96 protein-coding genes and 1 riboswitch (1 of these 97 only partly in view) are annotated in these 112,859 nt (G+C 62.2%); of the genes, 47 read left to right on the top strand and 49 right to left on the bottom strand.

Annotated elements, in window-relative coordinates:
• Window positions 1-469: 469 nt before the first annotated feature.
• The 4 genes from HRF45_05055 to HRF45_05040 are packed head-to-tail and all read left to right on the top strand — an operon-like array spanning window position 470 to window position 3,904.
• Entirely contained in the window at window positions 470-1,276 is an 807-nt protein-coding gene (locus HRF45_05055) for an ABC transporter ATP-binding protein (GenBank protein MEP0765897.1), read from the top strand.
• Window positions 1,255-1,845 (top strand): GNAT family N-acetyltransferase, encoded by a 591-nt coding sequence (locus tag HRF45_05050; GenBank protein MEP0765896.1) that lies wholly within the window; start codon window positions 1,255-1,257, stop codon window positions 1,843-1,845. Before HRF45_05055 ends, HRF45_05050 begins: the two co-directional genes overlap by 22 nt.
• Before the next feature lie 37 nt (window positions 1,846-1,882).
• Window positions 1,883-3,052, top strand: coding sequence for a GNAT family N-acetyltransferase (locus HRF45_05045; GenBank protein ID MEP0765895.1), 1,170 nt, complete (start codon window positions 1,883-1,885; stop codon window positions 3,050-3,052).
• An 18-nt stretch (window positions 3,053-3,070) separates the two neighbouring features.
• A complete protein-coding gene (locus HRF45_05040; GenBank protein ID MEP0765894.1) occupies window positions 3,071-3,904 on the top strand; it encodes an ABC transporter permease in 834 nt (277 codons plus the stop codon).
• A 194-nt stretch (window positions 3,905-4,098) separates the two neighbouring features.
• Here HRF45_05040 and HRF45_05035 read toward each other — a convergent pair whose 3' ends face one another.
• From HRF45_05035 to HRF45_05020, 4 genes are read right to left on the bottom strand one after another with little or no spacing between them, the layout of a single operon-like run.
• Window positions 4,099-5,682 (bottom strand): amidohydrolase, encoded by a 1,584-nt coding sequence (locus HRF45_05035; GenBank protein MEP0765893.1) that lies wholly within the window; start codon window positions 5,680-5,682, stop codon window positions 4,099-4,101.
• A gap of 53 nt (window positions 5,683-5,735) precedes the next feature.
• Window positions 5,736-6,494: a prepilin-type N-terminal cleavage/methylation domain-containing protein gene (locus HRF45_05030; protein MEP0765892.1), complete on the bottom strand. Its 759-nt coding sequence runs from the start codon at window positions 6,492-6,494 to the stop codon at window positions 5,736-5,738.
• Entirely contained in the window at window positions 6,491-7,159 is a 669-nt protein-coding gene (locus tag HRF45_05025; GenBank protein ID MEP0765891.1) for an ECF transporter S component, read from the bottom strand. The genes HRF45_05030 and HRF45_05025 overlap by 4 nt, the downstream gene beginning before the upstream one ends.
• A gap of 11 nt (window positions 7,160-7,170) precedes the next feature.
• A complete protein-coding gene (locus tag HRF45_05020; protein MEP0765890.1) occupies window positions 7,171-7,872 on the bottom strand; it encodes a prepilin-type N-terminal cleavage/methylation domain-containing protein in 702 nt (233 codons plus the stop codon).
• 64 nt (window positions 7,873-7,936) lie between these two features.
• Window positions 7,937-8,076, bottom strand: a riboswitch (TPP riboswitch).
• 70 nt (window positions 8,077-8,146) lie between these two features.
• Here HRF45_05020 and HRF45_05015 point away from each other — a divergent pair.
• From HRF45_05015 to HRF45_05005, 3 genes are all read left to right on the top strand, one after another.
• Entirely contained in the window at window positions 8,147-10,078 is a 1,932-nt protein-coding gene (locus HRF45_05015; protein ID MEP0765889.1) for a hypothetical protein, read from the top strand.
• Between the two features lie 128 nt (window positions 10,079-10,206).
• Complete coding sequence (locus HRF45_05010; GenBank protein MEP0765888.1) at window positions 10,207-11,571, top strand: thiolase domain-containing protein; 1,365 nt, start codon at window positions 10,207-10,209, stop codon at window positions 11,569-11,571.
• Between the two features lies 1 nt (window position 11,572).
• On the top strand, window positions 11,573-12,073 hold the full coding sequence (locus tag HRF45_05005; GenBank protein MEP0765887.1) for an OB-fold domain-containing protein: 501 nt from the start codon (window positions 11,573-11,575) through the stop codon (window positions 12,071-12,073).
• Between the two features lie 341 nt (window positions 12,074-12,414).
• Here the strand turns inward: HRF45_05005 and HRF45_05000 are convergent, their stop codons facing one another.
• Together HRF45_05000 and HRF45_04995 are read right to left on the bottom strand one after the other, a co-directional pair.
• Window positions 12,415-15,516, bottom strand: coding sequence for a hypothetical protein (locus HRF45_05000; GenBank protein MEP0765886.1), 3,102 nt, complete (start codon window positions 15,514-15,516; stop codon window positions 12,415-12,417).
• A gap of 468 nt (window positions 15,517-15,984) precedes the next feature.
• Complete coding sequence (locus HRF45_04995; protein MEP0765885.1) at window positions 15,985-16,419, bottom strand: RbsD or FucU transport; 435 nt, start codon at window positions 16,417-16,419, stop codon at window positions 15,985-15,987.
• A 227-nt stretch (window positions 16,420-16,646) separates the two neighbouring features.
• On the opposite strand from HRF45_04995, the gene HRF45_04990 reads away from it, so the two are divergent.
• The 6 genes from HRF45_04990 (at window position 16,647) to HRF45_04965 (ending at window position 22,597) form a co-directional block, all read left to right on the top strand.
• Window positions 16,647-17,837 carry an aminopeptidase P family protein gene (locus HRF45_04990; GenBank protein ID MEP0765884.1) on the top strand — a complete coding sequence of 397 codons (1,191 nt, stop codon included), beginning with the start codon at window positions 16,647-16,649 and terminating at the stop codon, window positions 17,835-17,837.
• A gap of 72 nt (window positions 17,838-17,909) precedes the next feature.
• Window positions 17,910-19,388 (top strand): proteasome accessory factor PafA2 family protein, encoded by a 1,479-nt coding sequence (locus HRF45_04985; GenBank protein ID MEP0765883.1) that lies wholly within the window; start codon window positions 17,910-17,912, stop codon window positions 19,386-19,388.
• Window positions 19,385-19,573, top strand: a complete 189-nt coding sequence (locus HRF45_04980) for a ubiquitin-like protein UBact (protein MEP0765882.1) — start codon at window positions 19,385-19,387, stop codon at window positions 19,571-19,573. The genes HRF45_04985 and HRF45_04980 overlap by 4 nt, the downstream gene beginning before the upstream one ends.
• Window positions 19,570-20,343, top strand: coding sequence for a proteasome subunit alpha (locus tag HRF45_04975; GenBank protein ID MEP0765881.1), 774 nt, complete (start codon window positions 19,570-19,572; stop codon window positions 20,341-20,343). Before HRF45_04980 ends, HRF45_04975 begins: the two co-directional genes overlap by 4 nt.
• Window positions 20,340-21,092, top strand: coding sequence for a hypothetical protein (locus tag HRF45_04970; protein ID MEP0765880.1), 753 nt, complete (start codon window positions 20,340-20,342; stop codon window positions 21,090-21,092). Before HRF45_04975 ends, HRF45_04970 begins: the two co-directional genes overlap by 4 nt.
• Window positions 21,089-22,597 carry a proteasome accessory factor PafA2 family protein gene (locus tag HRF45_04965; protein ID MEP0765879.1) on the top strand — a complete coding sequence of 503 codons (1,509 nt, stop codon included), beginning with the start codon at window positions 21,089-21,091 and terminating at the stop codon, window positions 22,595-22,597. The genes HRF45_04970 and HRF45_04965 overlap by 4 nt, the downstream gene beginning before the upstream one ends.
• A 144-nt stretch (window positions 22,598-22,741) precedes the next feature.
• On the opposite strand, the gene HRF45_04960 is transcribed toward HRF45_04965, so the two are convergent.
• The gene (locus tag HRF45_04960) at window positions 22,742-23,779 is read right to left on the bottom strand and encodes a hypothetical protein (protein MEP0765878.1); all 1,038 of its coding nucleotides are present in this window, start codon (window positions 23,777-23,779) and stop codon (window positions 22,742-22,744) included.
• Between the two features lie 34 nt (window positions 23,780-23,813).
• The gene (locus HRF45_04955) at window positions 23,814-24,533 is read right to left on the bottom strand and encodes a hypothetical protein (protein MEP0765877.1); all 720 of its coding nucleotides are present in this window, start codon (window positions 24,531-24,533) and stop codon (window positions 23,814-23,816) included.
• A 218-nt stretch (window positions 24,534-24,751) separates the two neighbouring features.
• On the opposite strand from HRF45_04955, the gene HRF45_04950 reads away from it, so the two are divergent.
• Window positions 24,752-25,411 (top strand): PEP-CTERM sorting domain-containing protein, encoded by a 660-nt coding sequence (locus HRF45_04950; protein ID MEP0765876.1) that lies wholly within the window; start codon window positions 24,752-24,754, stop codon window positions 25,409-25,411.
• 62 nt (window positions 25,412-25,473) lie between these two features.
• Here HRF45_04950 and HRF45_04945 read toward each other — a convergent pair whose 3' ends face one another.
• The 3 genes from HRF45_04945 to HRF45_04935 form a co-directional block, all read right to left on the bottom strand.
• A complete protein-coding gene (locus HRF45_04945) occupies window positions 25,474-28,128 on the bottom strand; it encodes a hypothetical protein (protein ID MEP0765875.1) in 2,655 nt (884 codons plus the stop codon).
• Window positions 28,129-29,081: 953 nt separating this feature from the next.
• On the bottom strand, window positions 29,082-30,188 hold the full coding sequence (locus HRF45_04940) for an aminopeptidase P family protein (GenBank protein MEP0765874.1): 1,107 nt from the start codon (window positions 30,186-30,188) through the stop codon (window positions 29,082-29,084).
• A complete protein-coding gene (locus tag HRF45_04935; protein MEP0765873.1) occupies window positions 30,185-30,772 on the bottom strand; it encodes an aminodeoxychorismate/anthranilate synthase component II in 588 nt (195 codons plus the stop codon). Before HRF45_04935 ends, HRF45_04940 begins: the two co-directional genes overlap by 4 nt.
• Before the next feature lie 62 nt (window positions 30,773-30,834).
• On the opposite strand from HRF45_04935, the gene pyk reads away from it, so the two are divergent.
• On the top strand, window positions 30,835-32,250 hold the full coding sequence (gene pyk, locus HRF45_04930) for a pyruvate kinase (protein ID MEP0765872.1): 1,416 nt from the start codon (window positions 30,835-30,837) through the stop codon (window positions 32,248-32,250).
• Window positions 32,234-32,551 (top strand): septum formation initiator family protein, encoded by a 318-nt coding sequence (locus HRF45_04925; GenBank protein MEP0765871.1) that lies wholly within the window; start codon window positions 32,234-32,236, stop codon window positions 32,549-32,551. Before pyk ends, HRF45_04925 begins: the two co-directional genes overlap by 17 nt.
• Window positions 32,552-32,565: 14 nt before the next feature.
• Here the strand turns inward: HRF45_04925 and HRF45_04920 are convergent, their stop codons facing one another.
• Window positions 32,566-33,321 carry a hypothetical protein gene (locus HRF45_04920; GenBank protein MEP0765870.1) on the bottom strand — a complete coding sequence of 252 codons (756 nt, stop codon included), beginning with the start codon at window positions 33,319-33,321 and terminating at the stop codon, window positions 32,566-32,568.
• Window positions 33,321-33,623 carry a hypothetical protein gene (locus HRF45_04915; protein ID MEP0765869.1) on the bottom strand — a complete coding sequence of 101 codons (303 nt, stop codon included), beginning with the start codon at window positions 33,621-33,623 and terminating at the stop codon, window positions 33,321-33,323. The genes HRF45_04920 and HRF45_04915 overlap by 1 nt, the downstream gene beginning before the upstream one ends.
• Window positions 33,624-33,725: 102 nt before the next feature.
• Here HRF45_04915 and HRF45_04910 point away from each other — a divergent pair, with 102 nt between their 5' ends.
• Window positions 33,726-34,010: a hypothetical protein gene (locus HRF45_04910; protein ID MEP0765868.1), complete on the top strand. Its 285-nt coding sequence runs from the start codon at window positions 33,726-33,728 to the stop codon at window positions 34,008-34,010.
• 54 nt (window positions 34,011-34,064) lie between these two features.
• Here HRF45_04910 and HRF45_04905 read toward each other — a convergent pair whose 3' ends face one another.
• The 3 genes from HRF45_04905 to HRF45_04895 form a co-directional block, all read right to left on the bottom strand.
• Window positions 34,065-34,508, bottom strand: a complete 444-nt coding sequence (locus HRF45_04905; protein MEP0765867.1) for a TlpA family protein disulfide reductase — start codon at window positions 34,506-34,508, stop codon at window positions 34,065-34,067.
• A 13-nt stretch (window positions 34,509-34,521) separates the two neighbouring features.
• Entirely contained in the window at window positions 34,522-35,088 is a 567-nt protein-coding gene (locus tag HRF45_04900) for a peroxiredoxin (protein ID MEP0765866.1), read from the bottom strand.
• Window positions 35,089-35,205: 117 nt separating this feature from the next.
• Window positions 35,206-35,928, bottom strand: a complete 723-nt coding sequence (locus HRF45_04895) for an aquaporin (GenBank protein ID MEP0765865.1) — start codon at window positions 35,926-35,928, stop codon at window positions 35,206-35,208.
• 904 nt (window positions 35,929-36,832) lie between these two features.
• On the opposite strand from HRF45_04895, the gene HRF45_04890 reads away from it, so the two are divergent.
• Window positions 36,833-38,563 carry an Rne/Rng family ribonuclease gene (locus tag HRF45_04890; GenBank protein MEP0765864.1) on the top strand — a complete coding sequence of 577 codons (1,731 nt, stop codon included), beginning with the start codon at window positions 36,833-36,835 and terminating at the stop codon, window positions 38,561-38,563.
• A gap of 7 nt (window positions 38,564-38,570) precedes the next feature.
• Window positions 38,571-40,271: a GAF domain-containing protein gene (locus tag HRF45_04885; GenBank protein MEP0765863.1), complete on the top strand. Its 1,701-nt coding sequence runs from the start codon at window positions 38,571-38,573 to the stop codon at window positions 40,269-40,271.
• A gap of 76 nt (window positions 40,272-40,347) precedes the next feature.
• Here HRF45_04885 and HRF45_04880 read toward each other — a convergent pair whose 3' ends face one another.
• The 3 genes from HRF45_04880 to secD all read right to left on the bottom strand — a co-directional run bounded on the left by HRF45_04880 (window position 40,348) and on the right by secD (window position 44,475).
• On the bottom strand, window positions 40,348-40,941 hold the full coding sequence (locus tag HRF45_04880; GenBank protein MEP0765862.1) for a sigma-70 family RNA polymerase sigma factor: 594 nt from the start codon (window positions 40,939-40,941) through the stop codon (window positions 40,348-40,350).
• Window positions 40,938-41,594: a TetR/AcrR family transcriptional regulator gene (locus HRF45_04875; GenBank protein ID MEP0765861.1), complete on the bottom strand. Its 657-nt coding sequence runs from the start codon at window positions 41,592-41,594 to the stop codon at window positions 40,938-40,940. Before HRF45_04875 ends, HRF45_04880 begins: the two co-directional genes overlap by 4 nt.
• Window positions 41,595-41,874: 280 nt before the next feature.
• Complete coding sequence (gene secD, locus HRF45_04870; protein ID MEP0765860.1) at window positions 41,875-44,475, bottom strand: protein translocase subunit SecD; 2,601 nt, start codon at window positions 44,473-44,475, stop codon at window positions 41,875-41,877.
• A gap of 241 nt (window positions 44,476-44,716) precedes the next feature.
• On the opposite strand from secD, the gene HRF45_04865 reads away from it, so the two are divergent.
• From HRF45_04865 to HRF45_04840, 6 genes are read left to right on the top strand one after another with little or no spacing between them, the layout of a single operon-like run.
• Window positions 44,717-45,229, top strand: a complete 513-nt coding sequence (locus tag HRF45_04865) for a hypothetical protein (protein MEP0765859.1) — start codon at window positions 44,717-44,719, stop codon at window positions 45,227-45,229.
• Entirely contained in the window at window positions 45,198-45,719 is a 522-nt protein-coding gene (locus tag HRF45_04860) for a hypothetical protein (protein ID MEP0765858.1), read from the top strand. The genes HRF45_04865 and HRF45_04860 overlap by 32 nt, the downstream gene beginning before the upstream one ends.
• Before the next feature lie 26 nt (window positions 45,720-45,745).
• Window positions 45,746-46,699 carry a ribose-phosphate pyrophosphokinase gene (locus tag HRF45_04855; GenBank protein ID MEP0765857.1) on the top strand — a complete coding sequence of 318 codons (954 nt, stop codon included), beginning with the start codon at window positions 45,746-45,748 and terminating at the stop codon, window positions 46,697-46,699.
• Between the two features lie 6 nt (window positions 46,700-46,705).
• Complete coding sequence (locus HRF45_04850; GenBank protein MEP0765856.1) at window positions 46,706-47,332, top strand: class II aldolase/adducin family protein; 627 nt, start codon at window positions 46,706-46,708, stop codon at window positions 47,330-47,332.
• Complete coding sequence (locus tag HRF45_04845; GenBank protein MEP0765855.1) at window positions 47,329-47,601, top strand: acylphosphatase; 273 nt, start codon at window positions 47,329-47,331, stop codon at window positions 47,599-47,601. The genes HRF45_04850 and HRF45_04845 overlap by 4 nt, the downstream gene beginning before the upstream one ends.
• A 2-nt stretch (window positions 47,602-47,603) precedes the next feature.
• Complete coding sequence (locus HRF45_04840; protein ID MEP0765854.1) at window positions 47,604-48,581, top strand: hypothetical protein; 978 nt, start codon at window positions 47,604-47,606, stop codon at window positions 48,579-48,581.
• A gap of 379 nt (window positions 48,582-48,960) precedes the next feature.
• Here HRF45_04840 and HRF45_04835 read toward each other — a convergent pair whose 3' ends face one another.
• Window positions 48,961-50,451 (bottom strand): alpha/beta fold hydrolase, encoded by a 1,491-nt coding sequence (locus tag HRF45_04835; GenBank protein MEP0765853.1) that lies wholly within the window; start codon window positions 50,449-50,451, stop codon window positions 48,961-48,963.
• 60 nt (window positions 50,452-50,511) lie between these two features.
• Window positions 50,512-52,218, bottom strand: coding sequence for a PQQ-like beta-propeller repeat protein (locus HRF45_04830; GenBank protein MEP0765852.1), 1,707 nt, complete (start codon window positions 52,216-52,218; stop codon window positions 50,512-50,514).
• Between the two features lie 96 nt (window positions 52,219-52,314).
• Here HRF45_04830 and HRF45_04825 point away from each other — a divergent pair, with 96 nt between their 5' ends.
• On the top strand, window positions 52,315-54,723 hold the full coding sequence (locus tag HRF45_04825) for a prolyl oligopeptidase family serine peptidase (GenBank protein ID MEP0765851.1): 2,409 nt from the start codon (window positions 52,315-52,317) through the stop codon (window positions 54,721-54,723).
• A gap of 6 nt (window positions 54,724-54,729) precedes the next feature.
• On the opposite strand, the gene HRF45_04820 is transcribed toward HRF45_04825, so the two are convergent.
• The 8 genes from HRF45_04820 to kdsA all read right to left on the bottom strand — a co-directional run bounded on the left by HRF45_04820 (window position 54,730) and on the right by kdsA (window position 64,165).
• Window positions 54,730-56,754: a carbohydrate binding family 9 domain-containing protein gene (locus HRF45_04820; protein ID MEP0765850.1), complete on the bottom strand. Its 2,025-nt coding sequence runs from the start codon at window positions 56,752-56,754 to the stop codon at window positions 54,730-54,732.
• 66 nt (window positions 56,755-56,820) lie between these two features.
• Window positions 56,821-58,068, bottom strand: coding sequence for a PQQ-binding-like beta-propeller repeat protein (locus HRF45_04815; GenBank protein MEP0765849.1), 1,248 nt, complete (start codon window positions 58,066-58,068; stop codon window positions 56,821-56,823).
• A 201-nt stretch (window positions 58,069-58,269) separates the two neighbouring features.
• A complete protein-coding gene (locus HRF45_04810) occupies window positions 58,270-59,175 on the bottom strand; it encodes a glycosyltransferase family 2 protein (GenBank protein ID MEP0765848.1) in 906 nt (301 codons plus the stop codon).
• 233 nt (window positions 59,176-59,408) lie between these two features.
• A complete protein-coding gene (locus HRF45_04805) occupies window positions 59,409-60,224 on the bottom strand; it encodes a P-loop NTPase (protein ID MEP0765847.1) in 816 nt (271 codons plus the stop codon).
• A gap of 18 nt (window positions 60,225-60,242) precedes the next feature.
• Entirely contained in the window at window positions 60,243-61,607 is a 1,365-nt protein-coding gene (locus tag HRF45_04800; protein ID MEP0765846.1) for a protein kinase, read from the bottom strand.
• 64 nt (window positions 61,608-61,671) lie between these two features.
• Complete coding sequence (locus HRF45_04795) at window positions 61,672-62,238, bottom strand: hypothetical protein (protein MEP0765845.1); 567 nt, start codon at window positions 62,236-62,238, stop codon at window positions 61,672-61,674.
• A gap of 162 nt (window positions 62,239-62,400) precedes the next feature.
• Window positions 62,401-63,168 (bottom strand): PEP-CTERM sorting domain-containing protein, encoded by a 768-nt coding sequence (locus tag HRF45_04790; protein MEP0765844.1) that lies wholly within the window; start codon window positions 63,166-63,168, stop codon window positions 62,401-62,403.
• Between the two features lie 157 nt (window positions 63,169-63,325).
• Entirely contained in the window at window positions 63,326-64,165 is an 840-nt protein-coding gene (gene kdsA, locus HRF45_04785) for a 3-deoxy-8-phosphooctulonate synthase (GenBank protein MEP0765843.1), read from the bottom strand.
• A gap of 99 nt (window positions 64,166-64,264) precedes the next feature.
• Here kdsA and HRF45_04780 point away from each other — a divergent pair, with 99 nt between their 5' ends.
• Genes HRF45_04780 through nuoF form a run of 5 tightly spaced genes read left to right on the top strand, consistent with a single transcriptional unit; the run spans window position 64,265 to window position 68,441 of the window.
• Window positions 64,265-64,699, top strand: a complete 435-nt coding sequence (locus tag HRF45_04780; protein ID MEP0765842.1) for an NADH-quinone oxidoreductase subunit A — start codon at window positions 64,265-64,267, stop codon at window positions 64,697-64,699.
• Window positions 64,700-65,302 carry an NADH-quinone oxidoreductase subunit C gene (locus tag HRF45_04775; GenBank protein ID MEP0765841.1) on the top strand — a complete coding sequence of 201 codons (603 nt, stop codon included), beginning with the start codon at window positions 64,700-64,702 and terminating at the stop codon, window positions 65,300-65,302.
• A 29-nt stretch (window positions 65,303-65,331) separates the two neighbouring features.
• On the top strand, window positions 65,332-66,510 hold the full coding sequence (gene nuoD, locus HRF45_04770; GenBank protein ID MEP0765840.1) for an NADH dehydrogenase (quinone) subunit D: 1,179 nt from the start codon (window positions 65,332-65,334) through the stop codon (window positions 66,508-66,510).
• Window positions 66,507-67,133 (top strand): NAD(P)H-dependent oxidoreductase subunit E, encoded by a 627-nt coding sequence (locus tag HRF45_04765; GenBank protein MEP0765839.1) that lies wholly within the window; start codon window positions 66,507-66,509, stop codon window positions 67,131-67,133. Before nuoD ends, HRF45_04765 begins: the two co-directional genes overlap by 4 nt.
• On the top strand, window positions 67,134-68,441 hold the full coding sequence (nuoF, locus tag HRF45_04760; protein ID MEP0765838.1) for an NADH-quinone oxidoreductase subunit NuoF: 1,308 nt from the start codon (window positions 67,134-67,136) through the stop codon (window positions 68,439-68,441).
• 182 nt (window positions 68,442-68,623) lie between these two features.
• Here the strand turns inward: nuoF and HRF45_04755 are convergent, their stop codons facing one another.
• From HRF45_04755 to HRF45_04745, 3 genes are read right to left on the bottom strand one after another with little or no spacing between them, the layout of a single operon-like run.
• Window positions 68,624-69,583 carry a substrate-binding domain-containing protein gene (locus tag HRF45_04755; GenBank protein ID MEP0765837.1) on the bottom strand — a complete coding sequence of 320 codons (960 nt, stop codon included), beginning with the start codon at window positions 69,581-69,583 and terminating at the stop codon, window positions 68,624-68,626.
• Between the two features lie 10 nt (window positions 69,584-69,593).
• On the bottom strand, window positions 69,594-70,634 hold the full coding sequence (locus tag HRF45_04750) for an ABC transporter permease (GenBank protein ID MEP0765836.1): 1,041 nt from the start codon (window positions 70,632-70,634) through the stop codon (window positions 69,594-69,596).
• 47 nt (window positions 70,635-70,681) lie between these two features.
• Window positions 70,682-71,566 carry a dihydrodipicolinate synthase family protein gene (locus HRF45_04745; GenBank protein MEP0765835.1) on the bottom strand — a complete coding sequence of 295 codons (885 nt, stop codon included), beginning with the start codon at window positions 71,564-71,566 and terminating at the stop codon, window positions 70,682-70,684.
• A gap of 99 nt (window positions 71,567-71,665) precedes the next feature.
• Here HRF45_04745 and HRF45_04740 point away from each other — a divergent pair, with 99 nt between their 5' ends.
• The 6 genes from HRF45_04740 to HRF45_04715 all read left to right on the top strand — a co-directional run bounded on the left by HRF45_04740 (window position 71,666) and on the right by HRF45_04715 (window position 83,579).
• Window positions 71,666-74,677 carry a DEAD/DEAH box helicase family protein gene (locus HRF45_04740; GenBank protein MEP0765834.1) on the top strand — a complete coding sequence of 1,004 codons (3,012 nt, stop codon included), beginning with the start codon at window positions 71,666-71,668 and terminating at the stop codon, window positions 74,675-74,677.
• A 10-nt stretch (window positions 74,678-74,687) separates the two neighbouring features.
• Window positions 74,688-77,774 carry an Eco57I restriction-modification methylase domain-containing protein gene (locus HRF45_04735; GenBank protein ID MEP0765833.1) on the top strand — a complete coding sequence of 1,029 codons (3,087 nt, stop codon included), beginning with the start codon at window positions 74,688-74,690 and terminating at the stop codon, window positions 77,772-77,774.
• A gap of 651 nt (window positions 77,775-78,425) precedes the next feature.
• Window positions 78,426-79,154 (top strand): ATP-binding cassette domain-containing protein, encoded by a 729-nt coding sequence (locus HRF45_04730; GenBank protein MEP0765832.1) that lies wholly within the window; start codon window positions 78,426-78,428, stop codon window positions 79,152-79,154.
• Between the two features lie 4 nt (window positions 79,155-79,158).
• Entirely contained in the window at window positions 79,159-80,016 is an 858-nt protein-coding gene (locus HRF45_04725; GenBank protein MEP0765831.1) for an ABC transporter permease, read from the top strand.
• Complete coding sequence (locus tag HRF45_04720; protein MEP0765830.1) at window positions 80,000-81,130, top strand: peptidoglycan DD-metalloendopeptidase family protein; 1,131 nt, start codon at window positions 80,000-80,002, stop codon at window positions 81,128-81,130. The genes HRF45_04725 and HRF45_04720 overlap by 17 nt, the downstream gene beginning before the upstream one ends.
• A gap of 619 nt (window positions 81,131-81,749) precedes the next feature.
• A complete protein-coding gene (locus HRF45_04715) occupies window positions 81,750-83,579 on the top strand; it encodes a hypothetical protein (GenBank protein MEP0765829.1) in 1,830 nt (609 codons plus the stop codon).
• Here the strand turns inward: HRF45_04715 and surE are convergent.
• From surE to HRF45_04700, 3 genes are all read right to left on the bottom strand, one after another.
• A complete protein-coding gene (gene surE, locus HRF45_04710) occupies window positions 83,523-84,293 on the bottom strand; it encodes a 5'/3'-nucleotidase SurE (GenBank protein MEP0765828.1) in 771 nt (256 codons plus the stop codon). The two genes, HRF45_04715 and surE, sit on opposite strands and share 57 nt — an antisense overlap.
• A 2-nt stretch (window positions 84,294-84,295) precedes the next feature.
• Window positions 84,296-85,279, bottom strand: a complete 984-nt coding sequence (locus HRF45_04705; protein ID MEP0765827.1) for a TIM barrel protein — start codon at window positions 85,277-85,279, stop codon at window positions 84,296-84,298.
• Between the two features lie 117 nt (window positions 85,280-85,396).
• A complete protein-coding gene (locus tag HRF45_04700) occupies window positions 85,397-86,548 on the bottom strand; it encodes a saccharopine dehydrogenase NADP-binding domain-containing protein (GenBank protein ID MEP0765826.1) in 1,152 nt (383 codons plus the stop codon).
• Between the two features lie 164 nt (window positions 86,549-86,712).
• Between HRF45_04700 and HRF45_04695 the strand changes: the two genes are divergently transcribed.
• From HRF45_04695 to HRF45_04670, 6 genes are all read left to right on the top strand, one after another.
• On the top strand, window positions 86,713-88,260 hold the full coding sequence (locus HRF45_04695) for an NAD(P)H-hydrate dehydratase (protein ID MEP0765825.1): 1,548 nt from the start codon (window positions 86,713-86,715) through the stop codon (window positions 88,258-88,260).
• Window positions 88,261-88,264: 4 nt separating this feature from the next.
• Complete coding sequence (locus tag HRF45_04690) at window positions 88,265-89,518, top strand: FHA domain-containing protein (GenBank protein ID MEP0765824.1); 1,254 nt, start codon at window positions 88,265-88,267, stop codon at window positions 89,516-89,518.
• Between the two features lie 102 nt (window positions 89,519-89,620).
• On the top strand, window positions 89,621-91,042 hold the full coding sequence (locus HRF45_04685; protein MEP0765823.1) for an FHA domain-containing protein: 1,422 nt from the start codon (window positions 89,621-89,623) through the stop codon (window positions 91,040-91,042).
• A gap of 20 nt (window positions 91,043-91,062) precedes the next feature.
• Window positions 91,063-92,451 (top strand): VWA domain-containing protein, encoded by a 1,389-nt coding sequence (locus tag HRF45_04680; protein MEP0765822.1) that lies wholly within the window; start codon window positions 91,063-91,065, stop codon window positions 92,449-92,451.
• A gap of 18 nt (window positions 92,452-92,469) precedes the next feature.
• Window positions 92,470-93,351, top strand: a complete 882-nt coding sequence (locus tag HRF45_04675) for an FHA domain-containing protein (GenBank protein MEP0765821.1) — start codon at window positions 92,470-92,472, stop codon at window positions 93,349-93,351.
• The gene (locus HRF45_04670) at window positions 93,348-94,280 is read left to right on the top strand and encodes a protein phosphatase 2C domain-containing protein (protein ID MEP0765820.1); all 933 of its coding nucleotides are present in this window, start codon (window positions 93,348-93,350) and stop codon (window positions 94,278-94,280) included. Before HRF45_04675 ends, HRF45_04670 begins: the two co-directional genes overlap by 4 nt.
• Here the strand turns inward: HRF45_04670 and HRF45_04665 are convergent.
• The 3 genes from HRF45_04665 to HRF45_04655 form a co-directional block, all read right to left on the bottom strand.
• Window positions 94,207-95,139 carry a glycosyltransferase family 2 protein gene (locus HRF45_04665; protein MEP0765819.1) on the bottom strand — a complete coding sequence of 311 codons (933 nt, stop codon included), beginning with the start codon at window positions 95,137-95,139 and terminating at the stop codon, window positions 94,207-94,209. The two genes, HRF45_04670 and HRF45_04665, sit on opposite strands and share 74 nt — an antisense overlap.
• An 86-nt stretch (window positions 95,140-95,225) precedes the next feature.
• The gene (locus HRF45_04660) at window positions 95,226-96,287 is read right to left on the bottom strand and encodes an FKBP-type peptidyl-prolyl cis-trans isomerase (protein MEP0765818.1); all 1,062 of its coding nucleotides are present in this window, start codon (window positions 96,285-96,287) and stop codon (window positions 95,226-95,228) included.
• A 17-nt stretch (window positions 96,288-96,304) separates the two neighbouring features.
• A complete protein-coding gene (locus HRF45_04655; protein MEP0765817.1) occupies window positions 96,305-97,633 on the bottom strand; it encodes a M28 family peptidase in 1,329 nt (442 codons plus the stop codon).
• Window positions 97,634-97,698: 65 nt separating this feature from the next.
• Here HRF45_04655 and HRF45_04650 point away from each other — a divergent pair, with 65 nt between their 5' ends.
• The 4 genes from HRF45_04650 to HRF45_04635 all read left to right on the top strand — a co-directional run bounded on the left by HRF45_04650 (window position 97,699) and on the right by HRF45_04635 (window position 102,197).
• Window positions 97,699-98,667 (top strand): FAD:protein FMN transferase, encoded by a 969-nt coding sequence (locus HRF45_04650; protein ID MEP0765816.1) that lies wholly within the window; start codon window positions 97,699-97,701, stop codon window positions 98,665-98,667.
• A gap of 64 nt (window positions 98,668-98,731) precedes the next feature.
• Window positions 98,732-100,042, top strand: coding sequence for a Gfo/Idh/MocA family oxidoreductase (locus tag HRF45_04645; protein MEP0765815.1), 1,311 nt, complete (start codon window positions 98,732-98,734; stop codon window positions 100,040-100,042).
• The gene (locus HRF45_04640; GenBank protein ID MEP0765814.1) at window positions 100,039-101,358 is read left to right on the top strand and encodes a Gfo/Idh/MocA family oxidoreductase; all 1,320 of its coding nucleotides are present in this window, start codon (window positions 100,039-100,041) and stop codon (window positions 101,356-101,358) included. The genes HRF45_04645 and HRF45_04640 overlap by 4 nt, the downstream gene beginning before the upstream one ends.
• Before the next feature lie 80 nt (window positions 101,359-101,438).
• Complete coding sequence (locus tag HRF45_04635) at window positions 101,439-102,197, top strand: alpha/beta fold hydrolase (protein MEP0765813.1); 759 nt, start codon at window positions 101,439-101,441, stop codon at window positions 102,195-102,197.
• A 432-nt stretch (window positions 102,198-102,629) separates the two neighbouring features.
• Here HRF45_04635 and HRF45_04630 read toward each other — a convergent pair whose 3' ends face one another.
• The 11 genes from HRF45_04630 to HRF45_04580 form a co-directional block, all read right to left on the bottom strand.
• A complete protein-coding gene (locus HRF45_04630; protein MEP0765812.1) occupies window positions 102,630-103,664 on the bottom strand; it encodes an XdhC family protein in 1,035 nt (344 codons plus the stop codon).
• Window positions 103,661-105,478, bottom strand: a complete 1,818-nt coding sequence (locus HRF45_04625) for a bifunctional homocysteine S-methyltransferase/methylenetetrahydrofolate reductase (protein ID MEP0765811.1) — start codon at window positions 105,476-105,478, stop codon at window positions 103,661-103,663. Before HRF45_04625 ends, HRF45_04630 begins: the two co-directional genes overlap by 4 nt.
• Window positions 105,479-105,502: 24 nt before the next feature.
• The gene (ilvC, locus tag HRF45_04620; GenBank protein ID MEP0765810.1) at window positions 105,503-106,465 is read right to left on the bottom strand and encodes a ketol-acid reductoisomerase; all 963 of its coding nucleotides are present in this window, start codon (window positions 106,463-106,465) and stop codon (window positions 105,503-105,505) included.
• A 258-nt stretch (window positions 106,466-106,723) separates the two neighbouring features.
• Window positions 106,724-107,194: a chemotaxis protein CheX gene (locus tag HRF45_04615; protein ID MEP0765809.1), complete on the bottom strand. Its 471-nt coding sequence runs from the start codon at window positions 107,192-107,194 to the stop codon at window positions 106,724-106,726.
• 13 nt (window positions 107,195-107,207) lie between these two features.
• Window positions 107,208-107,573, bottom strand: coding sequence for a response regulator (locus HRF45_04610; protein ID MEP0765808.1), 366 nt, complete (start codon window positions 107,571-107,573; stop codon window positions 107,208-107,210).
• Window positions 107,555-108,370 (bottom strand): protein-glutamate O-methyltransferase CheR, encoded by an 816-nt coding sequence (locus tag HRF45_04605; GenBank protein ID MEP0765807.1) that lies wholly within the window; start codon window positions 108,368-108,370, stop codon window positions 107,555-107,557. Before HRF45_04605 ends, HRF45_04610 begins: the two co-directional genes overlap by 19 nt.
• Window positions 108,363-109,424 (bottom strand): chemotaxis response regulator protein-glutamate methylesterase, encoded by a 1,062-nt coding sequence (locus tag HRF45_04600; GenBank protein ID MEP0765806.1) that lies wholly within the window; start codon window positions 109,422-109,424, stop codon window positions 108,363-108,365. The genes HRF45_04605 and HRF45_04600 overlap by 8 nt, the downstream gene beginning before the upstream one ends.
• 8 nt (window positions 109,425-109,432) lie before the next feature.
• Window positions 109,433-110,287, bottom strand: coding sequence for an HDOD domain-containing protein (locus HRF45_04595; protein MEP0765805.1), 855 nt, complete (start codon window positions 110,285-110,287; stop codon window positions 109,433-109,435).
• A 9-nt stretch (window positions 110,288-110,296) separates the two neighbouring features.
• Complete coding sequence (locus HRF45_04590; protein MEP0765804.1) at window positions 110,297-110,821, bottom strand: chemotaxis protein CheD; 525 nt, start codon at window positions 110,819-110,821, stop codon at window positions 110,297-110,299.
• A complete protein-coding gene (locus HRF45_04585; GenBank protein ID MEP0765803.1) occupies window positions 110,818-111,438 on the bottom strand; it encodes a chemotaxis protein CheC in 621 nt (206 codons plus the stop codon). The genes HRF45_04590 and HRF45_04585 overlap by 4 nt, the downstream gene beginning before the upstream one ends.
• A gap of 921 nt (window positions 111,439-112,359) precedes the next feature.
• Window positions 112,360-112,859 carry the end of a Gfo/Idh/MocA family oxidoreductase gene (locus HRF45_04580; GenBank protein MEP0765802.1) on the bottom strand. Its footprint extends 748 nt past the window's final position, so only the last 500 of its 1,248 coding nucleotides appear in the window; its start codon lies off the right edge, out of view — the gene reads right to left on this strand; it ends in the stop codon at window positions 112,360-112,362.

The raw sequence follows: 112,859 nt of genomic DNA, 5'->3' as shown, positions 1-112,859 counted from the left end.
GCGTGGGAATGCCTGCCTACCCACAGTTAGGCCGGGTGGGCGTGCCAGCCCACTTTCCTGGGCCTTTTCGGGACTTTGTGGTGCCCGCCTATTGACACATCGTTAAAAACCGACCATAGTGTATGCGGCTCGGGAGATGACCGGCCCAATCTCACCAGGAGGAGCAGATCGAGTGACCAACCGCATCCGTCTGTATCTGCAGTCCCTCGCGCTGGCTAACAGCGCAGGGCTCCTGGGCGTCAATGCGTCTGCTGGGAGGAGAATGTTGTAGGGCTTACAGCCACCAGGACGCAGCGACGCCACGGGAGCCGGAAACCCGTGGCGTTTTCCTTTGTGTGTTCCGCGGCAGACGGCCAAGAGCCGTGAGGAGAGAGAAGTGGACGTGCTAACCAAACCGACTAACGACGACCAGGCAACATCGCCCCCGGAGCCGGTGGCGATCCGCGTAGACCACGTCACCAAGACCTTCATGGAAGGGGAGGGCGACGAGGAGCGGCTCGTAGACTGGCGGCGATTCCTGCCCAACGTGGGGCAGAAGCGCAAGATCAAGAAGGCCGTGGACGACGTGTCGTTCGAGGTGCGCCCGGGCGGCATCTTCGGGGTACTGGGGCCGAACGGGTCGGGGAAATCCACGTTGATCCGGATGCTCGCGACGCTGCTGCTGCCTGACGCGGGCCGGCTCGAAGTGTTCGGAGTCGACGTCGTGCGGCGGCCTCTCGAGGTGCGCCGAATGATCAATCGCGTGTCGGTGGAAGCGAGCTTCTTCAAATCGCTCTCCACCGCCGAGAACCTGTTGCACGGAGCACGGCTGTACGGGCTGGACATCATCGAGTCGAAGAACCGTGCGCTGGACGCGCTAAAGCGGCTCGGCTTCGAGATGGACCGGCTGGACAAGCCGGTGATGCACCTTTCGCGCGGCCAGCAGCAGAAGGTGGCCATCGCGAGGGCATTCATCACTCGTCCGCAAGTTCTGCTCCTAGACGAGCCCACGACGGGCCTAGACCCGCGGTCGAAGAAAGAGGTCCAGACGTTTCTGACCGAGATGCGGGCGGAGCACAGCACCACGGTGCTGCTGACCACCCACGACATGAAGGAAGCAGAAGACCTGTGCGAGCAGATTGCCATCATGAGCCGAGGCAAAGTGGTCGCGATTGACACCGCCGAGGGCTTGAAGGCCCGCGTGCGCACCGACGGCACGGCCACGATGGAAGACGTGTTCATGGACCTGACCGGAAAGAAGTTCGAGGAGGAAGAATGGAACATCAAGGAGACGTGATCGAGGGAGACCTCGTGAACCTCCGTCGTACCGAGGAGCGGGACCTGCCGTTTCTCGAGAGCCTGTGGAACGATGGGCGCACGATGGCGTCCGTGGGGTACCCCTTCGGCCTCGGCATTACGACGGAGGAAATAAGGCGATGGTGGGTCCGTAACGAGGTGCGAAACGAGAACGCACGCTACGGGTTCACCGAAGACCTCGGACACCGAATCGTAGAAACGAAGCGCGGCCTGCGCGTCGGGGAGTCAGGCTTCAGCCATCCGCCCAGTGGTGGAGTCGCTACTCTAGAACTGAAGATCCATGCCGACCACTGGGGCTCGGGCTACGGCGGCGATGCGCTGCGCGCGCTGATCCGCCACACGTTCGACAACACCAATCTGGACCTCGTGGTTGTCGAGCCCGCGCTGGACAACCACCGAGCCAGGAGCCTTTACGCGCAGCTCGGGTTCGAACCGAGCCCACGCCTCGTGCTGCCAGGGCGAGAGAACCGCGGGTTGTTCATGGCGCTTAGCCGCGCCAGGTATCGCGAAACTCAGGGGACGCGCCCGATGCTCTCGGGAGCGGGGTAACCAGTATCCCGCTCCCGAGTCGTACAGGAGGACTTGCGTGATCATTCAACCCATTCGCGAAGAACACGTCGAAGCGGTGCAACTGCTTTGGGATTTCTGTTTCAACCGTGGTGAGCGGGGGCCTCGGTTAGCATTCGACCAGCTATCGCACGACCGTGTGCAGACCTTCGTGCTGGAGGGTGATGGGCGCTTAGATAGCACCTACCTCTCCATCCACTTCGACATGGTGTACGACGCTCACCGGCTTCCCATGAGTGGCATCGCGGGTGTCGCAGTGGCACCCGCCGCGCGAGGGCGCGGCCACGCCCATAGGATGATGCACCACGCTGTGTCGCACGCAAGGGAGCGCGGCATGCTTGTCAGTATGTTGTGGGCATTCAGCCTCGACTTCTATCGCGAGCTCGGATGGGAGCTGGTGGGTCGCATCCTTCGCTTCGAGCTACCTATCAGGGAAATACGACTCGACGCAGAGGCGAGACGGGTTCGACAGGTCGAGCCGAAGGCGACTGACACGATCATGTGGTTGCAAAGGACGTACGCTTCTCGCTATCGGGGTGCCTGTGAGCGTGCGCCGAGAAGGTGGGAGCACTTGCTACGAGAGAGGAACCGACCCATCAACATGTTCGTCTACGATGGAGAGAGCGGTCCAGAGGGTTACATGTACTATTGCCTACCACCGGTGGGCGAAGGCAAGATGACTCTGACGGAAATGGTTGCGCTAACATCGGAGGCCCACCGGGGCTTGTTAGGTTCGATTCGCCGCTTGGACATGCAGATCGAGCGCGTCGAGTGGCACGGACCTGCCGATGACTGGGTGTTAGTCGAGCCGTACGATTCCTGCTTGGAAGTTTCAATCTTGCGACAACCGATGCTACGGGTGGTGAATGCCGGGGCGTTGTTGGGGTTGCAGTGCCGAGAGGGCGTGTCGGCGGACTACACCCTGCGGGTCGAGGAGCCGGAGTGGGCCGAAGGTCCGAGAGGGTATCGGGTCCACATCCGCGACGGGGTGTCAGAGGTGGTACCTTGCGCGCCCGAAGATTGTGCGGTCGGCATGACGCAGCGCACCTTTGCGCAGTGTTTCATGGGTGATCCCGACGCGATGCTGTTGCGGCGTGCGGGACATATCGAGGTGCGTGACGAAGCGGCCTTCGAGGCCTTCTGCAAACACTTCCCCGCTGCGATCACCTACGCTACGGAGTCGTTCTGAGGAAGGAAGAGTATACTGATGGCATCGCCTGCGATACTTTCGACGCGTGCGGCACTAAGCTTCACCGAGCGACAGTTCATGCTGATAAAGCGGTACTGGGGCTGGGAGGCGATGTTCCTGGTGTACACGCTGTGCAGCACGCTGGCCATAGGATATCTAGCCGCGGGGCTGACAGCACAGGGCACGGTGCAGGGTGCGGAGGCGCAGCAACGTATCACGATCTACCTCCTTGTCGGCACACTGCTATGGGGATACCTTTCCACGCTGTTCTGGGAGCTGAGCGCGATCATGGGCTGGGAGCGCTGGGAAGGGACCATCGAGTACACCTTCATGGCACCCGTGCCACGCTTTGCACACCTATTCGGCATGTGCATTTATGCGATCCTATACGCACTCGCTCGTACGGGAGCCACGCTGCTGATTGTTGTGCTCATGTTCACGTTGGCGTTCCAGCATGCGAATTGGATCGGCGCGCTGAGCGTCTTGCTGGTAGGCACCGTGTCGTTCGTCGGCATCGGTATTCTGGTTGCGATCCTGCCGCTGCTGGCACCCGAGAAGGGCCAGATGATAGCGGGCGCCATCGAGGGCATCATGTTATTGATATCGGGGGTGTACTACCCAATCGAGGTGCTGCCTACGTGGATGCAGTGGGCCGCACGCCTCTCTCCTGCCACCTATACGCTGCACGGCATTCGGGCCTCGCTGGTAGAGGGCGCGGGCTTCTCGGCCCTTGCGAACGACCTGCTGGTTCTCGGCGTGATGGGCGTGGTAGCGGTGCCGCTCGGCATGTGGCTGTTCGGCGTCGCCGAGACCTACTGCAAACGCACGGGGCGATTGAAGCGCAGCGGGTAGGTGGATCCGAACTGCCCCGACGGGCGTCTAGGTTAGCAGTCTGCTCTCGGGAGAGGCAGGGCACTCGCGAGATGCCGGCGCATCGCGACCGTCACGAGTCTCAGTGGCGGCATACCGCTCCAGAGTCCATGCTTCGACGGGCTCGGCATGACGGGATGACGTGCCTGCTCAGCAGGTAGTGGGGTCGCCGAGGGTTACGCTGAAAGCAGCTCTCCCCCAAACATGACACCGACAGGTTTCGGACGCACGCCATTTCGGAGGTCTTCTATCGGGTCCGATTGGTATAACACGAAGTCCGCCACCATCCCTGGAGCGATTCGACCCATGACATGCTCCTGGAAACCGAGATGCGCAGAGCCTCTGGTGTAGCATCGGAGCGCTTCTGCAGGTGATAGGGCCTCCGCAGGGTCCAGTTGCGTGCCCCGCATCGAGCGCCTGTGCACCGCAGCAAGCATTCCATCGGCAGGATCGCCCGGCACGATGGTCAGGTCCGAGCTGAAGCCGACGGGCACACCCGCATCCAGCAGCGATCGCATCGGCTCGATTCGCATCGCTCTCTCACCTAAGGCCTGCACATAGTCGTCGGCAAAGCGCAGCAGGAACTCCGGCTGCATCGTCGCACACACTCCGGAGGCGACATACCGACGTATTAGCTCCGGAGTTAGTAGCATGGAATGCTCGATGCGATGTCTGTGATCCGCACGGGGTCGACAGGTTAGTGCCTTCTCGATAGCGATCATGCATGCGGCGATAGCCCGGTCACCGATGGCATGTACTACTACTTGCCTACCTGCTAGGTGGATATCCCAGACTGCCTTTTCTAGCTCCTCCGGAGGATGGATCAACATGCCGTTGCCACCCGAAAGATACTCGCCGGTGATGGCGGCGGTGCGCGTTCCTATGGCACCATCCGCAAACAGCTTGACGCCACCGATCGCGAGTGTTGGGTGGCTACGGAGCGGATTCCACTCATCGCGGCTAGGCACCGCACCGTCTATAGCAAGGAAATCGTACAGCGGTGTCAGACGAACCCGCAAAGACATGCCACGCTCGGCTGCCGTGCGGTAGGCCCACAGCTCCTCTTCCACGCCGAAGCGAAATGAAGTAGCATCCGTCGCCGCGGTGATACCCATGCCGTTGAGGTGCCGCGCTGCTAGCACCAAGTTGTTCGCTAGATCCTCTTTACCCATCTTGGGCTGCACTCGCCGCACCAGGCCGACAGCATCCTCGAACAACAGTCCGTTCGGCCTGCCCTGCTCGTCTCGCCCGATCTTTCCCCCGGGCGGGTCCTCGGCGTCCGTATCGATCTTCCCTGCACGGAGAGCCAGGCTGTTGGCTATCATTCCGTGCCTGCTGGCATGCCAGATGTATGAGGGTCTGTCAGGCACGGCGGCATCCATCTCGGCCAGGGTGGGATAGCGATTCTCGACGACCGCCGAGGCCAGGTACCCGTGCCCCGTCACCCATCGGCCGCTCGGCAGTGTGTGGGCGTGCTCGCGCATGGCCTCCAGCACGGATGCGACCGTCGGGCAGCGCGAGGCACTCACGTCCACGAAACTGAAACTTTCCGCCAACATCGAGACGTGACAGTGACAGTCGTTGAATGCGGGACACACGAACGCCCCACTAAGGTCCTGGAGCATGACGTCGGATCGTGGCAGCCCCCCACCGACTGCAAAAATTCGTCCCGCGTCAACTGCTATCTCGCCTTGGCGGAAGCCGGAACCGTCAAAGTATTTCAGGTTATGGAACAGCGTTTGGCGCTGGCTGACCGTCATGGAGCGATTGTAGCGCGAGGCGACCGCATTCGTGGTCGCCTCGCGCTGGAAGTTCAGTCGCAGGCCCAGTACCAGCTTCCCTCCTCGGGGTGCGGAGCGCCGCTCTCGTGCCCCGCGGCGTCTACGAACGTAGCGTCGAAAGCTGCCGGGGTCGTGACGAACTTGGCATGCCCATCGGCGAAGATCAGCGTTCCTCCCGTAGCATGCCACTCGCGGAAGTAGTCCCAAGGCGGATCGCAATCATAGCCGTACTTCGCGCAACCCGGATCGTGCTTGCGCGAGAAGAAGGACATCATCTCGTCGCGCATGATGCGAGTATTTGCGGGATACTGAAAGCTCGAGTCGCGCGAGACGTAGGTGTAGTCGCGCAATCGGTTGTTCGAGCTACTGTACCCGGCGATGGTAGTGTACACGCATTTGGTGTAGCGGAAACTGGTGCCATAGGCGTCGAGGTAGCTCCTCGTGCCCGGCACGTCCAGCTCCTGGTAGGGCCCTCCCTTGTCTTCGGCACACCCGAACACCCGCTTATCTTTCACGTATGGATAGAGCTGCACCTCCACTCCCTTGTGGTCGGGGTGCCCCGCGGGCGGCTGGCTGTTATAAGCGAAGAAGATGGGCCAGGTACCACTGTACGTATCCACGTACATTCGGACCGCCATGCCCACCTGGCGCGCGTTGGACACGCACTGGCTGACCCGCGCCTGCCGCCGGGCATTGCTGAAAACGGGAAAGAGGATCGCCGCCAGAATCGCGATGATCGCGATCACGACCAGAAGCTCGATAAGGGTAAAGCCTCGACACCTAGTCGTCATACGCGCACCTGCCCTTGCTGTGATCTTGTCGTCTCCACCGCTGCCTTCGTTGGAGGAACTCTTCCTTTCACCCGTTGCCCGATCCAGCAGCTGAGTGCTGCTGCAGCGCACATGGCGATTATGGACGTGAGGAGAGTGGCCCACATCTGACCTGTACCGGCGAAAGCGTAGTAGTGTGTCACGTAGATGCCGGTAAACCACTCCATGACGGCCGCACCGACTCCCCCCCACAGAAATGGCGGATAGTCCCACGCATCGTATCGAAACATGGCCAACGCGATCTCACCGCCGAGACCCTGTAACACTCCTACGAAGAAGACCACGTTGAACACGTCCATGGTTTTGCCGCCCATCTCGATCTGCGTGTACACCTCTCCGCTCACGTTGATAGGATATTGTGATCCGACAAGGTGAATCGTGCCGACCTCGACGAGCGCGGAGAGCGCTTCTCCTATCAGGCATGCACCGGGCTTCCTTATGAGCGCCGCGGCGAGAAACCCACCCATCATCCACATTCCATTGATGAGGCTCGTCGGAGCGAGGGTCCAACCCGCCTTCAGCAAGGCATCATACAGGTGGTCCCAAGCGATATACACGAAGCCGAACGGCACGCACACCGCCAGAAGGATCCACACATCGCGAGACGTCCAGCGATACGTTCTCATAAGCCCTCCTATTAGTAGCACTCGAGCCAGTGTTCCGATGTCACCCAACCACCGGGAGATACTAGGAACGAGGCGAACTCCCCGGAATTCGTGACGAACTTGGCGTGCCCATCGGCGAAGATGCAGGTGCCACCTAGGCGGTGCCACACTGCGAAGTACTCCGGTGGGAAGTTGTAAGGCGGTTTGTCGAACCACGGAAACTCCACGTCACGCATAATACGTGTCCTCGCAGGCTCCACGAACGCAGAGTCCTTGACGATACGGGTGAAGTCGAACACGTATTGATTGATGAAGGACTCTCCTTCGATGATGGTGAAACTGCAACTAGTAAACTGATAGCTGGAGCCGTATGCTTCCATGTAGTTCCTTGCGGACGGAACCTCTTGTCGCATGATGGGTGTGCCTTGGTCCATGGGACAGAGGAACACATACTTGCTCTTCACATACGGATAGATGAGTATCTCGACCCCCTTGTGGCCTGGCTGCCAGCCGGGCGGATCGGGGTCGTAGGCATAGAAGATCGGCCACACACCCGCATTGTCGTCCGCATACATGCGGACTGCGATGCCAATCTGCCGAGCGTTGGAGACGCACTGCGAGTCTTTGGATTTCTCCCTCGCGCGAGAGAACACAGGGAAGAGGATCGCCGCCAGAATCGCGATGATCGCGATCACGACCAGAAGCTCGATTAGCGTAAACGCTCTTATACGCACTATTCGCCCCCTAACGTGTGGTTCAGGGACGGACAGGGCGGTGTAGGGAAAAGACTCGGTGCTCGAGAAGTAGCATCTGCTTTCCTCCGCCGGTATTATCCGTCTCAGGTTCGAAGGGTTTGCCGCCGAGCGGCATCTCAGCCTCCACTCCCCAGGGCCACCACGCGGATGGTCGGGAAGCTTCGGGCTCCCCTAGCAGAACACCATCATTGTACCCGCCGCTATTAGGCCGTCAAGAGCAGGACCGCCCAAGGAACGGCCCGAAATAGCAGGCGTGCACGACCTAGACCTAAATCTTATCCCCTACACCAACATCGGCGCCAACTGGATCGGGCGCCATTCGCGCTTCGGCGTGTTTTGGCCTTTCCGCGATCTCTCCGGCCTGCAGTCGGTCGGCGCGATCATCGGCAATCGGCTGCACGTCCTGGGATCCGGTGTGCTGCGCTGGCACGTGTCTCACGATGGCAACGAGCAGACAGCGGGATTCCCACAGCGCTCTTATTACCCGTGGGCTGTCGTGGAAGAGTGCGATTTCGGACCGGTAAGGGTCCGTGCGACCATGGCATTCGTCGCCGAAGACGCACTGCTCTGTCGGCTGGAGCTTCGAGGATCAGGATTGGTGCGGATCGAGTTCGAGAGCCCTTGGGACCCGGGGCGTCCGATTCCCCACCTCCCCCGACACCCGTGGCCTCCACACGTGTACACGCCCGCAACCGAACCGGTCGCCGAGCCGTTGATCGAGCAGGCCGAGGGAGTGACGAAGTGCGCTTTCGACTATGAGGTCTACTTCTTCTACGGCCCGCCAGACTACCCTGGATACAAGGGTATGAAGAAGGGAGACCGTACGCAGAGCTATTGGTTGGTGCAGACCGAGGCTTGGGAAGGGCACCTGTCGCCGGATCAGCCCGTAGTACTGGACCACTGCGTTGCCTTCGGGTTCCGCGAGGAAGAGGCTGCCGCCAAACTGGAGGAGGCCAGACTGCTGGCTACGACATGGATGGTCGAAGCGGAGCGGGAGCGCACCCAGGCACTGTATCGCGCCGTACCGGAGTTGCCTGCCTCCCTCGGCGACGACCCCGCGATGGAACGGCTACGCAGACACGCCATCGCCGGACTGCTGGGAAGTGTAACCCGCGGCCGCGGGGGCTTCTGGGGTGATAGACGAATCACTCTGGCCGCCCGGTACCAGATCGTCGGGCAGTGGTACTGGGACACCGCCGTGGCGATGCTCGGGCTGCGCGAGTTTGCTCCCGAGATTGCGCGTGAGTCGTGCATGGCGCTGCTGGACAACCAGACCGACTACGGCGCTGGTCCGCTCACGCTGACGGACACGACGCGGCACGGCGAAGGGCAAAGTCCGCTTCTCGCGTGGGCCTCGTGGATGCTCCACCGAGCTGCACCAGACCGTGGCTTCCTCGAAAGCGTCTACCCAAAGCTTCGGCGCAACGTAGAGTACTGGTTCGGGCCCCGGCTGTCGAAAAACGGTCTGCCGATGTGGTCGAACGCGGCGCAGTCGGCTGACAACGACGCGCGGTTCGCGCCTTGCGGAACGACCGACCTGACCGGGAACGTGGATGTTCATTCGGTGGAGTCGGTGGACCTCAGTGCCTTCCTGGTCGCCAAAATGCGGTTCCTCGGCAACATCGCCCAGGCCCTGCACCGTCCGGAGGAAGCGGCGGAGTGGCGGCGGAGGGCGGACGAGCATGCTGCGCGCATGGTGGACCGCTTCTACTTCGTGGACGAAGCCGTTTTCTGGGACACACACGAGGATACGGGTGAGCCGTTCACGCGCGCCCTCACCCCATTCGCATTTCTGCCGCTGTGGGCCGGGACGCCGCTGCCCGAGCACGAGAAGCGGCGCATCATCGAGTTGCACATGCTCAACCCGCGGGAGTTTTTCGGCGACTACCCGTTTCCCAGTTTGGCCTACAGCCATCCCGAATACAACCCCCACAGCTACTGGCGGGGCCGCATCTGGCCGCACGTCGTGTACTGGATGATCGAGGTGCTGTGGGAGCACGGGTACCGAGACGAGGCCGAGCGGACGGCGCGCCGGATGTTGGAAATCTTCCGCACGACGCCCTACCTCCACGAGTGCTACCCGAGCGACGGGTACGACCCGCACATGGGCCTGCCGGAGTACAACTGGTCCTGCGCCATCTGCCTGGAGCTGCTATTGGAGCGGTACAAGGAAGGGCGCTTCTAGCAAGCGTCGAGAGGAGCAGGGCTGCGAGTTCGCAAGTAGAATAGTGTTTCTTGTGCTCCCTCGCGTCTGCCGCGGCGAGGGCGCTTTGGCGGGTGATGCGGCCCGACCCAAGAAGAAAGGAATCGACGATGATCCGTTTCGGCAAGGAGAACTTGAGAATTCCGAGATTCGAAAGGCCGGTGTACATCGTTGCAGGCGGCCTCACGGACTTTCGGAAGCGCTACTCTGAGAAGAGCACAGAAGAGCTGATCGTGGAGGCCACCAAGATGGCCTTCGAAGAGAACGACCTGAAGGTGTCGCCGCAGGAACTGCGCGACATGGTGAACTTCGTGGTCTACTCGCAGTTCGCCGACCACTTCGGCGACCAGCTCCTGGCTGCCGCACGCGCGCATGATGCGTTAGGCTTCGACCCACTCGGCAACATCGAGGTGAAAACGGGCGGCGCAACCGGGGGAAGCAGCGTACTTGCCGCGGCGATGGCAATATCCTCAGGTTATGCTAGCTGCGTGCCGGTCGTTGGCTGGGAACGCATGGACGAAGTGCCGACCAAGGTCGGCAACTCCTACATCGCCTCGGCCGCGTGCAAGAACTTCGAGTCCGAGCTGAGTTGGATGTATGCCACCTATTACGCACTGATGGCGCAGAGGTACCTGTATGCCCACCACGTACCCCGCGAGACCCTGGCCAAGATCGCGCAGAAGAACCACGGATATGCCATGTTCTCGCCCTTCTCACAGAACCCGATGGACCTAACCATCGAGGAAATCCTGGAGAACGACATTGTATCCGACCCGTTGTCGTTCCTAGAGTGCTGCGTGATGAGCACCGGCGCTGCCACACTGGTACTCGCGGACGAGGAGACGGCGTTCAAGATCACGGACAAACCGGTACGGTTGAAGGCCATTGCAGGAGGCACACACACGCTGCGCACGGCCGACAGGCGTGACATGCCCGTGCTACTCCTGCCGAACGAGACGCCCGAAATGTACGCAGACCGCAAGGAGGACTGGCCCGGCTTCACGAGCTTCTTGGCGTCACGCATGGCTGCTTACCTCGCCTACCATATGGCGGGAATCACCAACCCGGTAGAGGAGTTCGACATTCTGGAAACTCACGATGCCTTCACGATCAGTGACATTCAGACGTACGAGGACATCGGACTGCGCCCCTATGGCCGTGGTCGAGAGTTTATCGAGAGCGGCGAAGCGTACTATGAAGGAAAACTACCTACCAACTTGAGTGGTGGCCTAATCGGAACGATGCACGCCGTAGGCGCTACCGGCATCTTCCAGATGGTAGAAATCTTCTGGCAGATGCGAGGCGAGTGGGCGAAGTTCCACGAGCGCGATGAGATGTGGTCGCGCTACGGCAAGAAGAAACCCGAGAAATGGCGCAACTTGCAGCTCGATCCGCTGCCGAAGCTCGGTTGCGCGATCAGCCATGCCGGAACTGGCAGCCATGTGACCTGCGCGATACTGGAGAGGGTGGCCTAACATGCCGAGTGTAAAGCTGTTGAAGAAGGGATTGGAAGTTCTCACCGAAGACCCGCTGGTGGTCCGCAATCCACGCGGCCACGATCACATCCATACATACGGCGGGCTCGCGCCGTTCTATAAGGGCCTGCGCGAGGGCAAGCTGATGGCTACACGCTGCCCGTCCGCGCAGTGTGGCGAGAATCGACTGTGGCTGCCACCGCGCCCCTACTGCCCGGACTGCTGGACGCGAATGGAGTGGCAAGAGGTGCCTCCACGCGGTGTGCTGTACACGCACTCTACAGTGCTCTATCCCGGCTACTACTTCCGTCTCTCCACCCCGTGCCCGCTCATATCGGTGGAAATCGAGGGCGTGTGCACGAAGCTGATGTCCTACCTGAAGGAGGGGGAGCCGGAGATCGGGATGCCCATCCGCGCGGTGTTCAACACGAAGAACCCGACGAACACCATCCTCGACCTCGCCTGGGTCCCTGCGGACTTCCAGGGCGTGGTGGAGTGGTAGTAACGCGTTGCGCTTTCGAAATCGTTCGATATCCCTCACCACTCGCAGTGGTGAGGGAGTGCCTTTGCCTGTCCTGACGGTTCGCCGATGCGTACTCCTAGCTAGCCGCTCTGCACCCGCATCGGCCAATCGTTGGGGCGTACCTCACAAGGTATGGAGGTCACGATCGCGCTCCGGACGACACCGACCCTCGGCACCGGCCTGCACCTACCAACGCGTGGCACCACCAGCGATGGCTCATGGAATGAAGGGCCCTCTCCATCCGAAGGCGGATGAAAACATGTTAGCATAGCAGCTTGTTGCAGGCGGTTCGACCGCACAACAGCAGCAACCGAGGCATACTACCATTCCAGTGACACCGACAGGAACGTCCCAGACTGGACGCTGACAGGTTGCTCCAGCGTCACTAATGCCAGGTCGGTTGGAGTGCGGCCGAGAATCGCTTTGAGCACCTTGCCACTATGTCGTACCACGCAGGACTTCGGAGTAGTGGGGGTCCGCAGCTCGATGCGCGTAACGCGCACGCTGCCGTACTTCACGCGCAGTAGGTTGGTCTGCCGGCGGCCTTCGCGGGTCTGGTCGAGAGTTCCCCACCCCTGCGCTCCCGCGAAGAACGACCTGTGACGCTCGGGCGAAACGTTCGGCACGAACCGGACCAGTCCTCTCGGCCCGTCATAGAACAGCCCTTGGGCTCCTGTCAGCACGCTCCAACTGCTCATCGCTCTTGCGTAGTGGTCCCCGCACTCGATCTCGTTCCATGGGCTGCGCTCGATAGGTGGCCGTCGTCGGCCGTCGTACCGTTCGTCAATCGCCTTCACTATGCGGTAGGCATCCTCGATCCTGCCACGTCTCAGCAGCATCCCGGCAATCTGGTACTCCAAGCCAGTCCACACTTCGTCGCTGTACAGAGTAGCGCGAGGGGGACGACCACCGTTCGGCCAGGTGCAGCAGAGCAGACCCCTATCACCCGCTCCCGCGAAGTACCTCTGCTGTGGTACCTCCGCGAAGTCATCGCGCCAGTTGTACTTGAGGATAGACGATAGCGTTGTACTAACCCTCGCAGGTGGCAGCAAGCTACCCAACGATAGGATGTCCGACCACCACTGACCGAGTAGCTGATCCGTATGGCAGCCGGGGCCATAGGGCAAGTCCACGTCGGGATTCCGCTGGGGCCAATCCTCCAACATCCACGCAGGCATCTCGTTCTTTTTCTCGTGTATATGCACGTAGAACTCCCCGTTCCATAGCGACTCGTCCAAGCGCTTCGAGCCGCTGAGGTAGAGTCCGCGATACAACTCAGCTGCCTGCCTGTCTCCGGTCAGCAGTGCCATCTCCTCGCCCGAGCGCAGTGCCGCCAGATAGAGCGTGCCGATGAAAGTGTTAGGACCGTACATGGCCGCGTCATAGGTGTTCCACTGCTCGTTAACCAGAACACCATCCTTGTTCGGGTCCCAATCGCGTATCACGAACTCCAGCGCCTGCTTGATCCGGGGCCACCAAGTGCGAAGCCATCTGTCGTCCTTCGAGTACAGGTGTTCGCGGTATGCTTTCAGGATGGTGCCGAGCTGTCCGTCCACGAACGGCCCGTGCGCTCTAGGTGCGTTGAGAGGTAAGGCCGTGCGGTGTCTGACGGCACCGCTCTCCATCATCTGCACGCCCAGGTCCGTCTCCCGCATGATACGCTCCAACTGTGGGAACAACGCCGCGATCGTTTGCTCATAGTTGAACACGTGCGTGCAGTTCATCGGGCAGCATCCGGCGCCCTCGAACGCCGCGAAGGTACCATCCTCCAACCATAGGATACTCTGTGATGTCAGCGTGCTCGCCTGGGACGACACCCGCCGCACCAGCCAGTAGGGAAGTGTGGAGTCGTAGAAGGTGTCGCGGAACATCGTCGTCTCATAGCGCAGACGGCGGAAGTTGGAAGCGACGTACTGTGCAGCGGCCTGCGAGTCTCGGAACCACTTGGAGTACATGTGCCCCAGCCTGTACCGAGCCAGATTTCGATCGTAGGTGGCATAGTGGTTCGGAAAGCTCCACGAGACGATAAAAGGCACCTCACGAGTCTCTCCGGGCAGCAGCCTGAACCGTGACACCACAGCACCATTGTAGGTAGTGCCGGCGGCACTCGGCTCAGACTTCGGCTTAGCGGCCACGGCCCTGCCCGATGAGAACAGAGACCAGAGTCCATTCGGATCCGTCCATGCGGCGCGCGCATCTGCCGAGCCGTCCAACACGCTGAGGGTCATCGAACCGAACTGCGCTGCCTGCTCCGATAGCGTCGGGAGTGTCATGTGCACTTTGGTAAGTCCCCTTGCGCGCACCACCTCGTTGACATTCCCACCATACCCTGCGAATCGGACACCATCTATTGCACCGACTCCATCATAGTTCACCGCGTTCTGCATGGTGGCCATCAGTGCAACGTCAGTCTGCGTCCTGCCCGGATTGTGCACGCGAAACACATACACGATGGACGGCAAGCCGGAGTCCTTCGGATTAGCAGGAACGAAGGGCGAAAAGGCCTGAAGTTCGACCCGCACGGGCAGCCTCGCTTCAGAGTAGCGCAACTCGGCAATAGGGAACTCACCGAAGTACTCGATGCCGTCAACCCCTGGAAGGCCATACTCCGGTTCCTTCGCGAGCACTACGGCTCGGCTGGGAGTCCATATAGCAAACATCTGCCCGGGCACCACGCACCGCGCGTTCACCTTGTTGAATATCTGCCACTTTCGCAGCTTGCCATCTCCGCACAGCACTATGTTCCCGGCCCCTATGCCACCCATAGGCATGGAGAGGTCCGCTAGGTGCTCGCCGCGGTAGGGCTGGCGGTTCGACGGCTTCATCAAGGATTCGTACCAGGCCTTGCGGTCGGCCTCCGCTTTGCGAATCGCCTGCTCTCTCGCACGTATCTCGGCGGGCGTCATCTCGCCGAGATCGTCCACATTGATGTGGCCCCAGCCGCCTGTAGCGGTATCAACCACGAGGAAGTACACGTCATCACCGATGTAGTCGGAGACGTCCCAGTACTTACGTATCATGCCCTCGGCGTTCCGTCCCGTCTCACGGAATAACGCTTTGCCATCGCTCGCCCGCACTAACACCACATAGGTGCGATCGGGGTCGTTGCCACCACCGACTAATAGCGTGATCCACGGCGACCGAATACGGAACGTGGGTGATTGGAGGCTGCCGGTCGCGGCATCGCCCTTACTCTCGTAGGTGCCGATGAAGTACTTGCCCCGCTTGTTGAAGTTACCGCCGTGGCGGTCGTTGTCCGTGGACGCCGGTTGCGTTCCGAGGTCGCCCACGACTGCCGTCCAGCCCTGCAACGTCCCGTCCTCGAAGTCGAAACGGGTGAGTTGTTGTGGGGGCCTCGTCGCAGCGAGGTAGGACAGTGACAACACGATTGCTACCAACCCGACCGCCAGTCGAATCTTCATCACGCTTTCCTCCTTGCTTTTGGGGCGCGATGGCGGCAGTGCTCCGCCACCCTACACGCACTCCTGTGCGCCATCGCACCACCATCGCCCTGGACGCCAACCGTCATGCCGAGTTTGCCGAAACATGCTACCGCTTGCCGCGAACGTAGCAGTCTCCCATGGTAGCGAGCAGCTTCTGGCTTCATGCTCGCATAGTCCGTCGTGCCGGTTCTGGGTAATCCAGAGGCGGTCGGGGCGGACAAGGAACGATGCATGCCTTCTGCCGGTCCGGATAACACCGGATCGCGACGGACTGCCGAAGCCTTCCCGCTTTGCCCTCGAGCCTCGATGAGCAATCCCGCGGCTTCGACGCCGATATCGACAAGCCCACACTCGAGGCACGCCCGACCCCGGCCACAACTCATCTTTCAAAAGGGGATTATGCACCATGAACGGCGATCGGGCCGAACTCGAACCGCGCGCAGTACCCTAGCCCGGTGGGATGTAGCCGATGGTAACGAGGGCGTTGGAGTAGATGCGCTCCTCGCCCGTGGCCACCGTTAGGCATAGTTGGTGCGAGTCGATGGCCGCTCGCACCGCGGCATAGAACCCGAAGCGGTCGTGCGCCGTGAAGGGCACATCCGGGCCGAGGATAGCTCGAAACTCGCTCACGATTTGCGGCGTGCTGCCGTCCGGCGGGACCACGTGTTCCAGCGCCTCGATGGGCACCGCTTCGGCAATCAGATCCAGCACCTCGGTCACGGAGGGCTTCCCGGGGCACAAGTTCAGGTACACCAGCTTCCCGTTCGGCGGGGCGGCCATCGCGAACGGGTAGTTGAGGTCGGCGATGAGCACCTTCATGCCGTGTCCGGCTCCCGCGAGCGCGGCCAAGATTTCGGGGTGTTGCAGGCGGGTTTTCAGCATGGTTCTAGGTTCTGCCCTTCATCTACGCCTCCTCTCGGCGAACGGGCCGGGCTTTCACGCGGAGTTCGCAGAGCGTTCGCCAAAATCGCAGGGCGACTCATCGTCGCTGCACCCTCTCCCCCTGAGGATGGGGACGAGAGAGGAAGCTGCCCCTTCACCCCAACACTCTCCCCCATCCACGGGGGAGAGGGAGGCCTCGCAGCGCAGCCACTGGGTATGGTAGCCGCATGAGCACCCTGTTCCGCGAAAAGTTGCGCAACCGCCTGCCCGAACTGATGCGTCGTCACCAGATTGACTGCTGGCTGACGCTCACCCGCGAGCTCGCACCCGACCCCATGGCCGACCTGCTGGGGCTCTCCGGCGCGGTCGTGGCAGCCGGCGTTTTCGTATTGGACGGCGATAGGGTGCGAGCGATTGCCCTCGGCTCCGTGCTAGACGCGGCACTGCTGAAGGAGTCCGGCGTGTACGAAGAGGTGCGACACCCCTCCGAGTCGCTTCCGAAGGCGGCCGCGGACATAGCGAAGTCTTTCGGGGCGCACCGCGTGGCGGTGAACTCGGCGGAGCCTGCGCTAGCCGATGGCCTCTCGCACAACCGCTACCTCGCCATCGCCGAGGCACTGCGAGAGGCCGGGCTGCCGGAGCCGTGCTCGAGCGTGGACATCATCACCGAACTGCGATGCACCAAGTCGCCGGAGGAGGTGGAGGCGCTGCGCGAGGCCGCACGACTGAGCCATGAGCTTATGATGGAAGCGCTGTCCACCAAGCACATCCAGCCAGGCCGGACCACAGAGCGCGAGATCGCATCGCGACTGCTCTCTCGCGCCCGCGAAGAGGGCCTGACGCCGAGTTGGAACCCCACCTTCTGCCCCATCGTCAGCAGCGGCGAGACCCGGGAGCACGCCGCACCCTCGCCAACCGTGCGCGTCGAACCCGGCCACATCATCATCATAGATTTCGGGGTAAAGGTGCAGGGGTACGGTGCGGATTTGCAGCGCTGCGCCTATGTGACGAAGCGGACCGAAGACAGCGCGCCGGAGTGGATGCTGCGCCTGTTCGAGACCTGCCGCACGGGCATCGAAATGGGCCTCGATGCGGTGAAGCCGGGTGTGATCGCCGGCGACGTGGACCGCGTGGTGCGGGAGTACGTCCAGTCGCAGGGCTATCCCGACTATCCGAACGCAACGGGGCACCCCATCGGGCTCGTCGTGCACGAGATCGGGCCGATGATCGCGCCCAAGAAGGAGGGTCGGACCGCGCAGCCACTCGAGGTGGGGCAAGTGTTTACGATGGAACCGAGCGTGTACCAGAGCTTGGAGCACCCCAATCGGGTGCGCGTAGGGCTCGAAGAGAACTTCGTGGTCACCGAGCAGGGTGCCGAACTCCTCTCCCCTCGTCAGACCGAGTTGATCGTGCTGTAGACCGACTCTGTTGCCGCCCTCGGGTGGGTCTAGCTTGGGGCAGATTCTCGGCCGGTCTCGTATACTTCGTAAGTGAAACGATTATTGGGTCTGGAGACCGAGTACGGCTTCGCCGTCGAGGGGCGGGAGGTGCGTGACCAGGTAGAGGAGGCGGCGGAACTGGTCCGGTCCTTCCCCGGCCCTTGCGTGCAGTCGTGGGACTACCGATTCGAGGACCCCAGGCGCGATGCGCGGGGCTTCCGGGCCGAGCGACTGCGAACCGATCCCGTGGATGCCCAGTTCGACCGGCCTGGGGCCATACCGGCAGAAGCGTTGCGCGCCGACCGCGTGCTGGCCAGCGGCGCACGGCTGTACAACGACCACGGTCATCCCGAGTACTCCACGCCAGAGTGCCTCTCGCTTGCAGATCTCGTCGCGCACGACCGGGCGGGCGAGCGCCTCTTGCTGCAGTGCGCCCACGCCTATGCACAGCGCACTGGGCGCAAAGTGCGCCTTTACAAGAACAACACGGACTTCCAGGGCGCGAGCTACGGCACGCACGAGAACTACCTGGGCCTGCGAGAAGTGCCGTTCGAGCGCTATGCCGAGGCGCTGCTCACCTTCCTGCCAACCCGCATCATCTATGCCGGCTCGGGGCGGGCAGGCTCGGACAGGCAGCGCGAGCCGGCGTTCCGTCTCTCTCAGCGAGCCGAGTTCTTTGCCGAGCCGATCGGGATCGATACGCTATACCGAAGGCCCATCGTTAACACGCGAGACGAGCCACATGCCGACCCTACGCGATGGCGGCGCATCCACGTCATCGCCGGTGACGCGAACATGCAGCCGTTCGCGACCGCCCTCAAAGTAGGTGCCACCAGCCTCGTTCTGGAGCTCGTGGAGGAGGGCTGGGAATGCCCCGTGAGACTTGTTGACCCAGTACGGGCAACAGAGGAAATCTCCCGTGACGAAACCTACCGCTGGAACGTAGAACTGGCGGACGGTTGCATCGTGAGCGCAGTGACCGTGCAGAGGCAGTTTCTCGCTGCGGCCACCGAGCGGTTCGGCGGAAGAGACGCCCAGACCGACTGGGTGCTCGGCGAGTGGGACCGGACGCTAGGAATCCTGGAGGAGGACCCGCTGATGCTGGCCGACCGGCTGGACTGGCCTGCGAAGCTTCAGCTACTACGCACATTCTTGGAAGCTGAAGAGGAGGAGTGGGGTTCCGACAGGGTGGTCGCCGCAGACCTGGAGTATCATAACTTGGACCCCGAAGAGGGGCTCTACTGGGTCATTGATACGGAACAACTGGTGTCCGAGGAGCGGGTTACCGAGGCGATGCAGCGCCCTCCGGCGGACACGCGGGCTGCCCTTCGAGGGCTGTATGTTCGACGGTTCGGCGAGGCGGTGCGCGACGTCACATGGAGTGCGATGACGCTGGACGACGGAGCGCAATCCAATCGGCTGGACATGAGCAAGATGGTCGGAGAGGTCCCACGACAGCTGGTTGATGCCGTGGAAAGAGCGGAGTCGTTAGAAGAGTCAGTGCGGATAGCATCGGGGAGTGCAACATGATAGTATTCGGACAAGAGCGCAGGACGATACCCAAGCCGTTCGAGCGCGTCACCAAACCGGACGAAGGGGACGGGCCCACCAAGCCGGACGTTCGCAGGCCGGGCGGCTCGGACGAGCTGCTGAAGCGGTTGCGCAAGATCGACCCCGACCAAGCGAAGCGGTATCGGCAGCGAAGCGGCGAGTGAACGGCGACTTCCACGAACTGCTCAGGAGCGAGGGGCGGCTGCCTGAGTTTCAGAGGCTCGTCGGCCCCGCGGCGTCCGAGGAGGTTCACGGCACCACTGTGCTCGCCATGCGCTACAAGGATGGCGTGCTGAATCTGGGTGACCGGCGGGCCACCACGGCGAACCTCGTGATGTACGACCGGGCGGAGAAGATCCTGCCGCTGGACGACTTCACGCTGATTGCGGTGGCGGGCGCCTTCGGTAAGGCGATGGAGGTAGTCCGCTACCTTCAACACTCGTTCAAGTACTTTGCTCGCACGCAGCTCCACGAGATCAGCTTGGAGGGGAAGCTGCAAGAGGTGAGCCGGGCACTCGCAGGCAACCTGCCGAACGCTCTGCAGGGCATCGGTCTGTTCATTCCCGTGCTGAGCGCGTGGGACGAGCGAGAGAAGGCGGGCCGAATCTTCTTCTACGACGGGTCCGGGGCGCGTTTCGAGTCCGGTGATTTCGGGGCCGCCGGGTCAGGCTCGGAGCGGATACGCGGGGCGTTCCACTACATCGAGCGGGTGAAGGGACCATTCCACGAGCGCGACTTCAGTGACGTGCTGGCGGATGGGCTGCGGCTGTTGGACATAGCCGCGGAGCTGGATAGCGCAACCGCGGGCTACGCGAAAATCCTACCCACGGCCAAGACCGTCGGCCCCGAGGGAGTGCGTGAAGTAAGCGAAGATACGCTCAGGGCCGCCATCGAGGGCCTGGACCAGCCGGCGAAAGGAAGGAAACGCGCGTGATCACTCCCTACGACTGGCAGCAGAGCATAGCGCAGCGCGCCCAGTACGTAGAGGGACGGCTGCAGGGTGGCAGCCCGGTGGTCGGCCTAAGCTGCCGGCAAGGCGTATTGCTTGCAACGGTGCGCGCCGGGGTGCGCAAGGTGTTCGAGGTGTACGACCGGCTGATCTGTGCTGGAATCGGCAGTCAGGCCGACCTCGAGGCCGTTCGTCTGCGGGCGATTGACTTTGCGCACACGGAAGGCTTCGTTCGGAGCGAGGATGACGTCACCGTGCAACGGGTGGTGGGTTTCGCCCTCAGCCCAACGCTCAAGCGAGCGTTTGCCGATCCGATGACCGCTCCCTTCGTCGCGCGAACCGTCTTCGCCGAGATGGGGCACAGCCAAGAGATGGACAGCTTCTATGTGCTGAACTTCGACGGCGAGTACACGCCTCACTCGGGCAGCGTGGTAGTTGCGGGCTCGCGGGCGGGCGAGGAGGCGGGACGCGGCTTCCTAGCCGAGACCGGAGTGGCGGCCAACCCGGATAAGGCGACGTGCACCGCGCTGCTAGCCTGGGCGGCGGCGAGACTCGCTCAAGAGGACTCTGACAAGAGCTCACCAACGCGGGAGGATGCGGCTGCTCGACTTCGCAGTGAGTTGGAGATCGCGACACCCGAGGTCGGCTGGCTGGAGCGGGACACTCCGCGCCAGAGCAAATTCGCCCTGTGGAGCCGCGAGCGGATCGAGCAGGCGCTCGGCGATCTGAAGTGAGCCTCGGCAAGCGCGTCTTCGGCGTGGAAACGGAGTACGGCTGTCTCCTTCGGGACGATGACCTCGACGGCATCGAGCGCGTCGTGGACTGCGTCAAGAACCACGTATTCTATCAGTGCAAGCTGGGTGCAATAGATGTGCTTGCACGCAATGAGGCGTTCGAGCCCTCGCGGGCTGGTGGCTTCTTGCTGAATGGTGGACGGCTGTACGTGGATGCAGTGGGCAGCCACCAGGAGTACGCGACGCCAGAGTGCTCGAGCCTGCGCGACCTGATCGCCTATGATCGTGCGGGGCATCTTATCCTTCTACGTGCGCTGCAAGAGCTGGGATGGGAGGATCGCGTCTCCTTCTATGCCAACAGCGTGGACCACTTCGGTGGGCACACGTTCGGCTGCCACGAGAACTACCTGGTGGAGATGAAGGATGACTTCTTCGGAGAGCCGCTCCAGTCGTTGTTCCCGTTCTTAGTCACCCGACAGATCTTTGCGGGCGTGGGGCGAGTGGGCGGCCACATCCTGGATCGCACGAGGGCGGTGCTGGACCCTCGCACGATCATGGAGAACCCCATAGACTACGTATGGGTGCCGAACGTGTACAACGTCCTGCCGGACGATAGCATGCAGTATCAGCTATCGCAGCGTGCCGATCATATCATTCGTGCGGCGGCCACACGAGTGCGCTTCAACCGCGCTATCGTCAACCCGAAGTGGGACGACTTCTATAGCTTCAATACGATGGGCCGACTGCATCTGCTGTTCGGCGAGGCGAACATGTCCGAGTACGCCTATGCGCTGAAGGTCGGTACGACGTCGCTCGTGCTCGACCTGATAGAAGACGATGCGGTGCCCGAGGGTCTCAGTTTCGACACCGAGTCGGCATGCCTCCGCGCATTGCACTCCGTATCGCGCGATGCCACGTGGAAGTGGCTGGTTGAACTCGGGAATGGCACGGTGATAGGTGGAGTGGACTTGCAGCGGATGTACCTTAAGGCCGCTCAGTCCCTGTATCGTGGCAGGGACCCGGAGACCGACTGGGTGTTGACCGAGTGGGAAAGCACTCTCGATGGACTTGAGAGAGACCCTATGTCGCTAGGTGATCGTCTGGATTGGGTGGCAAAACGTCAGGTGCTGGAAACCTTCATGGCGGATGCTGGCGTGGGATGGGACGACGACGCACTGCACTCCGTGGACATGGAATACCACAATCTAGATCCACGCGCCGGGCTCTACCATTACCTCCAGTCGAGCGGCAAGATGCGAAGGCTATGCAGCGACCTGCAAATTCTGGATGCCGTGACCGAACCGCCGGAGGGTACGCGTGCACGGGGGCGTGGAATGGTGGTTCGCGAGATCGTAGCTAGGCGCGTGCACCGCTACTGGGTTGATTGGGACATGGTGGCGGTGGACGGAGGGAAGCAACTCGCCTTCCGGGACCCGCTAAAGACCTACCACCGCGAAGCGGAGAATTTTATCTCCTCACTCCCCTCCCGCAGGGACAAGGCGTAGCGCTGGATTACCTCCTACGCGGGTATGTAAGACTCGTTTCAAACCTAGAAGTTTCGGCTATCGTATGCCGGAACGCTTTGTCTCAATGCCGGCCCCAACAACCTATATCCGGGGAGCCCGACTTCCGGGCATGATCCCCTACTTCTACTGAGCCTTCCGCGGCTTACCCCGGTCGTCATAGTCGTTGAACTCGAAGACGTAACGCCACCAGTTGTTCAGGCGGCCGTCTTCGTTCCAGCCGGGGGCGCGAGGGAGTCTGGCAAACCACCACTTCATGTAGTTGCGATGATAGTCCGGGCCACCCCAGCTCTCGCAGGAGACAGGCTTCTTCGCACCCGTCAGCTTCGGGTAGTTCAGCCAGTCGTCTGCGGTGCTCTGCACGACGCGCTTGTTGGCATAATCGTACCCGTCCTGCGCATTGGGTGGATAGTGGCACGTACCCACTGCAGCCACACCACCGGACTGCTCGGCGTTGGCTGCGAACCGCGCCCAATTCGTGGTCAGATCTTCGACCTTCCAGCCGCCATACACGCGAGACATCGTGCTCTCCGTGCGGTGGCAGAGGTCGTGCAGCATCTCGGCGACGCCACGCTCGTAGTTGAAGCCCATAATCGCAAAGGCCTTCTTGCACGGCACCTTGTCGAAGCCGTATACGTCACCGTTGATATAGAAGGCATCCTTCCCTGCCATGGCCGACTCGCTGTAACCGAAGTACGGACCACCCATGAACCACACTTCGTCTATATCGCCACTCTCCACGCGACGGATGACATCGTAGTCCTTGAAAGTCTTTACATAGTCGGCGGTATCGGGTCTGTGCCATCCCTTGCCCGTCCTGTGACACTCCATGTACTGCTCAGGGGTGTAGGTGAAGCCATCGATCTTCGTGTGGAAGGTGTCAATGTCCACCCATTCCCGGATCGTGTACCGCACCAGGCCTCCGCTCGCTTCTCGGAGATCGGAGATGTATCCATCGGCCAGCTTGCGCGGATCGTTCCACCCTACGACCTGGGTGAGACGCTTGTTGCCCTCTTGCGGGATGATGGGGTCGAAGTTCAGCACGAGCACTTTGACGACGATGGGGCGCTCTCCCCTCAGCGGATCGGGCTTCTCAGCATCGGTGGGTTGCGACCACGCGGTGGACAGAACTGCGAGCGAGAGGGCGATGGTGTAGGCTTTCACGGCAACCTCCTTGCCCGATTATGACTGACGCGGCTCAATCAGGGGCGAGCTCGAGAGGGCCTTCCGCGAGGTCGGCTGGGTCCGGCTGCCAGTCATCGGGCTGGATGGCTCCATAGATCGCATGCGAGTGATGGCCTCTGTACGCCCACCCCTGGTCCCCATAGCTCCAGTGCCAATACTCACTCGGGTAGTTGGTCAGGCCGACCTCGTTCAGTACATCCGCAAGGATCTGCCGGTGCCTGCGAGCCTCTTCGGTCAAGTTCGGTGCGTCCATCGGGTACCCGCGAGGGTCGAACCTCTCGTAAGGGGAAAGATGGTCGAGTGCCTTGCCTTCCCTATCGGCGAGAAGTAAGTCCACGGCTCCGCCCGTGGTATGCGGAGGCGGCACACGCTGGTTCATCGGAGCGGTGAAACGATTGACCGTCCGCTTCAGTTTGACCTCGGACCAATCAGGGTGTCGGTCTCGGAAGCGATTCCAGCTCCATAGATAGAGCCGCTGCTGGATGTGCGGTGCGCGCCATCCCTCGATGATGCCGAGCCGGTAGCCCTTCGGCAGCAGTGCGTTGGCTCGGCAGAGCATGTTGGCCACCGACTCGCGAAGCATCACCTCGCGCCGATATCGGAATCGTGAGGGCAACATGTGCAGGTCGGGACACACGCGAAGGAACTCCACCAGAGGTTCGCCGCATTCGACGATGCGAACGCGGCGAAGCTGCGAAACGGGTTCCAGAATGGACGGCTTTCTCGGCGTCAAGTGCGGACAACCTCCGGGCGGCCATTGTAGCAGCCATGGCCGGACGGGTGGGCTCGAAACGAAACCTCGTCCCCGTCTCGCGAGCCCGTTTCCCGAGGGAATCTGCGATATGCTCGCTTGACGAATGACCGTATTTGCTGTAGACTGCTAGAAGAAGCGGGCCGCCGCCCGGCGACCCGGGTGATTTGTTGTTCGTTGATGGCAACCTGGAGGTACTGATGAAGAAAGGACTTATCCCGGCCCTGCTGCTTGCCGCGCTTACGCGCCCGACGGCTGCGGCTGACCTGTACGTCACCTGGAACTGCTTGATTGCGGGCGACCTGTCCGCTGGAGCCTACATGGTGCTTTTCGGCTCGGTCGAGATCGGTGCCGACCGCATCTTCGATACGGACGCCAACTTCCTCGCCCCGGATGCGTTCGTGGGCGATGGGACGAACAGGCAGGATGGGATGTTGACGATCGTCTGCGACATCTTCGCCCCGGAGCCGTATCTGATCGACCGCCTCACTGTGGACCTGCTTGGGTCAATCGTGCCTGGGCCATTCGCCCAGAACCCGCGAATCGAGTGGACAGAGATCATCTTCGACATCTCGAACGATGAACCGGTGCTGCTCGTGAGCGACGCCGGCGTCGACACCTCGCAGCCGAGCACGCGCATCTACGACTTCGCGCCGACCCGCAAGATCCGGGTGCAGCAAACCTTCGACCTCACCGGCGTGACGTACATGGACGGCGGTGAGGTGAAGATCGATCAGAACGCGGCGGTGGCTCTGCCGGTAGTCGAGAAGCACGTACGGGTGGTGCCCGAACCGAGCCACGTAGCGGGCCTGGCTGTGGGAGTGGGTGCCCTGTTCGCCCTCAGCCGTAGGCGCAAGTAGGCAGAGAGCGCAAAGACGATCCGATGACGGTGGCACCTCGTCTCCGGTGCCGCCGCGTCGGGCTATGTACCTTCTTCTTCGGGTGTGGAGGGTGGTTCTGTCACCACGCCTGTCACCCGAAGTTCCGTGCTCATCGAGCTTCCACCTACCGTCAGGGTCACCCTGTACGTCCCGGGCGCGACCAAGGAGCGCGTATCATCCTCCCCGCGCCCCCTCTGCCCAGAGGGTGGGGTTGCCTCCCCGACTCGCAGGTCCCATCGAACGGCGCGTAGTCCCTTCTCGCTGGAGCCGGTGCGGCGATGGATGGTCGTGCCGGTGGAGTCGGTAATCGTGATAATAGGCCCCTCGCCCTCGGTTTCGTCGCGCAGCCAGTAGTAGATATCCAAACCCCTCGGTGGGTTGGGGGCGACGAACTCCCTCGTCGAGAGCTGACTTCCCGACACCGGGATGTAGGCGGCCGCCGGAGGAAGCGAGAACAGGTGAAAGCGCTTCTCCATCACTTTGGGCGTTAGCTCCAGCACCGGAGTGGCCTTGTCCAAAACATATACGCTGCGCCCGTGCGTCGCCGCCACGATGGTGTGGTCCCGACGATGGATGAAGATATCGTCCACCTCCACCGCAGGTAGGTTCTTCATCAACGGCAGCCAGTGCTCCCCGTCGTCGTTGGATAGGAAGCAGCCGAATGACGTTCCCACCAAGAGCACTCCTGCTGCGAGTGGGCTCTCGCGCACCACCTGAATCGGGTGGTGCGCGGGCAGATCTCCGTGGATTGGGCGCCAGGTCTTCCCGTAGTCCCGTGTGACGAACAGCAGCGGTTCGAACACGTTGCTGCGGTGCCCGTCGAACGATAGGTACGCGGTGCCCTCGTGAAACCGCGAGGCCTCGGTGCGTGACACCCATAGCTCTCTGACCTTGGCCGGCAGGTTCTTGCCTACTTCGTCCCACTGCCTGCCGCCGTTCCGAGTCACCCACACGTTGCCATCGTCGGTTCCGACCCATATCAGGCCTGGTTTCAGAAGCGATTCGGAGATCGTGACGATGGTGCCATAGGTCTCGGCGCCGGAGCCCGCCGTGGTGATGCGCTCTGGATGCATCTTCGAAAGATCCGGGCTGATGGGCTCCCACCAGTCGCCCTGTTGCGTCACGCGAAACAGCCGATTCCCGCCGATGTACAACACGTCGGGATTGTGTGGTGACAGCAGCAGCGGAGTGTTCCAGTTGAATCGGTAGCTGGGCGTACCCTCTGGTGCGGATAGACGGATGTTCTTCGATTGCCCGCTCTTTCGGTCCAGACGCCTCACCGCCCCGTTTTGGCTTTCCGAGTAGATGATGTTCGGATCGCGTGGGTCCACCTGCACGTAGAAGCCGTCGCCGCCACCGACGTTGTACCAGTCCGCGTTGCTGACACCCGTGGTGGTACGCGTGGCGATGGGGCCGCCCCAACTACCATTATCCTGCAAGCCACCGTACACGTGGAACGGGTCCCTGTCATCCGCGGTGATCTCGTAGAACTGCCCCATCGGAAAGTTGCTCAGGAAATCCCACTTCGCACCATCGTCATAGGTGACATACAGGCCACCATCGGTGCCGACCATAGCGTGTGCGGGCTTCTCGGGGTCAATCCACATGGCATGTACGTCCGGATGAATGTTGCCGGAATACCCGCCACGGAATGTCGTACCTCCATCGGTCGAGCGTGTGATCTGGAAACCGAGTTGGTACACCTTCTTATCGTCCTGGGGGTCTATGCGTATCTTGCTGAAGTAGAAACCGCGTGGAACGCTCGAGTTCACTCGTTTCCAGGTCAGGCCGGAGCCCTCCGAGCGGAACACTCCACCCTCCGGGCTGCGGGAATTGAACACCTGCCCGCCCCCACCAGCGTGACTCTCGATGACTGCCATCACCACCTTCGGGTTGCTGCGCGACACTGCAATGCCGATGCGCCCCAGCGGGCCCTTCGGAAGCCCCTCGGTCAGCTTGGTCCAGGTGTTCCCGTTGTCGGTAGAGCGATACAAGCCGGAGCCTTCACCGACTCCCTGGAACCCCCATGGGGTCCGCAGACGCTGGTACATAGCAGCGAACATGATGCCACTTCCCGGCTCCCCGAAGGCTATGTCGATCGCACCAGTCTTGTCATCCACTCGTAGCACGTGCTGCCATGTCTTTCCGCCGTCGGTGGTCTTGAACACGCCTCTCTGCGGGTGGTATCCCCACAGGTGGCCGACGGCAGCGACATAGGCCGTGTCCGGGTCGTCTGGTGCCACGAGGATGCGCGCGATGTGATGAGTGTCTTCCAGTCCAAGGTGCTGCCATGTCTTACCACCATCGGTGGTACGGTACACCCCGTTGCCCCAGCCGGAGCTGTTGCGACCGTTCGGCTCGCCGGTGCCCACCCAAACCACCTCGGGGTTCGACGGAGCGACTGCGACGGCGCCGATGGACTGGACGGGTTGAGAATCGAACACCGGCGTCCAGCTCGTACCGTTATTCACGGTCTTTAGCACGCCGCCCGTGGCCATGCCAACGTAGAAAGTAAAGGGATTACTCTCCACCACTGCGATGTCCGACACGCGTCCACCCATGCTCGCCGGCCCGATGCTGCGCCACGAGAAGGTGTCGAGGATCTCTTTCGTGAGCGTCTGTGCGGTTGCGTGGAGCACCATCACGAGGCAGACCAACGTGGCGAGCGATTTCAGATCGACGCGCATTCTGTGCATGAACCGAGAACCTCCCGAATGGATACATGGTGCTTCTAGCATCACTGCCAGAATCCTCCCTCTCCCATCCCAAGAGAGAGGGTTGATAGGACGGCTATGCCACACCACTCGCACTGGTGACGGCTGGCAGTAGGCAAGGGCCACTCTCCCATCATGCCGAGAACGTCCAAGCAAACGCCATGCCGAGAGCGCCCAAGCAAACGTCATGCCGAGCCTGTCGAAGCAAACGTCATGCTGAGCTTGTCGAAGCATGGCACGTGCAGCCACCCCATCGTCCATACCACACTGGTCCGCCATGCCGAGAGCGCCCAAGCAAACGTCATGCCGAGCTTGTCGAAGCAAACGCCATCCCGAGCCTGTCGAAGCAAACGTCATGCTTCGACAAGCTCAGCATGACACCGACCGCTGCCTAGTCGCCTCTTCTGATGCTGCGTGTTCGCCATCCGGTTGCATGCTTCGACAGGCTCAGCATGACGAGAGGAGATGGCTCCCATACAGAAAAAGTGTCCTCACAACCTACAACACCGATCGGCGAATGACACGGAAACAAGCAACTCCCTCTGACCCCTCCACCACTGCGAAGGGTCAGGAACAGAAACACGAAGTAGACACCATCCCATCATACCGAGAGCGCCCAAGCAAACGTCATGCTGAGCTTGTCGAAGCACGCAGCCGGAAGCCGCGAACGTGGCACCAGAAGACGATAGCGTTCGGCACGTCTCGTCATGCTTCGACAAGCTCAGCATGACACCGACCGCTGCCTGGTCGCCTCTTCTGATGCTGCGTGTTCGCCATCCGGTTGCATGCTTCGACAGGCTCAGCATGACGAATCGGCGGATGGCAGCCCGGCACTAGCCACCAGCAACATGAACGGACTCATCACCGCCCCCCTCTCCTCTCGACGGGCAGTGCGTGTCGCCCCGCGCTTCACACGTAGGAGATGCGATGGCGACTCAGACGGGAATCTCCAGCAACTCGGGGGCGGGCTCGGCATTGAGGCTGCGGCACCCATCCGAAGTGATTGCCACCACGTTCTCCAACCGCACTCCGAACCGATCCGGCAGGTAGATGCCAGGCTCCACGGTGAAAGTGTGACCCTCTGCCAGGAGCGTCTCGTTACCTTCCACCATATAGGGCGGCTCGTGGCACTGCAATCCGATCCCGTGTCCCACGCGATGCACGAAGTACTCGCCATATCCTGCGTCTGCGATCACCCGCCGTGCCGCGCGATCCACTTCTTGCGCAGCTACTCCCGGTCTTGCCACTTCACGCGCTGCATAGTGCGCATCGCGCACGATACGATACACCTTCTTCGCTTCCGCGCTCGCCTCGCCGAGACATGCGGTGCGCGTGATGTCTGCGAAGTAACCATGATAGGTTCCGCCAAAGTCCATGACGATCACATCGCCTGGCTCCAGCGGTTTGTGTCCGGTGTAGTAGTGTGGCATCGCGCCGTGAGCCCCGGCTCCCACGATTCCGAAGGAGGTGATCACACCCTGTGCGTTCGTCGCGTCGCTGATAGCGAGAGCTACGTCCATCTCGGTAGCACCCACTCGGATAGCAGCAATGCCCGCCTTGTAGGCCTCATCGACAGCATTCGCCGCATACTGCAGGTATGCAATCTCTTCAGCGTCCTTCCGCCCTCGGCACGCCTCCATAACAGGTGTCCCCGGCTTGAATAGCGCGGCCGGCAGCGCCTGTTGCATCCGAAGCAAAAAGAACGATGTCATCTCGTCGTCCACTGCTATCACGCCGGTGCGAAGCCCCCATCGCTCTGCCCACGCCGCGAACTTCACGCCTGGGTCCTCGCCGTCCATCCACGTGGTGATATCCTCTATGCCCGTGGTCGCCTTCGCCTGTACGAGTGCCAAGGCGGGGATCAACATCGCAGGCTCATGGTCCGGTGCGATGCCTAGCAGCATCATCCGCTCTCCACCACCCTCACGATGCCCCACCAAGTACTCAGTGGTTATGGGTGTCGAAGCGAAGAACGCATCGTAGCCCAGATCCCGAAGCGCTTGCTGCAGCTTCTTCACACGCTCCTTGTGTTTCTCTGTCATGTCCTCGCCTCCAGACCCGCCTGCCGGCAGAAATTACGCAATATCGTCTTGCCATGCTCCGTTAGGATCGACTCCGGATGGAACTGAATGCCCTCCAGAGCGAACTCCCGGTGCCGGACGCCCATGATCTCACCGTCATCCTCGGAGGTGGCCGTCTCTACCAGACACTCGGGCATCGTCTCGCGTTCTATCACCAGCGAGTGGTAGCGGATCGCCGAGAAGGGACACGGCAGTCCTTCGAAGACCCCGGACCCGTCGTGCCGAATAGACGAGGCCTTCCCATGCATCAGCCGTCTCGCCCGCACGATGTTTCCGCCGAACGCCGCCCCTATCGCTTGGTGCCCGAGGCACACTCCGAAGATCGGAACCCGCCCGGCAAGGCGCTGGATGAGTGGCACGCAGACACCTGCCTCCACCGGTGTGCACGGTCCCGGCGAGAGCACGATGGCGCTAGGTCCCATCTTCTCCACCTCGTCTACGCTCAGCTCGTCGTTTCGGCACACGAACGGCTCGATGCCCATCTCGCCGAGGTACTGAACGAGATTGTAGGTGAAGCTGTCGTAGTTATCAATCATCAGCAGCATGGCGTTGGGAGCATTGTAAACCACACGCAGGTGCCCGCGCGCCTGATGAGGAACCATGGGGCGTGAGGCGCACCAAGATCATCTGCTCCATCGGTCCTTCCTCGTCGGCTCCCGACACCATCGCGGCCATGGCAGAAGCCGGGATGGACGTCGCCCGCTTCAACTGCTCGCATAGCGACTGGCCCAGCCGCCGTGAGCAGATCCGCACCGTCCACTCTCTCCATGCCGACCCCGCGCGCAGGCCCGCTGTTCTCCTCGACCTCGCCGGCCCCAAGTTCCGACTGGGCGAGATCGAAGGCGGTCAGGTGAACCTTCCTCCGGGCGCGACCGTCACTCTCTCGCTGCAGCCGCTTGCGGGCTCACTGCCATTCCCACTCCCCGAGGTGATCGAGGCCGCACAACCCGGTGACACACTCCTCATCGGCGACGGTGGAGTGTCTCTGCGGGTCGAGAGCAAGTCTGGCTCCACTCTGACAGCACGTGTGGAGGACGAAGGTGCGGTGCGGACGCGGCAGGGAGTGACACTGGTGGGACGCGACATTCCCATTCCCGCCATCACTCCACAAGACGCTTTCGACATCCGCGCAGGTGCAGACGAAGGCGTGGACTGGTTCGCCGTGTCGTTCGCTCGGTCGGCAGCGGACATCGAGACGGCGCGCGAGCTCGCGCGCGAGGCGGGCTCAAAGGCTGCCATATGCGCGAAGATCGAAACGGCGCAGGCAGTCGAGAGATTGGACGAGATAGTCCAGACAGCGGACGCTGTGATGGTGGCACGCGGAGACCTGGGACTTCAGGTGCCCATCGCCGACGTGCCCCACATCCAACGGCAGGTGATCCGCCGATGCCGCGAAGTGGGCAAGCCCGTAGTCATCGCCACCCAGATGCTGGAGAGCATGATCGAGAATGACCGCCCCACTCGCGCCGAGGTGTCCGACGTCTCCGGTGCCATCCTAGAAGGCGCGGACGCTCTGCTGCTCTCCGCCGAGACCGCCATCGGTCGCCATCCGGCGAAGGTCGTGCGAACGATGTCGCAGATTGCCGAGCGTGCGGAACGCGAGCTGCCGAATGCCCCCACCATCGCGCCCCCTGGGCGGGTCGACTCGACCTGCGCGGTCGCGAGAGCCGCATGCTCCCTAGCCGACGCCCTTCAGGTCGCTGCCATCGTGGGCTTCACTCGCAGCGGCACGACCGCTCGAATGCTCGCGATGAACCGCCCACAGGCCCCGATTCTTGCCGCCTCCCCTGAGCACGACACGCTTGGGCACCTCCACATGGTGTGGGGGGTGGCGCCCGTGCAGGCCGAGCAAGGAGATACGATTGACGACCTGATCGCTGCGGCCTATCGCTCCGGCGTCCGGGACGGGTATCTTCATGTACGGGACACGGTAGTCATCACGTTGGGAACGCCCTGCAAGGATCGTGGGCACACCAACCTTATCTATTTCGGAGAGGTCACGGACGATGGCAAGGAAGCGTAAGCAAGGACGGGTCAACTGGCTGGCTCTCGGACTAGTGGCGACGATGTTGCTCTGCATCGGCGCGATTGCATGGAACAGCCGACGGCCGTGGCAGCTATGGATCTCGGAGCGCCAGCGCGCTGCAACATTGCGCGCCGAGGTGGCTCAGATCGAGCGCGAGAACCGCGAGATGGAAGCCCGCCTCAAACAGCTCGACAGCCCCGCGGGGCTGGAAACCGAGGCGCGACGTCAGGGCTGGGTGAAGCCTGGCGAACAGATCATCAGTCTCCCCGAGAGCCGACCGGACAAGGACAAGGATTGAGGCAAGCCGCCCAGTCAGACCTTCTTGGCGGCGGTCTTCTTCGGCTTGGACGCGGTGGGGGAGGGCGACTTCGCCTCCTTCTCCGCGACCTTCTTAGCCTTGGGCTCAGGCGCAGCCTCGGCTTTAGCCTTCTTTGCCTTCGGTTCCGGCGCCGGTTCGGGCTTCGCCTCCTTCTCTGCGACCTTCTTGGACTTCGGTTCAGACGCAGCCTCGGCTTTAGCCTTCTTTGCCTTCGGTTCCGGCGCCGGTTCGGGCTTCGCCTTCTTCTCTTCTGTGGCCTTCTTCCCCTTGGGCTTCCCTTCCGATCCCTCGGGGGCAAGAACCTGTAGCAGCTTTTTGGCCAGCAGGGTGTGCGGCGCGTCGTCAGGAATCGCCACCTCGGGCAACGGAGCTTCAGGCTTGGCCGCCTTCCGCTTCTTCGAGACTTCCTCCACTCGCGCCGGCTCCGGCTCAGCCTCGGCCGCGGCCTCTACCTCAGCCGACGACTCCTCCATGGACACGACCGCGAGGATCGGCTCCTCCGGAATCTCCACCTCTTTCTCCACCACGTCCACGATCTCGGTGGATAAGTCGGCCAGGCTGGAGGGAAGAGGGACCGTGTCATCTAGTTCCAGATCGACCGACTCGGGTGGAGGCGTGGGCTTGCGCGCGTGGCCCTGCTGACTCACGGGCCGTGTCTTGCACGAATCGCAGACGAACCCCACCTTCACACGCGACAACCACACAGGCAGTTTCTTGATCGGGTTGTGGCACTTGATGCAGAGGACCATCAGCTTTTCTCCTGCTCCTGTTCCTGCTCGGCGTGGTACTGCGCAACGTACTGCCGGTGAGAGACGATCCCATTAAACGCCATCAGAAGCGCAGCCCCTAGGTACAAAAGGGGAAGGCGGATGTCCGCTGCGACGTCACGAGGGTTCTCCGGTGACAGCGGTCTGCTATTCGATTGGCCGGTGTCTGCTATGGTCGAGGGGCCCATCGCGAAGCCGTAGACCGCGATCACCAAGAGGACCCCGGTAATCCAGAAGTAACTGCTCTTCCACCAAGCGGGCTTGCCGCGCTTCTTGCCTGACATTGCGAAGGAAGAGTATACCCGTGCTCCTCGCGAGACGTTTTGCAGCTCCCAGCAGGACCACTGCATGCCTGCTGGAGCATTGCCGAGGTACCCTGGGCATCAATGGACGTTAGCATTCGACTGGCCACCATGCTTGCCTTCGGCATCCTCGCCAAGCACGGCGTCACCGCACTCGGACGCCAATGGGCTAGGCGCTCTCCCCGCCGCATCCCGAAGCTCTGTTCTTACGCGACGGCTGGAACCGTGGCCTACTTCGTAAAGCTTGGCTTGCAGCAAGGGGATCTTGCGCCAATGTTGATCTACGCCCTATTCGGCACCGTCTGGGGCATCGTCGTCGGGCTGATGCTGCCCTTTGCCAAAGACCCCGCCGCGCGTGCCGAAAGGTAGACTGCCGACTGGAGCGGGCTAACTTTCGGGCCGGTCGCGTGACCGGCCCGAAGTTTATTCGAACAGCTTCTGCAACGGCAGCGTCATCATCTTCACTGCGTACACGCCCGCAGAGCGCGCCTTCATCTTCCCGTCCGAGTCGAACAGGTAGTACGAAGGCACCCATTCGTTCTCGAACGCATCGGCAATCGCATGGTTGTTGTCAATGGCGCACGGCTCATCAATCCCGAACTCCGCCACCATCTCGCGAACCCGCTCCACGTTCGTGTCCTCCGGCTGACGCGGCATGTGAACAGAGATGAACCGGAGCCCACGCGGCTCATAGAGCTTCTTCCACTCCCGCACTGCAGGCATGTTCTCGTGACAGATGTGACAGCTCACGGACCAAAACGCCACGAAGGCCGGCCCCGAGGCCAACGACTCGGGGTCCGGCGATCCATTCAGCCACTCGGTCGCACCGTCGAAGCTGGGCATAGGCGCCCCGGCTCGAAGTGGCATGTTGATGTCCCCCCTAGCCGCCCGGCTTAAGCGTCTCTTGGCCCGGCTTCCAGTCGGAGCCGCAGAGACCGCCGGTTTGAAGCGCCTGAATGACACGCAACGTTTCGTCCACGCTGCGGCCGATATTCAGATTGTTGATGACAGCGTATTGAAGGATGCCGTCCGGGTCTATGATGAAGAGCCCCCGCAGAGCTATCCCTTCTTCCTCGATGAGCACACCGTAGGCCCGGGAGACTTCCTTCTTGATGTCCGCGCCGAGCGGGAACTTCGTTCCCTGAATACCATTCATGTCTCGCGGTGTGTTGAGCCAAGCGCGATGAGAGTACACCGAGTCCGTGGACACGCCGAGGATGTCGGCACCCAGCTCCTGGAACTCCTCGTATCGGTCCGAGAGCGCGAGGATCTCGGTCGGGCAAACGAAAGTAAAGTCGAGCGGATAGAAGAATAGAACGAGCCACTTCCCGCGGTAGTCACTCAACTTTGCGACCGACTCCAACGTTTTGATGTCGGCCGTGGTCTTCATGCAAAAATCGGGAGCCGGCTGGCCCACCTTTGCAACGCAAGGCGCTTGCGCGTCCATATAAGAACCCCCAATAAGCAGGCTCAAGGGGTCGCGCCCCTGGCGCAGCATTGATACCCGCCAAGGGCGTTCGAAGACCGCCCGAACGGACTTCGGACCCGCGACCGAGTCGTCTGTCTATGCCTCCTCTTCCGTGCTCCCCAGCCCGCCCATGAACAGAAACCGATATGCAATTGCCGCGAGTGCCGCCCCAATCAGGGGAGCAATCAGGAAGACGCCTGCCTGTTGCAGCGCCCCCGCCGCGAGTGCCGAGCCTAGGTACTTCGCCGGGTTCAGGCCGGCGCCGGTCATCGAGAACGTCGCGAAGATTGCCGCAGAGTACGCAAGCCCAACGCACAGTCCAAAGAGTTGCTTCGCTCGCCGCCGCTCATCGAACAGACAAGCCATTACCACCAGCACGAGAAAGAAGGTGAATACCACTTCGGTGAGTCCCGCCCGTACCGGGCTGACGATGTCTCGACCGTCTAAGTTGTAGCCCGGCGCACCCAGGATGATAGTCTCGTCAACGACCTTCGCGTACACCGCCCGAAGCACGAAACCTCCAACAATCCCGCCTACGAGTTGAAAGACCGTGTACATCAGCATGCCTGCAGCGCTGAGGCGGCCGCCGATCCATGCCGCGAGATTGACAGCCGGGTTGGCTGCTCCGCCCGACACATGCGCGAAGGCATACACGATCACTGCAAGTGCGAAGCCGTTCGCCAGCGCGGCCCGCACCGCCATCGCTTCGCCACTTCCGCCTCGCACCGTAACGGCGCAGATGGCGCCTCCACCGACCACGACGAGCAAAAACGTCCCAAGCAATTCGGCAAGACCCGATCGGAACGAAAACGGTTGCATCTCACCCCTCCATCCCGCACCTGCGGCAATAGGATTCTGTTCGGTCACGGACCCGCAAATCCTCCGGCCAGAAAAAAACCGAGAATTTTGCCCCGTACCCTTGACAGGACAAAAAAGTTGTGTTATGATTCTGTTTGCTCGAGGGGGGAAACTCCCGAGGGCGCCGGAGACGGTGGTTGAAGGCTTGTCTCTTCGAGTGTTCCACCTTCTCGTGAGGCGAAGGCGAAACGCGGGAGTAATCTCGCGGGACGCCGGAGACGGACGGAAGCAAGATACGGGAGCAATCTCGTTGAGGGCGGAAGTCCGGTGAGAGCCGAAGGTAGGAGCAATCCTGCGAACGGTTCGAATCTCAGGGGAAGGGTCTCGCAGGGACGAGGGGCGAAAGCTCTTCGTGACAGCGAGAGATAGCTCGATAGGAGGGACGCTGTCTATCGTTCGGGGTAATGCCCACATCGGCTCGTGATTGGCGGCAACGTCGGTCTGACTGCTGTGCGGTTTATTTAGCCCAGCGAAGCGCGGTCTTCCGAACAAGGCAAGCATCGCCGCCGTCTTCGCGCTTTAACCCCTTGCCCACCTCGCCACGTTTGCCCCCTCGAACCTAAAGCCCTGCCGGGACAAGAGCCGTATTTACGGACTCCTCGGGAAAACGACATGGGGCACATACTCTGGTCGGTAACTATAATTCCAGCGAAGGTGGGAATCCGATACGCCGCTCCGACACCGGCACCCGGGCCGAACAAACACTGTGCTATACTGCAGACGAAATGCACGCCGGGCGCAAAGGCATCCGCAGTGTCTCGGGCGCGATTTCACCCCCATCGCCGCTGTTTCATCATCCGTCGCGGCCGATGCCCCGTAGAACTGCAGCCACAGACCCCGCGCCCGTCCTAAGGAGTGAACTTCCATAGAACAGAAGGTTACGAAAGACATCATCGTTAACGTCAGCCCACGCGAGACGCGCATAGCCACCCTAGAAGATGGACAGCTCGTCGAGCTGAGAGTGGAGCGCGAAGAGCGCGTCGTGGGCAGCATCTACAAAGGGATCGTCCAGAACGTGCTTCAGGGCATGGATGCGGCGTTCGTGGACATCGGGCTGGAGCGCAACGCTTTTCTGTACGTGGCGGACGTGCTGCTGGACGACGGCACCGACGCCCCACCCGCCTCGCTACGCCGCTCCGAACTGAGGCAGAGGAACATCAAGGACCTGCTAAGGCCCGGACAAGAAGTGCTGGTGCAGGTAATCAAGGGCCCGAGGGGGACGAAAGGGGCCCGCGTCTCTACTCGACTCACCCTGCCCGGCCGCTATGTGGTGTTGATGCCAGACGGTGCGCACCTCGGGGTGTCACGAAAGATTGAAGACAGAGCGGAGCGCGAGCGCCTGCGCCGCATTGGGCAGAAGCTGTGCCCCGAAGGCTTCGGCCTGATTCTGCGAACGGAGTGTGAAGGTAAGACCGAGAAAGAGCTGACCGCGGACGTAGCGTTCTTGGCGAAGACCTGGATGCAGGTTGCAGAGCGCGCCCGGACCGAGAGGGCGCCCGCGCGCATTCACTCGGATGATACGCTCTTGCTCCGCACGGTGCGAGACGCCTTCGGCACGGATGTAAACCGCCTGGTGCTGGACGATCCGGCGGAGTACGAGGCGATTCACGAGATAGCATCCGTGCTGGCTCCGAAGGTGCGAAACCGCATCGTCCTCTACGACGGAGAGGAACCCATCTTCGACCATTTCGGCATCGAAGCGCAGATTGAGCGGCTGCTTCGACGCAAGGTGTGGTTGAAATCGGGTGGCTACCTCGTGGTGGACGAGATGGAAGCCATCACCGCGATTGACGTGAACACCGGCAAGCAGGTCGGCTCGACATCACTGGCTGACACCATCGTAAAGGCCAACCTCGAGGCGGTGCAGGAAGTCACGCGACAGATTCGCTTACGAGACCTCGGGGGCATCATCGTCATAGATTTCATCGACATGTCCAGCGCGCAAGACCGAAAGACCGTGCTCGCAGCGTTCACTCGCGCGCTGAAGCGGGACCGAGCGCGCACTCGCGTGGGCCGAATCAGCTCTCTCGGCCTCATCGAGATGACGAGAAAACGAACCGGTGAGTCCGTGACGGAAGCCATTACGGACGTGTGTTCGGTCTGCCACGGTCGCGGACGCGTGAACAGTGCGGAGACCGTATCGCTCTGGCTAGAACGAGATCTGCGTAGGAAGGCTGCCGAAGCTGGTGACGCCCTGCTCGTCGAAGCACATCCACAGGTGAGTGAATGGTTCATCGGAGCCGATGGCGAGCATGTCGAGTCGCTCGAACACCACTACCGCCGCGCCATCTACGTCCGTGCAGATGAGCATATGTCGCTGGAAGAGTTCCGGATCACGGCTGGCACGATGACGCAGTTCGAGCAGGAGCTTCCGCGCCACCGACGCGCACAGGTCATCGAATGTAACGTGGTGCAGTCGGTGCTGTCCGGCGGAGAACCGAAGGCCGTCGGATGGAGCGACGATGGCCTCTACCTCCGCCTGAACGACGGCGTGGAGCACATCGGGCGCCGCGCGAAGAGCGTCCTTACCGAGGTCCGCCGGAGCCACGCCGCTGGCAACGTGGTGCGGTCGGGCAAGGCGACGCCGGTACTGTAAAACGAGAATGTCGGAGCCGGCATCCCCAACTCCCCGGAAGCAAGCCAGTCGCCGAGTCGGCAAAGAGCGGCTGATTGCAAGGCTGCGGCAGGAACTCGCGCGCAAAGAGGCCGAGCTGGACGCCATGCGCCGCATCAGCGAGGCCACCGGCTCGGCATTCGGCTCGCACGAGATGTTGCAAGGTCTCGCGGAGATCGGTCGAAGCGTCACCGATACCGACGTCTGCGAAATCTACCTTCTGACGGAGGACGAAAACGAGCTAGTTCTGCGCGCCAGCACGGAGAACCAGCCCCTCATCGAGCGCGTGCGCATTCGCGTGGGCGAGGGGATCACCGGACGAGTGGCCCTCGAGAGACGGCCGGTGGGCATCAGCCGACGTGCATACTCCGATCCACGCGCCAAGTACTACGCCATTCTGCACGAAGAGGAGTTCGAGAGCTTTCTGGCCGTGCCGTTAGAGGTGCGCGAGAAGGTGATCGGCGTGATCACCGTACGCACGCGCGCCCCCCATAAGTACTCGCGTGAAGAGGAGATGCTACTTGCCAGCGTCGCGGGACAGGTTGCGGGGGCGGTGGAGCATCTGGACCGCATGACGCGCCTGGAGCATCAGGCCTCGCAGTTCCGCGCTTTGGCGCAGGTCAGCCGCATGATCACCTCCAGTGCGTACCTCGAGGAAATTCTGCAGCTACTGGTGTCCGAGATCGCGCGGCACCTCAGCTACAAGGTTGTCACCATTCGGCTGCTGAACGAGGACACCCAAGAACTAGTTCTGCATGCCTCGCAGTCCACCAGCCGCGCTTACCTGAATAAGCCCAGCATCCGCGTCGGGCAGAGCATCGCTGGATTGGCAGTGAAGGAGAATCGCACGGTCACGCTCGCAGACGTACAGACCAGCGACCGATACCTCTTCCCCGAGATAGCGAAGGAGCAAGGGGTGCGATCGCTGATCTGCGTGCCGCTTACCGTTGCGGGCAAGGCACTGGGCGTGCTGTCCTGCTACACGGGCTACAACCACGAGTTCACGCAGGACGAAACCCGCACGCTAGAGACCCTCGCGGGTCAGGCCGCGATCGCCGTCAGCCACGCCAGGCTGACTGCGCGCAACACCCTGATGCAAGAGATGCATCACCGCGTTAAGAACAACTTGCAGCAGATCGCCAGCCTGCTCCGCATGCAGCTTCGGCAGGTGGGCGACGAAGGCCTTTCGGAGCACCTGCACGAGAGCCTGAACCGCATTCAGGCCATCGCGGCTGTGCACGACTTGCTGTCCCGCGACGACCTAGAGTTCGTGCACCTACGAAAGGTGGCCGAGGCGATCCTCCGGCACTTGCTGCAGAGCTACGCCCCACCAGGCTGTCGGATCGACTGGGAAATCGAGGGCGACGACATCCTACTGCCAATGAACCAGGCGAATCACGTCGCGCTGGTGCTGAACGAACTGCTACAAAACGCGATCCAGCACGGCATCGGTCCTCGAGATGAGGGGCGCATTGAGGTCGCCATCGTGGTTCACGACGAGAGGGTATCGGTGACGGTGCGCAACGACGGAGAATTGCTGCCAGAGGGGTTTGAGGAGTCGAAGGCTAGTGGACTGGGCTTGCAGATTGTGGAGAACCTGATTCGCAGCGGACTGGCCGGCCGCTTCTCCCTTCGGCGAGGGGAGAGGATGACCGAGGCCGAGTTCTCATTCCAGCGGGGCCCTAGCTAGCCGCGTCACCCACAAATGGGAGAGCGCGGAGACTGGGACCCCCGACCCAGCCCCCGCGCGGAGAAAGAAGTCTTCGCTACTGTTTCTGTCGTCGCGCCAGTTCCTTCTTGAGCATCTGCCTGCCCCGATGGATACGCGACCGCACCGTACCCACCGTAGTACCCTGCACCTCGGCGATCTCGGCGTACGACAATCCCTCGATGTCGCACAACACTACCGCCGCTCGGTAGACGTCGGGGATGGTCCCGAGCGCCTCCGTCACCTCCCGACGAACCTCCTGCGACAGGTAGCTATCCTCGGGACCCGGAGACCGGTCTGGGATCGGTATCTCCTGGATCTCGCCGTCGGAAGGGCTTATCATACCGTTCAGGCTCTCCGCCGTGCGCACCGGATTGTCTCGGCGGCGCAGGTCGAGAAACGCGCGCTGCATGATCCTCAGCACCCAGTTGATAAACGGACGCTCGGGCCGGAAAGACGCGAACCCCTTCCAAGCCTTAACAAACGTATCTTGAACCAGGTCTTCGGCATCGGAGCGATTCCGAGTTAGTTGGAAAGCCATGGTGTAGGCGCGCCGCCACGACTTCTTCATGAGCCTCTCGAACTCGATCCGCCTAGCCTCCACCGAGCCATCACGCACATCCGAGTAGCTTGTGCAGGTAACGTCCATCATGACTGCCTCGCATTCTTGAAGGCGACAGTCGTCTCGCCATCGCCCGAACCGGGACCGCCCCTTCCGTTGCGGCAGGAATCGATGAGCGCACTGATGCCGGGTGCCAGATCCCGCAGAGCTTGCAAGCTCTGGCACGCCTTGGCAATCAGCAATCCCCCCTCGAAGTAAGTGACGAGCTGTCGCGCGAGGGACTTCGTGTCCGTACCCGCACTGAGTTCGCCTGCCTGAACAGCCTTGTCCAGTTCTTGCGCTATTCGATCCACGAACCGGTTGAGCAGTTCGAGCGCTCGCCCGCTCAGCCGGTCCTCGATGAGTGACATCTCCGCGACGATCGTGCCCAGCAGGCAACCGGTGAATTTGCCGGTGGTCTCGGGGAAACCCTCGCCGGCGAAGAACTTCTGGATTCGCTCCAGTGGCCCCCCCGGCAAGTTCTCGAACTGATGGTCAACCCAAGTCGTGGCCCGCTCCCAGTACAGGTCCAGCACGGCCAAGCCAAGTTCCGTTTTGCTGGTAAAGAAGTGGTACAGACTGCCCTTCTTCACGCCGCTGACGCTCAGGATGTCGTCCATGCTCGTGTTCGTAAAGCCCTTCTCGGTCATGAGACCGAGAGCGCTTTCGAGGACGGCCTGTCTGGTTGTGCAGTCTTTGTTCATGGTTCCGCTTAGCCGAGCTAACAGTTGACCGACCGGTCGGTATCCTGCACAATGATTACCATAAAGTCTGGTTCCCCGTGTCGATCTGATTAGCCAGACTAAGTATTTAGGCCTTTGGGCCTAGCAATCGCACCGTGGTAAGGCTGCCGGCGTGTGACGCCGTGGGGTCCGCGCGAGGTGCCCTATTCCGTCCTGCTGAGCCCGGCCGAAACATGACGACGACTGCGGTGGCCGGCAGACGAATGCCTCCACCGCTCGCGGTGGAGGCATTCGAACGAAGCTAGAAGCGGCGCTTGGGCTTCTTCGACTTCGGGCGGGCGGATGGCCTGTCGTCGGCCCCATGCGGCGGCTTCGGCAGCTCAGGAGTAACACGGCCGGTCTGCCCGAATGCCGCATCGCCATCTGGTGCCACCGTCGTCGTCTTCGGTACGGCGGGTGCGGCACGTTCACGCTCTTTGACTGCAGCCTCGAGCGTCTGCGCACCCATGCGATGAGAGAAGCGCTCGATGAGCACCAAGATCGGCGACGCGTTGAAGATAGAGCTGTACGTTCCCGATATGACGCCGATCAACATGATGGCGTGGAAGTGCCGCAAGTCCGGCATGGCACTGCCGATGAAGAAAAGCGACGCCAGCATCAGCACGACGGTCAGGCTGGTGTTGATCGACCGAGCGAAGGACTGGCTGATGGAGCGGTCCACTAGGTTCTCGAACGTCTCACCGCGCTTCTTATGCAGCAGGTTCTCTCGGATTCGGTCGAAGATGACGATCGTGTCGTGCACGGAAAAGCCGATGATGGTCAGCAATGCCGTAATGAAGAGTGAGCTGATCTCCCAGTTCAGGAAGTAGCCGAAGATCGCGGAGCACCCGACCAACACGCCGACGTCGTGGATGGTGGCAATCAGTGCGGCTGCTCCGAACTTCACGCCGCTCCACCCGCCTTCAATTGCGAACCTGACCGATAGGTACACGAGGATCAGGGCAATCGAGATGACGAGTGCGAGGATGGCATTCCTGAGTGTTTCGTCACTGATGATCTTGCCGACTTGGGAGAAACTCTCCTCGCTTGCGGGCTTCTGCACAACGGTTTCGGTACCATCCGGGTTCTTCTCTTTGACATCGACGAGGCGCGCATCCACCCCAGCCGGAGCGAGCACGGAGGCGATCTTCGCGCGCTGCTGCAGCTGGTTCATATTGTCCAAGACCCTGTATTCCTTCAGCTCCTTCATGCGGATGATGACCTGTTGGCCACCGGCGGCAAGCTGCACGGAGGCGCCTTCCAGACCCGCAGCAGCAAGTCGTTCTTGGATCTGGCGGTTGTTCTCCTTCACCCCGCCCTCGACGGTGTATATCACCTCCGTACCGGAGCCGAACTCGATGTTGGGCTTCAGCCCACCCATGAAGATGAATACAATGCCGGGGACGAGGACCGCGCCACTGATCACGAAGTAGACCACCATGCGGCTGATGACCCGCATGTGCTCTCGGCCGAGCCACTGTCGCCCGAGTGCGAACAGCGACGGCTTGTTCACGCCGGCCCCGACCAGCAGATAGAGCAGCATGCGAGTCAGCGTGATGGCAGTGAATAGACTGATCGCGACACCGACACCGAGGGTCGCGGCGAACCCTTTTACCGAACCGGTGCCGAGGTTGTACAGCACCAGACAGGTGATAATCGTGCATACGTTGGAGTCGAGGATGGCTGGAAATGCGCGTTTGAACCCAGCGTCTATGGCAGCCAGGAGTGTCTTCCCGCCGCGAAGCTCCTCCTTCATGCGCTCGAAGATCAGCACGTTAGCGTCCACCGCCATACCGATGGACAGCAGGAAGCCCGCGATTCCCGGGAGCGAGAAGGTCACACCCATGCTGACATACACGGCATAGCAGAAGAGCGAATAGCAGAGAAGAGCTACAACCGCCAGAATGCCAGGCACGAGGTAGTAGATCATCATGAACAGCGAGACCAGAGCGAAGCCCACGATACCGGCGCGGATGATCATGTCTAGCGCTTGGCTACCGATGGTGGGCTCTACTCGCTGCATGTACACTTGAGTTAGGTCCACCGGGAGGGCACCGGCCTGGAGGAGCGTCGCCAGGCGAATCGCATCCTTACCAGTCATGTTACCGCCCTCGATGACTGCCTTCCCGTTGGTGATCACCGCACGCATCACGGGGAAGGAAATCACTTCTCCGTCCAAGATGATCGCGAGGTACTCTCCGCGCCCCTCGACCTTCCTCGAGAAGTCCGCGAGTCTATCCGTCCCTTCCTTGTTGAAATCCAAGGCGACGTAATAGGCACCGGTGCCGGTGTTTTCGGACTTTGCGCGATTGAGCATAGAGCCGTCCAAGATCAGCTCCCACTCGTCTGCAATCATCCGCTTGAACTCAGGCGTTCCCGACTTGATTACTGCCGACTCGTCCTCCTCTGGCGCAGTGGTGTCGCGGAAGCTCCACTGCTCGGCACCCTCGGCACTTTCGCTGTGCTCGGCTTTGTACGGCCGGTTCAGATCCTTCTCGGTCTGGACATTGAGTGCGTGCCAGAACTCGAGACGCGCGGTTTTGGAGAGGATCTCCGACACTTCGTCCGGATTGGTGACGCCGGGTATCTCGACGGTGAACTGGTCTAGGCCCTTGGTAGCCACGGTCGCGTCCGCCGCGCCGAAGGGTCCCTTCAGTCGCTTGTCCAGGATCTCCCGGACCGTCTGCCTCTTCTCGGGCCAGAGGTTCCGCTCTTCCGGCTTCAGCTTGCTGAGATCCGCCTGCAGGATTACACGGTAGCCTCCTCGGACATCGAGCCCGAGAGTGGGGGTCTTTGTCAGGGCAGACCACACGGACAAGCCTAGTAGCACGATAACGATGAGAATGAGCCAGCCTTGTCTCACGGAGCAGCGCCTCCTCCAGCACACGCGCAAACGTCCGGTCTCGCGGCGGTAAGCCCGCCGTCGAAACCTTGGGGATCATCGGGGGATTATAGCCGTAGCCGAGAATCCTCGTCAACTTTGAACCTAGCAAGCGCTCTCGGCATCCTCCTCTGATTGACATCGGTCTCGGCAAACGGCTATTCTAGGCCAGTGTCTTCCGGCATACTGCCGGTCCAAGGACGGAACCGAAGGAGGCCAACGGATGAGGCGATTTAGCTTTGCGTTCGCAGCGACGGCACTCGTTGCCCTATTACTTCCCCTTACGGCACAGGCCCAGTACACCATGGCGCTCCGTGGCGGTCTGTTCCTCCCCACGGAAGGAATTCTGAAGGACAAGGCCAGCCAGTGGCTGGGCATCGGGTTCGACGTTCACGTAGCGTCGAACTTCTTGCGGGATTCCGATACGGTGCTCTCGGCCGACTATCTGTCGCACGCCTTCGGTGGCTCGAAGGGCAGCGTCTTCCCGCTTACCATCAACCAGTTCTTCTACTCCCCGGTGAGCCTGAACCGCTTCTACTGGGGCATCGGCGCCGGGGCAACCGTTGCCGACGTCGACGGCCCATCGAAGACCGTGTTCGGACTGAAGGGAACGGTCGGCATCGAGCTGGAGCGAGAGTGGTTCGTGGAAGCCAGCTACTTCTGGAGCGACGAGTTCGACGAAGCAACGGACGGACGCGTCAACGGTGTTGCGTTCTACGTTGGGTATCGCTTCTAGAGCCGCGCGGTCGCTGGCCCTTGGGCTGCTGGTCCTTGTGGCCGCCACCGTGACTGCACAGTTCCGTGATCGCCCGACGATCGGCCTGAAGACAGGATTCCTATTTGCCGACACGTTCAACGTTGCGGGTACCCACTCGGACATCCAGACCTACTGGGCCGTCGGCGCCGACGTCGAGGTGCCCGTCGGGTCGCTGCTGGGGGGGAAGCCGCGGGCTGACCTGGACCTCGCCTATGGCCCCGGTACTAGCTCATTGTTCCGAATAGGCCTCTCTCAGGTCTGGACCGGGCCGAGCATGGAGATGGTGCCGTATGCAGGTTTCGGGGTCGGCTTCCTGTTCGAGGACAAGCGGTATGAGGAGGACCGCACCGTACTGTCGGCCAAGCTGTTTGGCGGGCTGGAGTTTGGCAAAAACACGTTCGTCGAAGCGGCCATGTTCCAATCGTCCAAGGTTGATGCCGTGACTTTCTGTATAGGCGTGAGGTTCTGAATGCCATCCAGTTCGTACAGACGGGTATGTCCAAAGACGCTCCTCTGAAGCTGTTCAGCGGGACCGCGAACCCGGAACTCGCGCAAGCGATTGCGCGAGAGATCGGCGTCACGCTGGGCGACGTGGACATTCTGCGGTTCCAAGACGGCGAGTGCTACGTCGCCTACCGCGAGTCGCTGCGGGGCGCCGATTGCTACGTGGTGCAGTCCGTTGGCCCGCCGGTGGACAGCAACCTGATGGAGCTGCTGATCATGATGGATGCGATGCGCCGCACGAGCGTCGCCCGCATCACCGCGGTCATCCCCTACTTCGGATATGCCAGGCAGGAGAAAAAGGAGTTCCCTCGCGAGCCGATCACGGCGAAGCTGGTCGCGGACATGATCGTCTGTGCCGGCGCCCAGCGGGTCATGACCATGGACCTGCATGCCGCGGCGATCCAAGGCTTCTTCAACTTTCCGGTGGACCACCTGAACACCGTCAAGATGTTCGGGAAGTACTTCGAGAAGTTGAAAGGCCGTGACATCGCCGTCGTGTCGGCGGACGAAGGCGGCGTGAAGAAGGTACGCAAGGTCGCATCGCTGCTCAAAGCGCCGATCGTCGTGGGCTACAAGCACCGTTACGGGCCCGACGAGAGCGAGCTAACCCAGCTTGCCGGCGACGTCGAGGGCAAGGTTCCGATCATCGTAGAGGACATGATCACGACTGCGGGCAGCGTCGCTCACTGCGTGGATGCGCTGCTGGCCAACGGGTGCGTTCCGGAGGTGTATATCGCCGCTGCCCACGGGGTGCTGGTGGGCCCTGCGATCGAGCGCCTCGATCGCCCCGAGATTGCGGAAGTTGTCGTGACGGACTCGGTTCCGATCGGACCGGAGAAGCGCTTCTCCCGCCTGACGGTTCTCTCCGTTGCCGAACTATTTGCGAACGCCGTCCGCAGGGCGCACGAGGACGAGTCGGTTTCCGCGTTGTTCGAGATAGGATAGAAGCAAGTGCCTACAGAACGCGAGCTACGAGAGCAGTTGAGCGAGTGCGGACGCATGCTGTGGAACTGCGGCCTCGTCGGCGCGTTCGAGGGCAACCTTTCGGCCAGGGTAGATGCCAACCGCGTGCTCGTGTCCCCGGCGAACGTACACAAAGTGGATATCACGCCGGAAGCCCTGGTGATCGTCGACGTCCGGAATCGGTGGGTTTCGGGTGGCTCGCCCACCTCGGAACTGCCTCTGCATCTCGCAGTGTACGAAGCGCGCGACGATGTGATGGCCGCGGTGCACGCACACCCACCTACCGCCACCGGGTTCAGCGTTGCAGGCGAGACGCTACCGAACGGCGTGATTACCGAAGCCGACCTAGTGCTAGGCGAGGTGGCGCTGGTCCCCTATGCCCCGCCCGGTACCACCCACTTGGCAGAGAGCGTAAAACCCTACCTGCTTTCACACAACGTGTTTCTGATGTCCCACCACGGTGCGCTGACCTTGGGCGGCAGCATCAAAGAGGCGTACAATCGAATGGAAGTGCTGGAGCGCTGCGCCCGAATGATCCTCGCTGCGCGCATGCTTGGTCGGGTGCAGACGATCCCATACGGCCCGAAATCAACGGGAGGCGACGAGCCACGTTGACCGGTCGGCTAAAGGCAGTGGCATTCGGCAGAGTGCAGGGCGTGGGGTACCGTGCGTTCGTCGCCCGCGCTGCCGACCGCCTGAGGCTTACGGGGTTCGCCAAGAACCTCGAGGATGGGTCGGTGGCGGTAGTCGCCGAGGGGCCGGAAGACCGGCTCCGAGAACTGGTCGCATTGTTGCAACAAGGCCCCTCCTTCGCAAGCGTGGAGAGGGTGGAGTGGACTATAGAGGAAGGTGAGCCGGAGTTCGGTTGGTTCAGCGTGGAGTAGGAGTGAGTCTCGAGCGAGAGTTAGAGTCCTTTAAGGGCAAGACCGTCTGCGTCATCGGTGACCTGATGCTGGACGAGTACGTATGGGGACGCGCCGCTCGCATCAGCCCGGAAGCTCCCGTGATGGTGTTAGAGGCCCAGCGAAACGGGCGCGTGCCGGGCGGAGCCGCCAACGTCGCACACAACGTGCAGGCACTCGGCGGACGGGCACTACTGGTGGGGGTCGCGGGGGCGGACGAGCCGGGTGAAGCGCTTCTCGGCAGCCTGCGAGACATCGGGGTGGACACCTCGTACGTGGTGACGGCAACGGATCGCCTGACGACCCGAAAGACCCGCATCATCGCACAGCACCAGCAGGTCATCCGCGTGGACTGGGAGGAGCGGAACGATCTGACCACGCTGACCGCAGAGGCACTTGTCGAGAGGGCAACGGCTGCCATTGAGCGGTCCGATGCCGTGGTGTTATCGGACTACCGCAAGGGATGCCTCAATCAGCAGAGGGTGCAAGCGTTCGTGGCCGCTTCACGGGACACGGCCATCCCCTGCGTAGCCAACCCCAAGCCGGCTGCCCTTCCCTGGATGAGCGGTACGAGTCTGGTGTCCGTGAACCGTGTGGAAGCCAGCGAGTTCGTGGGGGCAAACGATCTCGAACTGAGCGAGCTGATCTCGCTCACCGAATCCAGACTCGCTGAGCACGGGATCGGTCAGGGCCTGATCACCTTGGGTGAGGAGGGCATGCACTTGTGCGGCACGGTGCGGGCTCACGTGCCTGCGCTGCGGGTAGAGGTGTACGACACGGCTGGTGCGGGGGACACGGTGATCGCCACCATCGGCCTAGGCTTGGCGGCCGGGCTGGATGTGCTGACAGCGGCGAGGATCGCGAGCGTAGCCGCCGGTTGTGTGGTTCGGCACGTAGGCGTCGTCGTGCCGACCCCGGACGAGGTAGTGTCTCTCGCACGCTCTGCCGACCTGTCGGTATAATGCGCTGAGATCACTCAGGGAGTGTCTTGACACATGCGGATCCGCAACAAAGAGCTTCGACGCCGACGCCACAGGCTGGAGAAGGCTGCACGCGTAAAGGCGAAGGCCGATGTTCGCGCGCCGAAGCCCACCACCTCACGCAGGAAGAACGCCTAGCCCTTCCCGCGTCACCGCCTGATCAACCGCACCACTGGGCCGGAAAGTGCGCTGCGGTCGGTCCTACGATCGTGCTCCCGATCGACGCCACCCAGGAGCCAACGCCGGGCAGCGGAACCTGCTTTCGCTCTCACGGTGACGTGGCAAGGCAGTCCGGTCTCCGTAGCGCCACTCCGGCGTCCTCGCCGGGAAGTCGGCACTACCGGCTGCCAAGGTTTCCTTGTCAGCGACCGCCGGGCTTCTGCCGGAACGTGCCCTGGGGTGAGGCCGTCGCAGCGGGTTTGAGCTTCAGCACCCAATCCGCGATCAGATCCATGGCGGTAGGCGACATCGTCTCCTGAATGGTCGCGTACTCGGTCGGCGACCCCGTCTTGGCTGTCTGGAAGAGATGGTTCAGCCCCTTCAGCTCGTGCACCTCGTAGTTTCGATTGCCGCCTTCCTTCAGCGCCCGCTCAATGGCCTGGAGGTTGACTTTGGCCGGCACCTGCAGGTCCAACTCACCGTTGATGGCGAGCACCGGGACACGCACCTTGCGAAGCGTGGGCGCCGGGTCGTAGGTTAGGAAGTAGCGAAACCACGGCGAGCCGACCATACGAATCTGGCCCTGGACGTAAGCCTCTTCGTTGCCGCCGAGCGCCTCTCTCTGTCGCTCGGAGAGCGAAGTCACCAAGTCGGAGGCCAGAGCCTGGAGCCGGCGTTCCCTCTCTTTGGGGGTGACATCCATCTTCACGATCTCGAAGATGCGCTCTTGCGCGCGACGTCCGTTGGCGATTTCCTCATCGGTTGCTCCCTCGGCGCGCGAGATCAACTCGGCCTGACGATACAGGATTTCCTCACCCACGATGCCCGTTCCGGCGAGCAGCACGATGAATGCGACGTTGGGGGATCGCACCGCAGCGATGGGGGCTACCAATCCTCCCTCGCTGTGCCCGGCGATACCTACGAGATCGGGGTTCACACCCGGGCGCGTTCGTAGGAACTCGACGCCGGCAATCGCGTCGGTTACGAAGTCCTCCGAGGTGGCGGTGGCGAAGTTGCCCTCGGACTTACCGACACCGCGGTCATCGAAGCGGAGGACCGCGATGCCCCGACGAGTCAGGTGGTCTGCTAGTACCAGAAAAGGCTTGTGCCCGAGAAGCGATTCGTCGCGGTCCTGGGGTCCAGAGCCGGATACCAGCACGATGCCCGGGAAGGGTCCGGTGCCCCTCGGGACAGTCACCGTGCCCGCGAGCAAGATGTCCGCTCTCTCGTTTCGGAACTGCACGTCCTCGACGATGTATGGGTAAGGCGGCTTCGGCTCTTGAGGACGTTGCGAGGTCGTAGGCTTTTCCATCTTCTTCAATGTCAGGTCCATCGTGAGACCGGACTGCCGGAACTTGCCGACGATGGACTGCTGGTCTTCCGCCATAGTGCCTTCGAACCGGGCACCTAAGGTCTTCATCTCGAACGCCACCTTGCCCGACTCGAACGTGAACTGGTCCACACCTAGACCGAACGCACCTTGATCTGGGCTATCCAGCTTTGCCGAGTAGCCTCCGCCTTCCAGCTTGGCCACGTGTAGGCCCAAACGCAACTTCGTTCCGCCCGGTACTACGAGAGATCCCTCCCAGTAGCCGATGACGGGGTCCTGCTTCGCACCGGCGCACCCACATGCGAGCAGAGGAAACAAACCGAGAACTACGAGCCAACAGAACTCCGTAAAGTGTGCCAACATCGCTGCCTCCTCGTGGCTGCAGATAGTACCGACAGGATACCGCGGCCGTTGCGAATCGGCCTAGGGGGCGCCGACGAGTCCGAAGTTCAGCAGCACGAGGTTCATGTCCGATAGGCCGACGATTCCGTCGCCGTCGCGGTCGCCTGCCGGGTCGGTGGACGAGAACCGGAGAAGAACGATGTTGAGGTCACCGAGCCCGATGGCGTTGTTGTCGTCCACGTCGCCGTTCGATAGGCAGAAGCTGACGGTGTTGGTACCTGGCGCGAGCGAGACCGACTGCTGCACGCTCCGAAGGAAGTGGGGGAACCGGAGGGCCACGTCATAAGTGCCGACAGGCACCTCGCAACCCGCGTACGAGCCTTGTGCATCGAGGGTGATTGGACAGCTGTGAAGGACGTCGAGCGAGCCAGGTTCGCGAAACTCCAGCACCGACTGCATGCCGGCGACTGCCGTGCGCTGCTGGAGAAGGACCGTGCCGCCGACAATTGCGGGGTTCGCTGAGCGATAGGCACGTACGTCGCTGCCCGAACCCGTCACGACCAGAACGCCGTCATCCGCCAAGATCGGACCACCCCTGCCGATGTCTGGAAGGGCGACGGACCACAGTAGCGACAGGTCGGGGGCAAGGGCGAACAGCTTGCCCCGCTCATAACTGCCGTTCGTGACGAAAACCTTGCCTTGTGCATCTAGGGCGAGCTTGGGTTGGACCGGATAATCGGAGGCAAGCGCGGGGGACTGGGCAAGGACAGAACCACTGTCGGCATCCAACTTCAGTACCCGCAGCGTCGCAGTAGAGCCGGACCGGGTCGTCGAATAGCTGTACACACCCCCGTCTGCGCCGACTGCGAACGAGGCGAAGGGGACGAAGCCTAACGGACCGCGCCACTTCTCGACGAGTGCCGCGCCGGTGTCCTCATAGGCTACCAAGTAGTCGGAGGCGACATCCCCTTGCGAACGCGGCGCGTACACGGTGCCGTCCGGCCCGACGAACGGCGCGACCTGCTGGATCGTGCCGCCGCTCAGAACCGGCCCGGCATAGAGCTTGGCACCGGTCGCGAGATCCAGAGCACACAATCTTGGGCCACCCGAGAGGCGCTCCCACGCGTACACGCGCTGGCCGAACGCAGCCGCACCACACGAGCCCTCTTGGATGCTGATCGCCGTGCTCCATACTGTGATTCCGGTGGCCCCGTCGATTCGCATGAGACCCACAGGCGAGCGAACCAGAACGTCGCCGTCCTCGGTGAAGCCGACGCTTTCGCCCCAAGTCTCGGCAATCACGTCCTGGGAGCGCCAAAGCACCGACCCATCGGCCGGGTCCAGGGCGAATAGGTAGTCCGGCTTGCTCGGACCTGCCGCACGAGTTGCGTACACTCGCCCGTCTCGAAAGCCGGTGACCCGGCTGCGGCCCGGATCTGCGGACTGGACGGGCAGGACCGTGTTCCACCGCTCCGCACCCGTCATCAGGTCTTGCGCGACGATGACGGAGTCCCAAATTGCATCCCAACCCACCACCCGGGTGCTGACGAGGAGTCCGCCGGCACACACGGGCTGGTCGCCGAGGATGCTGTCGCGACCACCGGCCCATAACAGATCACTCTTCATCGGTCCGACGACGGACGAGGCACCGTTTCTGGAAGGGGTTTTGCCGATACCAACGCACCAATCGTCCGCGGATGCGGGCGCTGTGTAGAGCAGGAGCCAAGCGACGATCGCGTTGACGATAGGGCGTCGGCTCTTCCATGAGGTGTCCGGGTGGCAATGCATTCCTTGCGGTCCGTCGAGTGCTGGTCTTATTCTATTTCTACAGCGGTTTCGGTCTCCCGGCAAGATGCATGAGATTGGCCGCGAACTTCTGTAGACATGAGTGCACGATTCAGGTTTGCGTTGGCACTGGCCGTGGGTTTGCCGGCGGTCCTCTCGTGGGGGCAGGTGCTGAAAGACGGTTTCAGCACGGCAGGGCTTACATGGAAGCTCAAGCAACACACGCTGGCAGGAGGCCGCGTGCCGTTCGTCGCCGATCCAGTGCTGGAGCAGGTGGCGGTAGTCCCTTCGTTTGCCCCCGACTGGGAGACTGAGGTCGCGGCAGACAACAGCGGCCGAGTCGAGCACGCGTTCACTCGCAACGGGTGGGCTGGCGCGACGGTCCCGGCTCAGTCGGATGGCGTCGCGATTCTAACCGGTATCGGCTTCAGCTACGGTTTCATCAACGGCGTGCCGTTTGCAGGTGACCCTTACTCGCACGGCTACCTGCGCGTGCCGGTAGCGCTACGGAAGGGGGAGAACCGCTTGCTGTTGCGTTGCGCTCGGGGCGGGTTTTCTGTTGCTCTCTCCGATGCGCGAGGACCGTGTTCTCTCAACCTTCGTGACTCGCTGGTGCCGGACTTGGTGGGTCGGGCAGGCGAAGAGGCGCTGTGCGCCGTGGTGATTCTCAATCACCTCGAAGAACCGCTACGTGGCGCGGTGCTGGAAGTCGGCGACGGGAAGGTTTTCGAGAAACGGAGAGTGCACATCCCCGAGATCGTGCCGCTCGGCCTTATCAAACTGCCGTTCCGTACGGCTCTCCGCACCCGGGTAGCCGAGGAGCCTCTCGAGCTAGCCATCACGCTGAAGCATGGGAAGGCCGAGATAGCCGAACGCCTCGAGTTGGGGCTGCGGAAGTCGGGACAGGCGTACAAGATCACGCGTGAGTCGGCGATTGATGGCTCCGTACAATATTACGCCGTCCGCGAGCCCACTGCCCTAAAGACCGGTGAGAAGGCTGCACTGTATCTGTCACTCCATGGAGCCGGGGTCGAGGCGATTGGACAAGCCGGAGCACACTACCCCAAGGAGGCGGCCTACACCGTAGCACCTACCAACCGGCGGCCGTTCGGCCACGACTGGCAGGAGTGGGGACTGATGGATGCGTTGGAGAGCCTGAGCCACTTTCGGACATCGCATGACATAGACCCGAACCGCGTCTACCTTGTCGGACACTCGATGGGGGGCCACGGAACGTGGTATCTCGGCGCAGTGCTGCCGTCGCTCTGGGCTGCTATCGGGCCGTCGGCTGGGTGGATCAGCTTCTTCTCCTACGGCGGGGGTACCGCACCGAAGTCGGAATCGGGTCCCAGGGCCGCCCTCGAGACTGCGAAACTGGAGAGTGACACGCTTTCGCTCATCCGCAACCTCGAGGATTTGCCCGTATTCGCGGTACACGGTACGGCAGACGATAACGTGCCTATTACGGAAATGCGTGAGATGGTCTCGCGACTAGGCGAGTTCCACAAGGACCTGCGCGTTCACGAAGAGCCGGATGCTGGCCACTGGTACGACTCACCGGATCACCCCGGGGCAGAGTGTCTCGACTATCCGCCACGCAACGAGTGGTTCCAGCGGCGCGTGCGCCCGGCGGCGCCGACCAGCTTGAGGTTCCGCACGCAGAACCCTGCCCTATCGTCAGACCACTTCTGGTTAAGTGTCGTGCGGCAACAGGAGAGCGGCAAGCTCACCTCGGTGCACGCAGAGCTTCGCGCGGATCTCGAGCAGGTTCGCGTGGAAACGGAGAACGCTGCGGCGATTACGCTCGACCTCTCGCGCTGCTTTGCCATATCCGGCGGTCTATCGGTGGTGGTTGATGCAACGCGCCTCGCCGTGACGGATGCCTCGCGGCCGATTCTGCTGGAGCGGGCGGGCGGGCGTTGGCGGGTCGTCGAGGAACACGATCCAGCCTTGAAGCACCCCCTGCGGAGCGGCCCTTTCAAGTACGGCCTCACCCGCCGCATGGTGTGGGTGTATGGCACGCACGGCACTCCCGAAGAGAACGCTGCGTGCTTGGCCAAGGTCCGCTTCGACCAACAGATGTGGTGGTATCGCGCCAACGGGAATGTCGAGGTGATACCTGATACCGCGTTCACGCCGGCGAAGTACCGAGGGCGGAACGTCGTTCTATACGGCCACGCGGACATGAATACGGCGTTTCCGAGAGTGCTGACTGACTGCCCAATCGCCCTGCGTCGTGGATCGGCGCTGGTTGGAGGGCAGCGGTTCGATGGAGACCTCGCAGCGTGGTTCGTCTATCCGATTGCGGGCACCGACGCGGACTCGGTGGTGGTGATTGGGGCGACCTCCGCCCTCGCGATGCGGCGTACGTTCGAGCCGAGGTACTTTACGAGCGGAGTGTCACTTCCGGACTTCGCACTCGTAGGACCGGACCTGCTGCAGAAGGGTGACGACGCTGTGTTAACCTCAGGCTACTTTGGTGGCAACTGGGCTCTACCGAGTCCGTAACAAAGCTCAGAACTCCTGCACCACTTTTAAGACCAGACGCTCCGTGAACTGCTTTGCGTTGGGGTCGCCCAAGATCACGAACATTTCTAGGCCGCCATAGCCCGACTTGCGGTAGCTGAGGTACCAGTTCACCGCGCTGTCGCGGCGAACTAACCGGCCACCAATCGCTCGGTCGGGTGCAAAGTCGTAGGCGATACCTAGCACATCTTGCCGTCTGGTGCCACCGATTCGCACCCACTCACTGGACAGACTGACGTTCAGCCTTCCTCCGAACTGCCACCTAGCGGAGGGTGTAATGGCAAAGTAGTCTAGCCCCGCGAGGCGCCCCGTTCGGATGCCGAGACCGACGTTTCGAAACCGATCCAGCGCGGGATAGCCGAAGCCGACCGACGCGACGAGATCATCGTTCTCCTGGAACCGGCTTGCGAGCAGCGAGGAGTAGAGCGAGAGGCTGTTCGTCCGCAACTCGACCGACGAAGTGACACCCTGCCGGAACAAGCTACCATCGTACCGCTCGAAGCGATTGGCATCGAGCGACCACTCGATCGAGCGGATGGGACCGCTCCGCCAGTCCCCGTTGTAGCCCACGCTGAAACTAACACCTCGCTCGTCCGTGAAGGGCACGTAGCCGTTCCGCGGCAAGTACCCAGGGCTGGTCAACGCATAACTGGCGCCCAGGAACCAGCGCTCGGGCACCCAGAAGACACCGACTCGCGCATTCTCACCGGACCCGGTGAGGTCCTCCGAGACGGCATAGGCGCCACTGAAACTCCAATCTCCTCGCCGGATCCTTGCGGTGCTCTGAACCACGAGATTGCGTTGGCCGTCACCTTCGAGCCCTACGACCTGCAAGCCATAAGAGTCGAACGGGCTGGCCCGGCTCACGAGGTTGACAACGGCATCGGTCCTGCCGCCGACGCTGTGCGTGGCCAGGAGACCGATGTCTGCTCCGTTGGTCTTGCCGTAGAACTTGGCACCGAAGTCGAATGCCGGAACGCGGATCGGATAGAAGGAGTTGGTCCGGTAGTCGGCGGTGCGGTAGTAGGCGGCCCCCTCGAGAAAGAACGGTCGGCTTTCATCGGCGATCACTTCGGAATAGGAGAAGTCCACGCTGGTGACCGCAGCCTCCACATCGGAAAAGTCGGGATTGAGGGAGACCACCCCGGTTTGCTGGGGGGTGAACCGGAAGCGCGCATCCACACCCGCTTGTCTGACGACGTCGCCCTCCGAAACACCGCCGAAAGCGTATGCAAGCAGCGAGAGACGCTGGGCCCCGTTCTCCGGGGGTAGTACGACCCCTACCCACTCTCCCGAGTACTCGACCTTGGACTGCGGGCCGAGGTTACTCCAATACGACCGGGTCTGGGTGCGCGCCTGATAGCGCTCGAAGTTGATGCCCAGGTTGCGGGGCTTTCCGTCGGCTGGGGGGCGTGCGAAGTTGACCCAGGGCACAGCTACCTCTACGGTCCATCCGCTCTCGTCAATCTTGGCTGCGCTCTGCCAAACGCCTTCCCACTCCAGCTTGCCGGCCCGCCCTCCCGCGAAGCGCGCGAACTGAGTGCCAAGGGGGTTGACGTCCAGCATGCTCTCGTCTTCCCAACGCTTGTTGTTGAACGGGTTGATGTAGATACGAACCCGGTCTTCGCCCCGGAATCGAACGCCCCGTTTGCGTTCACGTGCGACGATCTGGTCCGGGCGGCTGTCCACACATCGAAACGCCACGTAGATGGCCCTGTCGTCGTAACCGATGCGTACGCTGGTGTCGTCCGCCACCGGGGTCCCGAGCGATTCGTCAGTGAACCCTGAGACCTCGGGGAGTGTGGCCCAACAGGGGTCGTCGAGGATACCGTCGATCACGGGTGGGACTTCGACGCGGACAGCGGGCACCGTGCGATTGCGAGTGGCATCCTGTGGGAGTGCGGAGCCCCAAGCTATGGGCGCAGCACACAGCAAGAGGACTACCATCATGCAGGGACCGGCCACCATGCTGCGTGGCGGGGGTGAGGCCGGCTCACGGCACGAGCCGAGCATCGGAAACCTCCGAACCGTTAGTGCGATTCGCAGTATCTTACCTGCGAGCGTCCGTGGTCCCTGGGACTACGGATTGCCGAGACAGACGACTACCGGTATGGCAGCCGGCGGCACATCGGGCTTGAGAGCGGCAGGATTGTGGTGCCCCAACACGTACAGCTTCCGGTAAGCCGGAACCAGCGCGTTGACGCTGAGAGCCGGTAGGTCGTGTCGTAGTAGTGTCTCCCCCGTGGCCAGGTCCAAGACTTGGAGTTGAGTACCCATGGGGCCACCCCCTGTCTTGGAAGGGATCTGAAACGCGGCGTACACCCGCTGCCCTCCCGCCACCATCGCAAGGAGCGGCCAGCCCTTCTTGCCCTTCCAGTGCTCGGCACCCGTCGTCGGGTTGAACGCGAACATCTGTCCTGTATCCGCAGAATAGCCCACCGCGAACGACGGGCTGGCAATACACAGTTTGTCCGCCCTGCCCCACTCAGTGGGAGCCTTGCCTGTCTTCACCCAGCGAGAAACGAGGCTGCCGTCCTCCTCCACGCTCCAAGTTTGGGTGGCGAGCTCGTCACCCATCGGGACCATGGTGGTCGAGGTATCGGCCCAACCGGCGACCACCAGGTTCTTGCTGCAGGCGAGTGCTCCCGGCTGCTTCGAGGTGCTGGTCGGGAGGAACACCACCTGGGGTTCTCGGTTGCTGAAGCAGACTACCGAAGAGCCGGAGGCTGGGATAGCTGAGGGGTGGTTGAACAGCGACCACTGCCCCGTGGCCCGGATCCGCAACGCCGAGTTCCAAGAAAGCGTCTCACCGTTCTTCGTGTCGAAGAACCGCGCGACGTGTCCGCCGTCGCCACTGCCGACGACGAGGGCGAAATCGTAGCCAGGGATCAGGCGAGGGGTTGGGGTGGTCTCGGGCACCGTGACGTCCCATAGCCTCTCGCCAGTGCGACCGTCCAACGCTATCAGCCCGGAGTCGGACAGCGCCATAACTACGCCTTTGCCTGCCGCGGCGATCTCGTTCGCGGCGAGCGGCCGGCTCCAGAGAATCATCCCACTCGTCGCGTCCAAAGCCGCCACGGTGTCCTTTGACTTCAGGTACAGCCTGCCGTGCGCTGCGACGGCTTGCCGCCAGGTGATCATCTCGGTACGGATGGAGCTGAGGTTGGTCCGCCACACTTGGCTGGTTACGCCAATCGGCGGCACGCGGGTGTAGCATGAGCCGGATGCGTCGCCGGTGAGCATCGGCCACTCGTCCGGCTGCGGCCACACCTGGCCGAGAGCCAGCGGAACGGTCAGCGATAAGAGGATGCAGGCAAGGGCTTTCATGGGGTCCTGGTTCGTAGTCGGCCGTGTCGAGTCCTGTCTGGGGTGCATGAGTATCGCCGGTGGTCCAGCGAGGGAGACGGATGGCCCGACGCTGTCCATAGGAACACGCTGTGCGTTCAGCGTGTGCAGAGGGGCGCCGGAGGAGCGCGTGGCGAACCCCGCATCCCAACCAACTCCCCGCAGCAGCGAGAATGCTGCGGGCTAGCGACAAAGGAGAAGCGTGCGCAAGAACCTGCCATAGAGCCGTGGGAGCCACGGATAACTACCTAGCGCCCGCCAGTGTGAACTCAAGGCACCAGCCCAGCGCCCCTCGCGTGCCAAGCTCTTGCCCTGGCCCGAATAGCAGAGCGCTATAAGGCGACGCAGCAAGCGACGGTATCGTCGTTTCTCTCTCGGCTCAAACCGTGCCGAGAGTACATCCCAGTTGGCGAGCACGCGATCCTGCAGAACCGTGAACGAGCCCTCCCAGAACTCCCGTCCCAGCGAGCTGGTGTTCGCCCCGTGAAGGCGGTACTTGATGAGCCGGTCGGGCAGGAACAGGAAGTCACCGTGGGCAGCCATCCGGAACCAGAGGTCCACGTCCTCGTACGCGTCGAGGTTTTCGTCGAAGCCGCCGGCCCGCAGGACGGCATCGCGACGTACCATCGCCGAGCTCGAAAAGATGCGGTTCGTGGGCAGCAGATGCGCGAATGGGCATCCTCGCTCGGGCGGTTCGAGCTTGCGCGGCCTGCGATCTTCGGTGCCGTCGCCGTGCAGGAAGACGCAGTCCGTGTGGCACAGTACGATGCCTTGCTCGTCGCAGACGGCCGCATACTGACGTTCGAGCTTATGCGTCTCCCACAGATCGTCGGCGTCTAGAAAGGCAATCCAGTCGGCGGAGGTTTCGGCGATGCCTCGGTTTCGAGCGGCGGCGAGACCACGGTTCTCCTGCTGCACGACTCGCACACCCAACGCCTTCGCCGCCGCTGCGGAGTCGTCGGTGCTTCCGTCGTCCACCACAACGATCTCGGCTCCGTTCAGGGTCTGGTACCGGGCGGTGAGAATGGCATCGGCCAGGAAGCGCTCGTAGTTGAAGCAGGTGATGACGATGCTGACCGGAGGTGTCACCAGAGTGGTCGCCTCTGAATGCGGTCGCTTCGTCTGGTCATACGTCCGGCAACTTCTGACTGCTCGGCTATCGTGAGCGAAGGCGGCGTGTGCATGTCGCTGTGGTCGGAGAAGATGGTCGCACTGCTCGAGAGCAGCAGGGCGGCATCCGAAGTGTACCACCCCTCGCTAAGGCTGCTGTCTCAGACTTCCCGTCGAGAGATTCCATGCCTCAGCCCGTGGCCTGTAGCGTCTCAGCTAACCGCACTAAGAGAAGGCGACAGCTCGACGGCGAGCCGTTCTGCCAGTCCGAGTGCCGGCTCGGCGGCGCGCTGCCTTGTCCAGAACGAGGACAGCTTCACGATGTCTCTTGCGAACATGCAGGTCGGATAGGTGAGCAGCACGGGGCGCTCGGCACGTTCTGCCAGAGCCACAGCGGCATCCTCACGAAGAACGCCTGCCACTCTCAGTTCTGCGCGGAGAAACGAGCGCGCTACACCGACGAGCCGCTCCGCCGCAATAGCATCGTTCTCGCTCGCAGCGAAGTTGACGCACAGGGAGATGGAAGTCCCTGGGCTCCTGCGGCTTACCATTTTCAGCACCGAGTACGCTGCGGCCATGTCGTCCGAATCGGGTGCGGTGAGCGTCAGTGCTTCATGGGCACTTCGGACGAACGTAAGGGCGCTTAGAGACGAACCGATGCCGGCGTCGAGGACGATGAAGTTGAACAGACTCTCCATGCGAACGAGCTCGCTGAGGAGGTTACGTGTCTGTGCCGACGTGAGGGCCGGTACCTGTTCGAGTTCGGCCCCGCCACGCAGGACGGCAATGCCTCCAGGACCTTCGGCAAGAAGGTCCTGGAGCCTGGCTCGTCCGCCCAAAGCCTCCGCAAGGGAGCGGGGGGAGCTGATGCCAAGAACGCTCCGGAGGTTGTCCTGCCCGATGTCCAGGTCCACGAGCACGGTCGAGCGGTCTTGTTGCTGCAACGCGATGGCCAGGTTGGCGGCCACTTGGGTTCTGCCGAGCCCGGTGCGGCCGCCCGTAACGACGATGGTATAGGCTCTTGTCATCGCTCTCACCTCACGGCTCTACTTGGTCTCCCGCTCGACTGCGGCCAGGTAGCGGGAGACCCCGGCGCCGGCCGCGACCTCCGGCCAGTGTTGGGCCAGAAGGTCCTCGGCCAGCGAGAGGGCGTCTCGATAACGCCCGTGTCGCTCTGCGGCACAGGCCCTTAAGATGATTCGGTTGAGTGCAGGCGGAAGCTCCTCACATGCGGCCAGTCCGCCCTCCAGGATCAGGCGCGTCACTGCCGCCACGCCCGCACCTGGAAAGGCGGGGCGCCCTGCCGCCATCTCGTAGAGCAGCGTGCCCAGCGAGAAGATGTCGGCCCGCGGGTCGAGCGGCTCGCCCGCTATGTATTCCGGGGCGCGGTAGCGGAAGTCGTCGGCTTCGAGGAGACGGACCTCGTCGCCCACCTCGTGTGGCTCGAAGCCGAGGCCGAGATGTGTCAGCTTGACCTCGTCTCCGCTCAGCAACGCGCAGTTCGAGGGGCTTAGGGCCTTGTAAACAAGCTGGTGGCGGTGTAGGTGGCGAAGCCCGTCGCACAACTGAAGGCCTATCTCGCAGGTGGCGGCCAGAGAAAATTTCCGCTCCCGCTGCAGGCGCTCACGAAGCGTCTCGCCGTGGACCGCCTCACTCACGATAAACTTCAGCCCATCGGCTTCGCCGACGTCGTGAATGGTCAGCACGTTGCGGTGCGGGAAGCGAGCCAGCCAGAGCGAGTGCTCCAATACCCTCCCAGCGCGTCGGGCCAGAGTGTCATCCAGGTCAGGGCACAGTACAGCTACGGTAACTCTGCGCAGAAGCCGGGTGTCATCGGCCTCAAACCACACAACGCCAGGTTCCTCCCAGCGCACGGAGCTGAGCCTGTAATGGAGGAACATGTCGCCCGGCCGCACGGGCAGTACCTGTTGCGGACCGCTTCCGCCGATTCCATAGCGGCGGTCCAGTTCAGCAGCGATCTCCGCGGGCGTCGCGACTTGGAGTGCGATGGCACAATCGGAGACGTTCTCGAGCGCTTCGAGCGCTTCGGTGTCGCCGGGGTCGAATATCGCACAGGAGAGCGTCGAGCCGAGTCTTCGGAGCGGAATGACCTCGAGTTGGCGGGCCAGGTCCTCGGGCACACAGGCCGTGGCCGCCGCATCTAGCGGGCATTGGTCGAAGCGTGCGATCTCAAGTCCATACAGCAGCCCGAGGGCCTGTATGATCTGGCTCGGGCTGGCCGCTCCGGTCTCCAAGATGGCACGCGACAGGCGCTCTCCGCTCGTGCGGCTTCGGCGTTCGGCTTGGCGTAGCTCCGCTGGCGTGAGCGCGCCCGAGGCGATCAGGATATCGCCGAGCTTGGACGCGTCAACTTCCTCCTGCGGAAGGGAGGCGGGCTGCCGGGTGATCACACCTCAATTATCGGCGTGCTATCGCGCTCGCGTGCCCTCTCCGCGCATCAGTAAGTGAGTGGCCCTAAAAGCGGAAACCGAGCGTTGCGAAGAACCCCGTCACCGAGGCCCCACCCGCCGCCGGATAGGCCGAATAGCCGCCACGCAAGGAGAGTCTGTCCCCGAACATGTAGCCCGCGAAGATGCTGGCTCCGACACCAATCTGGTCCTCTTTGGTCCCCGGCGTGATCGCACGGCCCGGAGCCTCTCCGTTGCCACCCCCGCCATCGCCTTCCTCCGCAGCCTGAACACGTGTGTCGAACAGGCCGACCTCGAAGCCGCCAAATGGCCCTCCGTAGCCGCCGGAGGCCTTTTTGCCGAACCAGGTCTGGCGGAGAAACGCGCCCGCGACGGCGATCTCGCTGCCCGCATCCGAGCGTTGGGTGTAGCTGATGCCGACTGAAGTAACCGCTCCTCCGGCGCTCCGGTTCACGTCGCGCGACAGGGTGGCAAGGAAGGCAGTCTCACCCACCAGCTCCTCGATCTCTTCTTGGGGGAAGAAAGCGCCGATCTCGATCTGCCAGGGATTTGGGCCGATGTCTTGGGATGCAACTACCGTCGGGCCGACGAGGCCGGCTGCGAGCAGGGACAAGCAACATCCTAATCGCTTCATGAACGCACCCTTTTTCCGTAAAGAGTCAGCGCCGCGGCTGCTCGCTCTCGGGTGCGCCTAGTCCTGGCGCACCCCGCGACACGGCACTGTTGCGTGAATCTACCCCAGCAGCCCTACGGGTGCCGAACAGCAGTCGACCGACTACATGCGTCGCCTGCGCATACCGAGGCCGAGCAGAAACAGCGCTCCCCCCGTGCCGACCAGCATGCTGGGCTCGGGAATGGGTTCGCCGCCTCCGAGGTCCAGGAACGGTACCACGAGCAGGGAGCCCAGGAACCCCAGGTTGAACCCGCTGCCGGGTAGAAGCGGGACCGCCGGGGTGACCTGGGCGGTGGCCACTTCCGGCCACTCGCCGAAGCTCATTTCGGGGATTGACGGGATCAGCAGCGCCACTTCTTCGGGGTCCTCGGCAACGGGCTCGGCCGGCTCGGCCGTGGTCTCGAACAGCGTGGCCTCGCGCAGGGCGCTATCCAGCAGGATGAGCGGCTCTAGAATGGATGGCACGGTGGTCGGCTCCTTGAACGCCGATACGTTCCAAGACATCGGGTTCCCGCACGACATCTTGAGGATGGGGATGCCCTTGCTGTCTTCCCACACGCGCGTTCCCGGCTTGAGTGCGAGCACGCGGGAGCGAATCACGCCCGAAGGAAGGCAGGAGTAGACTCGGTACTCGCCGCCCATGCGCAGCACGGAAACACGGAGGCCGGAGAGGTAGCGGACAAGCTCATTTTTGGTCATTGCGTAGTGCCGCATGTAGCGGTCCGCAACGACCGGGTCGTTCTTGACCTGCTCTACGAGTTGCTTGGTCGAGGTGGCCGGGTGATTCAGAAAGGCGTTTCTTTCGATAGCCAGCGCCGAGCCGGCCGACACCATCCAGACTACTACAAGCAAAGGGACATACGCCCTCATGTTGATACCATCCTTCAATCAACGCAACATGCGCGACCGGCCAACGCCGATCAGCGATCATATTGTATATGCGGGTTCTGCAGTTTTCCGGCCGGATCGCGAGTTGACACCACGACTTCCGGCATATATGCCGTACGAGGTTGCCGCAGATGGCTGACTATCCGGTTTCCCGCATCGCTTCTTCTTGCATCAGACCGTGGAGACGCGCCAGCTGTTCCACTAGGTTCTCGGCCTCGGCGAGTGGCCACTGAGTTGCCGCGTCGGACCACGCGCGCTCCGGGTCTGGGTGTACCTCTAGGAATACCCCGTCCACTCCTGCCGCCACGGCGGCCCGCGCGAGGTAAGGGATGGCCTCGCGGTTGCCACCCGAAGCCGTCCCGGCCGCTCCTGGCCGCTGTGCCGAGTGCGTGGCATCAAAGACGACTGGGACGCCGAACGAACGCATCACGGCCAATCCGGCCATGTCCACAATTAGCGTATTGTAGCCGAAACTCGTCCCGCGCTCTGTCAGCGCGACGCCGATTGCTCCCGCGGTGCGCAGCTTCTCGACGATATTGCGGCAGTCCCACGGAGCGAGGAACTGGCCCTTCTTCACATTTACCGGTCGCCCGGTAGCGGCAGCCGCCAAGAGAAGGTCGGTCTGCCGGCAGAGGAAGGCGGGGATCTGCAGCAGGTCGGCGACGCGAGCTACCGGCGCGCACTGCCACGTCTCGTGGACATCGGTCGTAACGGGCACCCCGAACTCTGTACGCACGGCTTCGAGAATCTCCAGCCCGGCCTCCATGCCCGGGCCCCGAGAGGAACTTCCCGAAGATCGGTTCGCCTTGTCGAAGCTGGTCTTGAAGATGTAAGGCAATCCGAGCCGTTCGGTCACGCTGCGCAGTTCGCCGCACACGCGCCGGCACAGCTCCAGGCTCTCTGCGACGCAAGGCCCCGCGATCAGGGTGAGACGAGGCCCACCGAGCGGCACACCCGAGACGTCCACCACCGCATCCATTGTCCCATTGTGACACAGGGCACGAGGCGGACCGTCGGGTAGAATCCACCTTGACCCGCCGCGTTTGGAAGGCGGACTGAGGAAGCGAGAAACGGCCGCATGGCAACGGATTACCTGCCCATACTCCTGCTTTTCGCAATCGGTACCCTGCTCGCCATCGTGATGGTGGGGGCGAGCTGGCTCTTCGGGCCGAAGAAGAAAACACCGTTCAAGGAGACGCCGTACGAGTGCGGCGTGGAGCCGGTCGGCGATGCGCGCGAGCGCTTCCCCATAAAGTTCTTCCTGGTAGCGATTCTGTTCATCATCTTCGATATCGAGAGCATCTTCCTGTACCCATGGTACGTGACGCTGAAGGGCGCAGACAAGGCCTTTCAGGTGTTCACCCTCGTCGAGGTCGGTGTTTTCTTCGCGCTATTGGTGGTGGGCTATCTATACGTAATCCGACGAAACGCAATTGACTTCGACGAGGGGTCGGTCATGGAGAACTTGCCCGATGCGGAAGTCGCTCCCGTGCGAAGGGACGAGGTCGCCTAGATGCCACTGCCGGAAGTGGCGGGCGAGCGCCAAGACGTTCATCTGCTGCGACAGACATTTGGGGATAAGATCCTGGATGTGCAGGTGTTTCGTGGAGACGTTCGGGTCTCCGTATTACCTGCTCACGTCGTAGAGATCGCTACCTGGCTGCGTGATCACCCCGAGTTGCAGTATCGCTTCTTCAGTGAGTGCGTGGCGGTGGACTACTCGGCGTGGAAGCACCCGCGGGCGTTCGCACAGCGTTTCGAGGTGGTGTACAACCTGTACTCGCTGAAGCACTTCACACGCATCTTCGTGAAGGTGTTGGTGAATGATGGGCAGGAGACACCCAGCCTGTGCGGTGTGTGGCCTGGAGCCAACTTCCCGGAACGCGAAGTGTTCGACCTGTTCGGCATTCGGTTCTCCGGGCACCCCGACCTTCGGCGTATCCTCACACCTCCCGATTGGGTGGGGCACCCGCTGCGGAAGGAGTACCCATTGGGTGGCGAAGGAGTGGTGTTCCCCGACGGGACCCAAGGGCCCGCAGTAGGTGAGAAGCAGATTCCTTTCGCTGGTCAGGCTTTCGAGGGCAAGACCGGTAGCGAGGACGTGGGGGGACGATGAGCGAGTACATGCCGTCCACCTCGCTGGACATGGAGAAGACCGGCGAGAACACGATGGTCATCAACATGGGTCCGCAGCACCCTGCGACCCACGGTGTGCTTCGTGTGTTGCTGGAGCTGGAAGGCGAGACCATCGTCGCGCTGAAGCCCGAAATCGGATACCTGCACACAGGCATGGAGAAAGAGGGCGAGTTCCTCGACTACCGCAAGTGTGTCACCATGACGGACCGCATGGATTACCTTGCGGCCAATTCCAACAACCTCGCGATGACACTCTCGGTCGAGAAGTTGCTCGATATCGAGATTCCTCGGCGTGGGCAGTATTTGCGAGTAATTCTGGCCGAGCTTTCGCGCATCGCGAGTCATCTAGTGTGGTTGGGCACACACGCGCTGGACCTCGGTGCGATGACGGCGTACTTCTACGCATGGACCGAGCGGGAGAAGATACTCGATATGTTCGAGATGTTCTCCGGCGTGCGTATGATGCCCAGTTGGATCGTGCCTGGCGGCCTGCGGGGCGACATGCCTGACGGCTTCGAGCGCAAACTGCGGGCGTTCCTGGCAGATTTCGTGAGCGAGTTAGGCGAGATGGAGGGCCTGCTGACGAAGAACCCCATCTGGATGCAGCGCACGAAGGGCGTGGGATTGATCACGGCAGAGCAGTGCATGGCACTGGGCGTTAGCGGTCCGATCATACGTGCTTGCGGGGTAGCGTGGGATATACGGAAGAGCAACCCCTACAGCGGGTATGAGGAGTTCACGTTCAGCATTCCGACTGCAAAACACGGCGACGTATATGACCGATTCCTTGTGCGAATCGAGGAGATGAGGCAGTCGGCGCACATACTACGGCAGGCGATAGATGGACTTCCGGAAGGGCCATGGAACTCCTCGGATCGTAAGGTCGTGCCGCCACCACGAGAGGAACTAGACACCTCGATGGAGTCTCTCATCCACCACTTCAAGATATACACCGAGGGGATCAGTCCGCCCGTGGGCGAAGCGTACGTGCCTATCGAGGGGCCGAAGGGCGAATTGGGGTTCTACATCGTGAGTGATGGCACACCTTACCCCTATCGCTTCCACGAAAGGCCGTCCTGCTTCATGAACCTGCAGGCGCTGGAGCCCATGTGCGTAGGGCGAATGGTAGCGGACGTGGTCGCTACCATAGGTTCGATTGACATCGTTCTCGGAGAGATAGATCGATGAGTGATCTGCTGCAGCTAACTGGTAGGCGGCCGCTGCCACCCAAGCCGGATGAAGTGGAGTTGCGCTTTTCGGCCCGAGCGGTGGCCGAGCTGGACCGACTGCTGACCCATTACCCCGACAAAAAGTCCGCCATCTTACCCACCTTGTGGATTGCCCAGCGCGAGTATGGGGGTCATCTGACACCTGGTGCACTGGCAGAGGTGGCTGTTCGACTGAACCGTCCCTTCGCGGAGATCGAAGGAGTTGCTACCTTCTACTCAATGTATGAGTTTCATCCGGTAGGTAAGCACCTCATCGAAGTGTGCACCTGCCTCACATGTCACCAGAAGGGTGCGTATCGCATTCTCGATTACCTGAAGCAGAAGCTCGGGATCGATCTAGGTGGTACCACCGAAGATGGCATGTTCTCACTGAAGGAGGTGGAGTGTCTGAACGCGTGCGACCGGGCACCGCTCCTTCAGGTCGGTTCTTCATACTACGGGCCGGTGGATGAGGCTAAGATCGACGCGCTATTGACTGACTTACGAAAGAAAGAGGACAGCTCGGTCGTGCAGCTGGCCAACGACATCGTGCAGTGTCACCTAACAGTCTCGGAGCGCAGGGAAGTGGGCGAGGTAGGCTAGATGGGCGAGTACCGGTTGCTGCTCGAACACGCTCATGAGCCGGACTACGCCACCCTAAAGGGCTACACCGCGCGTGGAGGATACGAAGCTCTGAAGAAGGCGCTCTCGACCGACCGCCAGACAGTGATTGACGAGGTGAAGGCTTCCGGCCTACGTGGCCGCGGCGGTGCAGGCTTCCCTGCTTGGATCAAGTGGAATGGAATCCCGAAGGATCGGCAACAGCCGCACTACGTTTTATGCAATGCGGACGAGGGTGAACCTGGAACCTTCAAGGACAAACAGTTGATGGAACAGTGCCCCCACATGGTAGTGGAGGGTATGGCGATTGCCGCCTACGCGACGATGTCGGATGTCGCCTACATCTACATCCGTGGTGAGTATGTAGACGCCGCCAAGGCCATGCGCCGTGCCATTGACGAGGCGCTGGAAGCAGGGCTGATAGGTAAGAACGCCTGCGGCACGGATGTACGAATCGATGTCCACATCCACATGGGAGCCGGATCGTACGAGTGTGGCGAGGAGTCGGCGATGATGTCCAGCCTCATGGGCGAGAGGGGCATGCCGCGGCTCAAGTTCCCACACGCGCCGCTGCCCGTGATCGCGGGCCTGTGGGATTGTCCCACGCTCATCAACAACGTGGAGACACTCGCCTCGGTACCACATATCGTCTCGCGCGGCGGAGAGTGGTATGGTAGTCTCGGTGCTAACACGCAGCGCAGCAGGGGCACCAAGATATTCAGCGTTTCGGGCAACATCAACAAGCCTGGCAACTACGAGGTCGAGCTGGGTACCCCTCTCATGGAACTCATCGAACTGGCCGGTGGTGTGGAAGGCAAGTTGAAGGCCGTCATTCCAGGGGGCTCGTCGGTACCCATCCTTCCCGCCGATAAGTGCGATGGGGCGATCCTCGGCTATGAGGAACTTTGGGAGCGTGGTACGCAGCTAGGCTCAGGCGGTTTCATGGTGCTGAACGAGGACGTATGTATTGTCACCTATATGTGGCGGACGGCACTCTTCTACGCGCGGGAGAGTTGTGGCAAGTGCACTCCCTGTCGCGAGGGTACTAGCTGGATGGTGAAGGTGCTAGAACGCATCCTCCGTGGCGGCGGGCGCATGGAAGACATCGAGACCTTGTCCGACATCTGCAAGCAGATAGACGGGCGCTCCTTCTGTGCGCTAGGTGACGCCGCTGCTTGGCCGATCGCTGCGTCCATAAAGCACTACCGTCATGAGTATGAGCACTGGATCACCGAGAAGCGCTCGCCGGTCGCCCCCGAGCGGCTCGCGGTCATGGTACCTTCGCTGTAGCGGAGGAGCGAGGCTCTCCCAACCTGTCATGCCGGGCTTGTAGAAGCTTGCGACCAGGTGCCGCGGTGGTAGCATCTGAAACCGAGAACATGCAAACTACCGAGTCGTGCTTCGACAGACTCAGCATGACGAGTCCCTAACTATATCCAGCAACACATTACAGGCGGCAGACAGTTGCCACCCTAAGGGATCTCCTCCCCACCCGACTCTACGTTCTCCTTGGTGAAGATCCTAGTCGGCAGCACAACCTTCTTCGGCGGCGTCTCCTTGTCGCGCAGGATGCGAACCACCCAGTCCACAGCCTCCTTGCCGCCGGTCGGATACAAGAATGTGGCACTGAGCACACCCTGCTTCACATAGTTGATTCCCTCGTGCGGAAGCGCATCGATGCCGATGAACTTCATCTCCTTCTCACGACCCTTCTGGCGAGCTGCCATGTAGGCGCCATGAGCGCTCGGATCGTTGTGCCCGTACACGGCATCGATTTTGTCGAACCGCGCCAGCGCGGAGTTCATCTCCGCCATCGCGCGGGTCTCCTGCCATCCGCAATCCGGGTCGAACACCACTTTGATCTGCGAGCCCTTGATGCCTTCCATGAACCCGTTGTGGCGGTCTTTGCCTGGCTCAGAGGTCATCAAGCCTTTCAGCTCCACCACCGTGCCCTTGCCACCTAACACTTTCACCAGATACTCGCCTGCAGCGCGGCCGATCTTCACGTTGTCCGCGCCGATGAACATGGTGAAGTCATCCCCGTTCACTGCGCGGTCCAATACTATAACCGGAATGCCCGACTTGTAGGCCTCGGCGACCGGCACAGTGAGCGGCTCGGTCTCCTTGGGGCTGATGATGATGGCGTCTACACCCTGCTGCATGAACTCCTTCACGTGCTGTTGCTGCACCTCGCTCTTGTTCTGCGCATCTTTGAAGATCACGCGGAGCTCGGGGTACGCCTTCGCAGCCTCCTCCACATCCTTGTTCATCTGCTGACGCCACGGCTCGCCGAGGTTGCACTGGGACATGCCGACAACGAACTGCTCCTTGGCACCGTCGCCCGATGCCCCCTGACTATCCTTGGCAGGCCCGCCGCAGCCTGCGAGTAGCAGAGCGAACCCGAAGAGCGGGGCGAGTGTCATCCTTCGCATAACATCCTCCTTAGCGGCGGGAGCGGGATTGCTGGATCATCACCGCCGCTACGATGATCCCACCTTTCGCCAGCAGGCGGTACGCCTCCTGGACGTTGTTGATGCTGAGAATCTTGTTGATATAGGCGATGATGAGCACGCCGATGAACGTGAACACCATCCCGCCACGCCCACCCATCAGGCTGGTACCCCCGATCACCACTGCGGCGATCGCGTCCAGCTCGTAGGTAAAGCCGGCCTCCGACGGATCGCCCAGGCCGAGTCGTGCCGCATTCGAGATGCCCGCCATGCCCGCGGTGATTCCGCAGATGACGTAGGCCAGCGTCTTCGTCAGCGAGACATTGATGCCCGAGAGCCTAGCCGCCTGCTCGTTTCCGCCGACCGCATAAAGCGTACGACCATACGTCGTGTAGCGCACGACGAAGTACAAGACCAGGACCGTCAGCAGGAAAGCTAGGGTGATTGGCTGCAGGCCCAAGCCGGGAAGTGGGGAAGTGAGCCAATCGAACACAGGGGGCCTCCCCGCCTGATACACGTACCACGGCTGGGCGCCCGGCTGAATCTTAATCCCACCCGAGATCACCTTTGCCAGACCTCGCGCAGCCACCATCATTGCCAGCGTGGCAACGAACGGTTGCATTCGCAGCTTCGTCACCAGCGTGCCGCTGATCAGCCCAGCCACCGCCCCGGCTCCAACCGTCGCTGCCATCGCAGGAATCGCTGCCCACCCATGCGCGACCGTCAGCAACGAGAAGAAGGTCGCAGCAAAGCCTAGTAGCGAGCCCACCGCCAGGTCTATGCCCGCCGTCAGGATTACCAGCGTCATCCCGCAGGCCAAAAGGCCGTACTCGGCGTACTCGTACAGGATATCGAGCTGCGTCGTGGGCTGAAGGAAGATGGAGTGGCCCGTCTTCAGCGATACAGGGCTGAACGCCACGCCGAGCATGAACACGAACAGAAACGCGATGACGCCGCGAGCGCCATCGAGGAGATCGAGAACGGCACGCACGCGGCCGCGGGTCGGCTCTTCCTGTCCAAGCTGGGGGTTCACGGTTCGCTTTCCCGTTCCGCCTCGGTACGGGGATTCCTGCCGGTGGGCTAGGCCGTCTTCGGAAGGCCGAGCCTCTCGAACCGAGCCATCATCTCGAGAGTCTGTTCTTCGGTGAGGTCCATCAGGGGCAACCGCATCCTCCCCCCGGGTAGCCCGCGCGCCCGGACGACGGCCTTTCCGGCGGCGGGCAGACCGTATTCGCGCAGCACCTCGTTCATCGCCGTCAGACGTTCCTGCGCGCTCTCCACATCACCCCCGGACTGAAAGGCTCGCACCACCCCCACGGCAAGCTCCGGGTATGCGTTCGAGGCACCACTGACCGTGCCGGAACCGCCGAGCCGCAGGCACTCCAGCAGCAGGTTCTCCTGCCCCACCATCACGCACTTGCCGGGCAGCGTCTCCAGGGCCGCGCGAAAGTAGTCCGGCGAACCGGAGCTGTCCTTCATCCCCAGCAGGTTCGGGTGGTCGGCGAGCGCCGCCAACGTCTCGATGTGTATTGGCGTGTCGGTGATCTGCGGAATGTTGTAGAGCAGCAGCGGCAGCCTGGCAGCGTCCAGCACTCTTCGGTAGTACTCGCGCACACCGGCCTGCGGCGGGTTCTTGAAGTAGTACGGCGGCATCACTAGCGCGGCATCGCAGCCTTCTGCCGCGGCATGCTTGTTCAGCAGGTTGGTATCCTCTAGGTTCGCCGAGCCCGTCCCGGCGATGATGCGCAACTTCCCACGATGCGTGGTTGCCAGAGTAAAAAGGTCCATCCGCTCGCGCACGGTCATCGAGGCGGCTTCGCCGTTGGTTCCGCTCACCACCACACCGTCGCAGCCCACCGACTCGTGCCAGGCGAGTAGCCTCACGAACGCCGCAGCGTCAGTCCGCCCCACCTCATCGAACGGTGTGATCACCGCCGGAAACACCCCGAACAACCTCTCTCCCATACCCCCAGCCTACCCTACGCTGAGAGCCTCAGGCAGGTGTGGAGCAGCAGAGCCCGAATCCGCAAAGGTGCACACCAAACGGGGCAGGCAGAGGCTTGTATGCGCGCCGATGAACAGAAACCAAATGGCGTACTGAAGACCCTGATCGACAACCGGACCGACAATCTCGTCCTTGACGCCGTCCGCCGCCTGATGGCGACGGCCAAGAGGGTGGACATCGCCACCGGCTTCTTCGAGATAGGGGCGTTGCTGGACTTGGACGGGGCTTGGCAGCCGCTAGAGGGTTTGCGTCTCCTTGCAGGGGGCGACATCTCCCGCCAGACACGGGCAGAGATGGCTCGGGCCTTACGCGACCGCAGGCTGAATGGCATCGAGGCGAGACAGGAAATGGACGATTGGAAGGCGCTGGACGGCCTCGCGGCCATCCGGGCGGCGCTTGCCTCGGGCCACATCCGGGCCAGGATCTACACACGAGCGAAGTTCCATGCAAAGGCGTACCGATTCGTCACGGGAGGAGTGGTGGACCACGGCCTGATCGGGTCCTCCAACCTCACCCGCCCCGGCCTGACCCAGAACCTTGAGCTCAACCTGTTCACGAGCGACACCGCACAGCTTCGTGAACTCGGGGAGTGGTATCAGCAAGCGTGGAATGAGGCCGAGGACATCACTGAAGAGATGCTTGCGGCCATCGAGCCCCACGTCCGTGAGTACCTGCCCTTCGAGCTCTACGTTCAGTCCATGCGGGAGTACTTCCTCGCCCACGAGACCGACCAGTCCGGTTGGGAGGTCAACGAGAGCAAGTTGTACACCACGGTGCTCGCCAAGTACCAGCGCGATGCCTACCACGACCTGATGCATATGGCCGCCGCCCACGGCGGGGGGCTCCTGTGCGACGGCGTCGGCTTGGGCAAGACGTTCGTTGCCCTGATGCTCATCGAGCGGGCGCGCATGGAAAAGCACAAGGTGCTGATCGTCGCGCCGAAAGCCGCAATCCCATCGGTGTGGGCTAGGTGGCTAGACAAGTACTTCCCGGATGACTTTGGCAAGTTCACGGACGATATCCGAGTGATCGCCCACACTGACCTCGGGCGGCCGGGAGGTGTTACAGACGCGGATGTCGAGAAGCTTAGGCAACGCTATGACACCGTCATCGTGGACGAGGCTCACCACTTCCGAACTCCGTACCGGAACCGTAGTCTCAAACTGAAGCGGCTGGTCAAAGGCAAGCGGCTATTCCTGCTGACCGCGACCCCCATTAACAACTCCGTGATGGACCTCTATCAGATGCTGAACTACTATGCGCAGGACAACCAAAGGTACTTCCAATCCTACGGTGTTCCTCATCTCCGTAATCGTTTCAAAGACGTGGAAGAGCGTCTTGCCGACGACGAATTCCCGTTCGACCTAGTGGAGCGCGGCGAAGGTCTCGAGTTTCTGAAACATGTCCTGGTGCAGCGTTCGCGGAAGTACGTGAAGAGCCTTGAGACCCAGGAAGACGCAAGCGTTAAGTTCCCCCAGCGCGAGAAGCCTGAGGTAATCGAGTACTCGCTCTCCAAGGTCTACGGCAAGCTGCTGCCGGAGATCGACAACGCGTTCGACCGCGATCACGGCACGCTGAAGCTCGTGATCTACGAAACGGAACGCTTCAAGGAACAGGACCAGGACCCGTCCCTGCTTCAGGACCAATCGAATGTCACTGGACTGATCCGGACCATGCTCCTCAAGCGACTCGAATCGAGCCAGAAAGCCTTCGAGGCCAGCGTCGAGGACCTGCTGCTCAAGCATGTCGTTGTCCTGAAGGAACTGCTGCCCGATGCATACCAGGAGTGGCGTGAACGCCATATGCAAATTGCCCAGACACTCGAGAGGCACCGCGCCGAGCGAATGGACATCCGAACAGAAGATGACGAAGAGGAAGACGACTTACCCCTGACTTCCTATGAGGAAAAGAAGCTGCAGGGATTGCTGAAAGACGTTCAGGAGTTCGGAGCCAACGAAGCCCGCTGGTACGAGCAACTCATCAGCGACGCGGAAGTGCTGACAGACATCCTCGGCGGTCTATACGCCACCGTCCGGGTGGAGAACGACGATAAGCTCGCGGCCCTCGTCAAGAAAATCCGCGCAACTCCGCGGCTGCACAAGGACAAGGTGGTCATCTTCACCGAGTTCAAGGATACGGCGCGCTACCTGGAAACACACCTCAGGAACGCATTCCCCAACGACAGCATCGTCGAAGTGGACAGTGGTCGCAACGTGGCCAATCGCGAAGGCATCATCGCACGCTTCGCCCCCTACTACAACTGCGATAACGAAAAAGACCTCGAGGCCGCGCTGGCCGACCCGATCAGAGTGCTCATCTCCACGGACGTGCTCAGCGAGGGCTTGAACCTACAGGACTGCAACATCATCGTCAACTACGACCTGCACTGGAACCCGGTGCGGCTCATGCAGCGCATCGGTCGCGTGGACAGGCGCATGGACCCGTCCAAGCCGGTGGACTACGACAAGGTGTACGTGTACAACTTCCTGCCGCCAGACGAGCTCAGACGGTTGCTGCACCTCTACGAAAGGGTCACCGGCAAGCTGATTGCCATCAACCGCACTCTCGGCATCGAAGCCCCCGTTCTCACTGCTGAAGACGACTTCAAGGCGATGGACTTCTACCAGAACCTCGGCGACTTCACGATGTCCAAAGAGGAGCAGCTACGCCTCGTGGCGCACCAGCTAGAGCAGAAGTACCCCGAGGTCTGGAACCAAAGTGTGTCCTATCCGAACCGCATCTACTCGGGAAAGCCCAGAGGAGGCTCCAAGCTCTTCCTCGCCTACCGCATCCCGACGGGTACGGAGCCAGGCCCCGACGGAGAGTCACCGGTCTTCGATGTGCGATGGTTCCTGGTTGACCGGGAAACCGGTCAGGTCGAGGAGGACATCGAGGCAATCCACCAGGCCATCGCATGCGCCCAAGGCACGCCGCGGGAGGTCAAGATGCCGGGGGCTGAACGAGACCGTCTGCGCAAGCTCGTCGAATCCGAAGTGCTTGCCCGACTCCGGTTCGAAGCCCAAACACCGCAGACGCTGAAAGACGAGCTGATCTGTTGGATGGAGGTATAGGCCAAGGAGCATGGCAATCACTCCACAGCAACTCGCTTCCGTCGCGGGCTTCGATGGCCTCGCTCGCCTATTTCACGATGCCCCCGAACTCGACTGGCCGACCCCCGAGTGGAGCACCTTCACCGGGGTTGCTCCGCTCTACGGCATCACGGACATCCCAGGCGTGCAGTCCCTCGCCGCAGTGCAGAAGCTCGACTCCAACCAGCGCTGGGGCATCTTTCTCGTGGACTTCGGGACCAACAGACTGCGCCGTAGCGACCTTCGCAGGATCCTAACGAAGGTTGCGGAGAAAGCCAGGCAGACGCACGGACACGTCACCTGGCCGCACGACAACATCCTGTTCGTGTGCCGCAGCGAGCAGGCAACATTCACCCTCGGTCACTTCGCCGGCGACAAACCGGCCAACGCCAAGCTTCGCACCTTCGGATGGTCCGATCCCCACTCCGCTCGGACGCTCCTCACGCGCAATCTCCCCCATCTCGCCTGGAGCAACCAGGACCGCTGGCACGAGGCCTGGGACGTCGAGAAGCTGACGAAGGAATTCTACTCCCGCTACCGCGAGGTGTTCGAAGCGACCAAGGCGATGGTCGTACACCCCGGCTCGGACGAGCAGAAGCACCTCTTCGTCCAGTCCCTCTTCAACCGCCTCATGTTCGTCGCGTTCATCGAGAAGATGGGGTGGCTGGAGCTGAACGGAAGCAACGACTACCTCCACACCCTCTACCAGAGGTACCTGCAGAAACCCCACCGACACACCCCAACCTTCTACAGCGTCCTAGAGTATCTCTTCTTCAGCGGCCTGAACTGCCCCAACGGCATCGGCGGCGGCCACAAACTCGAACCCATCCTCGGCAAGGTCCCCTACCTTAACGGCGGCTTGTTCGAGCGGGACGCAGTGCTAGACGTAGCCGGCATCGTCGTCCCCGACACAGTGTTCCAAAACATCCTAGCGGACCATGGTGGGCTGTTCCGCTCCTTCAATTTCACGGTCATGGAAAACACGCCGCTGGACGTGGACGTAGCCGTGGACCCGGAGATGCTCGGCAAGATCTTCGAAGAGCTGGTAACCGGAAGGCACGAGAGCGGAAGCTACTACACGCCGCGCCCCGTCGTCTCCTTCATGTGCCGCGAGGCGCTGAAGGGGTACCTGGGCGGGGGCGAGGCCATTGAGAAGTTCGTGGATGAACACGATGCGACCCTTCTCGCCGACCCGGAAGCGGTGCTGGAGAAACTGCGAACCGTGAAGGCGTGCGACCCGGCCTGCGGCTCCGGCGCATACCTGCTCGGCATGTTGCAGGAGCTGATAGCCCTTCGGAGATGCCTGTTCGCAGCAAAGAACGTGGACCCCGTGAGCGACTACCGGCGCAAGCTGGAGATCATCCAAGAGAACCTGTACGGGGTGGACATAGACCCCTTCGCGGTCAGCATCGCGCGACTCCGCCTCTGGCTCTCCCTGGCCGTGGACTTCGAGGACGACAAGCCCGAACCCCTGCCGAACTTGGACTATAAGATCGAAGTCGGAGACTCGGTGCTCGGGCCGCAGCCAGTGCCGGAAGAGAGAGTCGTGAACAAGGACATGTTCCGTCAAGAGCAGATTCAGCGCTTCGCGGCACTCAAGGCGGAGTACGCGCACCCGACGGACGAGGTGACACGGCAGGAGCTCAAACAGCGCATTGGTGATGCGCGGACAGAGATAGCGACCTGGGTGCGCCCTACCACTGGGCAGGACGGCTTCGACTGGCTCGTTGACTTCGCCGAGGTGTTCCTAGCAGACGGCGGTGGCTTCGATATCGTGGTGGCCAATCCACCGTACGTTCGGCAGGAGCTGATCAAGCACCTGAAGCCCGCGCTGCAGAAGGTGTACCCCGAAACCTACTGCGGCACCGCAGACCTCTACTGCTACTTCTACCTGCGCTCGATGGAGATTCTGCGTCCGGGCGGCATGCTGGCGTTCATCTCATCCAACAAGTGGTTCCGGGCAAAGTACGGCGCCAACCTGCGCAAGTACATGGCAGAGAACGCACGCATCCTCAGCATCACGGACTTCGGGGAGCTTCCGGTCTTCGAGACATCGTCTACCTTCCCCATGATCTTCATCGCGCAAAAAGGTGGTTCCGGCGTCTCGCCGGACGGCACCCCGGCAGAGCATCGCCGAGACGGCGAAACCACGACACCTCGCTTCACGCAGGTGAAATCGCTCGAAGAGCCCTATCCCGATGTGCTTCAGATCATCCGCCGGGACGGGCACGTATTGCCACCGGACGCTATCCGGGGCGAGGACTGGCGCTTGACCGATTCGGCCACGCTCGCCATGCTAGACAAGATGGAGAGCGCGGGCATTCCGCTCGGCGAGTACGTACAGGGGCGCATCTACCGCGGTATCCTGACCGGCTGCAATGCGGCGTTCGTGATTGACGGAGCCAAGCGGGCGGAGCTGATCGCGGCGGACCCGAAGAGCGAGGAGATCATCAAGCCGCTCGCCGTCGGCGACGACATCCGCCGCTGGCGCATCGAACGCAAAGACCGCTGGCTGATCTTCATGCGACACGGCACCGACCCGCGTCGGTACCCAGCTATCATGGACCACCTGGCGCAGTTCAGGAAGGAGCTCGAGCCGCGCCCGCGAGACTGGGACGAAGCCAAGCAAGGCCATTGGCCGGGCAGAAAGCCCGGCAGCTACGAGTGGTACGAGATTCAGGATACCGTGGACTACTACCCCGCCTTCGAACAGCCCAAGATCGTGTTCCCAGACATTGCCAAGGTGCCCCGATTCACCTACGACGCTGAGGGCGTCCATATCACGAATACCGCTTACTTCGTCGGCGGGGATGATCTCTATTTGCTTGGGGTCCTCAACTCCTCTCCCATGTGGGAATACTGCTCTCGCCGGCTCACGGTTATCGGTGACGAGGCGAAGGCAGGCCGCCTGCGCTTCTTCGAGCAGTTCGTATCGCACCTGCCCATCGCCCGATCTCCTGCACCGGCGCGAGATGCAATCGCTCGACTTGCCCAACGCTGTCTCGACGCCCGCGGCGTCGGCTGCGAAGAGTGGGAGGCGGAGATCGACGACCGCGTCGCGAAGCTGTACGGGCTATGATCGGTGCCAAAGCGCGAGGTGTGCCCGTCGAGCTGCAGTCGCTAGGGCGAGCCTCTCACCTGCCGGTTGCTCCCCGATGTCATTCCGAGGGAGCGCCAGCGAGCGAGGAATCGCTTTCTCGAACGTGTACACCCATGCGGGTGGCCTACTGGAAGGCGGAGAAACACGGTAAGGGATTCCTCGCTTCGCTCGGAACGACAGTCACGGAGCCAAGGGTTGGAGGACCTCCACTATCCCTCACCACTCGCAGAGGGTGGGTCAGTGGTATCCGTCATGCTGAGCCTGTCGAAGCATGCAGCCGCATGCCGCGCCTTGTCACCTTCACAGACCACGCGGCTCCCGGACGCATGCTTCGACAGGCTCAGCATGACGAGCGAGCGCGGCGGCGGCTGTCATTGACCCATCCCCTCGCAGTGGCGAGGGATAGAGGGTGCAACCTTAGCCTGTCCTACCCCCACCGATCGAACAGGCTACTGACGGACATGTCGAGATGGACGCGGTGGATGGCTTCGGCGAGGAGCAGAGCCCTGGACGACGAGGGCAAGCCCATGAAGAACTGGTGGGTGTTCCTCTACTATTGATGTTTCGCTCGCCACTCTCGGCTGCCCCAGAAGGCACCCGGCACTTCCAACCGGGGTATCTTGTTAGCGAATGGTTCGTTTCGAGCGCGTCAGCGTGGTCTTTGCGAACGGTGTGGTCGGTCTGAGCGAAGTGACGCTCACGATTCGGCCCGGTGAGTTCGTGTTCCTTACGGGAACCACGGGTGCCGGCAAGTCCACGCTGCTGAAGCTGATCTACGCGGAGGTTCTTCCCGCCGCCGGCCGCGTGCTGGTCGGCGATCGCGTGGTGAACGAACTTCGGGAACGGGACATCCCTGCCCTACGCCGCTCTATGGGCGTCGTGCCGCAAGACTTCGGGCTCTTGCCCAACAAGCGCATGTGGGAGAACATCGCCTATGCGCTGCGGGTGGTGGGCATGAGCAAGCGAGAGATCAGGCAGCGGGTCCCCGAGATTCTGGAGCGCGTCGGTATCGGGCACCGGTTGGACAGCTTCCCTGCACAGCTCTCAGGAGGGGAGGCGCAGCGGGCTGCAATTGCACGGGCGCTGGCACACGACCCATCGCTGCTTCTGGCCGATGAGCCGACCGGGAACCTAGACAGCGAGACGAGCTGGGGCATCATTCAGCTTCTCGATCAGATCAATGCCCGAGGCGCCACCGTCATCGTGGCGAGTCACGACGAAGCGGTGATTCAGCGGCTGGGGCGGCGTGTGGTGCGGCTAGAGCGCGGAGAGGTGGTATCGGACAGCGACCCGTGTCCCGACAGGGCGGTCGTGATGATTGAGCAAGTGAAGGAGGCGAACGCTGTTCGATCGACTTGAGTTCATGATCAGCGAGACGTGGGAATCGCTGACGCGCAACAAGCCGATGACCCTCGCGGCGATTACCACCGCGGGGATATCCGTTCTGCTCCTCGCGGGTTTTCTGATCGGATGGTACGAGGTGGAGCGCCAACTGTCTTCCCTGCCCGATCGCTTCGAGATGCGCGTGTTCCTGCGGGACGACGTGACTGCCGAAGAGACTGCGGCAATTCGTGAGAGGCTGAACGCGATGCCCGAGTTCTCCTCGGTACGGTTCGTATCGCGCGAGGAGGGGTGGCAGAAGTTTCGCGCCACGAACAAGCAGGTCACGGAGGACTTGCCCAATCCCCTACCCGACAGCTTCATCGTAAAGCTACGTCGCCTGGATCAAGGCGACTCGGCAGCCAGAAAAGTGCGCATGATGCCCGAGGTTGACCACGACGGCGTCGTGTATTTGCAGGAGGAGCAGCGTCAAGTGATGGCTTTCATGCGCTTCGTGCGAGCCGTCGGCCTCGTCGTGACTGCCATGCTGACGTTCAGCGCCGCGACTATTATCTTCAACTCGATTCGGCTGACCGTGTTAGCACGCCGTCGGGAGATCCGCATTATGCGGCTGGTAGGTGCAGCTCCTGGAACGATACGAACTCCCTTTCTGCTCGAGGCGGGCACACAAGGGATGGTCGGCGGACTGCTCGCCGCTTGCTTGCTATGGATCGGAGCCGACGCGATTTCGGGTTTCCTCCCCGGTTTCGTGCGCGAACCGGAGCAAGTGCTGCCCTTCTGGATGCTGATCTCTTGGCTCGCCGCTGCAGGTGCATTCTTCGGACTGGTATGCGGGGCGTTCGCGACAAGGAGGTTCCTGCGCCATGAGACCGTGGTGTAAGCTGCCCCTTCTGCTACTAGTGCTCGTTGCCCTGAGTTGGGCCGGCGCAGAGTCCGGGTCGAAGAGCAAGCAGCAGCTGGAGCGCGAACTGGCACTTCACAAGCAGAAGCTTGCGAAGATTCGCAGCGGACTGCGTACGTCCCGCGCAGGCGCACGGAAGGCGAAGCTAGACATGGCAGAGGTGGACCGCCGCCTGAATACGATCCAGCGAGAGATGGACCGCACCGCAGAGAGACTCGAGCGGTCGGTTGCAGAGCTCGATGATGCCATCGTCGCCCAGTCGCGTGCTGCTCTCGAGGTTGCTCTGCGAAGAGACCAGCTATGCGCGAGGCTTCGCACAATCTACAAGCAGGGGGAGTCGCGGTTCATCAGCGTGCTAGCTGGAACCGAATCTGTCGGGGACCTCGCGAGCCGCAGCTATATTCTTCGGCGCATTGCGAAGAAGGACCGAGAGATCGCCGACAGCTTCCTGCGTGCGCAGCAGCAGCTGGCCGAGCGTCGAGCGGCACAGGCACGGCTGGTAGCACGGATTCGAGCCGCGATGCTGGCACAAACTCGCGAGGAGAATGCACTGCAGCAAGCGCTGGAGGACAAGGCTGAAGCATACCGAGAAGCGATGAAGCAGGTCGCTTATCACGAGACGCTGTATGCAGCCGAGAATGCAGCCACCGAACAGATACAAGCAGAGCTTGCGCGTTACCATGCTACGACTGGCACGGCGAACCCAGTCACCCCATGGACCGGCGTGTATCGTAAGCCGGTGGAGGGGCCCATCACTAGCGGCTACGGCATGCGCATGCACCCGATTCTCGGCGAACGTCGCATGCACACGGGAATTGACATCGGTGCGCCGTACGGTACACCGATCAAGGCTGCTGCCGCGGGGCGTGTGATCCGAGCCGACTACTACAGCGGCTACGGCAACTGCGTGATCCTAGACCACGGCGGTGGCATGACCACGTTATACGCACACTGCTCGGCGATTCTCGTTAGTGTCGGGCAGGATGTGGAGCAAGGGCACGTGATTGCCCGCGTCGGGGCGACGGGGCTGGCCACTGGCCCGCACCTGCATTTCGAGATTAGGCAGGGCGGCAAGCCGATCAAGCCGAACTAGAGCGGTGATTGTGTGCGTGGCGCAGTAATTGCCCTGCGCTGAGTGGTGCTACATGGCTAAGGAGGGTAAGGCAATGAGACCTCCGAGCCTCCCGACCCGGCATCATCGGACCGCTTGGAGCACCGATTCGTCATGCTGAGCCTGTCGAAGCATGCGCATGGGCGCTGCATGGTGTCAGCTAGCGGTATCCGCGGTCATGCTTCGACAGGCTCAGCATGACGGAATTTGGCGTTGCACACCCATGACGGCATTTGGCAATGCACACCCATCACTGCATGTGGCATTGCACGCCCGTGACGGCATTTGGTAGTGCACACCCATGACGGAATGTGGTAGTGAACGCCCAACGGCGGAAGACCCCACAGCAGGGAAGACAGGCTCGGCATAATGGAATGGGGTAATGGACACCTAGGAGTGCTGAGGGACATGCAAAGTCTCTTCGGGACCATCGAAGGCAGAATCTGAGACATGGCAAGCGTTGCGGCATAGCAGGGCATTCTCACGATTTGCCGCACCCGCCTCACTGCGACAGGGGTCCGCAAAGCCATCTCGGCCTCTTCGCAGCCATAGCCCCGCCCCATTGCGCTAAACTTGCGGCATGACCGTTGTAGCCAGCCTTATGCTCACCTTGCTTGCGCTGCAGGTCGCGGCGCAGGTACCCACCGACCTCGGCGTGTTTGCGCGCGAGGTGATCGTTGCTCACCGAGAAGAAGACTTCGAAACCTTCGCCTCGCGCTTTCTGCCGGGCAAGGCGCCGTCTTGGGCCCGAACTGGTGCACTGCGCAGTTGGAAGATGTACCTCATGCCGCCTGCCCCGGGTTTCGGCGATTCCCCACTGTGGCTCGTGCTCACCAAGGATCACGGCCCGGAAGCGGACGGCGATAAGATTATCCCTATCGTAAAGCACGGAGCAGCGTGGGCGCTTGACGAGCCGATGCCCGAAGACGTGCCCTCGCCCTTCCGCGTGGAGCACCTCACCTTCGATATGCGCATCGAGCCGAAAACGCAGCTAGTGCGAGTGAGGGCCGAGTTCGAAGTGAAAGGCAGTGGCCAATCGCTGCTTATGCGATTATCGCCGAAGTACGGTATTCGCGAGGCGCGCATCGGCGATGAGAAGGTTCCCCAGTTCGACTCGCAGACGACGCTGGAACCTCCGATTCTCGAGCCGGGACCCATCCTAGTTCGAGCTGGCAGTGTGTTCTGGATTCGTGGAGTGCGCGACGGGTCGAAGGTGACACTGGAGTATGCCGGTACGATCAGTGGCAACTCCGAGAGGGCCGGGCCGGACGCTTGCTTCCTCACGGCATACTGGTGGCCACATATCGGTCGTCAGCCTGCCACCCATGAGATTACCATGACGGTACCACCGGACTGGACGGCGATTGGGCAGGGTGAAATGGTACGTGAGCGACGGACCAGCCGTGAGTATACGGTGACATGGCGCAACGATCTCGCGGTATGCTTCTTCACGGTGTGTGCGGGGCCGTTCGAGATCGCGGCCGAGAAGATGGACCGCGGTCGCACCTTCCGCTCGTACATGATGCGAGACAAGGTGGACACGAAACGCGGGGAATCGATCGTCGAGGACTGTGCGAACGCCGTGGCCTTCTTCGAGGACCGATTGGTAAAGTTTCCATACGACCACTACTATGTAGTGGACAGCCCTGGATACTACGGCTTGGAGGCGTACTCGTTCACGATTCTCTCACCATCCATAACCTCGTGGGCACCCACGCATGAGATCGGGCACACCTACTTCGGTGGCATCGTTCCCAACACTTACATACGTTCTATATGGAACGAGGGACTGACACAGTACATCGACTCCGTGTTGTTCAAGGAGAATCGAGACGGGACCCTCCAGCAAGGTACCACCAATCGTTTCGGCGACGCCCTCTCTTCCATCGGCGGCGTGCATCACCGATCCACTCACGAGGGCTACATGCGCGGTGCCTACGTGATGAACATGCTGGCCGAGGAGATGGGTGAAAAGGAGGTCCTGGCGTCTCTTAGGCGATTCTGCACCGACCGGCGAGGCAAGGCGTCGGATTGGCAGCACCTCGAAGCAGCCGTGAAGGCCGAGACGGGTAAGGACATGGGCTGGTTCTTCCGCCAGTGGGTGTACTCGGGTGTCAAGCCCAAGCTAACCATCAGCTCCGCTAAACCGGGCGAGAACGGCGAGTGGCTGGTCACCGTGCACCAGGATCAGGACCCGGCGTACCGCCTGAAGTTCGAGATCGTGGTAGCCAACGAAAGCGAGCGCTCCGCCGGACGGGTGGTCATGGACAAGACTGAGCAGACGTTTCGAGTACGCTATCGCGGCAGCCAGCCACCCACCGAGGTGCGATTGCGGACGAACGGGATCACACTAGCAGATGCCGGGGAGAAGCTATCACTGGAGGGGGCGCAACCACTCGCTGACAGCGTCGAGCGACTCGTAGTGCGTTAGGTCGAGGTGAACGGGGGTTACTGCGATGTACCCCGCCTCCACTGCCGCCACATCGGTCCCCTCGTCCGTAGTATCGGCAACCAGTGAACCTCCCAGCCAGTAGTACGTGTTGCCCCACGGATCTTGACGCGCATCGAGTCGGTCCTTATACTGCCTAGTACCTTGTCGCACCACACGCACGCCTTTGATCTCGCCAATCGGAGTGTTGGGGCAGTTGACGTTCAGCAAGCAATGCTTAGGTATGCGGTGCGAGGCGAACAGGGGCAGTAGCTCTTTCAGGAACTTCACGGCTCCATCGTAGTTGATTGGCTCGCCGTTCTCGTACGCGGCGACGGAGATCGCTACCGATGGCACGCCGAGTACCGCACCTTCCATTGCCGCCGCAACGGTCCCGGAGTACGTCAGGTCCCAACCGAGATTCGCTCCGGCGTTAATACCCGACACCACGAGGTCGGCGTTTTCCTCCGCCAGCACCGAGTAAGCAAGCTGAACGCAATCAGCCGGTAGACCGTTACATGCCCACACGTCTGCCGGCAGGCCGGTGTCGACTCGCCACTTCCGCAGCGGCGTGCTGAGTGTGATTCCATGACCGCAAGCACTACGCTGAATCTCCGGGGCTACAGCGAAGAGCTGCCCGAAGGGTGCGAGCGCTTGGATGCTCAGAGCATACCCAAGCGCTTGCACCCCGTCATCGTTAGTCACGATGATTCGCACTCCTACTCCTTTGCCCAGAACATCTTGCCCACCGGCTCGCTGATCACACAGCGGCTCAGCATGTCCACCGCTTTGGTGAGTCCTTCCATCGAGGACATGAGGCCGTCCTCGTGCTCGATGCTTAGCACATAGTCGTAGCCGACGGTGCGCAACATACTGATGAAACCTTTCCACCAGCTCTCGTCGTGGCCGTAGCCTACGGATCGAAACACCCACGATCGGTTAAGGATGTCGGCATAGGACTTCGTATCGAGATTGCCGTTGATAGCGCAGTTGAATGGGTCTATGCGCGTGTCCTTGGCATGAACGTGGTATACGGCTCCCGCATCACCCAGGAATCGCACGGCAGCTATGGGGTCGATCCCCTGCCACCAAAGGTGAGACGGGTCGAAGTTAGCACCTATCGCATCGCCGTTTTTTCCGACTTCGTGGCGCAGGCGCAACAGGCTCTCCGGGTTGTAGACCACGAAGCCTGGGTGCATCTCGATGCAGAACTTCACCTTCTTGCGCTTGAGCAGCGCAGCCTGCTCTGTCCAGTAGGGGACAACCTTTTCCTTCCACTGCCATACCAGAATATCGCGGTACTCGTCGGGCCAGGCACAGGTCACCCAGTTGGGGTTGACGGCTCGCGGGCCATCGCCCGGACAGCCGGAGAAGCCGTTTAGGCAGCTCACGCCGAGCAGCGAGGCGAGCTCCACGCCGTCCAGAAATGCCTGATGGTGTTCCTTCGCAATCTTGGCGACGGGATGCAAGGGGTTGCCGTGGCACGATAGGGCCGATATCATCAGGCCGCGCGACTCCACGGCAGTCATCAGCTTCTTGCGCTCAGCCTTGTCGCCGATCAGCTTCTTGACATTCAGGTGCGCGGCGCCGGGGTATGCGCCAACGCCGAACTCGACCGCCTCGATCCCGCAATCGGCTACGATGTCGAGCGCCTCTTCCAGGGATTTGTCGAAGAAAAGCGCGGTGAAAAGACCAATCTTCATCGGGTTCGGGTCCTCCTATGTGATGGCGCGATTCCGTTCGCCGCGGGGTGCGCTGTCCCTGCAGGGTGAGCGGACTTGTCGGACGGCTCAAAATCGTCCGACTGGTCCGACCTCTTTCTAAGACTCCTCGATCGAGAAGGGGCGCTTGCGCAGCTCGTTCATGTAGTGCGCTCCGGACATAGCCGTTTCGTACCGGTGTGCGCCTGGAGGGATGACCCCTCGAGCAATCGCGATGGCATAGATAGAAGTACTAAAGCCGGTCATTCGCTCCATCGCCGAAAAGCCGGTCTCGTCGTCGTGGTAGTCCACGATGTCCACGGTCTTCTCGAATGGCAGTCCGTTTTTCTTGCCCTTTCCTACACCCCGGACAACGATGAGGTCCTTTCCATCCTGAGATAGGCCGGGTCCCATCAGCGCATGGAACACCTCGCGAGGGACTGCCTTCCCCGCTCGCGTCTCGATGGGTTCTTGCCCCCAGAAACCGAAATCCTTGAACACCTTCATCAACGCGCAGTGCCCCGGATATCGGAATGTCTTGTACTGGTAGTTGGCCACCTTGCCATGCAAGGTGAAGGGGGCGGTGCTGGCTCCTCCGCTCGTCACGAAGGCCTCGAGCTTGCCGAGCCGAGGGTGATCGATTTCCTCCAGCTCGGTCAAAGTATCCACCTTGACGAGTTTGCCGTCTCGTAGCACATCCGCTTGCCCACTGTACTCCACCACCAGGCCTTCGATGTTGAACACTAGCTTGTAGTTAAACGGCGGCTTAGGGTTTTGGGGTAGCCCTCCGCAGTAGAGGCGAATATCTTCGGGCTCGTCCATCTGCTCGATCAGATAGCTGCCAATGTCGTTTACCATGCCGGGCGCAAGTCCTGTGTCGGGGACGACCGCCACGCCTGCCTCCGCCGCGCCCTTTGCCCCTTCCAATGTCTTCAGTGCGATCTCGGTGCTACCGCCCATGTCCACCATGTTCGTGCGGGTCTCCACCGCCACGGGCGAAATCTTGGGATGCATCCAATACGGGACGCTGCTGACGAGGACGTCCACATCCTTCAAAAACTCGCGCAGTTCGGGAACGTTCAGCGCGTCCACACGCTTCGGGCGGCACACTTCGCGTCCGACCAGCCTGTTGACCCTCGACGCGTTGCGCTCCGCTTGCTGTAGGTCTACGTCTGCCATCCAGATCGTTGCGGCGTCGCCGAACAGGGCGATATCGTAGGCCGCAGCCGTACCCTGCATACCCGAGCCCAAAATCGCGTAAACGTTATTCATTTGCATGTCCTCCTCGACATTCTTTCTTGCCCCGGTGCATACGAAAAAGGAGCCTGGACCGGCTTGACCCACCCCCTGGCTCCTCCAGCCGAAGACTACCTCAGCGGCCCGGGAGGGGTCAATGGAACCTAGGGCGGCGGGCTCATACTCACAGGAGCATAGCTGTGTTGGTGCGAACCCCTTACCTGATGAAAGTACTGACCGCCGAGCAGATGCGAGCCGCGGACCGGCACACCATCGAGGACCTCGGCGTGCCCTCCTTGGAGCTGATGGAGCGCGCGGGCACGCACATGGCCGAACTGGTGGCGAAGGATGACTCGCGTCGGCGTGTGGCCGTGGTGAGCGGGCGAGGCAATAACGGTGGGGATGGCTGGGTGGTGGCGCGGCGCCTTGCCGAGATGGGGAGGGACGTAACCGTATTCCCGGTCGCCGAGCGGCACGAGTGCTCGCCGGATTGTCAGGCGATGTGGCACCAAGCTGAGTCGCTGGTGCGGGTGGAGGAACCGGGCGCGGGGCTCCAAGGGTTCGATGCAATCGTAGATGCAGTGTACGGAACCGGCTATGACCCGAAGCGCGCCTCCATGGACCCCGCGGCGGACCGGGCGATCCACACGATCTCTTCTGCACGTGACCAGTCCACTATCTTCGCCCTCGATGTTCCGTCTGGACTGGACGCAACCACCGGGAGGATTGGCCCCGCCTTCGTCACGGCGGACGAGACAATCACAGTGCAGCATCCGAAGCTAGGGATGTTTCAGGGGAGCGGGCCCGATGTGATTGGCCGGCTCGCCGTCGTGGACATCGGGATCGAGCTACCCGAGAAGGCCGCAGAGGGCGCGCCCGAGATGGCGCCGGCCGAGTGGTACCGCGGGATGCTGCCGCGTCTTTCGCCCGCGGCACACAAGCGAACTCGGGGGAGCGTACTCTGCATCGGCGGCTCGACGACGATGCCTGGGTCGGTGGCGCTCACAGGATTGGGAGCGCTGTGCGCTGGTGCGGGCCTCGCCACCTGCGCCGTTCCCGAGAGCGTTCATCCCATCGTCGCAGGGTATTTCCCGGAGCTGATGACCGTGCCGCTGCCCGACGCGGGAATGGGCTGCCTTACACCCGAAGGAGCGGACACCGTACTCGCAATGCTCGACCGCTTCGACGTGCTGGCACTCGGACCGGGCCTGACAACGCAGCCGCCTGCGCGAGAGGCAGTTCAGACACTGCTCACGCGAGCCGACAAGCCCGTCGTGCTGGATGCCGACGGCCTGAACTGCCTGGCAGAGATCGGACCGGTGAATCGTTCCGCGCCGCTCGTGCTTACGCCGCACGCCGGAGAGATGGCTCGGCTGCTCGGAACCACGTCGGCCGATGTGGTGGAACGACGCTTCGAGTGTGCCAGGGACGCTGAAGCCAAGTATCGCGCTACAATCCTACTCAAGGGTGCATACACCATCGTGTGCGAGTCGAGCGGCAAGTGTTTTGTGAACGCAGCGGGATGTCCCGGCCTCGGCACCGCGGGAAGCGGCGACGTGCTGACGGGCGCGATTGCCGCGCTCACGCATCTCGCCGGAAGCCCTCAGAAGGGGGCCCTGCTCGGAGCCTATTTGCATGGCTTGGCAGGAGAGCAGTGCTTTGCCCGTTTGGGTGCGCAGGTCGGGTTCACGGCACGAGACATCGCTCGAACCCTGCCGCTCGCAGTCGGTGAGCTTCTCAGGAGGTGACTCTGTGATCCGTCGGTCGCTGGCTTCGTGCCTCTGCCTAGTGGCAGTTGCGTGGCCGGTCTGGGTCTCTGCTGTGCAGGTTGAACTCCCGCACAAGGGGCAGTTCGAGATATGGTTCGACGATGCCCAGGGAAGACCGCTCGGCACGAAGCATCTGATCAAGGGACAAAGCCGCGCAGACGTCCCCATCCCTGCCGGCTCGCCCAAGACTCTCGTAGCACGTGACGTCGAGCGCAACAACCTTGCGCTGATACCGTTCTCCGGCAAGCCCGCCATTGTCAAGCTCGAGGACTTCAAGTACGCGGCGGAAGTGAAGGTGACCGTCGAACACCGAGGAAAGGCGGTCGCGAGCGCAGTGGTGATCCTAAAGGATGCCGCAGGTGAGAAGCGCGAGCTTCTCTCGCCCGATATGAAGGGAGTAGTGGTGTTCCACAGGGTGCGGCTGGGCGAGGTGAGCGCTCAGGTCGAGTATCGGGTGAAGGGAGAAGAACGCAAGTCGGGCAAGCTAACACTGGACCTGACCGCAGACCGCTCGGACCCTGTGCCCGTTCTCGCCTTCAGCATTCCCGACGAGGTCTCGATCGTGGGAGAGGAGCGTAGCGAGCCGGGTGCCGCGACGGGCACTGCAGCCAAGCCCACGGGAGGCTTTCCGATTGGTGCAATCGTGACCTACGCCCTCGCGTTGGGGGTAGGCGTGGGAGCGCTCTATGGGCTGTTCCGGTTCGTGCAGGCCCGCGAGAAGCGCATGCGCGAGATGATGCAGAGGCTCGGGGTGCAGCCGCCGTCCGACGTGGGCGACGCACAAAACGTTGGTGCACCGCATACCAGCGGCTTTCGCTCCGAGCCGCCACCAAAGGCACCGCTGGTGCCGGAGGGCGCGTGTCCTTTTTGCGGCCAGCAGAAGGCCCAGGATGGTAGCTGTGGATGCGCATTGGGTCCGACACCGGCGGCTGCGGGACCTAGCGGACAGCCGCAACTGCTGGTGATGACGGGTCCGTGCGCTGCCAAGGTGTTCCCCCTTACTGCGCCTGAGCTGGTAGTGGGGAGGGACCCCGCTTGCGATATCAGTCTCGCCGAAGACTCGTCCGTAAGTCGGCGCCATGCAAAGCTGACCCTGGAGGGCAGCGATTTGTGGATCGAGGACCTCGGAAGCACGAACGGAACGTATGTGAACGGTGTGAAGATCGATAGCCGAACGAAGGTCTCGCATGGTGATACGCTGCAGATCGGTGAGTGTCGGATGAGGTATGCGGGGTGAGCGGCTCTTGAGCGGGTCATGCTTCGACAGAGCCGGCATGGCGGAGAAGGGAGCATGCTTCGACAGAGCCGGCATGGCGGTAGGGATGCGGGGAGTGTCCACGTGATATCGCGTCTCCTCTATCTCCTTATTGCCGGCGGACTGGGCGGCCTGCTCGGTTGGCTGGTGAGCGAGCCCTTCTCACCCGCCGAGATTCTGCCGCACGGTGTAGACCCGACCGCACCGGAGTGGGCCGATCTGTATCGCCGCTCCCTATTTCACCAGAATCTGCTTGGTGGCGCTACCGGAATGTTCGTCGGCGCGCTGGTGGCAGGTGCGTCCGGCTGGGCGGTCGGTTCGTTGCATCACCTTCGCCGAGGGTTGCTGTGGGGTGCGGTTGCCGGTTTGCTCGCAGGTGGCGTGTCCGTGCACTTTGCGGCAGGAGTATACGACACCATGATGCGGCCCTATGCCGCCTCGCGCGCGTACATGGTTGCGCCTCTGGTTGCCCTGACGGCGCGGGCCATCGGGTGGGGCGTCTTCGGCTGTCTTCTGGGTGCGGGACAGGCCATCGCGACACGCTCTTGGCCTCGAGTGCGACAGGCCGCGATCGGTGGCCTGCTCGGGGGGGCCATCGGCGGAGTGCTTTTCGAGATAACAGCGCCAATCTTCCAGCCGATCTCTCAGCAGCTAGAGCCTGGCAGGATGGAGGTGGGACGGTTCAGCCGCGCGGTAGGGTTGGTGTGCGTGGGTGCGGGTATCGGTATGTTCATCGGGCTGGTCGAGTTTCTGATGCGGTCCGCGTGGATCCGAGTGCTTCAGGGCCGAAACGAAGGCAAGGAGTACCTGGTGGATGCCAGGCGGACCGTCATCGGAAGATCGGAGACCGCCGATATCCCCCTGTTCGGCGATCCAGCGGTGGCGCCCCAGCACGTGGCGATTGATCGGGTAGGACGAGACTACGTACTGGTGGACAGCGGGGCAGGCACCTTAGTGAACGGGATGCCTGTGCAGTCGGTGACCCTGAGAGACGGTGACGCGCTGCAGATCGGGCGGTTCGTGCTGCAGTTCCGCCTGAAGGCTGGTCAGGGCGTTCGCGCGCCCGTGGACGTGAAGAAGCCGACGCAAGCCGCTGTCTCGATGACGCCTCCGAACGTGTGCCAGTTCTGTGGGCAGACGAAGGATGCGGCGGGCAATTGCGCTTGTACGCCCGTTCCGCGCGTGCAACCAGCCACACCCGTCACGGCTGCTGGCGTCCAGGCGAACACTCTGGTGGCCTGGGATGGCCCGCTGGCTGGTTCGAGGTTCGTGGTCGGGCCTGCGCCCGTCGGCATTGGCCGAGACCCATCGAACGCTATCGCGCTGACGGGCGATGCTCAGGTGAGTCGCAGGCATGCTCGTGCGCAGATCGAGGGGGGAAATCTCGTCATATACGATGAGGGCAGCACCAATGGAACGTTCGTGAACGGCGTGCGGATTACGCAACAAGTTCTTTCACCCGGCGATGTCGTGACCGTCGGTCAAACGTCCTTCCGGGTAGAGTAGCTACGCTGGAGGTTCTTGGCATGACCATTCCCGGCCCCAATGATCCGAACAAGACGCAGATCGGAGGCTTCCCCGATCCGAACCGCACGCAGATCGGCGTTCCGGACCCCAATCGCACGCAGCAGGTGCAGATGGACCCTAACCGGACGCGCATGGTCGGCGTGCCCGCTGGGAAGGCGCTGTCGCTGAGCGTCATCCCAGGCCGCCCGGTCACTCTGGCCAACGCGCTATCGCGGGAGGCGTTCTTAATAGACCTCACCGCATCGGAAGCCCTCGGGTCGGGCCGGCAACCACTCAACCTATGCTTGGTGATTGACCGCAGCGGTTCGATGGAGGGCGAGCCGCTAGAGTACGTGAAACGCGCCTGCGGCTACGTGGTGGACCTGTTGGACACCAACGACATCCTCAGCATCGTCACTTTCGAAGAGACGGTGGAGGTGGTCATGCCCCCGCGCAGAGTGCTGAACAAGGACCTCATCAAGCAGAACATCCAGCAGATTTACGCCGGGAACACCACCAATCTGTACGATGGCCTGCAACTGGGCGCCCAGCAGCTCGCTAGCGTGACGGAGCCTGGCCGGCTGCAGCGGCTGCTTCTCCTGTCGGATGGTGACCCTACCGCCGGCATTCGCGACTTCGCATCCATCGTCGGACTCGTGGGGGAGATGAAGAACCGCGGAATTACGGTTACGGCACTCGGATTCGGGCCGGAGTACAACGAGGAACTGGTCGCCGGCATCGCTCGAAGGGCCGGAGGGAACTACTACTACATCTCGCGACCCGACTTGCTGCCGGAAGTGTTTCGGACGGAGCTTCACCGGCTGATGACCACCGTGGCCACCAACGTGGACCTACAGCTTCGATTCGCGCGATGGGTACAGCCGAGGCAGGTTTATGGACACAACGTAAACCTGTCGCTTAGGGAGGTGACAGTGGACCTAGCCGACATCGAGCGCGGGACCACCCTCGGCACGGTCTTGGAGTTGGACTTCCCCAACCATCCGGCAGGAACCTATCGGGTCGTTCGGGCGACCGTAACGTACGATGACGGCGTAACCGGCAAGCGCGAGACACTAGAGGGCGACCTCTTGCTGGAGTTCACCACAGACCGAGCGAAGGTGCCTCTGGAGGCGGACCCGCGGGTGGCGAGGGAGATCCAGACCGCAGCTGCATCGCGCGCCGTCGAGAAGACCATCATGGGAATGCGTACGCAGCAGCTCTCCACGGCGACGGCAATGATGGAACTGCAGAAGACACAGGCGATGCTGGCGAGCCAAGGGCGCACTCAGGAAGCACAGGAGGTCGCGCAGGCTATCCGAGAACTGCAGCGCGGCGACACGGGGTCGGTCGAGAAGACCCTGATCGGAACCGTGATGACCCTGGACCAGGGCAAGAGGACCGGCCAGTAAGCGGAGGAGACAGACGGCATGGAAGATCTGGACCCACAAGCGACACAGGCGATGCCGAGCGACCCGATGAAGACCGTGATCGGGGCGCCGTCACCCAGCGTCGGAGCGACTCAAGCGCTCCAGCCGGTGCAGTGTCCGGTCTGCAAGCAACACAACCCGCCTGGCGAGAAGTTCTGCGTGGAGTGCGGGCTGCTGTTCGAGAACGGACTTCCGCAGGAAGCGGTCGCCGTCATCGCGGCGCCCCTGCCCTGTTTGGTGGAGGTTGCCACCGGGCGAGAGCATCCGCTCCGCCTAGGTGAGAACAGCATAGGGCGAGAGGCTACCGACGTGCTGCTGTCTGACACCCGTGTGTCACGCAGGCACGCAACGCTAATCCTGTCCGAGCAAGGAGCCGAGATTGAAGACGTTGGAAGCACGAACGGCACCAAGCTAGACGGGCAGACATTAGAACCCGGCGTTCGCGTCCCCGTCCGCCACGGCTCCAAACTGTTCTTCGGCGGCTTCGAGATGACCATCACGCTGCCGGGCGAAGCGATGCGCACCGAGGCGATGCCGACACCCACCTCAGAGGCCGCGGAGGAGCCGGTCGAGACGGGTCCGGTTCTCGCCAGGCTGCAAGGCGAAGACGGATCCTCACACGACCTGTTCGAGGGAGAAGTAACCATAGGGCGGAGAGCGACCAACACCATCGTGATTCCCGACCCTTACGTCTCAGGGTCCCATGCTCGGCTTAGCGTGTCGAAGGACCGAATCGCGTTCATGGACGTGGGCAGCACCAACGGTTCGGCAGTCAATGAGGAGCGTGTAGAGCCGAACGCGGAAGTCGAGATCCACGATGGGGACGTGATGACCATCGGGCAGAAGCGGTACACCCTGCGGATTCTCGAGGCGGCCGAATGAGGTGCTCGTGCGGTGCGGACAACGAGCCGATAGCTCGCTTCTGTGCCAACTGCGGCGCGGAGCTCGAGGAGCCGACCCAAGAACTGGACCTACCCGACCTCGGGGGAGCCGAGCCGCCACCTTTGCACACCATTCCCACCATCCGCGTCGCCGCCAAGACCGACCTCGGCAAGGTGCGCGAGAACAACGAGGACAAGTTCGAGTTCTATCAGCCGGATGATCCGGCGGTCATCGCTGCGCGCGGATCGGCCTTCGTGGTGTGCGACGGGATGGGGGGCGCCGCAGCGGGACAGATCGCCAGCGAACTGGCGTGCAAAACCTTCATCGAGTCGTACTACAGGTCAAAAGCGCCTTACTTTGCGGACGCCGCCGCCTATGCCGTGCGCGAAGCCGCCCGCTACGTATGTGACGTGGCGGAGGCGGTTCGGAGCCGTCAGGGTATGGGCAGCACGCTGACGGCACTGCTAGTGTGCCAGGACCGCGCCCTGGTCGCCCATGTGGGCGACTCGCGCTGCTATCGGCTGTCGGGCGAGGTGTTCGAGCGGGTTACGACCGACCACACGCTCGTCGAAGAGAGCGTGCGGTCGGGCCTGATGTCGCCGGCCGAAGCGGAGCACTCTCCGCTCGCGCATGTGATCACCCGCGCCATCGGTACCGATCGGACAACGGAACCCGACCTGTACTCTCTGGAGGTGCATCCTGGGGATCGGTTCTTGCTCTGCAGCGACGGCCTCACGAACCACGTGACGGACGAGGAGATACGCGGGCACATGACCACCCACGGCCCCTCGGAGGCGTGTCGCAGGCTGGTGGCTCTTGCCCTGGAGCGCGGTGGAAGCGACAACTGCACGGTGCTTATTGCGGAGGTCGCAACCCTGTGTCCGGCTGATACCCCAGCGGAAGGGTCAGGCAGTCGCGCAGCACTCTGAGGAACACCCTACCCTTTTCCAGTCGGACTAATCCGAGCGGGAGCCGCAAGAGGGCGCCCGTTATGGCGAGCAGCCTGCATGCGCGAGCCGCCGCCTTCCCGCGGTGTATGAGAAAGTACAGCTCCTTGCCCCGGTTGTACAGAGACACCATCTCGGCTCGTGCGGCACGCCCACTTGCCCCCAGAGCATGACGGAACACTGCGTCGTGCACGTAGAGGATCTCGCCTCGCTCTCGTAGGCGGTGACATAGCTCCGTGTCCTCGCAGTAGAGGAAGAACCGTGGGTCGAAAAGCAGGAACTCACCGTCCGGTCCCCGTCTCAGCATCAGACATGCTCCCATCACTTGCTCGACCGGTCGCGTGGTTGCATGGTCCCACCACGTCATGAAGTAGGAGCCGAAGAACCGAGAGCGCGGGAACAGCTTGGACAACCCGGACTGCTCGAGAAACACGTGCCAGAGTGTCAGGCGCCTAGCGCAGGAAGGCTGGAGCGAGCCGTCCGGATAGACCAACTTCCCACCGCAGGCCACAGCGGTTGGATGAGCGTCCATCACCTCGACGAGGCGCTCGATCGCTCCCGGTGACACCTCGATGTCTGGGTTGAGGATAAGGGCGTAGTCTGTGGTGCAGTGTGGCAACACCTCGTTGCAGCCCCGGCCGAAACCACGATTGACGAAGGATTGCACGAGGGCGACGCGAGGAAACTCTTGCCGGACCATCGCACCGCTGCCGTCGGTGGAGGCATTGTCCACCACGACGGTGGGGACCTCCGGGAGGCTCTGCAGGCACCGACGTAGATCCTCCACCGTGTTGTGGTTGACGATGATGACGGAGACTGCCTCGGCGAGCGGTCGTCTCACCAAAGGACTCTCCCTATCCGTCGTGTGGCTAAAGCCGGCGGAACCACAGGGCAGTGATGCAGACGGCGTATGCGGGAGCTCCTACCTCACTCCCGTACGATCTGCATCAGCTCCACCTCGAACACGAGCGTGGAGTTGGGTGGGATTGCCCCTACCGATACAGCGCCATAGCCGAGGTCCGGCGGAATGATCAACTTGCGCACGCCGCCGACCTTCATGCCGAGCACGCCTTGGTCCCAGCCCTTGATCACGCTGCCGGTCGCCAGCTTGAAACGGAAGGGGTTTGGTTTATCACGCGACGAGTCGAAGACAGTCCCGTTGACGAGCCAGCCAGTGTAGTGCACCAGTGCAACTTCGCCCTCCTTGATGGGCTCTCCGTCGCCCTCCTTTACATCGGCCAGGCGCAGACTGCCGATGTTGCGCCACGACAGCGTTCCCTCCGGGTCTGCGAGCTTAAGGGCCACGTCCCCCGGATTGGTCTCTTCGGCAATTCGCTGAAGGGCGGCCTTCGCATCGGTGCCCTCCTGCACCACCGTGGCCGATGCTACTCTGGTTCCGATCTTCACGTACTTCATCACGTCCAGGCCGGCAACCACCTGTCCGAAGACCGCATACTGCTTGTCCAGACGGGGGATCTTGACCAAGCACACGTACATCTGGCAGTCACCGCTGTTGGGGTCTTGCGAGCGTGCCAGCCCTACCGCTCCGATGTCGTGGATGAGGTCGCTCAGCTCCCGGGGGACCGTAGTTCCGCTGCCGGTCTCCTTGGTCCCATCCCAATCCGGCTTCTTGGTTTCCGCGTTGCCCCACTGCACCAGCGCGAAGTCCGCTCGCGTCTCGATACGGTGAATCTTGATTCCGTCGTAGAACTTCTGCTTCACGAGGTCCAGAATGTGCGCGCAGGTTTTCGGAGCCTCGTTGAAGTGCAGGAGCATATAGACGTCTCCCGTCCCCTTCTCCGCCATCACGCCATGCTCGGTGACGAACGACCACTTGATTACGGTTTCGTTCGGCTTTGGCGAATACGTCTTCTGGCTGGGGTCCCACTTCGTGGGCGTCTGTGGCACGGGTTCTTCCTGTTGGGCGGCAGCGATCGCTACCAGCGACAAGCTCAGCGCAATCGCCGCTTCCTTGGTGATTATCTTCATGGCTGCACTCTCCTACTTCAGTCCTCCAGCCCTTCGTCCAAGCGGGCAAGGAGGCGGTCCTTGAAATACTTGTCCAACTTCGCGCGATGCTCGGGCGAGATCTCCCGGTCGAACGGGAACATCAGCGCCCGCGTAACATACCTGTCGAGCCATCGGCTTATGAAGTCTCCTGCGATCTGGAGGCCCTCTTCTTCGCAGTGCTCGAAGCGATCCTCATCGGTGTGGCCGTAATACAGCAGCGGTCCCGTCCGCGCGAACGACAACGCCGGGACCCCGCCGTCCGAATAGGGTGCGTTGTCCGAGCTGTACACGTCGTCATGCACTACGTGGTACGGCCCGGTCTCCGCGGCCATCAGCCGAATGGATGCACCGAGGTCTGCAGGCCCGGTGTACCAGGCGGCGGAGTTGGCAAGCAGTGATCCCTGTAGGTCCAGGTTCACGCAGAGACGATGCATATCCCACTCGGTCTGTCCGCCTCGGTTCACGAACTCCTTGTCCTTCTTAGCCTCTTTGTCTGCCTTGCGCAGCTCGCGCACCGTGTGGATGCTGCCGTACAGCCCTTGCTCTTCACCGCTGAAGGCATAGAACCGCATCGAGCGAGCCGTCCCGCTCTCCTTCACGTGCCGCGCGACCTCGACTACCATCGCCGCACCTGCGGCGTTGTCCAGCGTGCCCGGACCTTCGTGAACGCTGTCGTAGTGACCGCAGACGACGATGATCTCATCGGCTCGCTCGGATCCTTCGATGTCCGCACGAACGTTATACGCTTGCGCCTCCTCCGATTGCGCCTCCACGGTGACCTTTGCTCGCCTGCCTCGTGCCTCCATAAGGCGGCGGCCGGTCTCGAAGTCCACACGGACCATCGGCACGCTTCCGTACCGCTGTACGACCTCGGGCCGGACGTAGTGGCGCCTAGGGTGTAGATGAAGTTGCGATTCGACGACCACCATAGCCGCCGGCTTGCGCGACATCTGCGCCCGATATTGTTGTAAGCCCAGCTCGCCGAAGATCAGCAGCACTTTGTCGGCCAGGTCCTTGCCGATGTCGCACTCCTGGCCCGTCTCGCCAAAGGTCAGTTCACCCACGCCGGTGTTTAGGCCTGCGGGCGAGCCGAGGTTGCCGATGCAGGGGAACTGTCCGAGCCCGTCCACCTCCAGCTTCTGATGGATGATGCGACGGGAGAGGATCGGGAAGGGCTCGAGCACGGGTTCCAAGCCCCCACGACGGAAGGCTTCGGCAAGATACTCGGCGCCACGCTTCTCGCCTTCGGTTCCTGCGAACCGGGGACCGATCTCTTTGGTAAGCACCTGTACGTCACGAAACGCGTTGCCTGCGCGAAATGCCATGCTCTTGGGTTGTACGCGTTGGCAGACCAATCCTGCCGACAGCCCTACCGTGCCATGATCGCCCTATGGATCTCTCCTTCCGCAGCAACAAAATGGGCTGTGATTTCCACCTCGTGCTCGGCGGGGCGGAGGAGCAGGCGATGATTGACGCCTCGGTGGAGGCGTGGGAGATGCTCGACCGGCTCGACGCTATGCTCAGCCACTACAAGCCCAAGAGCGAGGTGAGCGACCTCAACGCGCGGGCGGGGCACATGCCCGTCCTCGTCAGCCCTGAGTTGCTAGACCTTATCTTGTACGCACGCGACATGTGGATACTGACCGACGGGGCACTCGACATCACGGTGGGGCCGCTGTCGAAGGCATGGGGGTTTTTCTCAGGCGACCTGGGGGAGCCGCCACCCGGGACCATCGAGGCTGCGCGCGCGGCAAGTGGGTTTCAGCGGGTCAGCATAGATGCCGAGCAGCGCCTGGTGGGCTTTGACCGGTCCGGCGTGGAGATCAACTTCGCCGCGCTGGGGAAGGGCTACGCGCTCGACCGCATGGCCGAGCTGCTGCGTTCGCGCCTCATCCCATCCGCTTTCGCCTCGGCGGGGGGCAGCAGTGCGTACGGCTACGGTCGGACCGAGGGGTGGGGTGTAAGGCTCAATGATCCGGAGGATGAACGGCGGGAACTCACTCGTCTTCATCTACGGGACGAAGGTCTCTCAACGAGCGGGCCTTCCCAACAGAGTATCGTTGTTGGCGGCGTGAGGCGGTCCCACCTGATTGACCCGAGAACAGCGGAGCCGAGTACTTCGCCCATCACGGCGACCGTAGTCGCTCCGACCGCCCTCGAAGCCGAGGCTCTGTCCACGGCGGTCGCGGTGTCGGTCGCCCCCGCAAGTGTGCCGGATTGGCTGCCCCGCTACTTGGAGCGAGCCAAAGACGTGCAGGTTTTTCTGGCTTGGCGGGAGCCTGGGCGCACACTCCTGGTACAACTTAGCACAGACAGACAGGGAGCCCTGGCCCGGACGGAGAAAGAGTTCCCGATTTAGGCTGCGTGGCCCCCGAATGTAGCCGCTGACCGACAGTGCAGCCGGACGGATTGGATGTGATCCTATGAACAGCTCATTCACTCGTCGTGAATTCCTCGCGATCTCCGCAGCGTCGCTGGGCACCATGAGCTTCGCCCACCTGAAGTTGCAGAAGGAACCCGAACCCATTGTCGCTGGCTTTATCGGTACGGGAGCGCAAGGCCAAATGCTGCTCGGAAAGTGTCTTCGCGTGCCTGGTGTGCGGTTTGCGGGCATCTGCGACATCTATGAGCCGCACCTGAACAAGGCGCTGCAGGTGTGCGGTGGCACAGCCAAAGGCTACAAGGATTATCGCGAGATGCTGGACGACAAGTCCATCCAGGCGGTGCTCATCGCGACACCCCTGTATCTTCACGCCCCGATGGCCATTGCGGCACTGGAAGCGGGCAAGCACGTTTTCTGCGAGAAGACGATGGCACGCCGACCTGAACAGGCCAAAGCCATGGCCAGAGCGGTGGACCGAACGCGCAAGTGGCTTCAGATCGGCCACCAGCGCCGCGCAAGCGAGCTGTATCAGCATGCCTACGACATGGTGGCGAAGAAGAAGGTGCTTGGCACCGTCACGCAGATCCGCGCAAGATGGCATCGGAACGGTAGCTGGCGCCGCAACGTGCCACCCGAGTACGAGCGGCTGCTCAACTGGCGCCTCTATGACGAGTACTCCGGCGGATTGATGGCGGAGCTCGGTTCGCATCAGATCCACCTGGTCAACTGGTTTACCGATAGCAATCCGATTGCTGTGACAGGCTTCGGCGGCATAGACTATTGGAAAGACGGACGCGAGGTGTTCGACAACGTTTCTGTGGTGTACGAGTACCCGAACGGCCTGAAAGTAGTGTACACCAGCATCACGACGAACCAGTTCGACGGATACGGCGAGCACTTCATGGGTGACAAGGGCACCCTGGAAATCACAGTGGACAAGGGGCTGCTGTTCAAGGAGCCCGCAGCGGAGGCTCCCGCGTGGGCGAGCCTCGCACAAAAGGAACAGGTAGAAGGCAAGGAGGCCATCGTGCTGGACGCATCGGCCACCAAGAAGCGCGTGGAGGGCGAGAAGCACGGTGAGAGCAGCCTTCAGAAGTCCACCGTTGACGACTATCAGTCCGAGCTAAATGACTTCTTCCTGAAGACCGTTCTGCGAAACGAGCGCCCCCTTTGCGACCACGTCGAGGGGTTGCGTACCTGCGTTGCCATCCTGGGAGCAAACACAGCGATGGAGAAGCGGCAGCGAGTGGACTTCAGCCCCGCCGACTTCCAGTACGACACACTGGCACATGTACCCGGCACGCAGCAGGTAGCCGCGGCCGGTCCAAGGGAAAGGATGTCACCAAGATGAGCGATGAACTGAACCGAAGAGAGTTTCTGGAGAAGAGCACTCGAGCTGCCCTAGCCGCCGGGGTGGGGCTGGCCGGTCTTAGACTCGGTGCAACCGAGACCGAAGCCTCGGTGATGACGAAGCGCGTAGGGCCGAACGACAAGGTGGTAGTAGGCGTGATCGGCACCGGGGGCATGGGCCGGGCGGACATGCGATTCTTCATGCAGAACTCGGACGTGCAGATCGGTGCGTTGTGCGACGTGTACAAGCCAAGTCTAGCCGAAGCAGTGAAGATGACAGGGCCAGACGTGCCCACTTACAGCGACTTCCGCCGGGTGCTGGATCGGAAGGACATTGACGCGGTTATCGTGGCGACACCCGATCACTGGCACTGCATGATCGGAGTGATGGCATGCATGGCTGGCAAAGACGTGTATTGCGAGAAGCCCCTTTCGATTGATGTCGCTCAAGGCCGGGATTTCGTGAAGGCCGCCCGCAAGTATAGACGAGTGGTGCAGACCGGCACACAGCAGCGAAGCGGAACGCACTTCCAGAATGCGGTGCTAGCCGTGCAACGGGGAGCCATCGGCAAGGTGAGCTCCGCACAGGTGTGGATCGTCGGCAACCTAACACCCAACGGCATCGGCAACCCACCCGACGAGCCCGCTCCGGCGGATCTCGATTGGGAGATGTGGCAGGGACCAGCCAAGCGGCATCCATACAACAAGAACCGCTGCATCTACAACTTCCGATGGTTCTGGGACTACTCGGGCGGCAAGATGACCGACTGGGGCACCCACCTGATCGACATCATCCACTGGGCGACCGGGGCGGACTACCCACTGGCAGTTAGCGCGAGTGGCGGCAAGTATGTGCTGACGGACAATCGCGAGACCCCAGACACGATGGTAGCCGTCTTTGACTACCCCGGCTTTACGCTGACATGGACGCAGCAGGATGCTAACGGTTACGGCCGCGATGGGCATGGCTACGGCATGCAGTTGCACGGTACCGAGGGGACCATCTTTATAGACCGTGGTGGATGGGCGATCATCCCCGAAGGCAAGCGAATCGAGGCCGCACAGTACGGGGGCTCCCCGCAAAACGAACCCCACGTGCGCGACTTTCTGGACTGCATCAAGTCGCGGAACAAGCCTCGTAGTGACGTCGAGATCTGCCATCGGTCAACGAGTGCGTGCCACCTGGCGAACATCTCGCTCTGGACGAAGCGCAAGATCGTTTGGGACGGTGCGAAGGAAGAGATCGTCGGAGACAAAGATGCTGCCAAGCACCTCCGCCGCCCGACTACCCGACCTTGGACGATGCCGAAGCTGTAGCATGGTGCCGGCTTCCCGCGCTTTCGGACCACAGCGGAGCGATAGCCGCAATCTGCTTTCCGACAGGGTAGCATGGGTACATGATGATGGGGTTGATGATTGCTGCTGGGATGGCACTCCTACCCAAGCCTACCGTGGTCATGATCCACGGTGCAGGTGGTGGGGGATGGGAGTACGACCTTTGGAAGCCGGTCTTCGAAAAGGCCGGGTGGAACGTAACCGCGCCCGACCTACTACCCAACGAGAAGGGGCTTGCCGAGACCACGCTGGATGACTACGTGGCTCAGGTGATCGAGCTGTGCCGCAAGCACGAGCGTGTGGTGCTAGTTGGTGCGAGCATGGGCGGCATGATCGCACTCAAAGCTGCCGAGAAGATACTGCCCGCTGCCGTGGTGCTGGTGAACAGCTCGGCCCCGAAGGGCATACCCGGCAGGGAGAAGCCTGCACGAGGAGTTCCCGATATCATACGCTGGGCCGGCGGCCCCATCGAGGACACACGTGCCGCCATGCCCGACAGCGACGAGGCTACCATTCAGAAGGCATGGAAACTGTGGCGCGACGAATCTGGCAAGGTGATACGTGAGCTACGAGATGGAGTAGATGTGGCAAAGCCCACATGCCCCGTGTTAGTGGTGATCGGTCGCGAGGACGATACGATACCGCCGGAAGTGAGTCGTCGGGTTGCCGAAGCGATGGGCGCGGACGTTCACGAGTACGCTGGGATGAGCCACGTGGGTCCGCTCCTGAGCAAACGCGCGGCCGAGGTGGCCGCTGCCGTCGCCGCCTGGTTGGATGCCCGCCTCCCACCCACACGGGGGCACCCCAACCACTCACCCTAACAGCTCCAGCAGCCAGTCTCCACCGACTGCTCTGCCGTTTGAAGCGCAGCCTCCATCCGAGGGCGGACGAAGGCATGAGAAGTCTCGCCGACTGTCGGGCCGTGCGCAGCCTCCATCCGAGGGCGGATGGAGGCATGAGAGGAACTACCATGATGCTGAGCGCGTGTCTTGCGTCGCGCGTTCACGGGAACGACGAATGAAGCTATGGTTTCGCCCTATCCATCGTCATGCTGAGCCTGTCGAAGCATGACGATGGATGCAGCGAGCGTAGTATCCGGGTGCGGGAAGGTGTGATGGGTGATGCCATGCTTCGACAGGCTCAGCATGACGGTTGCTTCGACACGGACGGCGTGGCGGTATCCCTACGTACCAGCAGCACGGCCTGCGAGCCCCTATACCTCTGCGAGTGTTGTAGGCAGCGGGGCAGTTGTCCTAGGTGGCGGTGCTCAGCGGCTTCGGCCCGCAGCGGGCCAGAAGCGGACCGCGGAGCGAGGCGCGAGTCTGAAGAAGCTCGGCCAGGATCGAGATCGCAATCTCAGTCACCGTCTCTGCCCCGATGGGCAATCCCATCGGCGAACGAACCCGGTCGAAAATGTCTTCGCTGCACACGCCTTGCGCAACGAATTCCCGGCGCATCACCGCAACCTTGCGCCGGCTACCTATCATGCCGATGTAAGCCGCAGGAGAGTGTATCACCGCGCGTAGCACGGACGCATCGTTCCTATGACCACGTGTGACGATGCACAGGTAGGTGTGTTCATCTATTGGCAGACTGCTCGCAGCCACTTCGGGAAGCTCCACGACAATATCGTGCGCAGAAGGCAGTCGCTCGCGATGGGCAAACGTGGGCCGATCATCCACCACGGTAACCTGAAAGTCGCACTTCGCCGCCCATTCACAGATCATGGCTCCGATGTGTCCTGCGCCAAAGACGATTAGCCGGTCAGGAGGCACGACGGGTTCCACGAACACCCGCCTTCCTCCCTCGTCCGCCAACACTTCTCTGCGAGCATGCAGTGCACGGCGTCCCGAATCACTGGCAGTCGTAGGGTCCCATTCCACGCTACCACCTCGCGTTCCTGTCAGCTCGTAGACTAACACGCCGACTTTGCCCTCGGCACGTGCCTGATTGGCAGCACGCAGGGCACTCGCGAAGGTCTCAGGTCGAGGTAGCAAGAGAACCTGTACCCTGCCACCACATATCAACCCATCGTCCCAGCCGAAGTCGTCGTCCATAGAGAACTCGCGGTACACATGCTTCCCGCTCCGCATCGCGTCGAGAGCCAGTCGCCGACACTCGGCCTCCAAGCACCCGCCGCCCAGCGTACCTATCACCCTTCCGTCGGCCAGGAACAGTCCCTTCGCCCCCGGCTGCTGCGGCGCCGAACCGGATTTGGCCACTACCACGCCTAGGCAGAACTCCAGGCCCTCCGCGAGCAGTTTCTCGGCCCACTCCAGCGTGGTCATCTCAGCCCCAGCGCTTCCATGACGGCGGCCGCTACGGTGTAGTTGCCGAATGGTGGCATCAGGTAGACCCCTTGCGCCATGCCCTGCACCTGGGCCACGAAGTCTCGGGCGAGCGCAATGCCGATCTCGCCGGCTTCCGCCTCGTCCGCATCTTCGAGCTGCTTCCGAATCCACTCCGGAATGTGGATGCCCGGCACCTCGTTATGCATGAACTCGGCGTGGCGCGAGCTTCGTAGTGGTAACACACCTATCAGCACAGGTAGACCTGCCCTCGTACACGTTTCCACTGCCCGCTCTGCCGCCACGACGTCGAAGAGCGGTTGCGTGTATGCCGCATGCGCCCCAGCATCCGCCTTGCGATGGAGCCGGTCTTCCTCCAAAGCCATGTCGCGCGCCAGGGGATCGAAGGCGACAGCGATGGTAAAGTTGGTCAGCACGCCGATGCTGTTGCCGGCCATGTCCACCCCTTCGTTCATACGTCGCAACACGCGCACCAGGCCGATGGCGTCCAGATCGAATACGCTTGTAGCCGTCGGGTAATCGCCTATCTGCGCGGGGTCCCCCGTTACCGCCAGGATGTTTCGAATGCCGAGCGCGTGCGCGCCGAGAAGGTCAGCCTGAATGGCGAGCAGGTTTCTGTCACGGCACGAGAAGTGCATCATCACCTCGATACCGCATTGCTCCTGGATCAGGCGGGACACGGCAACCGGGTTCATGCGCAGCCGCGCCCGCGCGCCGTCCGAGATATCAATCACGTCGGCGCCCTTTTCCTTCAGAGCGCGGGCGCCGTGCAGCACCTTGCTCATATCCAGGCCGCGTGGCAGGTCCAGCTCCACCGCCACCAAAAACCGTTTGCCCAGGTCTCGTCCGAACTGCGATCTCTCCGCCTTGGGCAGGGGCTTCGCTTCCTCGCGTTCCCGCGCCAAAGCCACACCCGGTCGGCGGCCCGGCAGTCGCCCTTTCACCAGCGCGCCGACCGCGCGGATGTGTTCCGGAGTCACGCCGCAGCACCCGCCCACGATGCTCGCCCCCGCCTCTGCCAGGCGGGCGCAGTATGTGGCGAAGTACTCGGGCGTGGTGTCGTACATAATGCGTCCACGCACGAGCTGTGGTAGGCCTGGTGTCGGCATCACGCAGATGGGCAGGTCCGTGGCTCCAGCCATCTGCCGCACGACGTCCAGCATTCGCTGCGGCCCGATCGTACAGTTGGCACCAACCACGTCCACGCCCCACGAGGCGATCTGTGCTGCGACCCGCTCCGGCAGCCCGGCCGCCAGAGTGTCCCCATCCTCGATGAACGTCTTGCTGGCGACAAGCGGCTTGTCCGTCAGTTCGCGCGCGACGCGCACGGCGATCCGGAACTCGTGCATGTCATAGAAAGTCTCGAGCAGCAGGCCGTCGGGGTCCTCTTCCAGCAGCGCCTCGATCTGCTCGCGAAAAGCTGCTTCGGCCACGTCATCCGGAATCGAGCCGACGGGAGCGAGCGGTCTGCCGACCGGGCCGACCCCCGCCAGCACGTACGCGTCTCGTCCAGCTGCTGCCCGAGCCAGTCGCACCGCTTGCCTGTTCAGTTCACCTACGCGGTCTTCGAGATCGAAGGGCTGCAGCTTCACTCGGTTGGAGCTGTAGGTGATGGTCTCGATCAGTTCCGCGCCGGCTTCCAGGTACTTCCGGTGCACCTCCACCACCCAGTCCGGGTGCGTGAGGCAGGCCATGTCGAAGGGCGGGTGCAGGCCCATATCTTGGAGCACGGTGCCCATTGCCCCGTCCGCGAGCAGCACTGGGCCCTTCAGGCGTTCTAGCAGAGGTTGCACGGTGGGGGAAATTGTACTCGGCGGCTAACGCCGAAGCCTGCGCGAGACCTTTTCAGCGGGGTGCTGAGCTGCCTGGTCTCGCAATCTCTGCAGGTTGGTCTGGCCGCTCTCCTGCTCAGCCAGCCACTCGCGCGCGAAGGCGCCGCTACGTATCTCATCGAGCAGCTCCCGCATTGCCGCACGGCTCGCATCGCCCACCACTCGAGGGCCGCGTGTCAGGTCGCCGTACAGCGCAGTGTCCGAGATGCGCTCCCTCATGCCTGCAATGCCGTGCTCGTGCACCAGGTCGGCGAGCAGTTTCACCTGATGGATGCACTCGAAGTACGCGATCTCCTCGGGGTAGCCTGCCTCCACGAGTGTGTCGAAGCCCGCGAGCATCAGCGCCGTCAGCCCCCCGCACAGCACCGCCTGCTCGCCGAACAGGTCGGTCTCCGCCTCCTCCCGCACCGTACTCTCCATCACGCCGACTCGCCCGCAGCCGAGCATTTTCGCATAGGCGAGGGCAAGCTGACGAGCCGAGCCGGTGGCGTCCTGGTGCACCGCCACCAACCCGGCAACGCCCGCGCCCTGTTCGTAAAGCGCGCGCATCGTGGGGCCGGCCCCCATCGGCGCCACCAGCACCACGTCCGCGTCGCTGGGCGGCTGCACCACGCCGTACAGCAGGCTGAAACCGTGCGCGAACACCAGCGCCTTGCCTAGTCCGAGCGACGGCCGTACCACGGAGAAAACCTCCCGGTGTGCGCTGTCCGGCACAAGCAGGGCGACGACGTGCGCTTCGCCTGCTGCATCAGCGATCTCGGCAACCGGCAGCCCATCGCTCTCCGCGCGCTCCCAGCTCGGGCCTCGGCGCACACCGATACGCACGTCAACCCCCGAGTCGCGTAGGCACAGCGCCTGCGCCCGTCCCTGTGAACCGTACCCGATAACCGCTACCCGCTTGCCGACCAGCGGCCCGGACGAGATGTCGGCATCATGCAGCATGAGCATGGGAGCAAGGTACCAGAAGGAGGACCCGTCGCGGGGTCGCGGTCTAGGCTCGGATGTCCAATCGGCGTCCCCGTACACCGTCGGGCTCCGGCTCTTGGGCCGGCTGAGGAAGCCGTTCTTGCTGTGCCTTCAGCGCCTTACGAAAGGCACCTACTTGCATCGCCGAGATTTTGGATGCCTCTGTCGCTCGCGGCGGAGACTTTCGAACCCCAGGTTCCACACCGGGATGCTGCGGAGGAGGAGTCGTAGGTTCGATCCTCACGGCTCATACTCCCGAAGGCTCACCGTCAACTCGAACTCGCCTAGCTCACCCAGCGTGAGTGGGATGGCGAGGGCTGGGATATCCAGAGTGGACACCCGCACGTTGGTGCCACGCAGGATGGTGGGCGGAGTGATCGTTGTCCGGACGCCTGCTTCCGCAAGCAGGGTGGCGGCGTTTCCCGTGATCATGTTGCCCAGTTCGGCCACCGCGCTCGCCGCCATTTGGTCGAAGGTCACCACTGGTCGGCCAAGCATCTGAGTGGCGATGCGGTCCGCGGTGATGAGGGACATCCCGTAGATCACCTGGCCCTCGACGGCACCTGCTATACCGGTAAGCACGTTGCATTGCTTGGTCGTGAACATGCAAGGGCGTGCAGAAACCGAACCTCGCTCCGGCTCCACGCGCAGCACGGTCCGGAGAACCGAGACCGCGGCGGCTATGAACGGGTTGATGTGGTCTACCTTCATCTGCAGATCGCCGCTATGCAGCCTCCAGTTTCTGCACCGCCTCGACCACGCGCTCCGGCTGGAAGGGCTTCACGATGAAGTCCTTGGCGCCCGAGGTAATGGCCTCTTTTACCATCGCCTGCTGCCCCATCGCCGTGCACATCACCACCTTCGCGTCTGGATAGCGGGCCTTGATCTCCTTGAGCGCGGTGATGCCATCCATCTCCGGCATCGTGATGTCCATGGTCACGATATCCGGATGCAGCTTCCCGTACATCTCGACGGCCTCGACGCCGTTCGCGGCCTCCCCGATGACTTCGTAGCCTGCCTTTGTCAGGATGTTCTTCAGAGTAACCCGCATGAACAGCGCGTCGTCGGTAATCAGGATGCGCGTAGCCATCTGTCTTCGCCTCGCTTCGGTTTTCGGTACACGAACGGCATATAGGTCTCGAGCCCCAAGTCACGGCATCGCGAGATGCGCTCCGTCGAACCTAGGAACAACACGCCGCCGGGACGCAGTGCCTCTACGAATCCTCGGTAGAGTCGCTGCTTTGCTGCATCGTTCAGGTAGATCGCTACGTTCCGGCACAGGATCAGGTCGTAGTCGGTTCCATACGGGTCCTGCAGAAGGTCATGCCGTCGGAACTCGACCCGGCGTTTTAGGATGGGTTTCGGGACATAACCTTCGCCCCGCTTCTCGAAAAACGCCTCTCGCCGCGCCTCTGAGACAAACCGCATGTCTGCCTCGCTGAACTCCGGGTCGCGAGCACGGTCTAGAGCCTCCTGGTCTATGTCTGTGCCCAAGATGGTATGCCAACCCAACGGCGCGCTCTCCTGAAGCTGCATGGCTAGGCTGTAGGCCTCTGCCCCGTATGAGCAGCCCGCGCTCCAAGCCTTCAAGCAAGAGCGGTCGTTGAGCAAGATTGGCAGGACCGCTCGCTGGAGCTCGTCCCACTTCTCCGGGTTCCGCAACAGCTCGGACACGTTGATCGATAGGCGGTCAATGAACGCTTGCATGCGGCCATCCTCGGCAGTCAGCCAATGCCAGAACTGCTCAGGCCCTTCGACCCCCACACGCTCGGCCATCGAAGCCAGCCTGCGGTCCATCTGCGACGCCCGGTACTGAGTGAGGTCCACACCAGCGTGCTCCCAGACCTTTCGCTTGAAGCGTTCCCACCGCATCCCATTGTCAAGCACAGCGATGCAGGCTCCTATTCATCTGGAGAATGGTCGGCACGATGCTGTCGAGCGGCACGACACAGTCCACACATGCCGCCTCGATGGCCGACTTCGGCATCCCGAAAACCACGCAGCTTTCTTCCGCCTCGGCCAGGGTGAAGCCGCCTTGGGCTTGGATTGCCTGCAGGCCCGCGGTCCCGTCGCGGCCCATACCGGTCAGCACCACTCCCACGACCCGATCTCCAAAGACCTGGGCAGCACTCTGCATCGTGATGTCCACTGCGGGGCGAACGCTCTGTACCGGCGGTTCGTCCGTCAGCACCACCGAGCCATCGGCAGAGACTCGCATGTGGAATCCCCCTGGAGCAAGCAAGGCCTCTCCGGGAGTCACTCGATCTCCGTCTGCTGCAATCCGCACGTGCACAGAGCCGATCCCGGAGAGGCGGACCGCGAGCAGTTCGGGGAATCCGGGTGGCATGTGTTGCACCACTAGTATGGCCGGCCGGAAGCCGTGTGGCAGTGCCCCGAAGACGTGGGTCAGAGCCTTCGGTCCGCCAGTGGATGCGCCGATGACGATCACCTGCTCATCACGCCCCAATGCGGGCGAACCCTGGGAGAGGTCGGCGCGCGGAACCACGAAACTGCGATCCGCCAGCGATCGAAGTCCCGCCGCATCCACGCGAGCAGCAGCGACCACCTTTTCGATCAGTTCGGTTCGCATGGCAGCCATCGCCTGGGCGCCGCCTTGGGGTGGCTTAGCAACGAAGTCCACCGCGCCGAGTTCCAGCGCTCGGATAATGGGTGCAGCACCTTCCATCGTCTGGCTGCTCAGCATCACCACTGGCCTCGGACGTGAGGACATGATGCGGCGGAGAGTTTCGATGCCATCCAATTCTGGCATGGCAACGTCCAGCGTGATGACGTCCGGCTGAAGGCGGGGGATGACCTCCAATGCCTCTCGGCCGTCGGCGGCTTCGCCCGCAACGCGTATGGCCGGGTCGGACTGCAGAAAGTTCGTGATCAGCCTCCGCATGAAGGCCGAGGCGTCTACGACCAATACGCGGATGGGCATCCAAGCACCTACTTCACGACATAAGCGTCGAGAGCTTTGGCAACCGCGGGGTGCATATCGGCGAGCACCCAATCGTAGTCCTCGGCCTCCAGCCCTAGGCGCTGCATGCTCCCCGTGTTGAGGGTGTAGCAGAGCCCGTCGCCACCGAGGCCATAGCCGAGGGTCATCGCCAGCACGTCGGCGATGTGCACGCAGTCTACCAACAGCTCCGGCGGGTCGCAGCGTCCGGGAGAATGGTGATACTGGATTGCCTTCTCCAGCACCTCGGGGAGATTCCACCGCTGCGCTAGGTAAGCTCCTACGTCGCAGTGGTCGAACCCGAACTCCTCGCGCTCCAGTTGGTCGAAGGGCGCCTGCTCTTGCTCGCATCGAACCACGAGGTCCGCAAGGCGAGCCTCCATCCACATGCTGAGCACCACCTTGCCCAGGTCGTGCAGCAGGCCGGCGCTGAACGCCTCTTCGCCGCTCACCTTGCGCGAGCGGGCCGCGAGCAACTGCGCCCCGATGGAAACGGCTATCGAGTGCTCCCATAACGCCCTCGGCGCCAACGCGTAGCCCTTTCTCGGTTGATTCAGCCACGGGAAGGTGGAGGCGACGAGGGCCAGGTGTCTCACTGTCTTCATGCCCAGCATGACTACGGCTTCCTGCAGGCTCGTAATCTTCCGTGGAAGCCCGTAGTAGGCGGAATTCGCCAGTCGGAGCACCCGAGCGGTCAGCGACTGGTCGTACGCGATCTTGCCTGCGACTTTGGACGCGGTGGCGTTGGCATCGCCCGAGAGGCGCACCACCGAGAGCACGGCCTCGGGGATGGACGGGAGGTCGGAGGTCTTGTTGACGATTTCATCCAACGTGAGCGGTACCATCGGTGCCTCCTATGCCGCCCGTAGTGCTTGCCTGCGCAGATTACACAACTCGGTTTCTCCTTGGGTGAACGAGCGTATGCGGACGGAGCCGGTGCCGCTCTCGAACACCAGCGATCGTCCCGAGGCTCCGCCGATATCGGTGGCGACGATGCGGAAGCCCTGCTCCGTCAGAGCCTGTCTCACCGCCTCGCTGTTGCGTGCCCCGATGTCGAGGCGGTTCTTGTCGCCAGACCCGAACTGGAACACTTGCGCGCCCCCAGCGTAGGCGACGGAGGCATCGGCTACGTTGCCTCCGAGGGCTTCCAGTTGGCGCCTGATCTCGGGTACCGCCGTGTCAGCGAACTTGCCCGGCTCTTCCGTCGGTTTTCCGGGAAAGCTGCGAGGAAGCATGATGTGGGCAACGACCGAGACGTCCGCCACAGGGTCCAAGAGGCATACCGCGATGCACGAGCCCAGTCCCAAACACGTGTAGGCGGCGGGCCCTTTGTACGATCTCACTTCGGCCATACCGACATTCACGCTGCGTGGGGTCATGCGGCCTCCTTTCGCACCCCGAGGGCCCGGAACAGCGATTCCAGGCTGCCTTCGGAAGGAATGTAGAGGAAGTAGCCGGTCGCAGCGCGCCCTTCCTCTCGGAAATCGGTGTTCAATGCGAGAACCTCCGACTGCTCGGCCCACGCCTGGCTGACGATGCTTTCGAGCAGCACCTCGGCTCTGTCTACCGCTAGATAGGGTGGCGAGGCGTGGCACGTGCCTGAAGCAAGGCAACCGATGGCGTTCAGAAAGCTTGAAAGCACGATGTTCCCGACTTCCAGCGCAGCCGAGGCGTACATCTCGTCCATCTGCCACACGTTCTCGGGGTGGGAGCCGAGCAGCATGTCCCAAAGCTCCCCGGCAGAGTCCCAACGGAGCATGAGCGCCACGTGCCCGTCGAGCGCTCCGGAAACTGGCATATACAGAGCCAGGATGGCCTGGTCGCTCCCGAAGAAGCCGGGGACTTCGGCAAGACCCACCGCCTGCACGTCCGGCACACTCATCAGGAACTTGCGCTTGGTCATGTCGGCAAGCGTAGTGATCGCATTGCCGAGCCCGATGTTGGTGACTTCCCGGAGGACGTCGAGCTCCGTGTCGGAAAGGCTCTGTGCAGGCATGGAGATTCCCCTCCCAGTTATTCCCATTCTCGGCGCGAGAGGCACTGCGGTGGAGTGCCGGAAAGGTCGGGGCAGCCTGTGGGAGTGAGCCTGGGAACCGATATCGCCTGTCGTAATACCTACGTAGGACATCCGCTCGTCGTCGAAGGTGGTGCTGGAAGTGGAGACGCTCGGTTCTTCACCTGGCTCCCTATGCCCCTGCCTCCGATAGAGGCATAGGGTTGCCTACGGGACTGCACGAGCCGGGTCACGTTTTCTTCTCGCCACAGTGAGGCTGCGTGGCAGGAGCCCCCAAGCCCCTGCCGCAACTCCTCCGCGATCGCCGGGGTACGAAAGGTACTTTCGCCGTCCCGGCGTTGCCCCCGTCCGACGGGACGGCGAAACCACGGGCCACTGTCACCACCAATCCGGTCCGCTGACCTGGATTCCCGCCTTCGCGGGAATGACAACGTGTCACGAAATTAGCAATGACAATGTATCATAGAATTAGCATAGTGTCTTTCATTCCCGCGAAGGGGCCCGTTGAAAAAGCCAAGGAATGCACCCGCGCGGCACGTCCGAATCATGCCCCGGCGCGGTCCTCAGGTTCACAGTGTGCGTTCAGTGGGCGCAGGTCGTCGGACGCGGGCCAGGGCATAGAGACTTTTTCAACAGGCCCGAAGGCGGGAATCCAGATTCGACCCTCGATTGCCTGACCCGCGTCGGCCGACTAGCAGCCACCGAGCCCATGGCTGGAACGTGAGGACCGCCCCGGGGCATCCCATCCCCGCCGTGATACACCCCTGCGCTCACTCAACACGCGCTTAGGCAGAAGCCCAGATCGCGGCGGGAGATGGCCAGATGCGCAAGTAGCCGCCACGGTAGCACGGGCCAAAGCGCGCGAGCAGGCTCGCGCAGCCCCAAGCCTTGTTCCGTAAACCGCTAGGCGGAGGGGCGGACGGCGCAAAGCAGCGCCTCCACCAATCGGTCGTCGGCGTCCTCCGGATGCCTCTTCCTCAGGTCCTGTGCGAACTTACGGAAGGCCGTGGGCGACACGCCCTTCCCGCCCCGAAGCTGCGATAGGTATGCAGCGCCGACGATTACCTGGCATTCCAGGCCGAACGTCTCGTCCGACACGCTACGCGTCCCAGCCCGAATGCACTCTGCAAAGTTGAGAATCTCTCCATAGAAGCTACTCGGCCAGGGCATCCACGTCGGTCCGGTCGCCGCCACACGACGCTCCGCCCCGTTGGCGTCCGTCACGACCGCCCAGTGCTTGCCCTTCTCGTCCTCGTGCATGCGCAGGAAGCCGGTGGTCCCGCACACCATGGTCTCGGGCGAGTCGCGATGGCTCCATGAGCCTTCGACGTGGGCGGTGGTCCACGCCGAGGTCGCCGGGTCCTCGAAACGGATCAGTATGTGCCCGTCGTCCTCTACCCGCA

This window comes from Fimbriimonadia bacterium, assembly GCA_039961735.1.
Taxonomy (GTDB): Bacteria; Armatimonadota; Fimbriimonadia; order Fimbriimonadales; family JABRVX01; genus JABRVX01.
This window is presented reverse-complemented; position numbering and strand designations above follow the sequence as displayed.

Bases quoted from the DNA above. Each gene is read 5' to 3' on its own strand.
- HRF45_05055 (MEP0765897.1), top strand. From the start codon at position 470: ATGGAAGGGGAGGGCGACGAGGAGCGGCTCGTAGACTGGCGGCGATTC.
- HRF45_05050 (MEP0765896.1), top strand. From the start codon at position 1,255: ATGGAACATCAAGGAGACGTGATCGAGGGAGACCTCGTGAACCTCCGT.
- HRF45_05040 (MEP0765894.1), top strand. From the start codon at position 3,071: ATGGCATCGCCTGCGATACTTTCGACGCGTGCGGCACTAAGCTTCACC.
- HRF45_05035 (MEP0765893.1), bottom strand. From the start codon at position 5,682: ATGACGGTCAGCCAGCGCCAAACGCTGTTCCATAACCTGAAATACTTT.
- HRF45_05030 (MEP0765892.1), bottom strand. From the start codon at position 6,494: ATGACGACTAGGTGTCGAGGCTTTACCCTTATCGAGCTTCTGGTCGTG.
- HRF45_05025 (MEP0765891.1), bottom strand. From the start codon at position 7,159: ATGAGAACGTATCGCTGGACGTCTCGCGATGTGTGGATCCTTCTGGCG.
- HRF45_05010 (MEP0765888.1), top strand. From the start codon at position 10,207: ATGATCCGTTTCGGCAAGGAGAACTTGAGAATTCCGAGATTCGAAAGG.
- HRF45_05005 (MEP0765887.1), top strand. From the start codon at position 11,573: ATGCCGAGTGTAAAGCTGTTGAAGAAGGGATTGGAAGTTCTCACCGAA.
- HRF45_05000 (MEP0765886.1), bottom strand. From the start codon at position 15,516: ATGAAGATTCGACTGGCGGTCGGGTTGGTAGCAATCGTGTTGTCACTG.
- HRF45_04995 (MEP0765885.1), bottom strand. From the start codon at position 16,419: ATGCTGAAAACCCGCCTGCAACACCCCGAAATCTTGGCCGCGCTCGCG.
- HRF45_04990 (MEP0765884.1), top strand. From the start codon at position 16,647: ATGAGCACCCTGTTCCGCGAAAAGTTGCGCAACCGCCTGCCCGAACTG.
- HRF45_04980 (MEP0765882.1), top strand. From the start codon at position 19,385: ATGATAGTATTCGGACAAGAGCGCAGGACGATACCCAAGCCGTTCGAG.
- HRF45_04950 (MEP0765876.1), top strand. From the start codon at position 24,752: ATGAAGAAAGGACTTATCCCGGCCCTGCTGCTTGCCGCGCTTACGCGC.
- HRF45_04945 (MEP0765875.1), bottom strand. From the start codon at position 28,128: ATGCACAGAATGCGCGTCGATCTGAAATCGCTCGCCACGTTGGTCTGC.
- HRF45_04940 (MEP0765874.1), bottom strand. From the start codon at position 30,188: ATGACAGAGAAACACAAGGAGCGTGTGAAGAAGCTGCAGCAAGCGCTT.
- HRF45_04935 (MEP0765873.1), bottom strand. From the start codon at position 30,772: ATGCTGCTGATGATTGATAACTACGACAGCTTCACCTACAATCTCGTT.
- HRF45_04925 (MEP0765871.1), top strand. From the start codon at position 32,234: ATGGCAAGGAAGCGTAAGCAAGGACGGGTCAACTGGCTGGCTCTCGGA.
- HRF45_04920 (MEP0765870.1), bottom strand. From the start codon at position 33,321: ATGGTCCTCTGCATCAAGTGCCACAACCCGATCAAGAAACTGCCTGTG.
- HRF45_04915 (MEP0765869.1), bottom strand. From the start codon at position 33,623: ATGTCAGGCAAGAAGCGCGGCAAGCCCGCTTGGTGGAAGAGCAGTTAC.
- HRF45_04910 (MEP0765868.1), top strand. From the start codon at position 33,726: ATGGACGTTAGCATTCGACTGGCCACCATGCTTGCCTTCGGCATCCTC.
- HRF45_04905 (MEP0765867.1), bottom strand. From the start codon at position 34,508: ATGCCACTTCGAGCCGGGGCGCCTATGCCCAGCTTCGACGGTGCGACC.
- HRF45_04900 (MEP0765866.1), bottom strand. From the start codon at position 35,088: ATGGACGCGCAAGCGCCTTGCGTTGCAAAGGTGGGCCAGCCGGCTCCC.
- HRF45_04895 (MEP0765865.1), bottom strand. From the start codon at position 35,928: ATGCAACCGTTTTCGTTCCGATCGGGTCTTGCCGAATTGCTTGGGACG.
- HRF45_04885 (MEP0765863.1), top strand. From the start codon at position 38,571: ATGTCGGAGCCGGCATCCCCAACTCCCCGGAAGCAAGCCAGTCGCCGA.
- HRF45_04880 (MEP0765862.1), bottom strand. From the start codon at position 40,941: ATGATGGACGTTACCTGCACAAGCTACTCGGATGTGCGTGATGGCTCG.
- HRF45_04875 (MEP0765861.1), bottom strand. From the start codon at position 41,594: ATGAACAAAGACTGCACAACCAGACAGGCCGTCCTCGAAAGCGCTCTC.
- HRF45_04865 (MEP0765859.1), top strand. From the start codon at position 44,717: ATGAGGCGATTTAGCTTTGCGTTCGCAGCGACGGCACTCGTTGCCCTA.
- HRF45_04855 (MEP0765857.1), top strand. From the start codon at position 45,746: ATGTCCAAAGACGCTCCTCTGAAGCTGTTCAGCGGGACCGCGAACCCG.
- HRF45_04835 (MEP0765853.1), bottom strand. From the start codon at position 50,451: ATGTTGGCACACTTTACGGAGTTCTGTTGGCTCGTAGTTCTCGGTTTG.
- HRF45_04830 (MEP0765852.1), bottom strand. From the start codon at position 52,218: ATGCATTGCCACCCGGACACCTCATGGAAGAGCCGACGCCCTATCGTC.
- HRF45_04825 (MEP0765851.1), top strand. From the start codon at position 52,315: ATGAGTGCACGATTCAGGTTTGCGTTGGCACTGGCCGTGGGTTTGCCG.
- HRF45_04820 (MEP0765850.1), bottom strand. From the start codon at position 56,754: ATGCTCGGCTCGTGCCGTGAGCCGGCCTCACCCCCGCCACGCAGCATG.
- HRF45_04815 (MEP0765849.1), bottom strand. From the start codon at position 58,068: ATGAAAGCCCTTGCCTGCATCCTCTTATCGCTGACCGTTCCGCTGGCT.
- HRF45_04805 (MEP0765847.1), bottom strand. From the start codon at position 60,224: ATGACAAGAGCCTATACCATCGTCGTTACGGGCGGCCGCACCGGGCTC.
- HRF45_04790 (MEP0765844.1), bottom strand. From the start codon at position 63,168: ATGAGGGCGTATGTCCCTTTGCTTGTAGTAGTCTGGATGGTGTCGGCC.
- kdsA (MEP0765843.1), bottom strand. From the start codon at position 64,165: ATGGATGCGGTGGTGGACGTCTCGGGTGTGCCGCTCGGTGGGCCTCGT.
- HRF45_04780 (MEP0765842.1), top strand. From the start codon at position 64,265: ATGGCAACGGATTACCTGCCCATACTCCTGCTTTTCGCAATCGGTACC.
- HRF45_04775 (MEP0765841.1), top strand. From the start codon at position 64,700: ATGCCACTGCCGGAAGTGGCGGGCGAGCGCCAAGACGTTCATCTGCTG.
- nuoD (MEP0765840.1), top strand. From the start codon at position 65,332: ATGGAGAAGACCGGCGAGAACACGATGGTCATCAACATGGGTCCGCAG.
- HRF45_04765 (MEP0765839.1), top strand. From the start codon at position 66,507: ATGAGTGATCTGCTGCAGCTAACTGGTAGGCGGCCGCTGCCACCCAAG.
- nuoF (MEP0765838.1), top strand. From the start codon at position 67,134: ATGGGCGAGTACCGGTTGCTGCTCGAACACGCTCATGAGCCGGACTAC.
- HRF45_04755 (MEP0765837.1), bottom strand. From the start codon at position 69,583: ATGCGAAGGATGACACTCGCCCCGCTCTTCGGGTTCGCTCTGCTACTC.
- HRF45_04745 (MEP0765835.1), bottom strand. From the start codon at position 71,566: ATGGGAGAGAGGTTGTTCGGGGTGTTTCCGGCGGTGATCACACCGTTC.
- HRF45_04740 (MEP0765834.1), top strand. From the start codon at position 71,666: ATGCGCGCCGATGAACAGAAACCAAATGGCGTACTGAAGACCCTGATC.
- HRF45_04735 (MEP0765833.1), top strand. From the start codon at position 74,688: ATGGCAATCACTCCACAGCAACTCGCTTCCGTCGCGGGCTTCGATGGC.
- HRF45_04730 (MEP0765832.1), top strand. From the start codon at position 78,426: ATGGTTCGTTTCGAGCGCGTCAGCGTGGTCTTTGCGAACGGTGTGGTC.
- HRF45_04725 (MEP0765831.1), top strand. From the start codon at position 79,159: ATGATCAGCGAGACGTGGGAATCGCTGACGCGCAACAAGCCGATGACC.
- HRF45_04720 (MEP0765830.1), top strand. From the start codon at position 80,000: ATGAGACCGTGGTGTAAGCTGCCCCTTCTGCTACTAGTGCTCGTTGCC.
- HRF45_04715 (MEP0765829.1), top strand. From the start codon at position 81,750: ATGCTCACCTTGCTTGCGCTGCAGGTCGCGGCGCAGGTACCCACCGAC.
- HRF45_04705 (MEP0765827.1), bottom strand. From the start codon at position 85,279: ATGAAGATTGGTCTTTTCACCGCGCTTTTCTTCGACAAATCCCTGGAA.
- HRF45_04700 (MEP0765826.1), bottom strand. From the start codon at position 86,548: ATGAATAACGTTTACGCGATTTTGGGCTCGGGTATGCAGGGTACGGCT.
- HRF45_04680 (MEP0765822.1), top strand. From the start codon at position 91,063: ATGACCATTCCCGGCCCCAATGATCCGAACAAGACGCAGATCGGAGGC.
- HRF45_04675 (MEP0765821.1), top strand. From the start codon at position 92,470: ATGGAAGATCTGGACCCACAAGCGACACAGGCGATGCCGAGCGACCCG.
- HRF45_04670 (MEP0765820.1), top strand. From the start codon at position 93,348: ATGAGGTGCTCGTGCGGTGCGGACAACGAGCCGATAGCTCGCTTCTGT.
- HRF45_04660 (MEP0765818.1), bottom strand. From the start codon at position 96,287: ATGAAGATAATCACCAAGGAAGCGGCGATTGCGCTGAGCTTGTCGCTG.
- HRF45_04655 (MEP0765817.1), bottom strand. From the start codon at position 97,633: ATGGCATTTCGCGCAGGCAACGCGTTTCGTGACGTACAGGTGCTTACC.
- HRF45_04650 (MEP0765816.1), top strand. From the start codon at position 97,699: ATGGATCTCTCCTTCCGCAGCAACAAAATGGGCTGTGATTTCCACCTC.
- HRF45_04645 (MEP0765815.1), top strand. From the start codon at position 98,732: ATGAACAGCTCATTCACTCGTCGTGAATTCCTCGCGATCTCCGCAGCG.
- HRF45_04640 (MEP0765814.1), top strand. From the start codon at position 100,039: ATGAGCGATGAACTGAACCGAAGAGAGTTTCTGGAGAAGAGCACTCGA.
- HRF45_04635 (MEP0765813.1), top strand. From the start codon at position 101,439: ATGATGATGGGGTTGATGATTGCTGCTGGGATGGCACTCCTACCCAAG.
- HRF45_04630 (MEP0765812.1), bottom strand. From the start codon at position 103,664: ATGACCACGCTGGAGTGGGCCGAGAAACTGCTCGCGGAGGGCCTGGAG.
- ilvC (MEP0765810.1), bottom strand. From the start codon at position 106,465: ATGCTCATGCTGCATGATGCCGACATCTCGTCCGGGCCGCTGGTCGGC.
- HRF45_04615 (MEP0765809.1), bottom strand. From the start codon at position 107,194: ATGAAGGTAGACCACATCAACCCGTTCATAGCCGCCGCGGTCTCGGTT.
- HRF45_04610 (MEP0765808.1), bottom strand. From the start codon at position 107,573: ATGGCTACGCGCATCCTGATTACCGACGACGCGCTGTTCATGCGGGTT.
- HRF45_04600 (MEP0765806.1), bottom strand. From the start codon at position 109,424: ATGCCCATCCGCGTATTGGTCGTAGACGCCTCGGCCTTCATGCGGAGG.
- HRF45_04595 (MEP0765805.1), bottom strand. From the start codon at position 110,287: ATGGTACCGCTCACGTTGGATGAAATCGTCAACAAGACCTCCGACCTC.
- HRF45_04590 (MEP0765804.1), bottom strand. From the start codon at position 110,821: ATGACCCCACGCAGCGTGAATGTCGGTATGGCCGAAGTGAGATCGTAC.
- HRF45_04585 (MEP0765803.1), bottom strand. From the start codon at position 111,438: ATGCCTGCACAGAGCCTTTCCGACACGGAGCTCGACGTCCTCCGGGAA.